Genomic DNA, 93,134 nt, shown 5'->3' with positions numbered 1-93,134 from the left:
AACCACCCCGGCCACACCAACCCGCGCCCGGGAAAACCGCACCAACCCCACCCACACACCCCGCCACACCCCCACACCCACCACCACACCACCCCCCGACACAAGGCGACGACCACCCCCGGGTTGAACGCGAACGCCCGGCAGCCGAGCCCCAGGAAGGCATACGAACAGCGATCAGGACCGCGCACGGCCCGGGTAGGGCAGGATGCGCGGATGACCCTCCTGCCCACGATCGACACCAAGCTGAACGTGTGGACTCTGGCCGCCGTTCTGACCGCGCTGTACACGCTCCTCAACCTCGTGAAGGGGTGGTGGCGGACGCGTCTCGGCAAGAGCCGCGGGCTGTCGAAGGCGTACCGGCGGATGGCACCTCGGGTGCGCCACGACTACGTGAAAAGCCTGTTCGGTGAGCCTGCCTGGGAACACCGACAAGAGGCGCAGACCTACGGCACCGATGAGGACGTAGAGGTCGTCCTCACCCCTACCGAGCTGACCGTGCGGACCTGGCCGCTGGGCACACTCGGGTACCTGGTCACCTGGTCCGATGAGCACGACTCGGTGCTGATGCACTCCCTCACCACGCGCAGTCGCCTCTTCCGCCCGCGGGTGACCATCGGGCCCCACCGGATCACCCTGGGCCGCACGGCCTTGGCTTCCCTGCCTGACCCCAGCCCATACGCCGACGGCCCGTGGCTCGCGCTGGGAGCACGCCGGTTCAGCTACGCCGAGAAGCACTACTTCGGGAACGCCGGCGGCTACCTGCACTGGGCAGCCGGAGTGAGCGACGCCGGCGCTCCAGCTCTCCCTCCCGTCGGCTGCAACGGGGACGGCTGGGGACCTCAGGATCTGGAGGACTACCGGCGCCGGGCACGGATCAACTCCGTCCTCGTCGTCGGTGCCGCGATCGATCTGGGCAGTGTGCTGCCGTACGGGATCGCCCCGGACTACGACCGCGTTCGGCTGCTCGAACTCCGCCACCCCGCCCGGGGTGCGCTGGCCTCCTGGGTGCGGCGCATCCGGCATGCAGCACTGCGCAGACAGGTCGGACGCCAGCATCCGGACTCTGCCCACGTGCCTGAGTAGAGGGCCGTTGCCACGTCGGCGGGGCCAGCCATCGGGGGTCCAGGCCGCGCATGTCGATATCGTGCACCGCCCCTGCCCGCTGTGGACGTCCGCGGCATAACATCAGCTCCCTGCTCGCGTCTCAAAGGCACAATGCAGGCAAGGGTAGGCCGCGACTACTGGGGGGCGTTGTGGAGGCAGGGAACCAGCTGGCCGGGCGCTACAAGTTGATCGAGCGGCTCGGGCAGGGTGGCATGGGCCAGGTGTGGCGGGCCTTCGACGAACTACTCCAACGCGCGGTAGCGGTCAAAGTCCTCAACGACGCGGCAGGTGATCCACGGCTGGCGAGCCGCTTCCGCAGGGAAGCAACGATCGGTGCCCGGCTCCGCCATCCCGGCATCACGGTCGTCCATGATGTCGGGCGTGACGCCGGACGGTTGTTCATCGTGATGGAACTCCTCGACGGCCGCGATCTCGCCTCCCTCCTGGCCGAGTCACCGAACGGGTTACGCCGTGACGAGGCCGTCCGACTGGGGGTTCAGACAGCGTTCGCTCTGTCCGCGGCTCACGATCAGGGAGTCGTACACCGCGACCTGAAGCCGGCGAACGTGTTCCTACACCAGGGGCAGGTGAAAATCTGTGACTTCGGGATCTCGCGCTCCGCCGAGTCCACCCTCGGCCTGACCGACCCGGGCCAGCAGCTCGGAACAGCGCTGTACATGGCACCCGAGCAGTGGCGAGGGGAACCCGTCGACGCGCGCTGCGACCTGTACGCCTTTGGATGCCTGCTGTACGCGATGCTCACCGGAAACCCACCCTTCACCGGTGACTACTTCGCCCTGATGCGCCAACACACCGGCGAAGCACCCCTCCCACCGCGCATGCTGCGCCCCGAGATCCAAGGACCTCTCGAAGAGCTTGTTCTGGCGCTCCTCGCAAAGGATCCCCACGAGCGCCCCACAGACGCACGCACCGTTCTCACCGCTCTGACGGCCCTCACCCCCCGCTTGCCCCCGCCCCATCCCAAGTCAGCAACGCTGGCGTTCACTGGCACGGTGCTCCTCTACCAGCTCCTCAAGCAGGCAGAGACCGCTGGTGCGAGTAGCCCGGCCCAAGCACGAGACCTAACCGCCGCCGTCGTCGAGGCCGCTACAGCGACTCGGGGACCTGATCATCCCGAGACCCTTGAGGCCCGCGTCAGGCACGCCAAATGGGTCGGCGTCCAGGGCGAGTACATAACCGCACGCGATCTGAACGAAGCCCTCATCACCGATCACATCCGCGTACTCGGACCCGACCACCCCAGCACACTCGCCATACGCCGACAGCACGCTATGGCGGTCTGGAGCGCCGGGGACTCCGCCACCGCACGCGACCTGTATAGCGCCCTCATCACCGACTACACCCGCGTACTCGGACCCGACCACCCCACCACACTCGCCGCACGCCAAGACCACGCCCTGGCGGTCGCGTACGTCGGGGACGCCGTCACCGCACGCAACCTGTATGAGGCCCTCATCACCGACTACACCCGCGTGCTGGGACCCGACCATCCACAAACGCTTGCCATGCAAAGAGTCCGAGCGTCCTGGGCGCAGGAGGCGGATCGGTTCCACGAGAACTGAAGCCGACGTTGACGGTGGTGGGTACCGCGTGTCGCTTGTGTGTGGATCGGCTCGCGGTGTGGAATGCGGATCGGTCTCAAGGAGACCGTGCCCTGCGTCCGCCCGACCTTGAGGACGCCTCAGCGGGGGCAGAAGTGGGCTCCGCCCGCGCCGGCTGACTGCCATTGTTTCGAGCCCGCGACCCGCCGTCGGGCCGGAGTCGGGACGGTTTCACGGCCGAGGTACGCATGGCCGCCACCGCGCTGCAACGTGATGCCGAACGGCTCGCCCTCTACACCGGTCTCCCCTACCAAAGCGCCCACCAGATCGTGGGAGCGACCCGGCGCTCGGCCGCGGTGATCCCCCGGCCTTCGCCGCAGCAGGAACTGCTGGAACGCTGGCTGTTCCGTCGCATCGCCTGGCCGACGTACGACCCGGTTCGTCCGTGGGGCATCACGTCGGTGCGTCCGGAAGCCGACGGCCTGACCATCCGCTTCGAGGGCGACTACATGGCCGAGGAGCTGGCCTGCCTGCTGCCGCCCCGGCTCACCATCGACGGCGAGTTCTACGGCATTCCCGGGGCTCGCTTCTCCCCGCCCTCGAAGAAGGGCGTCGAGATGATCCTGCTCGGGACGTCCGCCCGGATCCGAATGACCGGGATCGATCCGACAGCGTGGAGGACCGCGTGGACGGCGGAGCGGCATCAAGCAGCAAAGGCGGGCGACGTTCTGTGCCACCTCGGGTCGCCCCACTCCTGGACACAGCACGAGCGGCTCTACGCAGTCGGCGCCGGGGTCGGAAGGGTTCCCCGTACCCGGCGTGCTGAGGCCTCAGCCTGGCTGGCCAGCGCCCTGCTCAGGCGGGTGGGCCTGTGGTCTGCCGCCGGGATCGCCCTGTCCACCACGTCCTGGACCAACCCAGAGAACGGCGGAGAGCAGTGGATCATCGACCACATCCACCAGGCCACCCCCGACCCTCCACCACGACGAACTCGTCCACCTGCTGACCGACCCGGAATGGGGCATGCAGATCAAGATCGAGGACCGTTGGTGCACGTGCGCACACCGGGGCGGGATGTGCCTTATCAAGCTGAGAAGTACCCAGGGCGAAGCGGGTGAGCTGGAGCTTCGCTTCCCCCGCAGGGGGACCCCTCGCTCGGTTCAGGCGTACGGCCAGGAGCTGTACGCGGCGAAGACTCGCGCTTCCATCCCCGTTCCCGCACGGCTAAGGCGCCCGCGGTGCCGAGGTCGGGCCGCCGGGATCGCAGGGTCGGGGCAGGATGTGGCAGGCCGGTTCCAGGGGGAACGCATGGTCGGCCGTCGACTGGAGGCCGCCCCCGAGGGCGGCGCGGGAACGCAGGGCCGGCAGGTGCTGGTGAAGGTCGTGAGCAAGTAGCGGTGGGGCTCTCGAATCTGGTCGGGTGACGCTCCCAACCGGCGAGAGGTCAGTAGGTACCGCGCCAGATGGTCAACTTCAGGGCGATGTATCCCGCCTTTCCCCCGCCCTCAGTCACCTGAGCAAGTGCGATGAGTCCGGTCGGGGCGAGGATGCAGAAGCGGTCGCCGGCTGGTAGGTAGTAGGCGTCGATGTCGTTCGTGAATCGAGTGACCGTGCTGCACGTGTCGTAGGAGCCGGGTTCCTTCCGGTCCAGGTAGACAAACTGTGCCGTGGCGGTGCGCAGATGGCCCGAGTACCAGTAGATCTCCTTCTGATCATTACGGCTGACGGGGCGCAGGTTGTCGAGGGCGAAACCGTAGTCCGGCGTCAGCTCCACGGTCTGGACTTTGTAGACGTCGGAAGGCTGTTCGGTCGCCACAGAAGGCGGCGTCGTTGACGTCTCCGCGGTGGGACTCGGTGTCGGCGATTCCGCCGCCGGGGAGGGTGTGGTCGCCGGAGGCGCCGGAGCGCTGGCTGTAGGCGAGTGGAGAAATACGGGGAGGCCAAGGAACCCGAGGAGCAGTCCTGCCACGGCGGTGACAGCCGAGATCCATGCGGGCGCGTCTGCGAAGCGCCGACGTCGGGGTGCCTCGCTGGCTGGATGAGACTGGGGCGCTGGCGAGTCAGCAGGCGGTTCGGGCGTGGCGGTCATGGCTCTCCCCCAGAGTCAGGTGTGGTGCGTGCCGCATTCTGAGGCATGCGAACCCAACCTTGTTCGGGAACATCGAAGGTTGGCCAGAACCTTTCCCGTATCCGAGCCATGTCCTTCGCACCACATAGGACACGGTCTTAAGGCCGCAGGCGTAACCGGCCTCCGGCCGGCCTGGAGGGCCGACCGCGAACCTAGGCGCAGGCGGGGGGCGGGTAGATCATCACGCCGCCGACCGTGGGCACGCACCGCGTGCCCACCGGCAGCTCCTCCACGACGGCGAGGCCGTCGATCGGCCCGTCGAGCACGATGCGCTGGAGGTGGTCCCGGCCGTAGAGCACCGTCCCGGGGGCGGCCCGGGTGCCGGTCAGACAGAGCACCGGGTCCGCGGCGAACCGCCCGCCGGCCTCGGTTGCGATCGTCACCGCGGACGCGTTCAGCTCCGCCTGCGCCGTTTCCACCGGCGTGTGGCACGGCGGACACACGATCAGCACCAGGCGGCCGCCCTCGTAGCGGCCGCTCCAGTCTTCGGCTTCCACCGACGACCAGTCCCGCGGCGCCCGCGTACCGCAGCGCCCACACTCCAGCCGTGCCCGGCGCGTACGCCCCGCCTTCATCCGTCCCATAACCGGAACAACGCCCCGGCCCCGCATCCGGTAGCGGCGCGGAACGGAGCGCATGCGTCTTCGGCGCAGGCTCGTTTCTCCGGTGAATTGGGCCACCCGCCCGGGTGAGCCGGGAGCCTCGCGGCTTTCGGAGCCGCGCTTTGACCCGCTACACCGACGCACGTGATCAAGAACCTGATGCAGCGAGCGCTGCCGGCGCTCGCGCTCTGCGCCCTTCCCGTCCTGTCTGCTGCTCCGCCCGCGCATGCCGCTCTTGGTCAGAGCGGTGCCGTCCCAGCGGCTGCCGGAGTGGCAGGGCAGGTGGCCGCCCGTGCTCCGCTGCCGCTGTTCGAGGCGATCGACCAGCTGACCGTCGCTCCCGAACACCGCGAGGGCTACCAGCGAGACCTCTACAAGCACTGGAACAAGGGATTGAACGCCTCCGACAGCTGCGACACCCGCAAGGAGGTCATCCTGTCCGAAGCCGTTGTGGCGCCGCAGGTCGCGGCCGGCTGCAAGCTGACCGGCGGCTCCTGGCGCAGCGCGTACGACGACGTGGTGGTGACGGACGCGGCCCGGCTGGATGTTGATCATTTCGTACCGTTGGCCGAGGTGTTCGACTCGGAGAAGGTGGCGTGGTCGGCGGCGCGGCGGGAGGCGTACGCGAACGACCAGGCGTCCCCGGACACGCTGATCGCGGTGTCCGCCGCCTCGAACCGGTCCAAGGCGGACAAGGACCCGGCGGAGTGGCTGCCCTCCGACGGCTCCTTCCACTGCACGTATGCCGCGACGTGGGTGGGGACGAAGCTGCGGTGGGACCTGGCCGTTGACGAGGCCGAGCGCCAGGCGCTCCTCGGGCTCGCCGAGGACTGCCCTACCACCACGGTGGTCTACGAGCCCGCCCTCGTGTCCTGACCCGAGGGCGGGAGGTCCGTCCCGGGCCTGGTTGAGCGGCCGGTGGCGGCGCGGCGGCGGCGTCACCGACCCTCCACCCGGATCACCCCTGCTGGCACGCTTCCTTCCCTCCACCGCCTCGTTGTCCCGGGCACTCGATCAACGGAGGCCCGCTCATGCTCAGGACACCCCCGGCCTGCCGGCTCGCGGCGGTACTGGCGGCGGCCGTCGTCATCGTGGCCGGCGCTGGGGGTGGCCCCGCGTACGCGGTGGAGCGGTGCGCGGTGTCCACCAAGACCGTCGACAACCCCGGCTACAGCGGGCCCTGGCCCGACAACTGGGACTTTACGATCCGGGCCTGCGTGACCGAGTCCGGTCCGAATGTCCGGCACTGGGCGACGGTCTCGTGGGACCTCCCGGCATCGACCACCCACGCCGGCTCCATCTTCAACACCGCGCACGTCGAAGTGACCGCGATGACCGCCGGGGGCGGTCCGGCCGTGACGAAGCGCACCGATCTGACCCAGCGCCTGAACAAGGCGAAGGACGGGTCGATCACGCCCGCGTCCTACTCCTCGCACTGGTCGAGCCGCCACCGCATCTACACGGACGTGATCCTGTTCCTCGACTGGAAAGGCGACGGGAAGGGACCCCAGAAGCTCCACTTCACGCCCTCCCCCTCCATCCCCGGTTCCATGCGCTGACACCGCCCCCGGCGACTGCGATCCACCGACGACGAACCGCGTCGGTTGGGTCGGATGAGGCAGGGCATCGTCCGCCGCGGTCAGGATCCGGGGCTGTCCGCAGCGGCGCGGCTCGGAGCAGGTCGGGTTCAGGGTGTAAGGGCTTCCTCCAGGGTGTCGAGCGCGAGGTCCCAGGGGTAGGCGTCGACGTTTCCGTGTTTGGGCTGGTGGGGGCGGAAGCCGGGTCCGTTGCCGTCGTCGAGGAGGTAGTGGACCCCGGCTCGGCGGAGGGTGGCGATGGCGGGGGCGAGGGCGGGGTGCTGGGCCTGGGCGGCGTTGATGTAGGGGAGGGCCACGACGGGTCGGTGCGGCATGCCGAGGGCTTCGGTGATGAGGCCGAGGGCGAGGGTGTCGGCGTGGCCGGCGGCCCACTTCGTCGTCGTGTTCAAAGTGGCCGGAGCGACGAGGAGCGCGTCGGGGTCGGGCAGGACGTCGGACTGGGAGGGAAGTTTGTAGGTGTGGCGGACCGGGTGTCCGGTCAGCTCTCGCCAGGAGTCGAGCTCGCTGTCGCCGCCGGCTTCTTCGACGGACCAGCGGTGTGCGGCGGGGGTGAGGACGAGGGCGACGTCCCAGCCGCGGGCCTGGGCGGCCTTGATGCCGGTGGTGACGTGGCGGGCGGGCGGGGCGGCGCAGGAGATGACATACAGGGTTCGGGTCACGCGGGTAGTCCACAGCGCTCGGCGAGCGCGCGCAACCGTCCCTCGGCGCTGCCGACGCCCAGGAGGCGGAGGTCTTCGATGAGTTGGTGGGTGCGGGGGCGGGTCAGGACCTCTTCGGGGGCTTCGCGTTCGGCGTCCAGGAGGGTGTCGAGGGCCTGCTCTCGCTGTCCGGCCTGGGTGTAGGCGTGGGCGAGGTCGGTGAGGAGGTGGGCCCGGCGCTCGCGTGGGAGGGCGGCCCGCTGGTGGGCGGTGATGGCCTGGGCGACGGCGGCGCCGGCTGCGCCTTCGTAGAGCTTGACGTGGGCGGCGAGCCGGTAGAGGGAGACGTTCGTGGCGCTGAAGGCGGTGAAGAGGGCGTTGCCGTCCGCGTCGGGCGGGAGCTGGTGGGCGTGTTCGTCGGCTTGGTCGAGGAGGTCGGGGACCTGGCGGGCGGCGGCGGGTGCGCGGCGGTCGGTGAGGGTGGCGGCGGTGGCCTGGGCCATGGCGGCCTTGAGGTAGAGCATGCCGAGGGTGGACAGGCCGGCCGCTCCGCGGCTGGTGAGGTTGGGGGTGAGGCGGGCGGCTGCTGCCTGGGCGAAGGCGGCGGCGGCGTGGGGTTGTCCCTCGGCGGTGAGGGCGTCGGCGAGGTGGCGGGCGGCGGAGGCCTGGATGACGGGGTCGCCGGAGCGTTCGGCGGCCAGGACGGCGCGGTGGCCGGCGAGGGAGGCGATGTCGGTGGCTCCTGCCTTGATGGCGAGTGCTTCGGTGAGCTGGAGGGTCATGGACAGGGCGCGGTAGGCGGCGAGCTGGTCGTCGCCGTCGTGGAGGGCGGCGGCGTGGGTGGCGTCGGTGAGGAGGGCGGGGATGCGGCCGCTGAGGCTGGTGAAGGCGGCGCTGGCCTGGAAGAGGCGCCAGGCGTGGTGGACGGAGCGGCGTAGGGTGTCCACGTCGAGTGGGTGGGTGTCGGCGTCGGGGGTGCCGGTGGCGATGTCGTGGCGGTGCAGGGCCACGCGGATCGCCTCCATCTCGCCCGCCTCGTCGGCGGTTTCGTCGGAGGTGTCGGCGAGGAGGACGGGCAGGGGGACGGCCAGGACGCGGGCGGCGGTTTCGAGGACGGAGAGGCGGGGGTCGGCCTGGCGGGAGCCGGCCTCCAGGTCTTGGACCCATCGTTTGCTCTTGCCCATCAGCGCGCCGAACGCGGTCTGGGTCAGGCGGCGGCGCCCGCGCCAGCAGGCGATGTTCTCTCCGATGCGGCGGGTGTCCATGAGCACGGCTCCCAGGGGGCGGTGGAATCTGGCACGCACACTGCGTGCCTACATACCGTTGTACTCCGCTTACGGTGCGTCCATGACCCGATCCGACAACGGCACCCTGCCGTGGGCTGCCCTCCTCGACCCGACTCCCGAAGTCTTCTTCGAATTCCGCAAGGGCCACTCGGTATGGGCCGCGTGCGGCTGGACCTGGGACGCCGTCGCCGTCATGCCTCTTCAGAGAGGCCTCGCGGCCCTGGACGAGCTGGCTCTCCCGATGGACGGCGAGTACACCGTCATCGCCGACCACGCGCGCCAGGAACTCATCGTCTACATCCCCTGCGGCACAGGTGCCGTCCTCGACGGCCTCCCGGGCGTACGTGTGCTGGGCCGGGGAACCGACCTCCTTGTCCCGGCCGGCCAGTACGGGACCTTCGCTGCGGCTTGGCTCAGCCGCCCCGGCGGCGAAGCAGAGGAGGCCTTTATCACTCCCGACCGGCTGCGGGCCGCGCTCCTCGCGGTGGATGCCGCGCACCACACCTGCGAGACTGCGGAGCCCGCCCTCGCCGAATAGTGCTCCCCCGCTCGCCGTTCACCGTCACCGGCCTCCGTGGACTGCCCCGTCGGCAGTCGGCGGGGGCCTTCCTCTGTTACAGGAAGGCACGCACACCGCGTGCCCACCCCTGCGGAATGCGGCCGTACGGTCCGAACATGACCGAGACCCAGCACCCCCTCGCCGTCCCCGCCGCCGATGCCGCTCTCCAGCCTCAGGTGTTGAGCGGCCCCTCGTTCGGCCAGGACCTCGTCCGCACTCTCCAGCAGGCCACTACCGTCGTCGGGGGGCTCGCCTTCCCCGACGGCGCCGATGGTTCCAGCGACGTCGAGGTGTCCGCGTTCGGCGCCATCGTCTGCACCGGCGACAGCCCCGCCGACGCCCTGCAGGCCGCTGCCACGGTCGCCCGCCAGGCCCCCGGGCTGGAGATCCACGCCCTTGCCTGGGCACGCGCCGACGGGCCCCGAGAAGGCAGCTTCGAGTACAAGGTGACGATGACCGTCACCGCGCCCGACCCTTCCACCGGCGAGCACGGCGGCGCCACCCACCACGAGCGGGGCCGCCACTTCTAGGGCCGGCCCGAGTGACCGCGGGCGCCGTCATCTCCCTGACGGTGCCCGGCGCTTGGTGAACGGCATGGCTCCTTAGGTGACCGATTCACGCTCGAATGATCACCGTATTTGCGCGTTGAAGTTTTTTCGGGATCGCGTGTACCCAAACGAGGTCTCCCGAACGCTGTCCTTCTCAGAGGCACCCGCGAAAGGACCCACGGTGCTTGATCTTCCTAGGAGGACACGTGCAGCTGAACGCTGCGCTGCCGGTGGCCGCAGTCGAGCCACCGGTGCCACCCGCCGGCCCAGAACGGATCGCTCGGCCGGCCCGCGGCCGCATAGCGGCTCACGCCAGCGATCGGTGCCGGGTACTCGGCGGTTGCGGGGTGGGCCGGTGAGCGACGTGGGCACTGCCGAGCACGATGACCCGGCTGGCGCGACGCGCGACGCCTGGGGCCGTCACCTGTCCCAGCCGGCAGCCAAACCGGCCGGCATGCCCCGTGTGATCCGAGACGCTCCGGTCCCTCCGGTGCCGGTGCCGCCGCAGCCGGAGGCCCCGGATCACTGGACACCGGAGCAGGTCACGAGGTTCCAGGAGTACCACGAGCAGTACGCGGAAAAGTTCCTCTGGTACGCGGACGCGAGACTGCCCAGCCGTTTCGACGCTGAGGACGCTGTCCACAGCACCTTCGAATACGTGGTGGAGCAGTGGGCCAGGGTGACGACGATGGAGTTCCCGTCCGCCTACGGCTGGACGGTGCTCAGGAGCCGGATCGCCGACCTGCACCGCGAGGGCAGCCGTATCGGTCCGGTCGACGACGAGCGGCTGCAGGAGGAGATCGGCCATCGGCTCATGGCGGATCACGGCGAGGAGATCGTCAACCTGATGAGCCTCCTTGAGGAAATCAGGGAGCTTCCCGAGCGCCAGGAGCAGGCGCTCGTGCTGGATGCGCTCGGTGTACCGGTCGAGGAGATGGCCGAGCTCATGGGGATCAAGGAGGAATCGGCGCGGATGAATCTCAAACGGGCCAAGGCCCGACTGAAGCGGCGGCTTGACGCTGGGGGACGGAGGCGGAAGTGGTGAGCCAGGCGGACACGTCCTGGTCCCTCGATGCCAGGACCGGGGCTGACAGCGGATCCCGGCTGCGGTACGACGTCTCGGCCGCCTACGACCGGCTGATGGCGGCCGCGGCCAGTCGGCGGCCTCTGCCCGAGTACCCCGGGATCACGGCCGGCGAGGAGGCGGAACGGGAACTGGACACGCTGTGCCAGAGCGTTGTGCTCGACCCGCAGTCCGGTCTCGACATCGCTCTGCTCGCGCAGGACTTCGGCCTGACCACCAGCGGCGCGGTAGCCTTCGGCTGTCTCCTTCACCTGGTCCGTGACGAGGCCGCCTCCTTCTGGTGGGAGTTCGCCGCCGGCGCGGGCGAGCACGAGGCCGCCTACCTCCTGATGCTCGACCACAAGCGGCGCGCCGAACTCCGCGACGCGGAGCTGTGGCGTAAGCGGCTCCATTCGGCGCTGACCCCACGGCCGGGCGGCCCCACCGGTCGCGGCTGGCGTGATCAGCCGCTCCCGTCCGCAGAGCTGCGCCGGGAGCTGCACCAGGCCACTCGCCATGCAGAACGCCACGAGCACGAGGACCTGGGCGTGATCGTGCTGGCGACCCCGCGCCTGGCTGAGGCCCTCCAGGAGCTCACCAGCGCATCCCTGGCTCCGGACAACGCGAGTGAGGACGTCTCCGCGCACGAACAGCCCGATCTGACGGCGAACGGTCTGCACGGTGGCCCCGAACCGGCTGAACAGACGGCGGCCGCACCGGCCAGCTCGGAAACTGCGCCGGGCGCCCCGCCGGTCCGGCCTCAGCCCCCGAAGGGATGGACGCCACCGCCGGGCAGGCCCGGTGAGGCCTTCGACCAGAGCGGTCACGCTCCGGCGGCATGGGAGGACTCTCTTCGGGTCCTGGATGTCCTCCACCTCATCCGCGAGACCGGATCCGCCGACATCCAGGCCGTCGCCCGGACCGCGGGGATCACCCCCCGCGGAGCGGCAGAGCTGTTGTCGTGGCTCGCCGACAACAACCTCGGCCGCCGGCTGGACACGCACACCTACGGTCCCGGCCCCCTTCTGGTCGAGATCGCGCGCGGCAACTCCGTTCTGCAGGGTGTCCTTGACCAGCTGTGTGCCGATACCGGCGCGGCGATCTACCTCAGCACCTACACCGACGGGGAGATCCTCATCCCCCACAGTGCCTCGGGCCCGCAGGCCCCCCAGGTCACCGTGACCGTCGACTTCAAGGAGACACCGCATGCCAGTGCCGTCGGCAAGAGTCTGCTCTCCCAGCTGCCGCCGGCCGCACGGGCCGACCTTCTCTCCCGGCACCGGCCCAAGCCCCTAACTCCCAGAACCATCACCAATGCCGACCGGCTGATCGACACCATCGACCGATACGGCCCGCAGAGCCCCTACTTCGACGTTCTCGAATACAGCAACGAGGGGGTCTGCGTCGCGATCTCCCTGCCCCTGGCCGGGCAGGCGTGCTCGGTCGCGCTGTCCCTGCCCCTCGCCGAACACCACCGGCTCCTGGACTCCGCCGAAGCACTCAGCAACCGCTCCACCGGCCTGTTCCTCGCCCTGGTCCTCGCCACCAACCCCACCACCCCGGCCCCTGCGGCCCGCCCCGTGCCGGAGCGCGCCGCACCGGGACCCGGCCTCGCGCGGCCGGGGCTGTGGACCCCACGGGCCGGCCTGGCGACACCTCCCGCCCTCATCCCCCACCTCGCGGACCATCACCCGCGCCTGCTCTACACCGCCCGCTGAACCACCCCGGGGCCCGGCACCAGCCCGGGCCCCGCCTACCCCCGAGACAGCCAGAACCCGAACAGGACCACGCACATGCTCAACGAGCCTGCGGACAAACCCCCCTCGTCCCACAGCCCCGCCCCGTCACCTTCCGCCAGCCAGACGATCACCAACTGGCTGGTGCCCACCGCCCTCCTTCTGGAGATCATCGGGCGCGCCATGAACATCCTGGCCCGCTGACCCCGACCGGTGCAGCACCAGCCGGCCAAGGGCCGGACTGAGCGATGCCGGTCCGAATTGCTTCCCCTGGATCCTCCGTCGGCACCTTCGGCGCCGAAGTGCCTATGAACCGATAGTCACTCTTAGTGGCTTCGATTTCACTTAGCGTGTCTCAGCCCGTAGGGTGTTCCTCGGCTCGTGAAGCCACAGGATCCGTACGTTCCGCCCCGTGACCGCGACGTACGCGCATGGATCCGAAGGTGCTTTGCATCAACACGACGTACCTGTCTTTCCCGCAGCGTGCCTATCAGTCAGGCCACCCGCGGATCACGGGATCTCCGCGAACGGCCCGTACCGAGGACGTTGCAATGACCACCGATCACGCCCGGAAGAGCGCTGTCCGACAGCAGGCGCGCGCCTCGGGACAGAACTATCTGCAGGCCGCTTTCAGCATTGCCGCAGGTGCGCCCGACCCGATCCGCGCGGCAGGACAGCAGTTCGTCCTGTCCTCCGAGTTCTGCGGGTCCTTCGCCGGGGTGGTGCACGACCGGGAATGGCTCGTCGATGTGTATCCGGCCCCGGAGGGGCGAGACCTGCCGCGCGGGCTCGCCCCGTTCGAGGCGCCGCCCCACTCGTGGGAGCGGTACGTGCAGGGCGAGATCAACCACCATCCCCTCCTTCCGCCCCTTCCCGCGGGAACCGTTCCGCCCCTGCGTGAGTATCAGCAAGAGCAGGTCGCCCGGCTGGTGGCCGCGCGGCGTCAGAACGCTCCCGGCTTTCTGTGGGCCCTGCCGACAGGGTCCGGGAAGACGCCGATGGCCGTCAGGGCGGTCTGTGCGGCGGCGGGGCGGACGCCGCAGAAGATCCTGGTGGTGACGCGCCTGCCCGTAGTCCCGGCCTGGCGGGCGGCCATCGACCGCTTCGCCACCAGCCGGCACCGGTGGGTGGTGATCAACCCCGAACGCCTGTGGCGGCTGCTGCGCCTCCCTGACGGCGGCCTGCACCGGATGCCGACGGACGAAGCGGCGAAGCTCGTCGCCTATGAGGGCGTATCGCGGGTCGACTGGGACACGGTCATCGTCGACGAGTGCCACATGCTCGCCAACTCCGAATCGAGAAGGACCCGCACCCTCCAGCGTCTGCTGAACCGCAGCGACGGGGAGCACGCGTTCGTCATGTGGGCGTCGGCCACACCGTTCTCCGAGCCCGAGGAGAGCGCCTACCTCGCCAGGCTGATCGCCCACGCGGCCGGTGTGGAGCCCCCTGGCGAGGAGGCCGACTACCGCCTGTGGCTCAAGGAGCTGGGCATGCGGCTGAACAACGACCGGCGGGGCCGCTGGTACCACCGCTTCAACCGCGCGGATGTGACCCGCCTGAGGGCCCTGCTCTACGAGTCGGGGGTGGGCTCCGCGGCCACGGCGTCGGACCTGAATCTGCCCGAACAGGAACGCGACGTCGTGCCCATCCAGCTGTCCGAAGCCGACCGGGTGCGCTACGAGCGGGCCTGGGAGGAGTTCCGCCGCTCTGAAGGCCTGGCCGTGTTCGGCGCCGCCGACCCGGGGTCCTACCGCGTCGAGGCGCTGCGCAAGGTGCAGAAGGCGTCGTTGGTGAAGGCGCCGTACGTGGCGGACATCGTGGTGGAGCAGGTGCGTCAGGGCCGGCAGGTCGTAGTGCCGATGTGGTTCGTGGAGTCGATCGAAGAGGTGGCCGTGTGGATCGCGCGGGGGCTGCGCAAGGCGGGCCTGGAGGAGCGGGTGGTGGCGATCACCGGGCGGCACGTCGAGCTGCGGGAGCGCAAGCGGGTGGCGTTCCAGCGGGGTGAGGCGCTGGTGGTGGTTCTCAACGCGTTGGAGGGCATCAACCTTCACGCCGACGAGGCCAACACCGACGGCAAGGGGGCTCGTGCCACCTCCACGCCGCGGGTGTGTGTCATCGCTGATGTGCTCACGGGCGGTAAGCGTGCACTGCAGGCCGAGGGCCGTACGCAGCGCGATGGCCGCTCCGCTCCCGTGATCTACGCGTACGCGGCCGGAACGGGAGAGGCACCGTGGACGGCGGCGACGTTCCGGTCGCTGTCGAACACGCTCGCCCTGAGCACCAACGAGCGGGACTCGGCGATGTTCGCCTGCCTCGCGGAGCAGATCATGCCGCAGGACGCGGCATGAGCATCGACTCGTTCAGCCTCGCCCACGAGCGGTGGGTGCCGGTGCGGGACCAGGACGGTGAGCAGTTCGCGGTGTCGGGGTGCACGGCCTTGGAACAGGCCGGTCGCCTCATGTTGGCCGTGACCGATCCGCTGGCGTACGCAGCCGTGATCCGGTTCCTGGTCGCCGTCCTCTACAGCAGCGGGGCAGGCCCGGGCTCGGAGGAGGCGTACACTCTGCGGTGTGCCGGCTCCGCCGCCGTCGACTGGGCCCGAGCAGCACAGTGGCTCAGCGCGCACGCCTGCGATGTCGACATCCTTCACCCGCTGCGGCCCCTATTCCAGGACTCTGCTCTGCACGCGGTGGCCCCGGTGCACGCGCTTCCCGTCCGTTACCTCGACCACACCTGCGCCGGGGCGTTGGGGCGGCCCCTGCTGGGGGATCACCGTCATCTTCATGCTGACCTCCCGGCGCTGGACCCCGCGCGAGCCGCCCTGCTGCTGCTGGCCCAGCAGATGTGGGCGGTCGGGGGCCGTCTGCGCTGCTCGGATGCCGTCTACGGCGCCGGCTCGAACTACGCCTCGGGCGCGGCCGCGTGCGGGCGGCTGACCTGGCTGCCGGACGGCACCCTGGCCGACGCCCTGACCTGGCGTACGGTCCCGGCCGCTGAGCAGGGGGCGGCGAACTGGACGTACCGGGTCCGAGGGGGCCCCAAGGAACGGCTGCAGCCGGCCGGGGAGCTGGATGCCCTGACGTGGATGCCGCGGCGCGTGCTGCTCCTTCGAGACGGCGACGGCCGTATCGGCCGAGCGCACTTCACCCAGGGCTGGCACCGCACGGCGGTGGAGCCCGGAGCAGCGGGGGCCACGGACCTGCTGTTCACCAGCAAGGGCAAGGGCCTGCCGTGCGCCGCCCTGATCACGCCCGAGGATCTGGTGCCGGTCGTCGACCGGTGGTGGCAGGCGGACAAGGGATCCCTTCCGGCGCGGATCCGCGCGGTGATGCGGCAGACCGGATGCGCCGCACCCGCCATGCGGGTGGTCGGCATCGCGACGGACCAGAAGAAGGTCCTCCACCTACGCGACCTGCAGGTGCCGGGAGAGCTCCTCACCGACGAACGGGCGGCCGACGCGGCCGAACTGCTGGCCTCCGTGCGGTACGCCATGCGCGGCCGGCACACCCTGCTCGACCTGTCCGGAGCTCATCTGCTCACCGACCCCGCCTTCCTGAACGCCGACCCCCGCGAACGCGCCCGCCTCACCGCCGACGCTCACCGCTCCCTCGCCCCCTCCCCCGGGGTGAAGGCGGCCGATCGCCAGCGCCTGTACCGCTTCCTGGCCGACCGTCTCCGAGAGAAGGAGCCCGACGTGACTTCCTTGTTCGTCACCGCAGACACCCCCGCGCCCAGCGAGCTGACGCCGGGCGAGCAGTTGGAGAAGCGGCTGCACGGCATCCGCGCCGGTGAACACAGCCGCAGCCTGCTGGGGCAGATGCGGCTGTGGGTCGGAGCGCCGCACGTCCCCAACCAGGCCAGCGAAGCGGTCACCCGGGGGCTTCCCGCCGAATATCGGGCGCCCGCGGTCCTGACCGCCGCGCTCTACGCCACCCACGCCCAGATGTACTTCGGCTCGTTCGGGCGTACGCCGCTGCCGCGCCTGATGCGCGCCTTCGGCAGCGGCACGAGCTTCGGTCCCCAGCACGGCCCCACCCAAACACAGATGAAGCACCTCCTGGCCACCACCCGGCCGGCCCTGCTGCTGCCGACCCTGACCAACCTTGTCCGCTACGCCGCCGCCCACGAGATGACTCCGTCGTGGTCGGCGCTCACCGACGACCTGTCCGCGTGGAACGCGGCGACCCGCGACCGCTGGGCCGCCATGTTCTACACCAGCCAGCCCCTCGCCGAGCTCGCCCAGATCGGAACCCGCTCCTGATGGCCCTCACCGACATCGCCGCCGACCCGCGGCTCATCGACACCACCGTCTATGACGGCAACTTCGTCGTCGCGCACGTCCTGACCACCTACACGGGTGTCTCGCTGAATCGGGACTTCTCCAACATGCCCAAGAGCATCGAGTTCGGCGACGCACCCCGGATGCGGGTGTCCGCCCAGTCCAAGGACCGTGCCATGCGTACGTTCTTCCGCCACTACACGCGCGAGACCGTCCAGGACACCGCCCGCTCCCGGTTCCTGCCCCAACAGACCGCCCGCCACCTGCAAGACCTCGGCCACAGCCTGGAGGAGGCCCACGCGCAGGCCGCGCTGATCGTGGCATCGGCGGGCATGCAGATCGACAAGGCCAACACCGAACGCACCCGTGCCATCGCCTACGTGCCCGCCCAGGCCCCCGAACGGCTCGCCGCTCTGGCCTCCGAGGTCTGGGACGAGACCAGCGAGGCGCGGATGAAAATGGGCCAGGCCATCGACGAGGCCATCGCCAAGCGGTCCAAGACGTCGAAGTCACCGGCCGACACCGGCGGCCAGGACACCGACGCGGAGGCGGAGGCATCAGGCGGCCGCAAGGGACCTGAGCCCGCCGGCATCCAGGCCCCGCAACTCCCGCAGCGCATCGTCGGACGCGCCGCCGCGGCCTTCGCCCCCGGAACCGTCGCCGAACTCGCCATCTTCGGCCGGATGCTCGCAGAAGTCCCCGAAGGCACCGTCTACTCCGCCGCCCAGGTCGCACACGCGTTCAGCGTCGACCGCCTGGCCATGATCAGCGACGACTGGACCGTGAAGGACGACTGGCAAGACCTCGGTGTTTTCGGAGCGGCCGGCAAGGGCAGCACCTACCTCGCCTCCGGCACGCTCTACCAGTACGCCGCCCTGGACCGCCGGGCCCTGCGCCGCACCCTGTCCACGAGCGCCACCCCTGCCGAGGCCGAATACCTCGCACGCCTGGCCGAGCAACTCTTCGTCACCGCGCTCGCCTACGCGACGCCCTCCTCCGCCCGCTCACGCACCGGATCGGCGGCCTGCCCCACCCTGACCATCGCCGCCGCAACCGACTACCCCCTCACCGCGGCCGCCTGCTTCGAGTCCGCCATCGAAGCCCCCGCCGCCGTCAGCGCCGCCCAGCGTCTGACCACCTACCTGCGCCGGGCGCAGCGCCACACCCCCCTCACGGGCGGCATCTGCCGCTGGCTCCCCCCGGCCGACGAGGACTGCCCCGCCCTGCCCCCGGTCCTGGCCTGCGAGGACGAGTGACATGCCGACCGCCCTGCTGTGCCTGTCCGCCCCCATGCAAGCCTGGGGCATCCACACCCGCTACGAAGCCCACCACGACACACTGAGCCGGCCCACCAAGTCCGGGATCATCGGCCTCGTCGCCAACGCCCTCGGCCACGACCTCGACGACGACGTCTCCCACCTGGCCGGTCTGCGCTTCGCGGTCAGGGCCGACCGGCCCGGCCACCTCGAACGCGACGACCAGACCGCCGGTGGCGGCGACTTCCCCCTGGACGTCCTCACCGCCTCCCGCGACCCCCGCCTCGCGGCCGACCCGGACCGGTTCCACTACGCCGCTCCGCGCGAGGTCGACCCGGTCACCGGCGCCTCCTGGCACCCGGCCAGCCGCAAAACCGTCATGGGCGACAAGACCTACGTCATCGGCGGCTCCTTCCTCGCCGGCCTGACCGGACCCGCCCCGCTGATCGAGGCGATCAACCAGGCCCTCACCCGGCCCGCGCGTCTCCTCTACCTCGGCCGCCGCTGCTGCCCGCCCGCCCGCCCCATCGCCCACGGCACCACCCGCCACGACCACGACTGGCCCGACCACATCCCCCTGCTGTCCGACGCCACCACTGACCGCCCCACCGTCTGGCAGGAGACCGACACCACCACCGGCCCGGGCCTTCCCGAACAGCCCCCCACCACCTACCAGCGCCGAGACCACCGCCTCCTCCCCCTGCACACCCGGATCACCACCCCGCCCCCCGCACCCCAGGAAACCGACTGATGACCATCCACACCCACGACCTCCTCGCCTTCGGCCTTCCCGACCCCCAACACGCCGTCCTCATGGTCTGGCGCAGCGCCCTCACCCTCTCCCCCCACACCGCGGCCGCCTGCCACGACGCCTACCGCATGCACCAGCTCGTCGAGACCGGCCTCGGCACCGTCACCACCACCGGCAACCGCAACGGCCGCACCCTCTACGCCGCAGCCCGCACCCCCGCCACCAACCGCAAGCACCCCTCACAGGCACTGACCGCCGGCCAACCCCACACCCTCCTCGTCCAGACCCTCTCCCCACCCGACTGGACCACCCACCAGAACACCGGCCTCATCACGCACGCCACCACCCAGGAAGTCCACCAGACCTGGACCACCGGCGACACCGTCGAGATCCGCACCATCGCCAGCCCCCTCATCACCAAGAACAACGACGACAAGAAGCGCAGCCGTGTCGTGCTGAAACACCCCGCCCAATGCGGGGCCTGGCTCCACGAACGCCTCACTAAAGCCGGATGCCAACTCGCCCCCCACGACATCACCATCAGCGCCCCCGAAACCACCCCCCAACGCGACCAGACACTCACCCTCCGCCAATTCCACGCCACAGCAACCATCCACGACCCCCACACCTTCACCCACCTCCTCACCACGGGGCTCGGCCACAACCGCGCCTGGGGAGCAGGCCTCGTACTCGCCAGAAAGACAGCAAGGAAATGACCAAGCCGCCAGAATCCCGCAGGTCACAAAGAGTGCCGCCCCTGCGCCAGGGGATGAACGCACCATCGCCGACTTCACCGGCGCCGGAAAGCTGTGCCGCCCCTGCGCCAGGGGATGAACGCTGCGCGTAGGCGTCCTGCTCTTGCTCTTTCTTGTGCCGCCCCTGCGCCAGGGGATGAACGGTGAGTGGTGGTCATGGCCGGGTCCTTCCGGTCGTGCCGCCCCTGCGCCAGGGGATGAACGCCAGGCCCCGCCGAACAGCGCGATGCCGAACAGGTGCCGCCCCTGCGCCAGGGGATGAACGGGAGCCACCCATGAACCTTCAGAGCCGCCTCATGTGCCGCCCCTGCGCCAGGGAATGAACGGGTGGTCACGTGGGTGCGCAGGTTGAGTTCCTGGTGCCGCCCCCTGCGCCAGGGGATGAACGGCTCAACCCGACCCAGCGCGCGGCCCGAATGGTGTGCCGCCCCTGCGCCAGGGGATGAACGGATCCCGACGTTGCGGCACATGAACACCAGAGGTCCCGCCCCTGCGCCAGGGGATGCACCGGTCCGGTCAACCTCGCACCAGCCGGGCGCCCGGCCACATCTCTGCGCTAGGGAATGCGCGGCACCATGGCGTTGCGACGTAGGCGCGCCAGACGCTGCCCCTGCATCAGGGGAATACCGGCTGTGGATCTCGTCGACGAACAGGTAGTCAATGAGTCTCCTTCCGCCGGGGGATATACGGCGACCGCGCCGTCGGATCGGCCTGAGGGGAGGTCTCGTCCCTGTGCCAGGGGATGAACGGCCCCAGGACTCGGTCAGCTCTCGTACTGCGCCCCACCGCCCTGCGCCAGGGGGTGAACGGCAAGCTGCGAACCAGATCGGGGCGACGGACACGCGTTGTCCCTGCGGCAGGGGATGAACAGAATGCATGCTTACGGTCGACGATCAGCAGTCGATCCAGTCCCTGCGCCAGGGAATGAACGGATCTGCCACGCGCTCTTCCACCATCAGGTGCCGGTACCCCCCTGTGTCAGGGGATGAACGGTCCTCGATGCCGACTTCCTCCAGGATGTGGGGGTTGCTACCTCTGCGCCAGGGGATGTACGGACGCCAGGAACGAACTTGGCGATCAGCTCGGCATACCGCCCCTGCACCAGGGGATGAACGGCCCTCGATGCAGTCGCCGGCGTCGAGCCAGAAGTGCTGCCCCTGCGACAGGGATGAACGGCCGGTGAAGGCCGGTGCGCTGCACCTTCCCGCGTGCCGCCCCTGCGCCAGGGGATGGACGCTGGTTGACGTTGACGCCGATCCGGCACAGCTCATGCCGCCTCTGCGCCAGGGGATGAACGGTGGTCAGCCGCGGCCGCGCGGTGCAGAAGGAAGCGCCCCCTGTGCCAGGGGTTGGACAGTCGAACTGCCGGAAGTCCCTGTCCAGGGTCCAGTGCCGCCCCTGCGACAGGGAGTAACGGACGTGGACCTCGGGGACCGCAATCACCTTGAGGCCTCACCCCTGCGCCAGGGGATGAACGGATGGCGTACACCAGGGGCGGGATGACCGCGACGCGCTACCCCTGCACCAGGGGATGAACGGTGGTTCCGCCAGAAGGTGACTCGGGCGCGGGCGTGCCGCTCCTGCGCCAGGGGATGCACGGTCGTACGCGGCGATGGAGCTGTTCGCGGCGGCGTGCCACCCCCGGGGCAGGAGAGGTACGGTCGGGGATCATCGTGCGCAGTCGCTCCGGCCGCCGGCGTGTGTGGCGTCCCTGCGCCAGGGGATGCGCACAACTTCGCGGCCCACTCCGCGATGAGGGCCCTGGCACGCGTCAGGCGGTACGGCCCAGAGGCTCCGACCACCGAGGCGGCCTGGACTTCAGCCCCGAGTGGGTCCGGTCACACGAGGGAGGGCTCCGGATGGAGGTCGACGCCTACAGCTGTGCGTACGCTCGCGGCCATCTCTTCCAGGGCGGTGCGGAAGCCGTGCGCGGTGGCGTTGGCCTGGGCGGTGAGGGTGAGGGTGCGAAGCGTGGAGCAGCGGACGTCGCGGGTGACCTCGGTGCGGGGCTGGTAGCCGCAAGCCTCCAACAGCCATCCCGCGCTGGCTCGCCACGTGTGGGCGGATGTGCGGTAGACGGGGGCGCCCTGGCTGCGTAGCGCGTCGGCCTGGTCATCGGTGACGGTGGGGTTGAGGAAGCAGGAGCCGACCTGGCGGGCGTCGTGGCCAGTGCTGGGCAGGAGAAGTCCCCGCTCGGCGCGGTCGTGGAGGACGGCGGCAGCGGCGTCAGTGAGCGGGGGCCGACTGCCCAGGGGTGCCCGGAGTGCTGCGGCGAGGTGCTGGTAGGTGACGGGGGCCGCCGCGGTGGAGCGGGTCAGGTGGAGGGTGAGGGAGAGAATCGTCCACCGGCCGGGCTGCTGCTTGAACAGGCTGGTGCGGTAGCCCAGCCGGCACGCGGCGGCGGGGAGGCGGGAGGTGCGGCCGGTGGTCCAGTCGTGGACGGTGACGGCGGTGAGCCGGTCTCCGATCTCCTGGCCGTACGCTCCGGCGTTCTGGACCGGTGCGGCGCCGGCGGTGCCGGGGATCCCGCCGAGGTATTCGATGCCGGAGAGGCCTTCGGCGACGGTGTGGGCGACGAGGTCGGTGAGCGGGTGGCCGGCGGCGACGGTGACCTCGACCTGGTCGCCTACGAGGGGGCGGGTGCGGATGCCGCGGGTGGCCATGTGGATGACGGGCCGGCTGGTGCCGTGGTCGGGGGCGAGGGTGTTGCTGCCGCCGCCGAGCGTGAACGGCCGCTCGCCGTACCGCGCGGCGGTGTGGGCAAGGTCGGGCCAGTCGGCGTCGTGGGTGTGGCTGAGCCAGAGCGGCGCGGGGCCGCCCAGGCGCAGCGTGGTGTGGTCGGACAGCTGGTGCTGTCCCATGGTGGGCCTCCCGGGGTCAGGTGGCGGTGATGGTCTTGAGGGCGAGGGTGCGCAGGGGGGCGATCCGGCGGCGGGCTTCGCCGTGGTAGACGGCGTTGGTGCAGATGGCGAGGTAGCGGCCGGCGCCGGGGTTGAGGTAGAGGCTGGTGCCGGTGAAGCCGTGGTGGTAGGCGATGTTGCCGGGGGCGACGATCCAGGACAGTCCTCGGTCGAGGCCGGGTTCGATCGGGGCGAAGGGGAGCGTGGAGGCGCGGAGCCAGCCGTGCAGGCGGCTGGCGGGGTCGATGAGGTGCTCGGCGTAGTGGGCGAGGTCGCGGGCGGTGGAGAAGACTCCGGCGTGGCCGGCGATCCCGCCGAGGAGGGCGGCGTTGTCGTCGTGGGCGGTGCCCCAGATGCGGGGGGCGCCGGGGATGCGGCGCTCGGTGGGTGCGACCTGTGGGCTGCGGGCGAGGGGCCCGTAGGTGGTGTTGGTCATGCCGAGGTCGTCCCACAGGGCGCGGGCGAGTTCGTCGAGCGGCTGCTGGTGGGCGTGGGCGAGGGCCAGGCCGAGGAGGATGTAGCCGCGGTTGATGTACCGGTGCCGGCCGGGCTCGTCTTCGAGGGCTTCGCGGCACAGGAGTTCGTGCAGGGGCGTCTGGGCGCCGCGGTAGTGGTCGAGGCGGGTGGAGGCCTTGAGTCCGGCGGTGTGGGTGAGGAGCTGCTCGATGGTGGCCTCGCCGCTGGGCGCCGGGCCGTCGATCGCGGACAGGAAGTCGCGTACCGGGGCGGTCCGGGCGAGGATGCCCGCGTCGAAGGCCCGGCAGGCGAGCGGCCAGGTGGCGACGACCTTCGTCAGGGAGGCGATGTCGTAGACGGTGTCCGGGCCGGGCGGGGTGTCGCCGAGTTCGTCGGCGATGCGGCCGGCGGTCAGGAAGCGGGGGGTGTCGCCGAGGGTGCCGAGGGCGATGACGCCGCCGGGGGTGGCGCCGTCGGTGACGGCCTGGTCGAGGGCTTCGGTGAGGCGGGCGGTGTCGGCGGACGTGAACGGGACGGGCGTCATCAGCGGGCCTCCGCGGCGGTGGTGGTGATGTCGGCACCCAGCGCGGCCAGGTTGGGCAGCAGGCGGCCGTAGCCGCGCGCCAGGTGGTACATGCCGCCGATCGTAGAGGTGCCGTCGGCCGCGAGGGCGGCGATCAGCAGGGCGGTCACCGCCCGGATGTCCGCGGCCTGTACGTCGGCCGCCGTCAGGCGGGCGGGGCCGTGGATGCGGGTGTCCTGGCCGGTGGAGGTGATGTCGGCGCCGAAGGCGCGCAGGGGTGCGACGTGGGTGTCGCGCTGGGGGTAGACGGCCTCGAAGAGGTGGCTGGTGCCGGCCGCTTGGGTGAGGAGGGCGGCGAGCTGGGGGGCGGTGTCGGTGGGGAGGCCGGGGTGCGGGCCGGTCCGTGCCCGCACCGCGCGCAAGCCGCCCGCGCCGACGGCGGCGCGGATTCCGCCGTCGTGGGAGGTGAGGTGGAGACCGGCGTCGGCGAGGACCTGTCGCTGGGCATCGGGGAGTTCCGGGAAGGTGATGCCGTCGATGTCGATGGTGCCGCTGGTCGCGGCGGTGGCCATGATCATGGTGGCGGCCTCGATCCGGTCCCCGGCCACCGTGAAACGGCCGCCCTCGATCCGGTCGGCGCCCTGGACGTGGAGGCCGTCGTCGTCGAAGGCGGCCCGGACGCCACGCTCGGCGAGGAAGCGGATGGTCTCGGTGACCTCCGGCTCGATGCTCGGGCTCGCGATCAGGGATTCCCCCGGGATCCGGGCGGCCAGCAGCAGCGCGGTGACGGTGGCGCCGAGGGAGGGGCCGTAGGGGGTGGAGACGTCCACGCGGAACGGGCGCAGCTCGCGGTCGGCGGGGAGGGCGGCGTGGATGGTCCGGCCGTGCTCGTCAACGGTGACGGTGGCGCCGGCGGCTTCCATGGCGGCGAGGTGGCGGTCGATGAGGCGGGGGCAGAACGCGTCCCCGCCCGGGATGGGGAAAGTGACGGATCCGGCGCGGGCGAGGACGGCGGCGGCCAGGACGGCGGTGGTGCGGACCTTCGCGCCGAGGTCGTGGTGGATGACCGGCCGCAGGCTCGGGGCGGGGATGACGTGGAAGGTTCCGTCGCCGGGGGCGTGGGTGTGGGTGCCGGTGTGGGTGAGGATCTGCGCACACACCCCGGTGTCGAGGATCGCGGGGGCCTGGTGCAGGACGAGGTTGGTGTCGGCGAGGAGGGCGGCGGCGTAAAGGTGGAGGGCGATGTTCTTGCTGCCCTGGACGCGGATCCGGCCCATGAGGGGGTGGCCGCCGGTGACCTTGATGAGCTGCCGGTCGGCGGCCTGGGTGAGCTTGATCGTGGTCATGGGGGTCACCGGACCCGGGAGCCGGCGGGCATGAAGCCGCCGAGCTGGGTGCGCGGGTAAATGACGGTGCCGGGGCCGATCAGCGTCCCGGGGCACAGGACGGTTCCGGCGCACAGGGTGACGCCGTCGCCGATGACCGCGCCGAACTTCGTCTGCCCGGTTCCGTACTTCCGGCCGCCGAGGGTGACGGTGATCTCCTTGACCGCCGGCTCGGTGACGGGGCCGTCGCCGGTGAGCAGTGCGGTAGTGGAGGTGAAGGCGCCGATGTTCACGTCGGAGCCGACGACGGAGTCGCCGATGAAGCAGGCGTGCTTGGCGAACACCCCGGCGCCGAGGAGGCTGCGGGTGATCTCGGCGCCGAACCCGACCTGGGTGCGGGGGCCTACGACGACGTGGTCGCGGACGTACGCCCCGGCGGCGATGACCGCGCCCTCGCAGACCACGACGGGGCCCACGACGCGGGCGCCGGCCTCGATACGGGCGCCGGACTGGACGATGACCGTGCCCGTGACGTACGCGCCGTCCTCGATCACTCCGCCGCCGGTCAGACCGTGCCGACCGGGGTCGGTGAGGTCATCGGTCAGGGTGGGCTTGATGTCGAAGACGGTGGTGCACCGGGCCAGCAGGCCGGTGACGTACGCGCCGAGCTGGCCGGGGTGGAGGTAGTAGGCGGGGGCGAGCTCGTCAGCGACGGTCTCGGACCCCGGGGCGGGGGTGAGCAGGGTGGGGCTCATGGCGGCTCCTGTGCCGGTTGGCCGGTGGAATGGTTCAAGGAAACCGCCGCTGTCCTAGGACTGGGCAGGCTCACAAGGGGGGCTCACAACTCACAAACGGGCAGCGGGCTGTGTGCTGCGGGCCTACCCTGCTGCTCCGGATACGGGCACGCTCCGACGTAGCCGGGTCGTCGTGAAGGAGGTGCCTGTGATGGCCCCGACCGCTCGCCGGGCCAAGCCACCCAACGTCGCCCTGGAGCACTTGCTGGCGTCCAGCGGTATGAGCCACCACGCGCTGGCACGGCGGGTGAATGAACTCGCCGGGCAGGCGGGGCTGCACGTGGTCTACACCCATACGAGTGTCGTGAACTGGACCCGGCGCGGCATGGCCCCGAAGGCCCCGGTGCCCTCCCTGATCGCCCGTGCGCTGGGCGAACACCTCGGGCGGCCGGTCGACGTCGCCGAGATCGGCATGCACGCGGTGCGCGAGAACACGGCGGAACTCGGGTTGGATTTCCCGCGGGACACCTCCGAGGCAGTCCGTCACGCCGTTCACTTCTGGAGCACCGTGGAACACCTGGACCGCCGCGCCTTCCTGAACAAGGCCTTCGCCGTCGGCGCCTACACCACCCCCGTCACCCGCTGGCTCGGCGTCCCGTCCGACCCGGCCGCTGCCCACCACGGCAGCGGCCGGGTCGGACGGGAGGACCTCGCGGAGCTGTGGCAGGCCGCCGACGAAGCGCAGCGCTGGGATTCGAAGTACGGCGGCGGAACCTGGCGGGCCTCCTCCGTCACTCACTGCCTCACCCGCCGAGCCGTCCCCCTGCTCCACGGCTCCTATAGCGACGAGGTCGGTCGCGGCCTGTTCGCGGTCACCGCTGAACTCGCCCGCGTCGCGGGCTGGGGCGCGGTCGATACCGGCCACCACGACATGGCCCAGCGGCACTTCATCCAGGCCCTGCGCATGGCCAAGGCCGGCGGAGCGGTCGACATCGGCTGCCACATCATGGCGAACATGGCGCTCCAGGCCCTGCTGCGCGGCTATCACCAGGAGGCCATCGACATGGTCCAGGGCGCCTACGACCGCGCCCGGGGCCGGGCCGGCCACCGGGTCCTGGGGTTCGCCAAGCTCATCGAGGCCCGCGCGCACGCCAAGGCCAACGACGCACGGGCCGCTTCAGCGGCGCTCGCCGCCTCCGAGCGCTGCCTGGAGCAGGCGGAGCACGACGCCGACGAGCCGGCCTGGATCGGGTACTTCACCCACACCCGGCTGGCTTCCGATGCCGTCGAAGTCCACCGCGACCTGCGCAACCCCGCCGCCGCCTGGCGGTGGAACGCCCAGGCCGACGCGATGAACCCCGACAGCTTCGCCCGCTCGGTCGGACTTCGCCTGACCGTCCTGGCCACCACACACCTCCAGCAGCACGACCTCGACCAAGGCCTCGCCGTCGGACACCGGGCCATCGACATCCTCGGCCGCGTCGCCTCCGCCCGCGCCCGCGACTACGTCGCCGACATCACCACCACCATCGCCCCATGGCACCGCGAGAAGCCCGTCGCCGAGTTCCTCCACCGAGCCCGCACCGAACTCACCCTCATCTCCTGAACCCAAGGCCAGGCGTCCTGCGGGGTTCCAGCCGCGTTGGGCTTCGCCATCGTTGCCGCGCCTCTACAGCGTGCGGGTGTGCCCTTCGCGCTCCGGGTAGCTGGGTGGCCGCTCAGGTGCGCACCGGGGGATCTCGACGGCGGCCGGGTGGCGGCTGGCCTCGGTGGTGGCGATGGGTGCGCGGCCAGGGTCTGGTGCACGGGCGGGCCGTCGCATAGCGCCCGCGTTCGGGCACGCTTGTGCCCGGCCGGGGCTGTCGGCTCCGGCCGGGCGGGTTGTGGGGGGGTCGGTTACTGGGGGACGGCGAGGATGCCGTCGTGGAGCTCCCAGCCGTCGGCGTCGACCAGTTCACTGGGGAGGATCCAGTGGTCGCACACGGGGCTGGTGCAGTGGAGGGCGGCGGTGCTCGGCCGGTAGGCGAAGTGCCCGACGTCGCAGCCCCCGCAGCGCGGATTGATCCATTCAGTGACGACCGGCTGCTCGGCCTCCCGCGCGAGCAGGAACTCGCGGATGGCTCGGATCATCTGGTCGCTGTCCTGGGCCAGGGTGCGGGAAGGGAGTGGGTCGTCCGTTCCGGAGTCGAAGACGATCCAGTAGTCATCGGTGTTCTTGAGGGCGCAGACCTGGAGGCTGTGGTGGTCGCCGATGGGGTAGTGAATGTCGACGTCTCCGGTGGTGCGGCTGGTACCGGTGATCTTCCAGGGGCCGACGGTGAGGGTCAGGAACTCCGCGCCGAGCACGGCCTCGAAGCCGTGGTCGGCGAGCGCGGGAAGGAGGGGGCTGTGGAGGGGCTGGCTGGCGGCGGTGTTGCCGGGTGCGGTGTGGTGCTCGGCGGCGGGGTTGAGCGGGTCGGTCACGGTTCTCCTTGCTGGCGGGTGTCGTCGGGTGGGGCGGGTACCGGTCACCCCACCCGACGGATGCAGTTCTCTGGCGGTGGGTGAGGGTCAGAGGACGGCGGCGACCCGAGCACCGAGCCACTGGGCGACGTTGCAGCTCACGGCGTTGCCTGCCTGCTGCGTCTGCTCGGTCTTGTTGCCGCGCATGATGTAGTCGCCGGGGAATCGCTGGGCGGCGAGCTGCTCGTGCGGCTGGAGCATCCGGAAGTGGCAGTCCTCGACGCTCAGAGCCTGCTCGACGGTGTCGGCCGGGGTGAGCACTCCGGCGGAGGCACGGGTGGCGAGGGTCAGCATCGGCTCGCTGGTGGGCTTGGCGGCGCCCTTGCGGTAGGGGATGACCAGGCCGTGGTGGCGGCCCCGGGCGGCGAGGGTGGCGAGCGGGCGTTCGACCGTGTCGATGCGGCCGTTGCGGCGCATGGTGACGACGTAGGGCATGGTCAGCAGGGCTTCAGAGTCGCGGGTGGTGCGCGTCCGCATCGGCTCGGAGAGGTCGGTGGTGGTGTCGTTCCAGCTGCCTCCGGCCGGGACGAGCATCCCGTGGCGGCGGGGCACGAGCAGGCCTTCACCGATCTTGCGAGTGCGGGAGGGAAGGGGTGCCTGCTCGGGGAGCATGGTGCGGCCGTCGTGCCCTCCGTGGTTGAGGGTCAGGAGGCTGGCCCGCTGGGGGTACTCGCGGAGCCCCTTCTCGATGCGGCTGATCGTCTTGGCCGCCAGCGGCCGGGTACGGTCCCCGATCCGGGTGCCGAGGTTGCTCCAGTCGATCGCGGAGGCGGCCGGTCGGGTGTAGGGCTCGACCAGGGCGTTGCGGCATCGGGTGTTCGGGCAGCGGTAGTCGTACTGGCGGGCGTACTTGCCGATGGTGCGGCCCTTGCGCCAGGCCTGGACGGCTTCGACGTCCTCGTCGCATCCGGCGCACCAGGCGAGCGGGCGGGGGCGCAGGTCGGGCATCGGGATGCCGGTCCGGGTGAAACAGATGTAGATGCGGTCCCGCCACTGCGGGGCGTAGGGGTTGTCGGGGCCGCCGACGTGGGCGGACGAGACCGATACGACCTGGCTGTTGTATCCCAGGAGTTCGATGCCCTGGCGCCACCACTGGAAGAGCCTCCAGTCGGTGGCGAACTCGGTGACGTTCTCGCACAAGATGGCCTTGTAGTAGTGGACCTCGGCGGCGCGCATGACGTCGTAGGCGGTCGCGCGGGTGCGGACGAATGCCTCCGGGTCGGCGGGCTCGTACTCGTCGCCGATGCCGATCTGGCCGTCCTGGATGCTGCGGCGGGTGCCTCCGGCGGGGCTGATCTCCGTACAGATCGGGCTGGCCCACAGGATGTCCGTGGTGGGCAGGCGGCGCATGTCGTAGTTGTTGATGTCCGCGCAGATGTGGTCCGCGTCGCGGTGGTTGGCGCTGTGGGTCTCGATGGCGATCTTCGAGTGGTTGGCGGCGAGCTTCAGCTCGTACCCGGCGGCGACCAGGCCGGTGGAGCTTCCTCCGGCGCCGCAGAAGATATCCGTGGCAGTCAGGGACATGTCAGCTCTCAATCTATGGAGGCGCGTTTCTGACGGGTCGTCGCGGGTGGGTACCGACCACCTTGGCGACATAGATAATTTTACGGCAACAAGGGACATCTGGGCGTCGTTTCCGCAGCTCAAACGGGTGATTCGCAGGACGCAAGGCCTGACGGCAGCTCGCCGAAGTGCCGGGCAGAGCGGGGTGGGGTCCCTCGTTGGGCGGCACTCTCGGTGGCCCTGCGGGTGGGTGGGGGTGGCGGAGCCTGCGGAGCTGCCCCCACCCACCCGTAGGGCATGGTGCGGAGGGGCGTCCAACGAGGGACCCCACCCCGCGCACCCCCTCTCACCCCCCACACGGCGCGCGCTGTCGTCTGCCCCCTCAGCAGGGTGGGCGGGGGTGTGGGGGCAGAGCCCCCGCGGCCTGAACCGCGCCGTCGTACGCGGACGGTTTGTCAGTGCTGGTTGCGATGATCAACGGTCACCCGAATCCGGCAGGCAGGACCCGAAATGGCCGAGAACTTCGTCATCAACCTCAACGTGGCCGGCACCGTCGTGCCGGACGTCACGCTGATTACGGGGATGCGTATGGGCAACGACGCGCGCAGTGAGGCCCGCGGTCACCACATGGCCGTCGGCGTCCCGGCCATCATGGACATCCTGGAGTCCATATCCTCCGGGTCCTTCACAGCCGACGAGGTCAGGACGACGCTCAGCCGCTGCGTCGATGCCGTCCAGGCCCGCCTGGACCGCGAGTACGAAGAGCTGGTGCGGCTGATGGAGATGCCGGAGCCGGAGCGCGAGAAGGTCCGCAAGAAGGACCGGCGGCCGGTGTACGCGATCTCGTCCGAGCAGGAGCCGAAGATCATCAAAATAGGCGTGACCCGGAACCTCGCCACCCGACTCAAGGCGTTGCAGACCGCTTCGGTCTCTCCGCTCGCAGTGCGCTGGACGACCCAGGAACGTGGCGGCCCCTTTGAGCACCAGGAGCATGGAGAGCACCTGGAGCGGGGCCTCCACAAGGTGTTCAAGGACCGCCGGATGTCCGGGGAGTGGTTCGACTTTCGCGATGTGGCGGACCCGATCGCCATGATCAAGGTTGCCGCCTACGACGTCTTGGAGGACCTGGAGTACTGGGACGAGGTTTCGGGCGCATAGTCGGGCCCGGCCGCTGGCAGGTGACCGGGCCCCGGGCGGCTCAGCGTCCCTGTCGGGGGCTGCGCCGAGGATCGTGCGCCTGGCGGCGCAGGTGCGCCGGCTGGTCTGCTCCAGCCGCCCTGGGTGTGGGCGGCTTGCGGACCGTGGTCGACCTGGACCGCGCGGCGATCGCGTTCACCTTCCGGTCGGCGCGGGCCAACCCCTCTCCCAGCTTGTGCATCTGCTGGACGTCGAGGCGGACGTCGAGGGGCGGAAGGTCGGGGTGTGCGTAGTTGGCGGCCGCGCGGTGGAGGCGCTCCATGGCAGCGGCCGGCTCGGGCGCCGCACCGCCTCGCAGCCGGTCGGCCGCGCGCTGGGCGAGCTCAGCGAACTTCTCGCAGAGGCGGATCGACGTCTGCTTCCACCAGCTCTGCACGCGGTCATCGCCGAGGAGCTCCTCGAAGCGCTCGCCCGCGCTTCGGCGAATCGCTCGCCACAGGTTCGCGGCCGCCCCTCGCACAGTCTGGATCTGCTGCCATTCAGGGATGTCCTCCAGCGCTCCCGCGTGCTGGTGGTGACGGGCTTCGGCGAGGGCCGCGGTGACGTCCTCGGCGCTGTGGGTTCCGCTGGCGAGCTCGTCTCGCGGGGCGGGCTGCTGCTCGTCCCCCTCGGCGGTCGCCGGTGCGAGGTCCAGGTCGGCGTCAAGCTCTGCTTGCAGGGCGCTCAGGTGTTCCATGACCGCGGGGTCCAGAGCCGCGTCGGCGATGCCCTGTCGGGAGGCATGGTCGTGCAGGGCGTCAACCAGTCCCTGCACATTGTCGACAAGATCACCGACCCGGCCCTCTGGGTCGACCGGGCCCGTCCATAGGGGGAAGTCCGTCTCCGTCTCGGGCATGATCGGGTGGGCAGCTGCCGACGGCTCCAGAGCCACGGGCACCTGCGCAGGGCCTGCCTGGGTGGGAGGTGGTGTGTCGGACAGCGACTCCTTCTCCTCCGGCTCCCCGGCCGACGGCGCGGACTCCTCCTCGTCGCCGGAGGGTTCGGGCTCGGGGGCGTGCGCGGGCTGAGGCAGCTCCAACTCCGGTGACGGGTCGGAGATCGCCGGGGGCGCGGGGAGGGCCAGCTGTGATGGCTCGGCAAGGATGTTCAAGTCCGCGTCCCGTGGTGAAGGGACAGGCTGCTGTCCGCTCCCGGTGTTCTGCGCCTGCATTGCTTCGAGCTCAGACCGGTGCGTCGCATCGGCCTCGACCATGAGGTCGGTCGTCCCGCTAAGCAGCTGTCGCTCCTCACGAACCGCTGCGGCCGTGGCCTCAAGGCGCTGCTCCAGCCGTCGGGCGTCACGCCCAAGGTCCGCCAGCGCGAAGGCCATGTGCTGGCGCTCGGAACCGAATTCGAGGGGCAGATCATCGAGCCATGCCACGGCCCTGCCGTACACGGCGGTGAGCCGGTCCCTCATCTGGTTGACACCGGGCGCATCCTGGGGTGCGGCGGCAAGGCGTTCCAGGTGATCGGCCATGGCGCGCAGATGCGGGTGCTGTTCGGCGGTCGTCGGCCAGGCCCGGCCGGCGGCCTCGGCGATCGGGCCCCTGTGACGCGTGGCCAGGTCGCGCATCTCAGCGCGTACCACGTCGGCCCGGGACGCCGCCTCGGTGTCGTGGGCGGCGGTGGGCGCCTGCCCGTAATCGCTGCCGCCGTAGATCATCGAGTAGAGGATCGCTGCCTGGTGAGCGGCGTCCTGCGGGGTGTCGACCGGTGGGGTGACGTCGAAGGTCACCGCGGGGTCTGTGATCTGGGAGTACCAGCCGCCGGCTGTGGAGTAGCGGACGATGGCTACCTCGGCCTGGTCGCGGAGCACCCGGCCGAAGTCCGGTTCCTGGCCGACGTCGCCCGACAGATGCAGGCTGTACTGGGAGTCGAGTGCCGTCGTGTGGGTGTACTGCTCGGGGGCGGGCTCCGGGATGTCGAGGTCCATTTCCGTCTCCGGGTCCGGTTCCATGTCCGCTTCCGGCTGCGCATCAAGGGGCACGGTGGACTCCTGTGCCTGGTCGGCATTCAGGGCCTGCTGCCGTTCCGCCCGCGCGGCCTCCACAGCCATTCGCAGATGCTCCTGGAGACGGCGGAGGTCGTAGAGCAGGTGGGCGGTCCGGTAGCCGAGGTGCTGGCGCGCGGCGGCGGCCGGGTCGTCAGGCAACGTCTCCCGCAGCGCGGTGCTGGCCGTCGCGGTGGAGGCCAGATCGGCCTCCATCTTCCGGGCGCCGGTGTTGTCGAAGACCGCGTTCTCCATCTCCGCGAGGCGGGCAACCACCTCGCGGAGCTGGGGGTGGCGTCCGTACTGCTCCGGCCAGGCCCGTGCAGCCGCGTTCACGATGTGCTCACGGTGCTTGAGCGCGGTATCACGCAGGGCAGTCCGCACCGCAGCGGCGCGGGCCTGAATTCCGGTCTCGGTGTCCGGGACCGGATCGCCATACGGGGTGCCGGTCAGCGCGGAGAAGTAGATGGCGGCCTCGTCCGCAGCCTCCGCCGGGCTGCCGGTGAGGGAGGTGACATCGGCAGGAAGACCGTCGGCCTGGAGCCGGGCGAACCAGCCGCCTCCGGCGCTGGGCCGTACCGCGGCCACGACGCTGTCGCCGTGGAGCAGTTCACCGGAGTCCGTCGGCTGACCGTCCCATCCGTACAGGTGCAGGGTGTACGCCAGGTCGTCGAGCATGATGGTCTCGCTGTACCGCTCGGGCTCGGGCGGGTCCTCGAACTCGGGGGCGCCGAGGTCGGCGTCGGGCATCACGGTCATCTCGTAGTCCTCCGCGTCGGCCTCGATCTCGGGGTCGGGCTCGGTGTCGCCCGGACCGGATTCTGATTCAGCTGCTGAAGGGGTGTCATCGGCGGCTGGCGTGGTCGGGGTGTCTTCCCGTGTGGACGGGACGTCCGGCCTCGTGGTCCACGCCGTGCCGGCAGCCGGTGGCTGGGCGGCTGGCTCTGCTTCGGTGCCCGGTTCGGCCGCTGGCGGGCCTGCGGTCATGTGGGCCCGCTCGGCATCGGTGTACTGCGGCCACGGTGTCGCACCGAGCCATTCGGCGACGTGTGGATGAGGTACTCCGGGGTGGGAGTCGGCCCAGATGATGGCGGACTCGTGTGGTCGGCCGAAGGCGCGGCCGACCAAGCGGTTGTCCTGGTCGACGATGGCAACGGACAGCGTGGCGGTCGGGTGGGTACGCGCGAGCTCGGGGAGCAGGGCACCGGCGGTGTAGGCGCGGCCCTCGTAGGTGAAGCGCCACCAGCCGTCTGCGAGGTCCTCGGTGGTCACGGGCGGCATGTCGGCCTCGCCGACGACCTCGTCGGTGGGCAGGGCGTCGCCACTGATGGTGCGCAGCACGGCGCCGTTGTCCGAGACGCTCGCCACCACGTAGCGCATGCCGTTGTGGAAGACGCGGTCCTGTGGGGAGAATGCCCGCCCCTCGGGGGCTGCCCGGTCTGCGGACTGCTCTTGCCTGGGCGCTGGCTCTGGTTCCGCGGGCTGGGCTGGGGCGGGCTCGGCCGCGGGCCGGGCCGGTGTCTGGGGTTGGGGATTCTCGCCGGAGGCTCCGGTGAGTGGCAGCTCGGTCTGTTCGTGCGTCCCCACGGCTGCATCCTCGGTCTCGGTGCCCGTCTGGCTCTCGTGGGTCAGCTCTTCGGAGTCGTCGGGCTGGGCTTGCTCGGTCTCCGGCGTCTGAGGGTTCTGGGTGAGAGGTGGCTCGTCGGCGCGCGGCCCCTTCCGAGCTGCCCTTGGCGTCGGGAGTGGGGGCTCGGGGCGGGGCGGGGGCGGGGTGTAGGGGCCGGCGTATGGGTCCGGCTCGCCGATGGGCGGGATTGTCGCGCGGCGGCGGCCGGTCTCGTACTCCTCGTAGCGGAGCTTGTCGGCGGCGTTGAGGAGCACCTTGCGGCTGCGGCGGCCGACCACGGTGCTGGTGTCGCTGGCTTCGGCGGCGGCTTCGGCAGCGTGCCGCAGGGCCTGCATCTGGGCGACGCTCATCACGTATTTGCGGTGCTCTGCCACCCACGGCGGGGTCGGCAGCTCCGAGCCGTCGGGGTACGTGCCGACCAGGGGCAGCGTGCGCAGCAGGGCGACCTGCGCCTTCGTCAGTTTGATCTCGCGTACCGCGTACGGCGGCGTGATGACCTGGGAGTGCCCGTTCAGGGAGCTGGGCTTCCTGTCGGTGTCCACCATGCCGGCGGCTCGGATGGCGGGCACCCCTGCCTTGGCCGGGAGGTTCTCGTGGAAGGGCATGTCGTCCGGTGGTCCGCCGTGGGCGTCCTGGCCCCACCAGTACCGTTTTCCGTCGTCGCCGATGCGTGCCCGGACCCAGCCGACCACTTCGCCGGGCTCGTGGACGTTGCCGTCCCAGTCCACGGTCATGCCCTCGACGATGGTGCCGTGGCCCGCTTCGACGTCCAGGTTGCACAGCCGTCGGCGGGGAGGGTGGTGCAGGGGGATACCGCCGGATGTCGCGGCCTTCTCGATGTCAGCGGCGTTTTCGCGGTGCTTGCTGATCTCAGTGGGGGTGACGAAAGGCACGTCGGGCTGGTCGGCGCGTCGGAGGTGCACGATGTGCCAGACCCGGCTTCCGGCGTTGTCCGTGGAGACGAGCGCCAAGTCACCGAACAGGGTGGTGATCACGCCCGGGCCATCGGGGGTGATGACGCGAAGCCCTTCCTCCGGCTCCGATGCGGCGCCTTGCTCGGCCTGTGGTGGTGCCGCAGTGTCCGGCGCGTCGCGGCCTCTGTCGGGGGCAGGCGCGTGCTCGGGGGCAGGCTCTGCTGCCGGGTCCGGGTCCGCGCTGCTGGTGGAGCCTGGTGTGGTGGCCTGCTGGTCGGGCGCGGGAGCCTGGATCGCGGCGGCCTCAGGTGCTTCCGGTGCCGCTGAGGGTTTGGTCTCCGGGGCCGCCGGTTCCATGGTGTAGCCGGTGCCCGTGGTGTCGAGGGCCTCCCGTAGCAGGCGTACGGACTCGTCGCGTTCGGCGAAGTCCGTGTCGCGTCGCTGGTACCACATGCCCTGGCGCTTGGACCAGCGGAACCCGGTGCGCTTGAGAGCGGCCCGGGTCTGCTCGTCGCGCCCATCGGTGCCGTGGACGGTCGTGCCGTCCGTGGAGTGCTTGATGAGGATGGGCCCCCGCTCGGTCCTGGCGTCCTCCGTGGGCAGCTCGATCACGGTTTCGGGCGGGGCCGCGAGGATGGCCTCCAGGTCGACCCCGACCGGGTCCGTGCCTGCCGACACGAAGGCGAGGCTGGTGGAGAGTTCCATCAGCTGGATGCCTGTGCGGTGCCGCTCCTCCCCCACCTCGTACATGACGGTGTCGCGGTGCCCGCGCGCCCCGGGTGCCCAGCCGCGGTCGTAGATGCCCGCGATCCGCTGTCCCTTGTTCCCGATCTTGCGGGCGAGTGCGCTGAGTAGGTCGTCGGGATCGGCGAGGGGGTCGTAGCCGGGGCGGGTGATCGCGTCGGCGACCTTCTTTCCGGAGAGGCCGTGGCGTTGGAGCAAGGGCTCGTAGTAGCGCAGGATCGCCGCGCAGTGGCCCATGTACTCGGCTCGCGTCGCCTCACGCTCTGCCGGATTGGCCTCCGTCGGCCCGAGGGCCGAGGGCTCGTCCGGTAGCAGTTCGGTTTGTGTTTCGAGAGACCTGGACTTCTGCGGCTTGGGGGGAGCCGCATCGCGCTCGGCCAGTCGGTGGGCGTGGTGAATTCCGGGACTGTAGGTGAGTCCGTGGGCACGGTCGTGCTCGGCCCTTGCCTCGGCGAGGGCGCGGTCGAGTTTGTGGCCGCGGGCGGACCGCCACCCGCGGGCGGGCGGCCACCCGAGGGCCGTGCCGTCGCTCGCGCGGAGAGCAGTGTCGAGGCCGGCTGCGAGGTCCTCTGCGGCCTCGCGGTTCTCGACCTCGGCGACGGCGTAGTCGCCGACCTTGAGCTGCTGGCCGGTGGCCGCGGGAACGACCTCCCAGCGCAGGGGTCCGGGCTGGGGCCTCTCGATCAGGGCGTAGCCGGGGGTGCGGGACAGGTGAATGCGTTCTCCGCTGTTGCCCTCGGCTGCGGCCTTGGCGCGCCAGGTGCGGGAGGTCAGCCAGGCCTGGCGGAGGCGTTCCAGGTCCGGGTCGACGACCTGCTGTTCGGTGGCTTCCTCGGCTGTATCGGGCGGGGTTTCTGCGGGCTGCGGGACGGTGGGCTGAGGTTCAGGCTCCTCGTTCCGGTAACGGTCGTGCAGGTTCTGGGCGACGCGCGTGAGGAGCTCGGCGCGCTGGGAGGCGGCGTCCTTGTGGAAGTAGGCGCGGACCCAGGTCGGCCAGGCTTCGGTGGGGTGGGCGGCGACGCTGGAGGCGATCCAGTCGTCGGCCCAGGTGCGCAGGGGGACGGTGAAGCCGGCCAGGTCGTTTGCGCGAGCCCAGTCGGCGATGCGGGGGTGAGTCTGTGCTGCCTGGGTGAGTGTGTCGGTCGCGGTCTGCCACATCTCGCGTTCGACGTCGGCCGGCTGTTCGTCGGCTGTATCGGCAGGGGCCTCGTGCGGCGGCGTGGTCTCGTCGGCGTCCTCGCTCGATACCGGCGGTTTGTCGGCGGGGGGCGCCGGATCCGGGTCGGCCGGCTGGGGGGTGTCGCTGTCCGGCGCCGCCGAGGTGGCGTTCGCACCGGGGAGCCGCTCCGGGACGGCGGGCGTTGCTGGCTGGGCTGTGGGGGCCGGCGGCCGGTCAGTAGCTGCCGGGCCTGGGGATGCAGGCGCGGAGTCTGGGAGGTTCTCCGGGGATCCTGAAGCCGGGCTCTGCCGTGGTACCGGGGTGGCTGTCGTTGACGTTGCGGCAGCGGTGGCGTTCGCCGCCTGCTGGATGAGGTGTTCGTCGGCGATGAGTGCCCTCAGACGGTCGGCCTCTTCCCTGAGCTCGGCGATCTTCTCGGCCTCGGCCTCGCCGGGGTTGGCTCCGGCTTCCTCCTCCAGGTTGGCCTTCTTCTCATTGACGATGACGAGCTTGCTGAGGAGCTTCTCCTCCGTCTCCTTGGAACGGGCGACGATCCGGTACGGGTTCTCGTCGTAGGAGCGGAAGTTCGCGGCAGCGTCGGCGCGGTGTCCCTGCTGGATGTGGATCTCGCGTTCCAGCTTCTCGGCGTCGTCTGGCAGCTTGGTGAGGAAGTTCTCCAGGGAGACGATCGCGCCGCGGCCGTTGGACTCGGTGACGGCAGAGCACTGCCATTGCGCACGGTCGTCGCGGTGCCCGACGGGTACGACGTGGCCCCACCCGAAGCGGAGCTTGAGCTGCCGGCGCCCTCCGGCGTCGTAGGAGATCTCGCCGTGGAAGTCCTGTCCGCCGAGGCTGCCGACGGGGACGCGCTGGCCCGGGGAGAGGCTGTGGTCGCGGGCAAGGGCGACCATGCGTGCGCCGAGGGTGGCCGCGGCGGCGTCACGGCTGCGCAGGGTGCGCCCGTCGATGGTGATGGCGAAGGCGTCCCCGGCGGTGGGGCGGCGGTGCGGCATGGCCGCGCGCATCCCTTCCAGGCAGGGGGTGGCGCGCTGGAGGTAGTCGTCCAGGTCCTTGGCGAGCTGGAGGCGGCCGTCCTGCTGCCGGTCCCAAGCGCGGGCCAGGCCCTGCATGCGGGCTCGTTCGGCGGTGGCTTCTGCGAGCTGGAGGATCGCGGGGTCGCCGGAGGCGAGCGCGCTGAGCATCCCGAGGTTGAGGGCCTCCTCGCCGATGTCCTCGATCTCGCGGAGCTTGAAGTCGCGGCGCTGGATCTGGGAGATGAAGCGGGCCTTGCGGGCCAGGGCGTTGAGGCGGAACTCGTCGAAGGAGCCGCTGGTGACGTAGTAGAAGATCCGGACGTGGTCGGGGGTGTCCGGGATGCTGGGGTCGTTCAAATTGCCCTGGCGCTCGATGCGGCCGTCGCGCTGGGCCATGTCGGCGGGCCGCCAGGGGTAAGACAGGTGATGCAGGGCGACCGACCTGTCCTGGATGTTCGTGCCGGTGCCCATCTTCTCGGTGCTGCCGATCAGGACGGCGACACGGCCGGCCCGGCAGTCGGCGAAGAGACGCTCCTTCTTCTTGTCGGTGCTGGCCTCGTGGATGAAGCGGATCTTCTCGCGCGGCATGCCTGCGGCGACGAGGTGCTCGCGGAGGGATCCGTAGAGGTCGACCGGGTGCTCGGCACTGGAGCCGGGGGTGCCTTCGTCGCAGAAGACGAGCTGAAGGCCACCGGGCACCGGCTGCGGCGTGGGGTCGGTCTTGGAGGTCGGGTAGACGACGTCCCTGGTCTGCGCCCAGACCTGCAGAATCTGCTCGGCGGCGTACTCCAGCTTGGTTCCTTCGCCTTCCTCGCCGCCCACCAGTCGCATGTCGAGGCTGGCCCTGAGGCCCAGCCCGAGCGCCTTGAGGACGCCGCCGGGCCGGCGGACCCACTCCTGCCTGGGGAGCTCCTTGATGAACTGGCGCTGGGAGCCGGTGACGGCGAAGTGGATGGCCTCGCCGCGCTGGCCGTCCGGACCGGCGAGGACCGGCGGCACCGGGAGGTTCAGGTCCTCGGCCATCTGCACGTCCGCGAAGGCGCGGTAGACGCTCATCAACTCCGGGACGTTGAAGAAGCGGGCGAAGCGCGCCTTGTACTTGTAGCCGTCGCCCTTGGCGTCCGGCTCCAGGGAGGAGACGACTTCCCCGAACGTCGCGGCCCAGCTGTCGAAGTTCTCCAGGCCCATACGCGCCAGCAGGTCGGGGGCCAGGTAGCGCTTGAGGACGTAGGCCTCGGTCACGCTGTTCGCGATGGGGGTTCCGGTGGCGAGGGTGGCGACCCTGTTGTGGCCGTTGGCCTCGCGCAGGTAGCCCAGCAGCATGTGCAGCTTGGTCGCCTTGGCAGACCCCTGGATGCCGGCGCCGGGGATCGCCGAGATCGTCCTCAGGTTCTTGTACTGGTGGGCCTCGTCGATCATCACGTAGTCGACGCCGGTGTCCTCCAGGCACATGCCGCCGTACTTCGACGACTCGTCGATCTGCTTCTGGAGACGGGCCTCGGCGTTGGCGAGGCTGGTTTCGATGTCCTGGATCGTCTTGTTGCTCATGCCTGCCGCCGCGGCGGCGTCGAGCTGCTCGCGCAGGCTCGCCATCTCGCGGTCGAGGTAGGCCTGCATGGTGTCGGGGCGAAGCGGCGCGATGTTGAAGGCGTCGTGAGTGAGGATCACCGCGTCCCAGTCGCCGCCCGCGATCCTGGCCAGGAATTTCGCGCGGCGCCGTTGGTTCAGGTCGCTTGCGCTGATCGCCAGGAGCTTGACCCGTTCACGGTCGGGATAGATCTCGCGGAACTCGCGGGTGACCTGCTTGAGCATGTGGTTGGGAACCACCAGCATCGGCTTCCTCGCCATGCCGGTACGGCGCAGCTCCATGGCACCGGCCACCATCGTTGCCGTCTTGCCCGCACCGACCACATGGGCCAGCAGGGCGGTGGGCTCCGAGAGGATCCTGCGCACCGCCGCGTTCTGGTGCTTGCGCAAACGGCGCTGCCACGTGGTGCTCATGCCGGGCAGCGTGAGCGGGCTGTCGTCGTACTCGGAGAGGACCAGGCTGTTGAAGGTGCGGTTGTAGATGCCAGCGAGGCGCTCGGCGCGATCCGGGTCGGCCCAGATCCAGTCGTCGAAGGCCTGGACGATCAGGCGGGCCTTCTCCCGGGCGGCGTCAGTGGCCACCTGGTTGACGTGGATCTTCCCGTCGTTGTCCTTGTAGGTGACCTGGATGGTCGAGTCGGCCTGGCGCAGGATCGCGAGCATCAGCTCCTGGGCGCTGCGGTCGCCGGTCCCCCACTCCGACTTGGCCAAGTCACCCACGTGCGCTCCGGTGACCTCCCAGGTCGTTCCACCGGCATGCCGCACCTGTGCTTCCTGGAAGCCGAGGTGGCGCATGAAGTCGGTGTAGTCCTGGACCGGGATCCAGGGGGCGCCGCACTTCGCCTTGATCTCTGCGGGCGTCAGGTCCTCGGGCTGGATCTGCTCAAGGGCGGCGACGTTGCCGAGGTAGGAGGGGTCCTCGGCGGCGGCCTGGCGGGCCTGGTCCAGCTTCTCGCGGACGTTGCCGGACAGGTAGCGGTGCCGAGGCTCCCAGAAGCCGGCCTGCGCGGGATCGCGGAACGCCAGGTGACTGATCCGGACCGCAGCTTCGTCTTCGGTGACGCCCAGGAGGTTCGCCACCCGGAGCATGTCGAGCCGGCCGCCGTCCCACTCCAGCGCGAGAGCGACCGCGTCCTCCGGGGTCTCGGCTGCCGTGGGCAGCGCCCGCGGCTCCAGGACCCGCGTCTGGAGGACCGCCTGCTCGACGGCGGTGTTGGTGCGCTCGTCCCACTCCTCCAGGCCGAACAGCACATCGGCGTCGGGATCGTCGTCGGCCAGCCCGAAGGCGGTACGGGCCTTCCACTCGTCCGGAACCTTCGCCAGGCCGAGGAGGGCTGCGCGCTCTTTGGCCTCCTTCGGAGTGAAGATGCGGTTCTGGCCCGGCTTGGCCAGCGGCGGGTTCTTCTTGCGGTAGGCCCGGTAGGCCTCGCGCAGACCGGTCCGCAGCTCGGCGAGTTCCAGCGTCTCCCCCGGTTCGGCAGCGTCGCCCTCCGCCTTGTAGAGGGCGAGGGCGCGCGCCTTGATTCCGATGAGCTGGACCAGGCGGTCGCGCTGCTCGGGGTGGACGTCCAGGGGGACGATCCGCCCGTCCTCCACTACCGTCGGATTGCCCGACTCGTCCAGACCGAGGGCGCCTTCGGCGAGTGCCTGCGTCAGCGTCACCGGGGCTGCGCCGCCAGCCGCTCGGGCCGTGGAGGAAGTCGCCGTCAGGCCCGCGGTGCGTGCTTCCGCCGCGATCGCCTCGGCTACTTCGGCAAGGCCGGCGGCGGCGTCACGCTCGCCTTCGACGGTCGGCTCCGGCCCGTACTTGCCCAGGCGTGCCCGCAGCTCCCCGACGACGCGGTCGGGGTGGTCCAGGAAGTACGAGTTCACCCGCACCGGCTCCTCGTGACCGTCGAGGACCAGCTCGCGGGTGCCCAGCCAGCCGTCCGGGCCCTTCTCCTCTCCCGGCATCCGGCGCCGCAGGAAGAGGACGTCGGTGACCACGTCCGTGCCGGCCGCCTCGCGATGGGCACCCGCCGGGAGACGGACAGCCCCCACGAGATCGCCGAGGTCGTAGAGCCGCTCGCGGGGCGCGGTGTCCTTGCCGTCGAGGGTGAAGCGGCTGGTGATCAGAGCGACGATCCCGCCGGGTCGCGTGGCCGCGAGGGACTTCAGGACGAAGTGATCATGGATCGACAGCGCCAGATCGGCGTTGTGGACCTTGTCGTACCTGCTGTAGCGGCCGTAGGGGATGTTCCCGACGACGGCGTCGAAAGCGCCGTCGGCCAGGGTCACGTCCTCGAATGGGGCCGTGATGATGTCGGCGTCCGGGTAGAGGTGCCGCGACAGTGCTGCGGTGTTGCCCTCGACCTCCACGCCCGTCATGTGCACCGGCACCGCGGTGTCGGTGGGGGCCAGGCCGATGAAGTTGCCGCTGCCAGAGCCAGGCTCCAGCACCCGGCCGCCGTCGAACCCCAGCCGGCGGACTCCGCCCCACACCGCTTCGACCAGTCCGGCATCGGTGTAGTGCGCGTTCAGCAGGTTGCGGCGGGCATCCGCCCATTCCTCATCAGACAGCAGCTCGCGCACCTGCGTACGAACGGGATCGAGCGCCAGCCACCCGACCGCGGACCGGCGCGCCTCCGCATCCGCTACGTCGGCGGCTGGCGGGCGCGGGGCGAAGACCTGCTTCAGAGCGCCCCACCCCGACCAGCGAGCGAGCGCCCCTTGCTCCTCCGCGGTCGCCGCGCGCCCTTCCTCCTCCAGGGTTCGCAGCAGTCTCAGCGCCTCTACGTTGGCGTACGCCCGGTCCCCCAAACGGGGCGGTGCCAGGTCCTGCTGACCGGCCGGACGAAACCGCGGGGCCGCTACATCTCCCGGTGCTCCGTCCCCTGCTCCTTGGGCAGGAACACCTCCTGGTCGTACACCATCTCCTGCGCCTGCTTCCGCACCGCCCGCCGGACCGCGCCCCGCTCCGCCATCGGAACCTCCAGGAGAAGCTCCTCCGCCACCTGCCCGATCCGCTCCCCCAGCCGCAGATCCAGACGCACGAAGAAGGCCTCCTGCTCCTCCAGACTCCCCAGCTCCTCCAGGGCCTGCGGCCGGTACGTCTGCCAGTACTCCCGCGCCAGCCGGCCGTGCCTGCTCAACTGCATCGCCATCTCGGCTCCCCTCGCTATCCGTACGGAGCTGCCGCTCCACATCCTCGGTGGTCACTGGTCCTCCCCGACGGCAGTCCGATCAACGCACACGCCGCCGCGTTGACGGCTGGGCGGACGTGATCAATGCGTATCGAGGAGCACTCGGGAAGGTCACGGGTACCTGATCGGTTTCGCTGGACAGGCCGAACACAGTCACCGGCAGGAGTGAACGACAGCCCCCGAAGATGGCAGAAGCCCCCGCCAGAGGCGGGGGCTAGAAGGCACCCTGAGCTCCTTCGATCCTGCCGGGGACGACACCACGAGGGGTCGGCCCCTAGGGCCGTCCAGCTGATCCAGGACCCTCGGGCCTACACCACGCGCAGGCGTTCCGCGACCTCGCCGAGGATGTCGGCCAGCCGCAGACGGCCGGACGGAGGTAGGCCCCGGGAGAGATCGTCTACCAGCGCTTCCGTGCTTCCGCTCCGTTCGATGTACCGGTGCAGAAAGACACTGCGCTGGTCCTGGCTCAAACTGATGAGGGCGATGTCCATGGCGGCGTTGCCGTCGTGCCACGGCACGGAGACCTCGCTGGTGAGGCCTTCCTGGGCAGGTCCGAGCGAATCTGACACCCCTGTGGGCATGGCTACTGCTTCGCGAGCAGGACCCGGTACCTGGGGCTCGACAGCCATGGCCTGCGGGGCGCCCGCGAAGTCATCGGCCTGCGCCCTCTCCGGGAGCTCCACGCCTTCGGCATTCGCGGAAGACGTCGGCGATCCGGGCGCACCGGTGATAACTGAGTTATCAGCTGCCGGTGACGGTGCTGGCACCAGGCCCTTCGCCTGCTGCTTCCTCTCCTCCTTCTTCGCGCGGGTCACCACGGCGCGACGGTCAGCCTCCGCACGCTGCTGCTCGGGGGTCAGCTTGCCCAACCCACGGACCTGATTGACCTGGCGACGGCCGGCTTGAAGGTCAGCTTGCAGTTCGGGCGTCAGGTCGAGCAGCGACAGCTTCTGGGAGACGTACGCCTGGCTCCTCCCGATACGGCGAGCTGTCTCGTGCTGTGACCCATGGAATTCCACGAGGCGCTTCAGAGCTGCCGCTTCCTCAAGGTCCGTAAGTCCCTCGCGCTGCGCATTGGCCACGTAGGCGGCTTCCAGCAGCGTCTCGTCGGTAGCGGCAAGGTCATCGTTGACGACGACCTTGATGGACCTGAGCCCGGCATGGCGAGCCGCAGCGAGGCGGCGGTGCCCATCCACCACGACGAACTGCGCGCCGTCATCGAGCTTGTGCCCGACGTTCGGCCGGTGCTCCAGGTAGGCAGCCACCGATGCCACGGTGATGGCCTGTACAAGGCCGATCTCGATGAGGCTCGACGCGAGACCTTCAATGTCTGCAATGGTTTCGCGGGGGTTCTCGGGGTTCGAGCTGATGAGGTCGAGGAACAGTTCGGTGGGCGGTCCTGCTTCGGTGGCTTCCCCGAGCTGGGCCGCAATGATCTGGCCCCGCTCACTCCGACGGGTGACACGGCCGAAGCTGGCTGACTCGCCAACGCGTTCTGCCGCTGAGAGACGTGAGTTCACGCCGAGATCTCCTTCGTGATCTTGCGCAGGGCTACTGCCTGCTCAAGGGCGGGGGCATGCACGAAGAGAGGCTTCTTCTTGCGTACTGCCTCGCGCTGTTCCTTGAGGTCGGGGATGACACCCACCACTCGGGGATTCCCTATTTCCTTCCAGGCTTGCAGCGATGAGGTGGCGATGTAGCCACGCCGGCCGTCATAGAGGTTGACGAGAAGGCCGAGCTGATCGATGTCGATGCGCCAGTCGGCCTGCCCGTCCTCGATCTGCTCCATCAGCATGTCGTAGGCGTCAGCTGAGCTGTCCTCGGCCTGCACCACGATCGCGATTCCGGAAGATCCCGCTCTCTCCCCCGGGCGGCGGCGAGCATAGAAGATCGCCGCGTCCATGCCCAGTCCGAGGCTCGGAGGGCAGTCGATCAGGATGACGTCGTAGTCCGGCTCCAGAGGCTCCAAAGCCCGTTCCAGAGTCGCCTGTCGGTTGCGGTCCCGAGAGATCATGAGGTCCAGTAGGAACGCATCCTGGCAGGACGGCAGCACGTGGAGGCGGCCGCCAAATCGTTCGTCGGAGAGAGGGACGACCAGGTCCCTGATGTGCCCATCGCGGACCTGCTGAGCCATGAACTGCGCCAGGCTGTTGCCCTTCTTGTTGGGGATCATCTGGAGGCCCAACTGCCTCGTGAGGTGGCCCTGGGGGTCGAAGTCGACGAGCAGCACGCGTAGCTCGTGAGCCGGGAGCTTCGCGTCGGCTTCGTATCGATCCCCAAGCGTCGCTCGGAGGGTCTCGTTCACTGCTTCAACGAACTCGGCGCCCTCAGCGAGCGCTTGGCCAATACCTGCCGCGACGGCCGTCTTCCCCACGCCGCCCTTCTGGTTGCACACCACGATGCGTCGGGTAATGCCTTTGACGGGGCGGATTCGCGTTGACGGGTGCTCTTCAAGCCAGAGCGCTACCGCTTGGGCGAGCCCCTGCACGTAGGGGATCTCGCGATCATTGCAGGCGGCCTTGAGCTGTTCCCACTGGCCGGCGGGGAGCCAAGTGGAGAAGGTGGCGGAGCCAGCAGTCTGCACGGCGGGCCGTTCCGTGCCGGTGTTCCGCCACAGCTCGATGCCCTCGGCGACTGCGTCCTGGATGTCAACCCTCAGTTCCGCCACGCGGATCTTGAGCTCTTGATGCAGCGAAGGCGGAAGCTTGGAGACAACCTTCTCTCTGTCTCCAGCGGGATTCGGGGTAACCATGAGGGCAGCTTACTAACTTCATACAAACTGGCGCGAGCACCGACACGGCCATTACATGTCGAGCACATCCGTTCCATCCGGATTGCGTAGGTGTAGGCAGATCGGCAACCAGCCTTCGTCGATAACTCAGTTATCAAGCGCTCCGCTCGCCGGAGGCAGCCACCACCTCGGGTGATCGTCGGCCGGGGCCGAGTTGAGCGGCTTGCTGCGCCCGTCGGCGCAGGCGTAGCAGGCGGGCCCAGAGGTGGGTGGAGGACTCCGCAGGCGCCGGGCTGGCGCCCTCGCGGCAATGCAGTGCCTACCGTTGTCGACGCCGGACGGCCGGGACGGGCACCGCGTAAGGCCCAGGTCGGCTACCTCGCGGAGGAAGTGATCACGCTGGTGGCTGGCCACCGCTGCGGTCGGCAGACGCCTACCGATGGCCGAGGTCAGTCGTCGGGGGTCTCGTTGGTGCCGCCGCAGCTCCAGCAGTCCCACTCGGCGGGAAGTTCGTATTTCTCGACCCAGAACCCGACCGGCTTGCCGTAGACGGCGCAGGTCTCGCCGCACCACCCGCACTCGAACTCGAAGTCCACCGAGCGCCCCTCTCCTGTCGTGTGGAGATCAGGATGGAGTCGGAGCAGGATCTACGGACGGTCTTCGCTGAAGGTGACCGGCAACCGAACAGTGGCCTGAAACGCGAAAAGAGGGGCGGGCTCGGTCCCCTGAGGGTTCAGGGGACCGAGCCCGCCCACTTTCGCTGCCGGGGTCAGTCGGTGATGCCCAGGACGTACTTCTCATGTTCGTCGCAGGCCCGCATCCAGGCCCGGATGCCGAGGATCGCGGACACGAAGGCGATCTGGAGGACGATGAGCGCGGCGAGAGGCCCGAAGACCAGGAAGACGAAGAAGAACGCGACCAGGCCCAAGCCCAGGATGGACAGGCATCCGATCAGGCCGCGCCGGTCCGTGTGCGTGAAAGCGTCGTCGTCGTCAGCGGCAGAGGGATCCTGTACCGGCTTCCAGGACAGGACTGCGACGAAGTACACGGCGAAGGCGGCGGCCACAGCCAGGGACGGCCAGAATGAGGCGCGTACCAGCTGGCCGAAGGCGGAGAGCGAGCCGGACTCGGACGACGCTTTCCGCAGCGCCGAGTACGCGTCCTCGGCCGTGGCCTGGGCCGTGCGGGCGGCATCGAGTTCCCCGGCGAAGCGGGCGGTCTCCTGCGGGGTAGTGGCCTTCTTCAGTCGCCGTTGTGCGCGCCGTACGCGACTACCGGCTTCGGCGCGGGCTCGGCCGGCCTTCTTGGCCTGCTGGTAGCGGTGTATGTCCTGTGCGTCGGCGAGCTCCGATTCGACGCGGGCGCCGAAGGTACGCGCGTGGAACTCGACACGGGAGTCGAGCAGCTTCGTGTACGCGGTGGCGACTTCGCTGATGGTCGTCATCGTGTGTTGCTTCCCCTCCAAGGCGTCGGTCAGGCGGTCAGGAACGCGGCAGCCAGCAGCAGCAGGGCGGCGTCAGTGAGGTACACGGAGATGCGCAGGGCCCGGTACTTGCGGGTGGCGATCTGGGAGAGCTGGACGAGGTGCTGCGTCCGTCGGTCGGTGGCGAGGTCGTCGAGGACTTCCTGTTCGGTGCAGTCGGCCCAGTGGAGGAACGTGCCTCGCTCGGGGGTGATGTGGGGGCGGATGACGAGCAGGACGGTGAACATCGCGGCGACCAGGGAGAGAGCGCCGAGGGTGGTCAGGACGGACGCGGACGGGGGGAGGTGGCGGCCGGGCAGGGCGGCGGCGAGAACGGCGAGGGGTAAGCCGAGAGCGGCCAGGAGCGCGGAGGCTTTGGTGTCGGTGCGGGCAACGGCGGCGGCCGTATCTGCGAGCGCGCCGTCGAGACGGGCGCCGGGGGTGGGGTCGGGGGTGGTCATCAGGTGTGGTCCTTTCGGTAGGCGGCGTACTCCTGGCGGATGTACGTGGTCAGTTCGGCGGTGGCCGGCGGCAGCGGGCCCGCGGCCTGCCCGGGGTTGTTCAGGTCGTGGAGGAGCAGGGCGAACGCGCTGACGGTGGCGCGGGTGTCGGCTCGGGTGTTGCCGGGGGCGGCGCGGGCAAGCCGGTCGTCGGCGGCAGCCCTGCGCAGGGTGTACTCGCGCAGCAGTGACGGGTCGAGGTTCAGTCGGCGGGCGAGGGCGGTGACGGCGTCCAGCTCCTCGTCGAGGGGTGGGGCTGACTCGTACGGGTCCGGTTCGGTGGTCATGCGGCGGCTCCGGGGAGGTCGAACATCGGGATCTGGGCGGCGGCCATCCGCTGGTGGTTGGTGTCGGCGAGGGCCTGGCGGACGGCGGTGAGGGCGTTGCCCCAGCACGGTCCGCACCACGGTCAGTAGGTGCCGGGCGGGGCGGAGGCGTTCGCGGCGTCGCTGGGGCGGGGCGGGTAGGGGGCGGCGATGAGCCGTACCGGTTTCCCCGTCGCTCCGGCCCGGCAGGTGCCCCCGCCGTGGTCCTTGCCGCACGCGCCCTGGCATCCGCAGTACTCGCCCTTCTCGGCGAGCACCTTTCGGTAGAGGTTCACCTGGTCCACAACGGATGCCTTTCCGGGCTACTTCTGGTTGGTGATGTTGAGGTGGACGGCTCCGCCCTGCCCGCCGCGCGAGAGCCAACGGCCGCCGGCACCGCCGGCCCCGGCGGTGATGTTCCCGATCGACAGGTTCATCACGGGCGCGTTCTGGGCTCCGGCGCCGTGGCTGGCGCGGACCTTGAGGCCGACGCCGAGGAGGACCACGGCGGCGATGACCGCGAACGTCATCAGGGCTTCGAGGAAGGTGATGGCGACCTCCAGAGCTGGGGCGGCGATCCGCAGGGCGGCGGCCCCGGAGAGCGCGACGAAGGACAGGGCGGCGGAGGCGAGGGCCAGGCCCTTGGCCCAGCCGGGGATCGGCGCGGCCGCCATGGGCAGGGGGGCGGGTTCGAGGCGGGGGATGACCTGGCGGGCCCACGCGGTGCGTCCGTCCGGCAGGAGTACCGGCATCGACTCGGGGACCGGCACCGGGTAGAGCTCCAGCTCGGCGGCCGGGGCCGGCGCGGGCTGCCAGATGGGCGCCGGGGTGGCGACGGGGTCGAGGTGGTGGCTCATGTCGGTGTGCTCGCTTCCGCAGGTCGGGGAGAACGCGTGAGCCCGCCCCTGCCGGATGGGGCGGGCTCACGCGAGGGTCAGGGGAGTCGGTAGGTGCCGCGCTGCGGCGAGATGAGGACTCCTTCGCCGGTCAGCTCCGAGAGGACCGCGCCGACGCGGGAGGCGGACAGGTCGCGGCCGCCGTCGTTTTTGAGGGCGGCGACAATTCCGGCTTTGGTGAGGGTGCCGCCCGCTGCCTTGATGACGGCCTTGATGCGGGACGTCGCGGTTGTGCCGCCCTTGCCGCCGTTGCTGCCCTTGGTGATCGGGGCGTCCGGTCCGGCGATGTGCCCAGGGGCCCCGGCGTCGGCGGTGTGCTCGGGAACCTCGGCTGCGGGTGCGGGGGCGGTGGGCTCGGCCGTGAACTCGACGGCCGGGGCAGTCGGGAGCGGGGCCTGCGGCACGAGAGCGGGCGCGGGCGTGGGGGCGGGCCGGGGCGGGGTGAGGAGGATGGCGCCGCCCCGGTTGCCGTACGCGCCTCCGGCGACCGCGTGGGAGGCGACCTCAAGCCGGGTCGGGTCCCCGGTCCCGTAGAGGGCGAGGATCGCCGGGTCGAGCCCGTCCACCGGGGTCAGGGAGCCGACGCGGAAGAACCGCATCAGCACCGAGGGGCGGTGGGAGCCCAGGAGGTAGGCCATCCCGGCCGTGGACGACCCCAGGACGCGGGCGCCGTGGCCGGTGTCGAACCTGCTGCGCAGCGCGGGCGGGCCGTCGAGGCGGGGGATGGGGACGAGGGAGACGCCGTCGGGCAGCAGTCCGTCGGAGACGATGGAGGCCATCATCCCGGAGGACCAGCGCAGCAGGACGGTGTCGCCCTCCTTCAACATGCCGCGCAGGGTGTCGGAGCCGCCCAGCTCCTCGACGTGGCCGGCCTGCGCGGACAGGGACACCCCAACGCCCACGCTCCTGCCGGTCCTGCCCAACTCCTTGATGAGGTAGGCGGCCTCCTGCCGGTAAGGCGCCCCGTCTTCGAGCAAGCGGTTGGCCTCGTCGATCCTGACGGTGATCAGGGGGTCCGGCATCCCCGCGAAGAAGGAGCTGCGGCCCATGGCGGCGTAGCGCTGCATTCGCTCCAGGGCGACCGCGACGGCGGCCCGCAGCATCCGGATCGCGTCCTCGGGCGTGGTGACGTGCCAGTCCACGTTCCCTCGCGCTTCGGGGACGGACTGGCCCATCTTGAGGTCGGCGAGCCAGGTGCAGATCCCCGAGCGCTTCTCCGCGGCCAGGACCAGCTGGAGCGACCTCGACTTGCCCGCCCCGGTGGTGCCGAAGATCGCGGCGCGCTGCGCGCCCGACCCCGGCTCGTACAGGCGCATCCGGGCCGGTTCCCCGTCGTGGTAGCGGCCGACGGTGATGTACCCGTCGGCGTCCATGACGAGGTCGGTCTCGGGGGCGGGTTCGGGGAGGTTGGCCAGAGGCGGCCGCTTGTAGATCGTGACCAGCGCCCGCCCCAGGCCGTCGGTCTCGACGGCGACGCAGGCAGGGTCGGTGACGCCGAGGGCGGAGCACAGGAGCCGGTGGTCGTAGGTGATGACCCGGCCCGCCGGGACGGCGACCTCGATCTCGACGACGTCGAACTCGGCGGCGGCCGGGGTGACTGCCGTGCGGGCCATCACGGCTGGGCCACCTCCTCCCACTCACCGGTGATGGTGTTGCCCCGCCGGACTCGGATGACCTGGGCGCCGGGCATAGCGGACGGGGCGACCTGCTGCGCCCACACCGAGGGGAAGTCGGTCGCGGCGGCGGCCTTGCCGACGCTGATCTGCTTGCGGCCCGTACCGCTCCCGGGGACCGGGCCGACGTGGATCAGGTCGGCGGGGGTGTCGATGAGGGCGGAGAGCCGCTCGGTGCTGACGGAGGGGACGGGGTAGCCGACGGGGGCGACGATCTGCGCGGACCAGTCCCGGGGCCCGCTCACGCGCAGCTGCTCCAGCCAGGTCCCCGGCGCGAGACCGCCCTCGATGGCGGCGGCGGCCGCCCACCAGGACGCCAGGCGCGCCTCCAGGGGACCGGTCGTCAGGATCTGCGGCGCGGGGGCGGTGACTTCGGCGGCCGAAGCCTCCTGGGGGTCCTTGGTGAGGGCGGCGGCGTTCAGCCGCACCCACTGGGCGGGGCGCACCCACCAGGTGATGCCCGTCCAGAGGGCGGCGGCCGCGAGCTCCCAGGGCTGCATCCCCGGGACGATCTGGAACCCGAGGGTGGCGGCGGTGAAGGTGAGAGTGGGGGAGAGGTACATGCCCTTGAGCCAGGCCGGGACCTGGTGGGGGGCCACCGTCATGAGGAACCCGCCGCCGGTGGCGAGAGCGGCGGGCACGACAGCGAGCGCGGCGGTCGGGGTGACGGTCGAGGCGAGCAGGACAGCGCAGCCGCCCACGGTCCCGGCCCGCCCGGTCATGTCCCGGGTGCGGATGAGCGCGGTGCGGATCCGTTCGACGGACGGGATCACAGCGGGTCCTTTCTGGGTGCGGTGGGCGGGTGGCGGGGGAGCCGCTGCGGCCGGCGCAGGCGTTCCCCCACCACCTGGCGCCCGGGGCGGGTCAGCGGGTGCGGTAGAAGTTGCGGCTCGCCATGTCGATGCCGTCGGGCATGTTCGCGGCGCGTTCGGCGATGGCGCCGTAGTCGGTGCGGTGCGCGGCCTCGGCCTGGGCGAACAGCACGGCCATCTCCTCGGCGCTGGAGGCCATCCGGCGGGCGGCGGCGAGCGCGCCGCGCATCACCTGCGCGGCTTCCCGGTGCTCGGCCAGGGTGTTGGGGTCGACTTCCAGGTGCGCGGCGAGCGCCACCTGGTGGTCCACGGACTTGGCGCAGTCGGCGACGTACTCGTACGTCTCGCGGACCCGGGCGCCGACCCCGCGCAGGGACCGTCCGGCCTTGGCCAGCTGGGCGACGAGCCGGAGGTAGGTGAACAGCTCCAGCATCGCTGCGACGGAGATGCCCATCTTCTCCGCGGCCTGCTCGATGTCCTGGCCAGGCAGCTCCTGGCCTACGGGGGCGGGCAGAGGGGGCGCCCCTACCGGCTCCAGGGCCGTGCCGGGCCCCTCGGCCGGCGCGGGCTGCTCCGTGGCGGGCGCCGGGGCGGGTACCTCTTCCCACAGCGGCCCCGGCTCCGGTGGCGTGGGGGCGGTGTACCCGGGGACCTGAGCGGGAGGCGGCCCAGTCGGCGCCGAGGGGGCGGGAGCCGGTTCCAGGGCGGGCATGTTGGAGGGCGGCGCGAGCGCCGGGGTCGGTCCGGCGGGCAGCGCCGGGAAGGTGTCGCTCATCGCGGCTACTCCTGGTGGTATTCGCGCTCGGCGGGGGCGGCGTGCCCGTGGTCGCGGGTGAGGTCGGCCAGCTCCTGGTGCCGGTAGGCGGCCTTGTTCCCGGCGGTGGCGATGGCCTCGGACGCCTGGGGCAGGGCCGCGTTCAGCGCGAGGGCGTTCTTGCGGATCTCCTCGGCGTTCTCCATCAGCCGCAGCGCGTGCCCCCGCAGTGCGCCGGGGATCTTCAGCCGGTTGATCTCGACCAGCAGGTTCGACAGGTGGGTGTAGAGCTTCTTCGCGGCCTCGGCGTCGTGGCGGGCTTCCTCGACGCGGGCGAGGACCTCGACGGCGATGTCGGCGTCGGAGGCGATCAGGTCGTAGATGGTCAGGTCGCTGTCGCCGAAGTCGTAGGCGATGGGCACCAGGTCGAGGATGTTGCCCGTGCCGCCGGTTGCGGGCTCCAGGGCGGCGCCCTGGCCGCCGGTGCCGGTGCCGGTGAAGCATCCGGTGATCGCCATACCGGCGACGACCGGGGCGTCAGAGCTGTGCATGGGGGCGCCTCCTGAGGGGGCGGGTTCGAGTGCAGGCCTGCTCGGTGACGGCCCGAGCGCGCCGGCCGGAGCGGGCGCCGGCTTCGGCGGGTCGGGCGGGATGCGGGTGAGGGTCACGGTGGGCGGGTCGGGGGCCATGCCGGGCGGCGGCTTGGGCACGCTGTGCCCGGCCCACGGACCACCCGACGGCCCCGGCCCGGGCGGAGGCGGGGGAGGGGGCGGCGGCCCTCCGGGACCGCCGGGGCCGCCGGGCGGCGGAGGCGGACCAGGAGGCGGCCCTGTAGGGCCTGGTGGCGGCCCCGACGGAGGAGGCGGCCCCGTCGGGCCCGGGGGCGGTCCAGAGGGCGGAGGAGGCCCTGCAGGGCCTCCCGGTGGAGGGGGAGGCGGGCCTGCGGGGCCTGGCGGCCCGGGCGGGGGAGGCGGTGGCCCTGTGGCGGCCCGCCGCTTGTTCTGCCAGCTCTCCCAGCGGACCTCGGCCCGGTCCTTGACCCGCGACCACCCCGAACGCGCCCAGCCGGTCGCCTTCTTGCGGTGCCGGTTCGCAGCCGTCAGGCCGTTCCTGCCGACCTTCCCCGAGGTGCGCCACGCCCACTTCCCGGCCCGGCCCGCGCTACGGGCCGTGCTGCGGGCCGCTTTCGACTTCGCGGCCCGGACCGTGAGCGAGGACGCCTTGCTCGCTCCGCGCTTGAGCTGCGCGGCGCCACGCCGCACCCACGACCGCTTGCCGGAGGTCGGCGACTTCTTCGAGCCTTTCGGCTTCTTCTTCGGCCCGGACGTCGAGCCGGGCGCGGACGTCTTCTTCGGACCGCCCTTGGGCCCCTTGCCCTTGCCCTTCTTCGGGGTCGGCGCGGACCCGCCCTTGCCGCCGCTGCCCTTCCCGGCCTTGGGGCCTTTGCCGGGCTTGGAGCCGGAGCCGGCCTTTCCGGAGGACGGCTTCGTCTTCCCGCCGGACCCGGAGCCGGACGTGCCGCCCGTGCCCTCCGCGCCCGCGGCCTTGTTCTTGCGGCGGCGGGGCAGGCGCAGCCTCGATCCCTTCGCCCCGCGCGGCGCCTTCTCCTTGCCGGTGTCCGAGCTGGTGGAGGAGTCCCCCGTCGGCGAGGCCTTGGGCGCCTTCGGCTTCTTCTCTTTGCCCGTGCCCCCACCAGGGGCCGTTCCGCCGGGGGAGTTCTTCTTGACCTGGGCGGCGGGGGAGACGCCCTTGCCGTTGGCGGCCTTCCCGAACGGCGAGGCGCCGGACCGGTGGGCGGCCGGGGCGGTCCCGCCGGAACGGCCCGCCCCGCCCCCGCCCTTCGAGCCCCCACCCCCGCCGCCACCTCGGGAACCGCCACCGCCGGGTGCGGTGGCCTTCTTCCCGTACTCGGGGCCCGAGGGCACCCGGGCGGCGGCCGCGGTGGTCTTGGCGGCCTTCCCGGCGGCCTTCTCGGCGATGGCCTTGTGGTGGTCGGCGCGGGCCTTCATCCAGGAGACGACCGCGACGCTGCCGCGCAGGCACGCGACGGCGACGGCGGAGGCGACCAAGACGGAGAGCGTGGCGCCGTCCCGCAGGGTCATGTGCTGCCCCTGGGCGGTGTCGGCGGGGGCTTCGGCGGCCAGGGCCACCCCTGCCGGGTCGTCACTGCCTGTGGTGGGCAGGTCCGGTAAGGACAAGGCGAGCGGCGGTACCAGGGCCTGGGCGATGAGCGTGGGGAACGCGCCGTCGGATTCCGGTTCCGGTCGGGTGGCGGTCGCGGTGGCGGCGGCCGGCGCGGGCGTCTCGGGGGTCGGGGTGCTCGTGGTGGGCGGGTTGAATCCGACGGCCGGGAAGGGGATGACCCGGCCCTCGTCAGGGGGGCCGGACTGCTGATCCGTCATGAAGACCTCCCTCGGAGGGGGTTGACACTGAGTGAGGGGTGATGGGAGCCTCACGCGCGCGCGTCGCGCGCGCGCCTTGGGCCCCGGGAGGCCCGGGGCCGGGTGGCAACAACAACAAGTCGGGCGTGCGCAGTAACTACGTGATGTGACGCTGCGCCCAGGTGTGAAGCAGCTCCGACAGCTCCCGCCAGACCGCGTGGTCGTCGGGGTTCTCGGTGGCGCCGCTGTCCCGGTCGGCCTTCTTCTTCGCGGTGGACTTGGCGTACTCGACCATGAGCCCGGCGAACTCCTTGTTCGTCTTCGCCGACTGCTGGCGGGCGTTCCAGAACGCTGCGTGGTTGGCGCGGGTGCGGGCGGCCCGCCGGGCGGCGTTCACTCCGCGACCTTGAACAGCGAGGCGAGCGGCATCACGGGCTGTGACGGCTGCGCGGGCTGCTGCTGGGCGGGCACGAGCCCGGCCTGGTCGGTCGAGGCGGCCGCGGCGACCTGGTTGACCACCCCCGACGGGGAGGCGGTCAGGTGCTTGCTGGCCTTGTGGAGGGCCTTCCTCTCGGCCTTGTCCAGGCGGGTCTGCGGGAGTTCGATGCGGCCCTTGCGGTAGGCGGTCTCCAGCGCCTTGGCGGCGTCCATGATGGCCTGGGCGTGCTTGGCCATGTCCCGCAGGTGGCGGGAGATCTGCCAGGCGTGCAGGCGGGCGGCCAGGCGGCCGTCGCCGTCGATCGGGACCTCCACCAGGTGGCCGTGCACCTCGTCGGCCAGGGCTCGGAAGTCCAGGCCGTAGGCGCGGAAGATCTGGCGGATCTGGTCGGCGTACATCTTGCTGCCCTGCTCGGTGAGCAGGAGGTCGCTGGTCCAGCGGTCGGGGCTCACTGGGGTCCTCCATGGTGTGGGTGCAGGTGAGGCCCGTCACCGGGGCCGGCGGCGGTGCCTGGCAGGTGGTGACGGGCCTCAGCGGGGTTGGTGGCTCAAGCGCGGGCCAGTTCCTTGCTCACGGCGCGGACCTGGTTGCGGACGTACTCGGGTCCGGCGACCGGGTCGAGGTTGAAGTCGCGGGCGATCTGGGCGTGGGAGATCTCCTCGGCGGTGGCGAGGAGGTTCCGGACCCGGGTGCGGATCTGCTCCCGTACCTCGGGGGTGATGGGTGCGGGGCCGCGCCTCTTACCGGATGCGCCTGGCTTGCCGCCTCCGGTAGCGGTGGGCTTGGCCGTCCCGTCACCGGACCCGTTACCGGAGCCGCTACCGGACGGGTTACCGGGTGCTTCACCGGACCGGCTACCGGATGCGGTACCGGACGAGCTACCGGAGCCGTTACCGGATGCGGTACCGGACGGACTACCGGAGCGGCTACCGGACGGATTACCGGATGCTTCACCGGACGGGTTACCGGACGGGTTACCGGATGCGGTGACCTGCGGAGTACCGGATCGGTTACCGGATACGGCGGGGTCCGGATTACCGGATGCGGGCAGCTCCTGTTCACCGGATCCGTGGTGCCCGTCGAGGAGGACGTGGACCCTCCAGATGATCGCCACGAAGGTGATCACCACGAGCGCGGTGAGCGCGAGGACGATCTTCTCGCCCTCCGGGCCGTGGACCCCGTACCGCTCGGCGAGGTGGTAGGCGAGGTTCGAGGCGGCCATGATCGACAGCGCCGGTTTCACGTCCCGCTTCCGCTTGAAGGCGGTCACCGCGTAGATGTCGATGGAGGCCGGGAGCAGCCACGCCACCCGCCAGTCGAAGCCGACGAGTTGGGCGAGCTGGAACTCGCCCGAGGCGGCCAGGCCGACCCCGGCGGCGAGCGCGGCCCACGGGGCGGCCTGCCACACCTTCTCGCTCGCCTCCGTACGGCGGGCCTGCTTGGCGTCGCGTTCCTCGGCCACGGCCAGCAACCGGGCCGCCTCCCGCTCCCGCCCGGCCACCTCCGCGATCCGGGCCACGAGGTCCTTCTCGGCCAGCGTGGCCTGGCGGCGGACCTCGGCCGCGTGGGCGTCGGCAGCCCTGCGGACTTCGCCGGCCTTCTCCCGGGCCGCCTGGAACAGGTCGGTTGCCCGCTTCTCGGCGGAGGCCCTGCTATCGGCGGCAGCCTGGACCGCCGCCTCCTTCAACGCCCGGGCTTCCGCCGCGGCGCGAGTAAGGAGTTCGGCCGCCTGCTCGCGACCAGCCTCCCGCAGCGCCTCGGCGTCCTGGCGGGCAGAAGCGTGGATCGCCTTGGCCGCTTCGGCGGCTTTGGCCCGCACCGCGCTGGCGGCTTCCTCGGCGCGAGCCATCACCTCCTCCGCCTCCTCGCGGGCGCTGCTGAGCGCGGCCTCGGTGTCGCGGCGGAGCTGCTCCAACCCGGACTGGCGGGCAGCACCCAGTTCTTCGGCGAGCTCCACCCGGGCGGTGCGAGCCTGGAGGTCGAGGGCAGCCTCGTGGGTGCTGGCCTGCTGCTCCAGCTCCGTACGGGCGGCCGCGACCTGCCGGCCGAGGTGTGCGGCCTGCCCGCGCAGGTCCTCCACGACCTCCAGGTGGCGGCGGACCTCCTCCAGGCTGCTGGCGGCGCGTCCGTCGGCGAGTTCGACGTAGACGCGGGAGCGGGCGGCTGCCTCCTCGTACAGGGCGCGCCGCTCCTCGGCGGAGACCATCTGCAAGTGCGCGGCCTGGGCCTGGCCGTTGAGGCGGTCGGCTTCGGCCTGGGCGGCGGTGGTGAGCTGCCCGGCCTTCTCGTCGGCGTCCGCGATGGTCTTGGCCGCCAGGGCGGCGGCCTCGGCCAGCCGGCGGGCCGAGTCGGCCGCAGCCTTCTCCCGGGCGAGGTCGGCGAGGTCGGCGGCGCGGTCCCGTACGTCGGCGATCCGCGCAGCGGCGATCTCAAGGTCGAGGTACTCGGGAGCCCCGGCGCCGGCCGTATGCGGGGCTTCACCGGCCGGGGTCGGCTGGTCGTCGGCGGGGAGGGAGGGGCGGGGCACCGCGCCCGTCCCCGCCGGGAGGGCGGCGGGGACGGGGCGGGCGGGGGTGCGCCGCTGTGCCTTGCGGGGGCGAGTGGCGGGCTTGCGGGCCACGGGGGGAACCTCCGGTCGGTGCGGCCTACGGGGTGGGGGTGGCGGGCGCCTGGCTGGCGCCGGTGCCGGGCGTCGCCTCGTCCTGCTCGTCCTGCTCGCCGTCGCGGCGGGCGAGGTCGAGGACGTGCCGCCAGATCGGGCGGGGCATGGCGTCCAGGCCCAGGAGTTCGCGGCGGGCGGTCAGGAGCCGGGCCAGCTCCTGGCGGCGCCCGGCGTCGTCGTGGCGGTCGTCCAGGAGGGCGGCGACGATGTCGAACGCGGCGAGGCGGACGTCGGCGGCGCGGTCGGCGGCCTCCTTGCGGGCGTTGACGTTCTCCTCGCACAGGCGCCGGTAGGCGTCCTCGACCAGCTCGGTGTCGGCGACGGCCCTCTCGGCGAGCTTCGCGGCGCTCTCGGCGTCCTTGCGGGCGCCCCGGATCCGGGCTTCGGCGGTGCGGGCCGTCTCGGTGAGGCGGGCCAGGCGGGCGGCGGAGACCAGGCGGATCATCGGTCGTTCTCCTTCGAGGCGGTCGGGGCGGGCAGCAGCGCGGCGACCTGGGAGGGGATCAGACCGACGGGGATCTTGAGGCGGATCTTGACCGTGCCCTGGCAGACGGAACCGAGGACGACGGGCGCTCCGGCCCGGGACTCGTCCAGGCGGGCGTGGTCGATCTCGCGGAGCAGGGCGGGCAGCACGGCGATGGCGTGAGGGGCGATGGTCAGGACGGCCGTGATGGAGGTGGGGTCCACCGTGACGGCGACGTCGATCCCGTGGCGGGCCAGGCCGCGGACGTCCTCGGCGAGCGACCAGCCCTCGGCGAGGGTCTCGTGGAGGTCGGTGGTGATGCCGTCGGCGTTCAGGGTCAGGGCGCGGTGGGCCATGATGGTCATAGCGAACTCCTTCTTCTTCCTGCTGCTGGTGGGTGGAGCGGATTCGCGAAGAGACCCCCGGCGGGCGCAATCCGCTCGGGGGTCTCGTGCGTGATGGACGTGCGGTGCCGGAAGGCCGGCGGGTGAGGTCAGCTGGTGGGGCGGACCCGGCCGAAGCGGCGCAGGCCGGGCAGCGCCCGCAGCAGCTCCTTGACTCCGACGCGGACCAGCTCCCGGACCTCCTCCGCGTCCTCGGCCGCGAGCTCCTGCGCGGTGCGGGCGGAGCGGGCGGCGTCGGCCTTGTCGCGCTCGGCCTGCTGACGGTCCAGGCGCTCGTTCAGCGCGGCGGAGCACAGGGTGCGGGCGCTGGCGATCACCTCGTCGGCGGCGTCGAGGAAGCGGCGGGCACGGATGTTCTCGGCGGGGTCGAGGTTGAGGCTGGACGTGGCGTGGTCGAGGTAGCCGGTCGCGGTGACGAGGTTCTCCGCGGCCTGCTCGGTCAGGTCGGTGCGGGTGGACAGGTCGGCGATCGCGCGGCGACCCTGGGCGATGCGGGAGACGAGCAGGCAGACCCGCTCGTCGGCGTCGGTGGTGGCGATAAGGGAGGCGGCGTCGCGGGAGGCGACGTCGGCGGCCTTGAGGTAGACGGCGGTGGTGGTCATGCGATCCTCCTGGTCAGGTGAGGCGGGGCACTAGTGGCCGGCACCGCGGGGTGCCGGTAGAGGTAGGCGGGGTGTGGCCGGGCGGCCACAGCCACAGCACCCACGCCAGCTAGGCCGGGGTGCTGGGCTGGCAGCGGCCCGGACAGGGGGCGGCGGGATGAACCGCCACACCAGTTGCCGGGTTTGTGCGCAAACGTCTATTTCTCGTATTGCTCCTTCACCCATGACAGGTGATTCGTCGGCGCCCGGGCTGTGACCCCCTTCTGCGTAGGACCGGAGCCGATGGCAGACAAGTCATGCCGGCACTCCGCTTAGCCCTCCCGGATCTGGCCCGGGGCCTTACATGGAGTTGTTGCACAGGTCACTCCTGGATCCACAAGGCAATGAAGTTCATCCAGTCTGTTTGCATTGACTAGACAATAGCCTTGCGGTGATGAAGATGACATTGGAGGTGAGGCGGCGTCAAGCGCTCTGCGCGACCAGCGAGTTGCCTCTCGGCCGCACCCCCCGGGCAGGCGATCAAGTTGTCGCAGGTCAGGGCAGACAGCCCGTCAGATCAGCTGCGCGCAGAACGATTTACATTGACTAGACAATGACTCCGCCCGGGGGTACACATAAGCCTCATGAAGCCCTCACCCGTGTACCAGCGGATCGCGGATGACCTCCGCAGGAAGATCACTGACGGCACGTACCCGCCTGGCGCCCGGCTCCCCACCGAGAGCGAACTGATCGAGCAGTACGACGTGAGAGCCCGCGCGACCGTCCGCCAGGGCCTCGCCACGCTCGTGAACGAGGGCCTGATCGAGGCTCGCCGTCCGAAGGGCTACTTCGTCGTCGAGCACAAACGCCTCGTCTACCGGCCTCAAGCCGAGTTCAGGAAGAAGCCACCCGAGGTGGACATCTTCACCAATCTCGTAGCAGAAGAGGACGGCCGCGCTCCGAGCCAAGACATCGAGGTCTCGATCATCGAGCCGAGCAAGATGATCAAGGATCGACTCAAGCTCAAGGACGGCCAGCTCGCCGCAGCCAGGCGGCGGGTCCGGCGCCTGGACGGCATCGCCTACAACATCAATGACTCCCACGTGGCCTTGGACCTGGTCCAGGGAACGGAGTGGATGCACCCTGGCGACGTACAACGGGGCACCGACGCGGTTCTGGGTGAACTCATCGGGGGCCAGCTCGTCTACGGGTTCCACGAGCTCTACTTGCGAATGCCGACGCCAACCGAAGCTGACCGACTCAGCCTCGGCGCCGGCGTCCCGGTTGCCGAGCACATCTCCACGTCCTTCGACGCGGACCGCAACCCGATCCAGGTCACCGTGAACATCGTTCCCGGCGACCGGCACGTGATTGTCTTCGAGACGAGCCGCGAGGAGGCCGACTTGCCGCGCATCCCCTGGGGTGCCCCGTGATCCTCGTCCCTGCTGTGGAATCCGACCTGCCGCGGCTCATCAAGTTTCGGACCGACGCCGCCACCTGGCTCGCCCATCTGGGAACCGACCAGTGGGCCAAGCCCTTCCCTGCGGAACACATCCTCAACTCCATCGGCCGAGGCGAAGTTTTCCTCCTCAAGGAGCACCCGGAGAAGGACGCCGCAGCCACCATCACCCTGGACAGGGACGCGGACCAGGCCCTGTGGACGCCCGAAGAGGTCGCCGAGGGCGCCCTTTACGTACACAAATTGGCGGTTGATCGCGCCTATGCCGGCCTTGGGCTGGGCACCCGCCTGCTCGATTGGGCGGGCACCCAGGCTGCCGTACAGGGCGAGCCATGGCTCCGGTTGGACGCCTGGTCCACGAACTCCGCGCTGCAAAGCTACTACCGCGCCCACGGCTTCACCCACGTCCGCACCAACACCTCTGCATCCGTTGTGTCCGGGTGGGCCGCCCAGCGGCCGTCTCGACACGCCGACCACGGCTTGACGCTCTTGGGGGATACGCAGCCAAAGGGGTGAATCCTGCCCAGATCGCCGCAGGTCAGAACGAGACACGCGGACGAACCAGTTGCGCTCCACCCGCCATGATCAGATAACTTCCTACACAACACGACGAAACGTCGTCTCACACGGCAGAGAGCATGGAAGGAGGAGCGGTGCGAAAGAACTCGGCCCATCAAGTCGAAGCACTGGTCCGCGGGAGCGTCGCCGCGATCTTGAACGTTACGGGCGAAACCTGGACCGAGCTCGGCGCAGCGGTAGGCCTGACGACTGACACCGTGAGCCGGCGCCAGAAGGGTACGAGCGCCTGGACGATCGCGGACCTCGGTCGCCTGGGTGACCACTGGCGGATCTCGCCGTCCAGCCTGATCAACGGCCCGACTGAGGCCCTGGCGACGCTGAGCACGGAGCGCGTGAAGACGATCCGTTCGGCCAAGGGACTGTCGACCGCAGACGGGGCTCTCGTCGCCTAAAAGCCAGCGGCCCGAGACGCAGAGACGTCCCGGGCCACCGTTCCCACTCATGAACGTCTCGCCAGACACCGAGTGGGCCCTACAAGAGCTGTGAGGCACGCCGCCCGGTTCCCACACCAGGCAGCCCCACGCGCCGCGATCTACTCTACAAAGCTCCGTGAGTGCTCCGGTAGATGATGCAGCGGTCCGTGCGGGTGGCTATCGCCACATAGCGGACAGGAACGCACGTTGTACTGCATGACCAACCTCGTGATCATCTCGGGTTCGCGATGAAGGGGATGACCCCCAGCGAATTCGCCGCATCGACGATCCAGGCGGCTTGGGAGCCACCAGAGGAAGTCGTCGTCTCGCACCGTCTCGCGCACGCCCCTGACCTCCAGCCCGAGGACTATGGCGTTCTGATCCGGCTACTCCTCCGGGACCCGAACCAGCCGTCCAGCATGGAGGCACTGTCCGAGGAGTTCAAGGCCACCGGATGGAAGATGGGGGAGAGCCGTCTCCGCGGTGTCATGGGCCGCCTCAAGAAGGCGGGTCACGTCCGCCACGAGCAGGTCGGCTATGACCCGCAGGCGAAGCGCCCCAGGTGGGCCTTCATGGTCTACAGGAACCCCGCCAACAACCCTGACCACGCACGCACCATCGGAGGTGCATCGCCGCAGGTCAGGCCGCCCCGTGGATTTTCAACGGATGCCTCGTTCCGTTCGATTACCCACACTGCGATTTCCAACGGACGTACAGGTCAGGCCGATCGTTCAGAATCCAACGGATCGAACAGTCATCCGTTGGATTCCGCTCCGTTGGAAATCAACGGATGTGCTGGTCAGCCCGATGGTGCGGTTTCCATGGGATGGGTTGGCTACCCCCCACACCCCCCGGAGGGGGTGGAAACCCCCTCCCCCTACCCCCTCGTGTCACAGGAGTCACGGCTGGCGCCTGCGGCGCTGGAGGGGGAGGCGGGTGTCGACTCCGTCGACAACAAGCCCTCGGCCGAGGCTGTCGCGGAGGCGTACGAGTTCCTTCAGGACCTTCCCCGTCCATGGAGCGCGGGTCGTCCCACGGCCAGGAAGCTCGCGCCTCTGCTTGCTGAGGCGATCGACGCGCAGGGGTGGGCTCTTGATGAGGAGCTCGTCGCTGAGCTGACCGACCAGAGTGGTCCTGCGATCCACAGCTTCCCGTCGGTGCTGACGAAGCGGATCAAGGAGCTGCCCCGCCACACGAGCCGGACGCGCACCCGTCAGGTGCCCAGCCAGCGTCAGGTGACGGCCGCTGGTGCTCCGGATCCGGGATGCAAGGACTGCTATGGGTCTGGCTGGACCGATGACCTTGGCGCGCGATGCACCTGCACCCAGGTCCCCGTCGCCAGCTGACCGACGCGAAACGCGAGCGGCGGCCGATTCCCGCTAAGAACCCGGCCGCCGCCGCTGCACTCAACCTCAGGAAGGAAGAGAACTGCATGTCTAGGGTCCCACGCGGCAGAGGCGCTGACGACACCACCTCGGTACCGGAGACCTTCCGTACCGCTCCGAGCGGCGATCTCATCGAGCGGAAGCTGCCCCACGACCCCGAAGCCGAGGTCGCTGTCCTGGGCGGGATGACGCTCTCGAAGGCCGCCATCGCAGAGGTCATCGAGATCCTCAAGGGGCACGAGTTCTACCGCCCCTCGCACGAAACGATCTTCCGTGCCATCCACGACCTGTACGGGGAGGGAACGGAGATCGACCCGATCGTCCTGAGCCGCACGCTCGACCAGCGGGGCGAGCTCGCCAAGATCGGCGGGAGCTCCTACCTCCACACCCTCGTGCAGTCCGTACCCACCGCTGCAAACGCCGCCTACTACGCCGAGATCGTCAAGCAGAAGTACGAGGACCGGCGCCTGATCGCCGAGGGCACCCGGCTCATCGAGATGGGCTACTCCGCCTCGGTCACCACCGCCGAGGCCGTCGCCGCGACCACAACCACGCTCCAGAGCCTGGTGACCGGTACCCCCGAGGCCGCGAAGCTTTCCGTGGCCGACCGATGGGAGGGGTTCATCGACCAGCTCGAAGCCGGGACCGACCCCAACGCGATCTCCAGCCCGTGGCACGACCTCGATGAGGTCCTCACGGTCTCCGGCCCGATGTTCATCACCATCGGCGCCATGACCGGCGGCGGCAAGACGCTCATGATGCTCAACTGGGGCGCGCACGTCGCCCTCCGTCTGGGCCGGCCCGTCCTGGTCGCCAGCATGGAGATGGGCGGCAAGGAGATCATCGCCCGGCTCACCGCGGCCGAGGCCTTGATCCCTCTGGACCGGCTGACGAAGCGCAAGCTCGAAGAAGGTGACTGGGACAAGCTCGCCAAAGTGTCCAAGCGCATGGAGAACGCGAAGAACTTCATCCTCGACGACACCCCGGGCCTGACCCTCGCCCGGCTCCGCGCCCGCATCCGCACCATGACCTCCCAGGGCAACGCTCCCGCGCTCATCCTCGTCGACTACCTCCAGCTCCTCACCCCGGACGCACCCAGCTCCGTACGGGCGCAGGAAGTCGCCGCGCTCAGCCGGGGCTTGAAGGTCATCGCCATGGAGTTCGACACCCCAGTCGTCGCCCTGAGCCAGTTCAACCGCGGCGCCGTCGGCCGCCGCCCGCTGCTGTCGGACTTCAAGGAGTCCAGTGCCATCGAGCAGGACAGCAACGCAGTCCTGCTGCTTCACGAAGAGCGGGACGAGGACGACCAGCCGGTCAAGCCCGGTGAAGTCGAACTCATCGTCGCCAAGAACCGCCAGGGCGCCGCCGGACGCGGCATCCCCCTCGCCGTGCGCAAGCACTACATGCGCCTCGACAGCATGGCCCGCGCCTGATCCCCGGCTGACGGCACCCGCCCCGGCCGTGCCCGACACGGCCGGGGCCCCGACCGCAACCCCTCAAGGAGGCACGACGTGATCAAGGAGCCATCTACCGGCTCGCCGGAGTGCTCGCAGACACCAACGCGCATACCGACGCCGCCGCCCGGGAGTATTTCGCGGCCCCGGGGCAGGCTGCTGTTCCTGCGCAGGCGGTCGACCGCGCCCGTGTCGGCAAGGCAGACTCGGGTCAGAGGGAAAGGGGCGGGCGATGACCGCACAGCCGATACACCAGCATGAACCCGAGCGGGTTCCGCGCAACGCGGAGGGGATCGCGGCAGCGCTGGATGGCCCGCGTCGGATGGAGTTCTACCGTGAACTTTTGGCCGCGACCCCGGAACAGGCCAAGGGTGTGCTCCTGCGCTGGTGGGGTCAGGCGATGCTCGACACCGACCCGGAGGCCGACGGGCGGGCCGACGCGGTGCTGGCCGGCACGGTGCCCACGGTCTCGCTGGACGACCTCCTGGCGCGACGTCGGGCGGCGGGGCTTCCCGTTGACTGATCCGTACGACGACAGCCTGCCGTGCGTGCTGTCCGAGACCGTCTCCCAGCTGATGATGGACCCGAGGCTGTCGCTGGAACTCTTCGGCGCGATCGTGGCCGCGATGGTCACCATCGGAGAGTTGGGCGGCATGGTTCCCGGGAGCACGGCGTCGCCGCGGCGCCCGCAGCAGCGCCGTCTCCCGCTCGGGGCGGAGGGGGAGCTAGGGATCGCCGAGTACGTCATCAGCCGCGATGAGGAACCGCCGCAGATCGTCATCACCCACGTCCTGGTGTTCTGAACAGCGCCCCTGGGGCCCGGCCTTCGCGCCGGGCCCTTCGCCGTCATGCGGCAGCGCTCGCGGTCACCCTGCAGGGGCCGTGCCTGCGGGTCGGCTGGGCGGGTTGATCAAGACCTGGGCCGCCGACCGAGAGCGGCCGGACGGGAGACCTTGATGAAGCCCACCTTCGCCAGCCGTGCCGCAGCCGGCCTGATCGCCTTCCTCGCGGTGCTCGGACTCGCCGCTCCGGCGGGAGCCACCGGGTCCGCCGTGCCGCCGTACGAGCTGCGTCTGGTGGCTGGGAACGCGGAGGACGCCGGGACGGCCGACCTCGTAGTGAACCCCCAGGCGGCCGGCGGCTGGGAGGTGCACGGCACCGTCACGAAGGCGACCGGGGTGCCCGGGTGCCTGCGCCTGGAGGCGGGCGAAGACGGGGACTCGGGCCGGACCGCGGAGACGCTGGCGGTGTGGTGCGGGCCGGCCGGGAGCGCGGGCGAGGTGTCCGCGCGCACGACGCGTCCCTTCGTGTACCTGGTGTGGCGGGGCGGGGACGGCCTCCCGGCGGCCTGGTCGAGCCGCCGTCTGCATCGGTAACCCATTCGGGTGACCCGACGGGGTTGGATGTAGCCCCGTTGTCTCTTGATGCCGTAATGTTTTTGATGTCGGGAGGGTGGTCGGTACCCGCCCTTCCCGGCGGACGAGAACCCGTCAGCATCAAGGAGACGTCATGGCCTTCACCGGCGACGACACCCGCGTCACCGCTTCACTCGGCCTCATCGCCGAGCACGTCGCGAGTATCTGGAGCGACTGTCCGACGGACGGACCGACCCACCTGCTCTTTCAGACCGCCGTCGACGGCGCGGCCTGCGCCCTGCGCCCGGTCCGGCGCGTCGGGCGCGGCTACGTCCTCGTGGACCACCAGCCCGGCTTCGACCTCGACGGCTGGATGTACAACCCCTGGCTCCCCTGGGACGAGCTGGGTGCCGAGCTGGAGAAGCTCGTCGGTCAGGATGTGCGACACCCGGCCCTCGCCCGCGAGTCGGGGGGCTGGTGGAGGCTGGCCCTCTACCCGTTGGGTGAACGGGCTGAGTGGGACGTCGAGCACGACTACGAGGCGCACGCCGTGGTCGAGAACCCCGACGCTGGGGCGCGCGACGCCGCGCGCGGCGAGGAGATCCTCCTCGGCCACCTGACGGCCGTCCGTAACGGCCGTCAGATCGAGGACGTCCTCGCCGAACACGACGGCCACGAACTCGTGGTCGGCGACGACGGGCAGAGGCTCGTCCTGGACGAGGACGCGGTTCCGTCGGACTTCGCCGACGTTCTGGTCGAGTGCCTCACCTGCCAGACGGACCCTTCCGCCCAGTGGGAGCGAGGCGGGAATCCCCTTGCCGTCGGCGCCCCTCTGCCGCAGGTGGGGCACGTGGTGGAAGCGGTCGTCGCCCTGCTGCACTACGCGGACGGTTGGCACCACGCGTCCGACGTCCTGGAGCGGGCCCTGGTGCTCCTGGCTGAGCGGCAGCGGGACGTCACCTTCGGGGTGCCGGAGCCGGTGCCGGTGGAGGACGTAGACCTGCGTGCCCTCGACACCGTCGCCGGAGCCGTCGCGGCCCACTACGCCGTCGCTGCCGCCCGGTTCCACCTGTCCGACTGGCAGATCGCCGACATGGCGGAAGACCGATTCCGCAGCCAGGTCGAGGGGACGCGTTTCGCTGCCGTCCGTGCCTGGCGCACGGCTGCGGCGGAGGTCGCGGCCCAGACGGCGTGATCCGGCGCAGACATGAGGCGGCGCCCCGGGTGAAGACCCGGGGCGCCGCCGTGCGTCGTGCGCGGGCAGGGCCGACGCGGCGGCCGCCCGGAAACGTGCCGGGGGCCAGCGGTCCGACCCCGCACGAAGCGAAGACGGCGGTACCCACTGGCCCCCACCCGTCAGCAACTCCCGAAGGAGAGCGACATGTGCGGCAGTCTATCCACATCACCACCCCTTCTACCGGCCGTGCGCGGCCCCGTACGAGCAAGGAGCAACGCGATGATCCCGCGCGGCCGCCCCACCCTGACCGAGGCAGACATTGCCGCCGAGCGGAAGACGGTGCTCAAGACCTGGCAGCGCAATGAAGGCCAGCGGCTGCGCGCACGGGTGCCGCTGGTCAACGAGGGTGGACGCCTTCGGCTCTACGACGAGGAACAGGCCCGTGCCTTCCTCGCAGGCGCCTCCTGGCACGGCACTGCCGGTCATGCCGGTCCCACAGCGACCACCGGTGCGGACGACGAAGGCATGTGGCCCCCCGCGGTGGCAGCGGGGGAGGAGCATCCAGAGGATTTGCTGACGGACCAGGAGGCCGCGACCGTCCTGAAGACGAAGGCCTCCACCGTCCGGGACTACGGGACGGATGGGTATCTCCCCGTCGTTCACCGGCACGGGCGCACCTGGTACCGCCGAGCCGACCTCGAAACAAGGCTCAGCGCAGGCGATCGACGTCACCATCCGCACCTGACCGGTGCCGGCCGTCCGCACGGTTCAAAGGACCGGGCGCCCCGGCGCCGCTCAGATCCCCGTGTCGCCGAGATCGCCACAGCACTTGCCCTAGCCGCCAAGGGAGAGGCTAGGTTGCCCACTACCGCCGAGATCGCCGCCCTGTACGCCGTCGGCGAGCGCACCGCCCAGCGCCTGCTCCTTGCCGCAGACGAGGAGACCTCAGGCAGCGCCTAAAAGAGGACCCTCACGCCTCAGGTCGCGACGGCCGCGACGCGGCGAACCGGAGCTCGGCAGCTTGCTCTCCATGGCCAGCGGTTTGTGGCCGCAACCTCGGGACGTTGGCAGTCTCGACGAGGCCGTCCGCCACTGGGGTCAGGGGCAGGCGTCGGGCCGTGGTGCGTCCTGCACCAAGCCGTTGAAAAGATCACCCCACGTCCACGGACCTGCGGTGCGGCCGTCCGTTTCTCGCCCGTATCGCGGAATGAGGTTCACGTCCCCAACGCCGGCGTTCATCGCCCGGCCCAGGAGGGTCTGTTCGCCCTTCGCTGCGATTTCCCTTGTGCTGACCTCCTTCAGCGCTGAGACGAGGTGGGGGATGCCTGAAAGGCTGGTGAGTCGGGTGTGGGCAGCGGGTTGCCGCGCCAGCAGTCGTTGTACCGCCTCACCTGCCCCAACCTCCTTCAATGCAAGGAGCAAGCTGGCAACCCCGGGTAGATCGGAAAGGACGACGTGGGTGCTGGCAACTGCCGCTAGTCGTTGCACCGCCTCTTCCTCCCTCTCCTCCGCCAGCACCGACAGCAGCTCAGCGATACCTCCCGCGTCAGTCAGGGCAGCGTGGGCAGCAGGTTGCCGCGCCAGAAGTCGTTGCGCTGCCTCTTTCGCCCCGACCTCCTTCAGTGCTGACAGCAGCCGAGTCACGCCGAACGGGTTGGTCAGGCCGGCGTGGGCTGCGGCTCGGGTCGCCAGTTGTCGCGCCGCCTCTTCCGCCCCGATCTTCTTCAGCGCCATCAGCAGGTGGGCGACGCCTATCGAGCTTGTCACGTGGGCGTGGGCGCCGATTCGCGTGGCCAGTTGTACTGCTGCCCCTTCCGCCCCAACCTCCTTCAGGGCGAACAGCAGGTTGGAGAGGCCAACCCCGCTGGTCAGTTCAACGTGAGCACCGGCCCGCGCCGCCAGTTGCCCCAGCATCCGCTCCGCCTTGATCTCCTTTAGGGCCCTCAGTGTTTCGGCGGTGGCAGATGGGCTGGTCAGGTCACCGCGGGTGGCGGCTCGCGTTGCCAGCTGTCGCACCGCCTCTTCCGCCCCAGCCTCCCTCAGTGCTAACAGCAGCTTGTCCATGCCGTACGCGCTGGTCACCTCGGCGTGGGCACCCACTCGCGTGGCCAGCTGCTGCACCGCCTCTTCCGCCCCGGCCTCCCTCAGCGCTGACAGCAGACTGACGATGCCATACGGGTACGGGCTGGTCAGGTCGACACAGTTGGCGGGCTGCTGTGCCAGCACCCCCTGAACCGCCTCTTCCGCCCGGACCCGCCTCAGCGCAATCAGAAGGTTCGCGACGTGCGACGGGACGGTCAGGTCGGTTTGGGGGCTGACCCGCGCCGCTAGCACTTTCAGGCTCTGCTCGGCTCCGACCAACGACAGGGTCAGCACCAAAATGGCAACGCCGAACGTGTCGGTGAGATGAGTCTGGGTGGCAGGTTGCCGTGCCAGCAGCCGTTGCATCGCCTCCTCATCGACATCTTTTAGTGCCATCAGCAGTTCAGCCACGCCAACTGGGTCGGTCAGGTCGGCATGCCCGGCTACCCAACGCGCTGCGTGATGCTCAGGGTCTAGGTGGCGGTCGACGAGGAGGAGAACGAGACCAGCTGCCGCCCGTGGTGCTCCTCCCCTGATTGCCTTGCGGTAGAGGGTGACGGCTGGTTTGAAGAATCCTCGTGCTTGGGCAGCTTTGGCGAGCCGATGGAGGTCTGCCGGGTCGGTGGTGCCGCTTGTGAGGGCGTTCCAGAGAGTGGGCGGCCCCATTTCGTCCTCGCGGTCACGGCGAGTGTGTTGGTCGAGGTAGTCCGCTGGTTCGAAGGCGGCCGGGGTGCCGGAGCGAGCGACGTGTCGGGTCAAGGCGGTAAGTGCACGCCGGACGTCTGTTCGATTATTGGGATCGCCGGCTCGATATCCGCGGGTTACGTCGTCCAGTGCGGCGGCCGCCCAGTCGGGGTTGCTCGGTCGTGTGCGTCCGGTCAGGTAGCCGTCGGCTGCGTTGGCGAGCAGTTGTGTAGGGATCGGCTGATTGTGGCCTAGGCGGCGCAAGTCCAGTGCGGCGGTGATCAGCGCGTGTTCGACCGGGGTGAACAGTGTGCCGTTGCGATATGCGGCCAGGAGTTCTGGACCGCCGCTGAGGTGCTGGATCACCCTCCTCCCGTCTTTGGTGCCCGCGTTGAGCGCGTCGGAAATCCGTGCGTCCGTCAGTCCACCCGTTACCTGCGTGAGCAGTTCCCCGCACTCTTCAGGGGTGAGGGCGTCGGGTACGTCTAGGACCAGCGCTTGGACGTCGAGCAGGTCGCGGGTCGGTCCGGGATCGAGGGTTCGGCCCTGAGCGGTGAAGTCGGTGAAGTACGGCGTACGCCACATGGCGCCGACCATCACGATGCCTGGCACCTGGGTAAGACAGCGGATGAGCTGCTTGGCGATGACCGATCCGGCGTTGCCCTGGAGGTAACGCTGCGTCTCGTTGAGCCACAGAACGGTGCCCGGTACGACGGCGCCGTCCGTGAGGAGCTGTTGCAGGTCTTCAGCATCCGCGGGGTGCAGCAGCGGGTGGTCGGGTGCCTGCTCCAAGACTGCCTCGTACAGGGCTCGGGTCTTGCCGGTGGTCGACTCGCCGAGCAGGAGGGCGAACACCGACGGACCGCCCTGCGCGGCGGCGGCCAGGTAGTCCCTCAGCCGGCGGTCGTGCTCGCGTATCAGATAGGGGGTCAGCCGACCGCCGCGTCGGTGCTCCTCGGCGGCGGACACTGGGTGTGACCTGACCGCGGCGGCGCGGTGCACGCCCAGGGCCGTCGGGTCGGCCACGCGTACGGTCGGCAGGCCGGCGGGCGCGGCCGGGCCGTGGGCTGCCTGGAGCCACTTCGGCCAGATCCGCTCGTCCAGCAGCCCCTCGGCATATGTCCGCGGGCCCTTCCCCTCGCTCACCAGGCGCGTGTCGATCCGGCGGGCACGCTCGATCAGGACGCGTGCCAACTGCTTCAAGGCCGTCTGCGAAGGCCGGTTCTCGCGCCTGACCCAGGCGCTGATCTGCCCGTTCGTGATCATGACCGGAGGGGCCCCCGGGCCGACTGACTGGCGGCTGGCCAGTTCGGCGGCCTTGATCTGCGTTAGCCCGGACGCTCGCAGCAACTCCGCGAGCCGCGCCGCGAAGAAGTCCCACGGATCAGCCACCTGACCCAAGACGCATCCCCCTCCTCTTCCGGCAGCCCTGCCGAAACAGGACCCCAAACCCAATTTATCGCCCCCACCAGCAATGACCCCCTGCAGCGGAGATTGCCGGGGGACGAAACCGCCCTCGCGAAGGCCCACTTGGGGAGTCTGACCCACTGGTACACACTCCAAGGAGCCACTTCGTGGACGCCACCACCATGCTCGCCGCCATCGGCACCCTCGTCCTCCTCCTCGGGGCGGCCGCGCGTCTTCCCGCAGCCGCCGCCGAGGTGGTACGCGCTTGTGCCGTGCTCGTCGAAGCCATCGCCGAACTCCGCAACACCACCCGTCGCGCCTTCTCCAGCCGACGGTGACCTCCACCCGTGGCCACCGCCGACACACCGCGCGAAACCATCCGCAGATGTCCGTATTTGCCGTAATATTTTTCTTGTCGGAAGGCGGTCGGTACCCGCCCCGGCACCCGTCAGCACAATCCATCGGAAGGACCCCGGCATGGACTCCAACACGCACGACAACACCCACGACAACCAGCGGGCCATCCCCACCATCCCCGGCCAGCGCAAGCCCTCCGAGCCCACCACGGAGAAGAAGATCCCGAACCAGCGCGACCGACGCGCCCAGTAGCAGAGCCCCACGACGCCAGTGCGGGCCGCCCCGAACAGGGGCGGCCCGCACTGGCATTTCGCGGCCGTCCGGCCGCTGGCTGGAGTCCGCAGTCTTTAGGCGCTGTTGACGGCCCAGAGTTCCCGGTGCTGCCTCTTGGGCGGCGGGGTCTCATACCGGGGGGCCGACGGCTCTCCGAGGGTGCCGTTCTGGATCCGGCGCGCGGCGTCCTGCACGGCCGCAGCGAGATCTTCGAGCGTCTCGTAGCCGGCGATGTACGGGTGCAGGATGTAGGTGCGGTAGCTGTTCTCGGGCCGCAGCACCAGGTGCCGGTCGACCAGAGCACCCATGGCCGTGGAAGCGGCGTTCTTCCCGAGGCCGACCCGAGCGGCCAGCTCCTGCTGGGACATCCGTACTTCGCCGCCCGGCTCCTGCAGCTCGATCAGCACGCTCAGCAGGTCCTGCGCGCCGCGGGAGAGCTCCAGCTTGTGGAGCATTCCGTGTCCGAAGGTCGCCTGGATCAGCATGCTGCCTCCTCCTGGTCCTGACCGAGTTCCATCTGCACACTTCGCGGGGCCGGCGGCGCGTTGAGCTTGGGAAATGCGTCTTGCGGGGCGCCCTCCCGAAGCCTACCCAGGACCTCCTGCTGACGGTCACCGTTCCCCATGAAGCCGATCAGGGGGTTCACGAAGATCACGCCGGAGCGGACCTTCTGGAGCATGTGCCATTCCTCCAGCTTGTTGACCGCCCGGGTCACGTTGGCCCGCTCGACACCGAGGCGCTCGGCGATCAGCTTGTGGGTGGCCTTGACCCACCCCTCCTTCTGCTTGCCGATGCACCAGCACAGGACCGCGGACTGGATCGGGGACATGCCGTGCTGGGCGATCAGGACGGCCAGCACCTCGGAGAGGAACTCGTTGCTCACCGCGCTGAAGCCGGCAGTCCCGTACATCTCGTGCGGCGCCCGCTGGGTGACGCGGACGCTGAAGTCCATCTGCTGCACCGGCCGACCCCGCACCGGGGTCTTCGCGATCAGGTCGGCGAACTTCTCTGTCAGCGTCTCCTTGAACTCCGCCCCGCTGTCGGAGACGGGCATAACCGGAGGCTGTGAGCCGGACGCTCGGCGAAGAGTCTGGCGGCGCGCCATGTGCGTGGGTCCCGTCCTCGATCATGGGGAAGTCGTCATGCACTGTAGCGGGTTGTCCCACTGGACTGGGACATTTTCTCCCTGTCGGCGTGGCCTTTTGGTGTCGGTAGCAACACCAACCAACGCGGGCGGGACAGAGTTGGACTTGCCTGACCAGCAGTTTCGCCTTTTTGGCCCAGTGGACTGGGACAAAAAGGTGTCGTTGGTGGTGTCCGCTGACACCTTTTCAACTCCAGATGTGTCGATGCCAACACATCGACTCCAAGGAAGCAGCAGGTCAGAGTGGGTTTTCCGGAACCGCTCTCTTTTCCTTTAGAACCTGATGCCAGCCGGCGTCTGCGGACTCCACGGGTTGGCTGCGCCCTCCGCTCTGCTCCGGTGCTCGCGGGTGCCAAAGGCCGATTGGCCACGCCACCCCGGATCGGGCCCAGGCCGAAGGCAAGCAGCACAGTGGTTGACACCGTCTGTGGTGCGGAGTAGCACCCGTGCACCGGGATCACGGTCCAGGCCGAATTGGGCGCACCTTCTGTGGCTGATGTTGACACGGCCTGCCCCATCTCACGGTCCACCACCCCGACGTCGGGGCCATCCGGCGGAAGGCGAGGCTGCTCACCTGTCGGCAGATCATCTCCGGCTGCGGGAAGCCGATCCGACGGAAGCTAGCGAGGGCTGCCCCCGAGGTCGGCACTAGCTACTTGACCTTGCCCGGCGGGAGTCCCACGGGAGTTTTCCACCAGGGCGGCACCAGACAGACCTGACCGCCACTCTGCCAAGGGTCCCCGCGAGAGCGTCCCTGCTGGCGTTCCCGCCGGTGCGGCAACGCCAGCAGCCAGCCAGGTGGTTAGGGTGTCTTGGTGACTGTGCCCGCCGAGCTAGCAGCCTGCCGCCGATGCCACGACATCATCGGACGGTGGTGGGAACATGGCCTCGACGACGCCCGCAGCCACCTCCGGGCAGATGAAATCGCCTTCTACGACCACTTCATGGACGCCCATCCGGCCGTCAGGGTCACTGGTCGCGACGGGTGCCGCAGCTGCGAGGACGTCGTCGCCATGGCCCAGTACGCCATGGCAGATATGGCCATGCACCGTCCGGACGGCACCCTGATCGACCCGGTCCTCCTGCACTTCCTCCACCACGTCCTGGAAGAGACCGCGGAGGTGGACGCAGCGACACTGACCAGCGGACACGGCTTCACCGCGTACCTGTATCACCGTGCCGACGCGGCGCCGGGCCCCCACACCTGCTCTCCCGACCGCGGGCACGCCTACGACGTCTCCGTCACCCTCACCGCCCCCGCGCACCGCGTCGCGGGCGACCCGGCCCTCGTCCTGCGGACCGTCGTGGCGGAGCTCGACCGGGACGTGCAGTACCGCGAGATCGAGCAGCTCGACGCCCAGGACGTGAAGATCACAGCGTGGTCGGACTTCGCTGCCTGGGTCCATGCCGCCATCAGCCGCCGCTTGGCTCCCAGCCTGGGGCAGTACCTCTCCGTCCGGGTGCATGCGCCCGCCATCGCCCCTGAGGCCGTCGCCTTCCCGGCCTCGGAGTAGGCAGCCGCCCGCCGGGCCCCGGGACCCTCAGAGGCTATGGACGTCGACCGGGTTGCAGTCGGGCAGGCCACTGGTTGTACGTCTGGATCCGCTCGCGCTTGAGCCGGAGCAGATCCTCCGGGAACGCATCGGCCGGGTCAGCCGATGCCGGGTCGGTCCTCGTGCCGCAGCGGTGTACTCGGAGGCTCCACGAGGTGGCGGTATGTCCTGCTCACTCGACGGGTTCGTGCCCGTCGGCCTGGCCGTGGGCCAGGATCGGCAGGAGCGTCTCGGCGGCGTCGCATCCCGTACACGCGACCGTCCCGGGCCGGCTGAGGGCGTCCAGGGCGGCCAGCGTCTTCACCGGCACCGCCCGGCCGGTCGCGAGCGCGCATCCGTCGGCGTGGACGGTGGCGGCCCGGGCGCGGGTACGGCCGTCCAGGACCCAGACCCACGGCGTCGCTGGGGGCGCCGCCGCACCGGTCGGGTTGCGGTGGGTGGGGACCTGGCCCAGGGGGATACCGGGGATCGGGCGGAGCTGCGCGGAGGTCACCCACGTGCTGTACTCGGCCGGCTCCGCGCCGCCGTCCTCGGTGGTCTGCCACAGCGGGACGCCGACGCGGTACATCCACGTCCCGGTGTCCATCTGAAGGCGCTCGTAGAGCCGTACCCGGAGCTCTTGGCCGTCAGGCAGCAGGAGGGTGATCTCTGCGGGTGATGGTGCGGAGGCAGTCACGGTCAGGAGCGGGCGAGCCGCTCCGCCCGGGCTTGCTGGCATGCCGTGCACAAGGGGCTCGCGCCGGCTCCGTAGCGCGTGGTGGGCCTGCGGCACCGGACGCACGGCCCGGTCGAGACGGACGTGGGTCGTGGCGGTGCGGGGTCGATGGGGCGGCTCATGCTGCGGCCTCTCGTCCGGTGCTCGGGCCGGGGCCGGTGGGGGTGCGGGCGGCGCGGCGCAGGTCGGCGGTGCCGGCCCGCCGCCCGGCTGGGGCGGCCCAGTAGGGGTGGGTGCACAGGCGCGCCGAGAGGGCGATCAGGCGGCGCCGCAGGGCGGTCGTGCCGGTCCCGGCGGCGGTCTGCGCGAGTTCGGTGTAGGTCTGCTGCCAGGACCGTTGGAGGGTGATCAGGTCCTCGGGGAAGCGGAGCGGTGGTCTCACCCCTTAACTAAAACACGTGTTCGAATTACCGCGCGAATGCCTCGCCGAGCCCGCAGACGCCCGGTCCGGGACGGTTGAGTCAGTAAGTCGTCTCCGCCGGGTTCGCCCCCGACCCTGGAAGAAGGAGACAGCCAGGGAGGCCCCTGTGACGTTGAGGCCGCCGGTGGAGCCAATGCTGGCGCAGGCTGCTGAAGCCGTGCCGCGCCCGGCGGTGCTGCGGGCCGGGGTGGCCTACGAGCAGAAACTCGACGGGCACCGCGCGATCTTGTTCACTCTGGCCGGCCCGGGTGGGCGGGCGGTGTTGCAGACCCGGCGCGGGGCGCTGGTCCAGGACCGGTGGCCGGACCTGGTGGCGGCCGCCGAGCGGCTACCGCACGGCCTGGTCCTCGACGGCGAGCTGCTCGTCTGGGACACCGAAGAGGGCCGACTGTCGTTCACGGCCTTGCAGCGCCGGGCCGCCGCGCGCGCCCGCGGCGCCCCGGCCCTGGCCGCCCGATGGCCGGCCTACTTCGTCGCCTTCGACCTCTTGCAGCTGGACGGCGAGGAACTGCTGCGACGGCCCTACAGGGACCGCAGGACTGAACTGGAGAAGTTGTTCACCGACTACGCCCTGACAGCCCCGTGGACGCTCGTCCCGATGACCACGGACCTGGCCAAGGCGCGGGAGTGGCTGGACACCTGGACCGACGTGTCAGGCGTCGAGGGCCTGGTCATCAAACCCCTGACCAGCCAATATCTGCCCGGCTGCCGCGGGTGGACCAAGATCAGAAGGCGGGACAGCACGGAGGCGATCATCGGCGCGGTGACCGGCACCCTGACCCGCCCGCAGCTTCTTGTCCTCGGCCGCCACGACGAGCACGGCCGGCTGCGCGCCGTCGGCCGGACCGTACCGCTGCGCCCGGACGTCTCCCGCCAGGTCGGCGAGCACCTCGTCGCAGCCGGCCCAGGGCATCCCTTCGAGGGGGTGCGGTTCACCTCGACCTGGGGGAGCCGCGACGTCCTGGACGTGGTGCTTGTCCGCCCGGACGTGGTGGCGGAGGTCAGTGCCGACCGGGCGGTTGACCTGGGTGTTTTCCGTCACCCGCTGAGGTTCCAGCGGATTCGGCTGGACGTGACCGCGGCAGACGTCCCGCCCTTCGGAGAGGGCCCGGCCGCAGCCGTCGGCTGACCGCCCCTCCCACGCTGGCGAACAGTCTCTCGGGGGCTGGCGCCGCTGGGTGCCGGCCTCCGTTTCGTGTCCCTCGCAGGAGTGAATCCGGCTCTCGCGTACGCGTAGGCGGCTTGTGGAGAGTGCTCCGAACTCGACCCGAAATATGGGCTATTGACAAGAAACAGCATCTTTCGGCATCTTTCCGGCGCGGCCTGGTGGTCGGGCCGCTGATTGTGCGATCGGAGTGCGGTTCATGGCGCGTTCGGTACGTGAGAGCTACGACGAGGGGCAGGCCGCGGGGCGGCTGCGGGTGCCGTTGGCCGCCTGGCGGTGGGCGGTCGGCTCGGGTCTGGTCCCGCCGGCGGACGCCGGGCCGGGGTTGTGGTCGCGGGCGGTGGTGGAGGCCGCCAGCCGGGAGGCGGTGCGGGCGGCGCTGCGGGGGCCGATCGGTGCCGGGGTGGCGGCGGACCGGCTGACGGAGGCCTTGGGGAGGCCGTTGCGGTGCCGACCGCGGGTGACGGCTGCGGCGGTCGGCCACCTCGTTCGCGCGGGTCTGCTGGTCCGCCTCGGCGGGGACACCGAGTTCCCTGAGGTCCACCCGGACCAGGTGGCCGCCCTCGCCCGCCGCCGGGATCTGCCGGTCCTCCTTGACCGGCACGTCCCCCTCGGCCCGGAGCAGGCCGCCCGCCGGCTCGGTGTCCGTCGAGCGGACTTCGACCAGATCGCCGGCCGTCTCGGTTGGCTGGCGCCGACCGGGTCGGCGGAGATCGACTACAAGCACCACGGCGGCGTCACCAAGGTCCCGCTGTACAACGCCGAGGACGTCGCCCTGCTCCCCATCGCGCGCCCCTGGGTGGACTGGTGGGCGGTGCGCGCCGCCCGCCCGGGAAGCCGGTCCCCGCTTGCGGCCCTGGACCCGGTGGTCCCGGGCCGGGACCGGGTGCTGTTGGCGGAGGTGGCGAGGATGGCCGGGGTGGGCCGGGCCGCGGTGGCGTGCTGGCGCCGCCGACATGCGGACTTCCCCGCCCCGTCCGGCGGTACGGACGTGCACCCGCAGTTCGACCGGGCGCCCGTGGTCGCGTGGCTGCTGGCCCACGACAAGATCGAGGTGCCCGTGGCCATGCCGGCGGCCACGCTGGTTGTGCACGGCCGGGCCGGGCGCGGCCGTACGTCCCGGTTCCGGCTTGATGACCCGCATCTGGTCTTGGCTGAGAAGGCAGATGGTGTCGCCGACGCGGACCAGCTGTCCGGCTGGTTCACCGATGAGGATGCCGAGGAACTGGCCACTCTGACGGCAGGGGAGTTCGGGGGGTCGGTGAGTCGGCTCACAGCGCCGGGCACGGCGCCGCTGGCGGTGCTGGGGGATGTGCGGGTGATCGAGCGGTTCCCTTCGGGGGCGGGCGGACTGCGGGTGACGCTGGCGTGGCCAGCCATGCTGCGAGGCACCGCGGAGAGGGCGGCGGGCGGGGTGGTCCGGCACGGGGTGCCCTACGTCGGCCCGGGCGAGGAATGTGTCTGCCAACACCACGACTGCGGCGGCATGGTCCCGGCCGACTCCTGCGCCGAGCACGGCCCGGATGTCCGTCCGGCGCTGGAGTGGCACGCCGGCGGCGGTCTCCGCTGCACGGAGCTGCACCACAGCCGTGCGGCGGCCGAACTTGCCGGCGCCGTTCCGGCCTGGCCGGTCCCGCCGGAGGTCCCGACGTACATCTAGCTCTGCCGCCGGGCGCCGCTTCCGACAGCCAGGCCGGCGGCGCGGTCCAGCGCGGGACGGCCTGCGCGCCGCCGGGCGGGAGGGTCTGCCGTCAGTTCGGGGGTGCCCGGTGGGCTGGTGCATCGAGCAAGGGGTGGAGGCCGGGAATCCTGATTGCCGCCCCTTGTCAACGGCGGCCGCGCGTGGCTGACCGGCCGCTTCGTGCCGGGCAGGAGCAGCGATTGACGGCGAGATCGACCCGTACGCAGGCGGGCAGAGTGGCCGAACGCTCTGAACTAGCTCAACTCCGCAACCCGGATCAGGAGTGGACCCTACTGTCGCCACATGAACCCGACTCCGTTCATCGTTAGCGCAGTCGCCACGATCGTAACCACCCTGATCATGGGCGGGATCCAGCTGCGCGCCACGCGGAAGCTGACCGCTCTGACCCTGGCCGAACAGCGCGCGCAGCTGGAACTGAAGGCCGTGCACGACGGCGCGCAGCTGGACGTCAAGGCCGCGCACGACCGGGCTGCGCAGCATCGGCAGGTCCAGCACCTCGACCACCAGGAGTTCGTCAAGGCCGCTCACGCTCTGGTGTCTGCGGCGCGGCGGCACGCGCAGAGTCCCAGCCGCGAGGTGCAGGTGCGGGAGCTGCTCCGTCCGTACAACCCGTTGGACACGGCAGACCTGATCGCGGTCCTGCCCCGGGCGCTGTGTGTGCTGGCGGTCAAGGCCGACAAGGCGCTGGAGGATGTACGGCTGACGTCCGCCTCCGACCTGTTCGTCATGGCCCGCCGAGTGTGCGACGCGGCAGTGCAGGACGCCTACCACGCCACCCAGCTGGCCCGCGCCCTGGATGCCCACCCCGTGGAGTACGAGGAGGTAGAACCCGGAGCGCACGTGCCCATGTACGACGCGGTGGTTGTGCGCGCCGAGGAACGCTTCGAGAAGTGGACGGACAAGTACGAAGAGGCTCTGGCTCAGTTCGTGGAGGCCTGCCGGCGGGAGGTCTGGGGCACGACGAAGGCCTAGGTCCCAGGCGCCCCGCAGGCTACGGCAAGACGTTCACGCTGATTCGGCGACATCCAGCTGGACGCCTTCGTACGGGATCTGTAGCGGGATGTCCTCGCAGTCTTCGAGGAACACCTGACACGCCCACACCAGGTGATTCAGCTCCCTGGCGCCCGTGGGGAACGCGGCGAGGGCCGCGGCGGCGTCCCTGAGTGCCTCGGCATGCGCTTCTACGTGACGAAAGGAGATCGGGTAGGGCCTGGCGTCCTTCGGGGCGTGCAACAGCGGGTGCGCTCGGTGCCGGCGGGTTTCCTCCATCAGGGCAGCGCCTAGCGCGGCGCAAGGCACGGCGGTACGCAGAGGCTTCAGGACGGGTCGGGCGCGCTCGTCCTGAAGCTCATCGAACCAATCCTGCATGGAGGGGAAGGGCGGGGCCGCCAGGAGCCCGGCGCGCTGCGCGTACAGCGGCCGCGTGGTCTGCCCGACGTAGTGGACGACCTCGGGCTCGCGGGGGTCGACGAGGGCGTAGATGGTGCCGTTCTCCTGCATCGCTGAACCTTTCCGAGGGCCCGTACTGCGCGCGATTATCCGCACTGCCACGCCCGCACCGGCCCAGTGCGCAGCGCGCAGCCCTCATGGGTGTACGACACGACCCCCGGACTCCCCTCAACAGCGGGGGTGAACCGGAGGGCTCAGGCGTTGACGGGCGCCTGGGAAGGGATGCCCGAAGCGGTGGCCGGCTCTGGAGCGGCTGCGGCCTTCCGAGCCGCACGGCGCCTGGTCGGGGGGCGCTGGGCGGGTTCTGCGGCGCCGAGTGTGGCGAGTTCGGGCGCGGACCATCCTGCGGCTTCTGCTGCTGCGTATGCCTTGCCGTACGGGGCCTCGGTGGCGGCCAGCTCGTTTGTGAGCCTGATCCGTTCGGCGAGGATTGCCGCGAGGGGCTCCATCGCCGCCTGCTTCGCGGCCAGCTGGAGGGCCTGGATCTCTTCGGCCTTCTTGAGGATCTCGTCTGCCTTCATGCCGGGCATCATGCCCGTCTGCGCCCCGACTCTGGTCTGCCGCAACGCCTTGGCGAGCCCGTGCCAGCAATTCGGTGTCGGTCAGGGTTCGTACAGTTGCACAGCGGCAGGGGAGCCGCAGAGGAGGGGGACTCGGTGTCAACAACGGCGAGCGGCAGCGGGCGCGGACAGGCCGACTTCAACGGTCGGACACGACGGCTCCTGGCACAGCGCGCAGCGTTTCGCTGCTCAAACCCGAGGTGTGGGGCGCTGACCATCGGGCCGGGTACGGGACCGGAAGGTGTCGCCGATACTGGCACAGCCGCACACATCTTTGCCGCTGCCAGGCAAGGGCCCAGAGGGACCGGCGGCCTGTCGGCTGAGGAGCGGTCGCACATTTCCAATGGGATCTGGCTTTGCGCAAACTGTGGCCGACTGGTTGACGCGAATTTGGGTGGTGCATTCTCCGCATCGCTGCTCCGCAGCTGGAAAGACCTGCATGAACACCGAACTCGCCTGGAGCAGGGTGGGCAGTCTCAGCCCTTCGGCTGGGTCCAGAGCCTTGAGGTGGTAAGCCACTACATTCTACAGCCCGGCGTGCTTCAGCTTTCGAAGCTGAACCTTCTATTCGGGATGAATAATTCAGGTAAGACGAAGCTCCTGCACCTCTTGCGGTCACTTTCCTCGCCAAACCTGCTGATGGAGAATCCCGGGGATCTTTCATGCGCAGTCACTTGGTTCGATCCTGAACTGCGTAAGGCGGCCGTGGGTGTCCGAGGGCGCTGGCTGGAATATACGGTCGATGGCCGACGGGTGCCCCTTCCTCCGCGGCCGTATCGGGTTCTGACGTTCGGCCCCGAGGCGTACAGCCAGCCGATATTCCGCCTGAAGCCGTCCTCGGTTTCGGGAATTGCCCAGTTCCTCGGAGTTGATCCATGGGCTGCTCGGACTGTGATTTCCAACATACCGGTTATGCTGCCTGATGTGATGTCAAGCGTCGCCTTCTACGGGGACGACGTAAAAATTTCATGGAGCGCGGGGTTCGGGGATCAAGGGCTAGGGAAGGGGGCTTTTTGGTTCTATGCCCTGGCTGTTTTCGCAGAACTGCAAGCGCGGTCGGAACCGGTAATTCTCGTTATGGACGAGCCGTTCCTTTATCTGCATGCGAAAGCGCAGCGGCAAATGTTGGAGTTGTTTGAGTCGGCGGCATGGACTTTCCAGGTCATCCTGGCTGAGCACAGTTGGGCCGCCTATGAGCGTCGGCATCACGGTTGGAGTGCTGCGGTGCTCGTGCCCGACGCGGAGAATCGGTCGCGTATCTCCCAGGACGACGCGGACTTGGAGAGAATTGGAGGCAGCTGAGATGGGCGACTGACCGCGGCGGGTCTACCCGCCTGGGACACGGTCCGTCCAAGGTCGGCGCAGGTTGCGGTGCCACCCGAGTGGCTTCAAGCGCGGGTCGCGCCGCGGTAGTCGCTGGCCGGCATGGCGGAGTCGAGAGGGACCACCTCGACCTGGCGGCCCGTGCGGGGGGCGTGGAGTACCCGGCCGGATCCCGCGTAGAGGGCGACGTGGTAGATGGAGCCGTTGCGGTGTGCCCAGAAGAGGAGGTCGCCGGGCCGGAGTTCGCCGCGGGCGACGGGCCGGTGGGCCGTGGCCTGGTACTGGGCGGCGGCGGTGCGGGGGAGCTGGGTGTGGGGCCAGTAGGCGTACTGGACCAGGCTGCTGCAATCGAACCCGACGGTGGAGGCGGCCGCGCAGCGTCCGCCGAGGTACCCGTTGCCGCCGTCGCAGAAGCCCGGGCCCGGCCCGGCGGGGCCGCCGCCGCCATAGGCGTAGGGGGTGCCGATCCGGGCGGCCGCCCGGCGCAGCGCCTGTGAGCCGGCGCCGCCGCCGCCCACGGCGAGCAGGGGCGCTCCCTCGTAGTCCTTCATCATCTTCATGATGTTGGTGACGTACCAGTACGTCTGGCCGTTGGCCCAGGACTCGGGCGGGACGCCGTGGAAGCGCAGGACGGCGCCCCAGCCGGCGTTGTAGCCGGCGAGCGCGAGGCAGCGGACGTCGCCGCCGATCCCGGAGGCCTTGGCGTCGCCGATCAGGGAGCACATGTAGCGGCCCTGGGCGGTCACCGCGTCGCCGACGTCGAAGGGGTCCATTCTCCCGTTGCCGTCGGCGTCGTTGCGGTACTTCGCCCACGTGCCGTCGATGAACTGGGCCGGCCCCTTCGCGGCGGCGTAGGAGATGGTCTTGCGGGAGGTGCTGAAGCCGCTCTCCTGCTGGAGCTGCGCGGCCATCAGCGCGGGGCTCAGCTCGGGGTGCTCGCACTCGGCCACGGCTTTGAGGATCCACGGTTCGAACTCCGGCGGCACCCCGCGCAGCGTGCTCGCGGCTGCCGTGTCCGTTCCCACGCCGGCGACCAGCCCGGCGATCAGGACCAGGACGATTACGGGGAGTGCCAACGCCACCAGAACCGCACCGGATACGACCTTCACCGAGTCCCCCTTTCGGCTGACCCGGTCACTGGTGGTTCCCCTCGCACACTTTTGCGGAGTGCCTGATCAGCGGACTGCCCGTTGACCCCGTGTCAGCTTTGCTGATCAACAACGCTACTCTGCGTAGCTTATTGACTGCATACAGCAGCACTAGCAACGGGTGACGAAGGGGGGAGGTTGCGTGTGGCAACCGACCTTGTGAGTCCGGAGACCGAACGGCCTCAGGCGGCCCGGCGGCGTTACGCCCTGTTCGGCGCGCATGGCTGTTCGGTGGCGATGGCCGTCGTGCCGTACCTGCTCGCCGACGGCAAGCCGGGCATTGCCCACTTCCCCGCGGCGGGGGAGCAGCTGCTCATGGGGGTGCAGCCGGTGGTTGTGGCTGACACCACCGTGTACGGCGCGGCCTGCGTCGAGCGCATGGTCCGCGCCTGGCCGGCTGGCATGCCCCGGCCCTGGCTGGTCCTGACCGCCGAGGCCCCGACCCCCTCACCTCCCGCCGCGCGCTTCCGGATCCGCGCCCTGGGCGCCCGGCTCGCCGGGACCGCGACCCTGCCCTACCTGCCCGTGCTGCGCACGGTCGAGGACCCGGCCGAGGCCCTGGACCACAAAGCCGTGCAGACCGCCGCCGCCCGACTGCGCCGCCACCTCGAAGGGAACTGACCGATGCCCAAGTCCGCCCTGTTCGCCGCCCCGCCCCCGGGCCCGATCCTGCCGGTTGCGAGGCCGACGCCGATCCCCGGTATGGCGCCCATCGTGACTGAGCTGTTGGGCTACGGCCTCTACGTCCTGGTCCTCGCGGGTGTCGGCGCGGCCGGCTTCGGCGTCTTCAAGCTCGCCACGGCGGACAAGTCCCGCAACGGGGGCGGGAGCGAACCGTTCAAGTGGATGGGCGGCGGTGTCCTCGCGATCCTGCTCGCCGGAACCCTGATCAGCATCCTCAACGGGATCATGGCCTGACCTCATGGCACGCGACGGCCGCCTGAACCGCTACATGATGCCCACCGTGTTAGTCCTCGTCCTCGCCGTGGTGGGCCTGACGGGCTACTCGATGCTCTCCGGCAGCGCCGGCTCCGAGCAGGACTCCGCCAAGCCCGGCGCGGCCGCCGCCGCACCGTCCTCGCCCGTGCCGACGTACGAGCCGCCCCGGGACTGGACCGACCCGGAGCGGTGGGCCACGCTTCCCCGCGGTGCCCGCTCCGACGTGCGCGGCAAGGACGTCTCCTTCCCGCAGACGCTCGAAGGCGCCCTGGGCATGCTCGTGGCCTCGAACAGCACGCTCGTCCAGCCCGGCCACAGCAACAAGGACGAGCAGTTGGCCCTGTACGAGACCTACTTCAGCGCAGCCGACCGCAGCACCCGGCTCCGCGAAGGGCTGGAGCTGGCCGGCGGCGAGAGCGACGCCAAGCTCCGCAAGGACTGGGGACTGCCCGCAGGCAGCGAGCTGCCCCAGGGCTCCTACGTCCGCGCCCACGTCATCGGCTACAAGGTCATCGAACACTCTCCCACGGAGGTCAGCGTCTGGCTGCTCTCCCGCGTGACCACCAAGGCGGGCGAGACCAAGGCCGAGCGCGGCTCCTACACCCGCAGCCTGGCCGCCGTGCGATGGGAACAGACGGACTGGAAGCTCTCCGTCGCCGCCTTCGAGACGGCGAGCCGGGCCGTGCAGGAGCAGGACAAGCCGGCGATCGTTGCCCCCGGTGACCCGGAGTTCAGCCCGGCGGGCTGGACGGCTATCCGGGAGGCCTCGTGAAACGGCTCGTCGCCGTCCTGCTGGCAGCCGCAGCCCTTCTGGCCCTGGCCCTCGTGCCGTCGGCTGCCGCAGACGACCCGAAGCCCAAGAAGGACGGCGCGCTCAGCCAAAGCGTGGACGTGGGATGCCAGGTCGTCACCGGCGCCACCAGCCTGGGAATCGCGGCACGGGTCATCGGCACGGCCATCGCCGGCCGCGATGCCTGCGACGTGGTCGGCGACAAGGTTGAAGAGAAGGTGGAGGAGTACTGGCAGAGCGTCTGGGACTCCGTCATCGGCGATGTCCTGCGCTCCGCCGAGGACGTGGTGAAGTGGCTGCTGCGCACCGTCTTCACCCTGGCTCTGCTGGGCCCGAGCCTCAAGCTCGCGGACACCGGACTCTTCGACCGGGACGCGAAGTTCAGCGGCATGCTCGTCTGGCTGGGCTGGGTGATCGCCGCCTTCGGCACCATGTGGAGCGTCGGCAAGGCCGCCCTGTCCGGCAAGGCACAGGACTGGGGCCGGGTCCTCATCGGCTATACCCAAAACGCCCTGCTGAGCGGGCTCGGGCTGACCGTCGTCGTGCTGCTGCTGAAACTCAGCGATGCACTCACGACCGGAATCGTCAACGCCACCTTCGAGGACAAGACCTTCACGCGGCTCGTCGAGGTGCTGATGCCGGCGGCCGTCCTGAACCCGATGATGGTGTTCGGCATCGTCTCGATCCTCCTGATCATCGGCCTGGTGCAGCTGGTCCTGATCTTCCTGAGGGAGTCCGCGATCCCGATCCAGTGCGTGCTGCTGCCGATCGCGGGAGCAGGCCTGATGGGTGGAGAGTCGACGCGCAGCTGGACGCCGAAGCTGGTGACGTCCATCTGCACCGTCATCGCCTACAAGCCCATCATTGCCGTGATCATCTGCACGGGGTTCGGCGAGTTCGGCCGCGCCCACACGGTCGTGGAATGGCTGCGGGGCGTGGCCACCCTCTGCCTCGCCGTGATCGCACCCGGCCCGCTGACCAAGCTCTTCGCCCCGCTCGGGGCAGAGATCGGGGCGGGCCTGAACAGCGGCGGCGCTCTCGGCGCCGCCGCCAACATGGCCGGCTCCTACCTCGGCGGCAAGGGGGGCAACGACGGCGGCGGCCCCGGCCCCGACCCCAGCGGCCCCGGCGGCGGAGGCGGGGACGGCGGGACGGACGTCGTCGCCCAGTCCCAGTACCTGGAGAAGTCCATGGGGCCGCAAACCCAGCAAGACACCGGAGAAGCAGGGCAGGACGCCCTGGACCAGACCTCACGCACCGGCCCCCAAGTACCCGCTCAGGGCGGCCCCGACGCGGTAGTCGGCGCCGGAGTGGGTGGCACCGAAGCCGCGACGGGCCTGGCCGCCACCGGCGTAGCCGCGGCCGGCACCGGGGGCCTCGCCCTGGCCTTCCAGGTACTCGACGGCGTCAACGACGCCGTACAGGACGCCGCATCGACCATGGGAGACGGGGGCAACCACACGTGACCACCACCGAAACACCGAGCGGACTGCGGGTCGAAGGCTTTCGCACCCGGCGTTCCCACGGCGCGGGCAACCTGTCGAAGAACGCCACCATGCTCGGCACCGCGGTCCTGGCCTTCGACGGGCTGATGGCCACGAACTGGCCGATGAGCCTGTGGGTGACCCTGCCCGCCACCTTCATCGGGCTCGGCCTCACCGCGGCCCGCCGACACGGCATGCCCGCCCTCGCCTACTACCGCGCCAAGATCGCGTGGAAGGTCGCCGCCCGCGCGGAGGCGACGAACTACCGCAAGGTCCTGCTCGAACTGCCCTACTCGCTGGACCTGCCGGGCGTGGCCGCCTCCACCACACTGATCCAGGCGCAGGACCCCACCACCGGCCGCGAAGTCGGAGTCGTCCACGACCGGCGCACCGGCCTCATGACCGTCTCCACCCTCCTGGCCCCCGGCGGCAGCCTCATGGCCCCCACCGCCGCCGTGCGCTCCAACCTGCGCACCTGGGGCTCCGTTCTCGATGCGATGAGCACCGACGAGCAGATCAAGGGCGCCTCGGTCACCATCCAGATCACCCCCGGCGCGGGCGAAGCCCTCGGCGACGACATCGCCGCCCGCCGCTCCCCGGACGCACCCGCCATCGCCCAGGCGCTCGTCGACGAACTGGTCAAGACCGCGCCCCGGGCCACCGCATCGGTCGCCCCGTGGATGAGCGTCGTCGTCGACCCCAACGCGACCGCGACACCGCCGGCCGACCTGGCCGAACAGGTCGCCGAAACCCTGCGCGTCGTCGACTCCCTGGACCTCTCCGGCACCGGCACCGACGTCATCCGCCGAGCCACCGCCACCGACCTTCGCCGCCTGGTCCGCTCCGCCTACGACCCCGCCTCCTTCTTCGCCCGCGAGGAAGAGTTCGCCACCCTCACCTGGGGCGAGTGCGGACCCATGGCCGCCGACGAGGGATTCGAGCAGTACGCCCACGACGGCTCGGTCTCCATCTCCTGGGTCCTGCGCGAGATGCCCAAGCGCCCCATCTCCTACAGCACCCTCCTCCCCCTCCTCTCCCCGGGCCGCTTCCAGCGCCGCGTCACCCTCGCCTACCGGGTCCTGGACCCGGAGGAAGGCGAAGCGGTACTGGAGCGCGAGATCAGCAACGCCGACCAGGCCGCCAAGACCACGGCCCAGGTCAAGGGCCGCGCGCGCTGGTCCCAGAAGGCCGACTACGCCAAGGCCGAGAAGGCCGCCGCCCAAGCCGCCTCCGGCGCCCAGGTAGTCGACTGGACCCTGATGGCGACCGTCACCGCCCGTACCGCCGCCGACCTGCCGGCCGCACGCCAGGAACTCGACCGGGCCGTCAAGGCGACCCGGGCCCTGCGGATGCGCACCGCCTACGGCGCACAAGGCGCGATCTTCGCCGCAGGCCTCCCCCTCGGCTACAACCCCCTGGTCAAGTGAGCCGGCCATGGCCAAGCCCCCCAAGATCCTCACCCCGCGCCAGGTCACCGCACCACCCGAGGACCCCGCCCAGCGCCGCGCCGAGGTCGCCGAACGCAACCGCCAGCGCCGCCTGTACGCCCCGCGCCTGGGCTGGGGCGGCCGGTTCAGCGGCCGCGCACCGGCGGAGGACACCGGCACCGTCTACACCGGCCCGTCCACCCAGGCGGCCGGCGTCTACCCCTTCCTCCTCGGCGCCGGACTCCCCGCCCGCGGGGTCCCCGTCGGACGGGACATGCTCACCGGCGAGCTCGTGTGCATCGACCCCGCCGACTGGGTCGGAAAACTCACCACCAACCCGAACATGTGGGTGATGTCCCAGCCCGGCGCGGGCAAGTCCGCCCTGGTCAAGCGCATCCTCCTGGTCTACGCGGCGCTCGGCTTCATGCCGGTCATCCCCGGCGACGTCAAGGGCGAGTACACCCAACTCGTCCGGCAGCTCGGCGGCAGCGTCGTACGCATCGGCGACGGCACCGGCCGCCTCAACCCCCTCGACTCCGGCCCCCTCAAGAACGTCGTCCGCTCCCTACCGACCGAACGGCGCAACACCCTCCTCGACGTCCTGAGCGCACGCCGCCTCGAAACCCTCGGCGCACTCCTCGCCACCAAGCACGGCCTGGGCCGGGGTGCCGACGAGGTCCAACGCTCCGCCCTCACCTGCGCCGTCCAGCTCGCCGCCGACGCCTGCCCCGGCGAGGACCCGATCGTCCCCGACGTCATCGCCGTCCTGCGCCAGGCCCCCGAACCCATCCGCAACCGTCTGGCCGCGCACGACGCCACTTACCAGGACCTCGCCCGCTCCGTCATCGCCGGCCTGGACAACCTGTGCGGCGGCCCCCTCAAGGGCCTCTTCGACGGACCGACCACCGTCGCCCTCGACCTCAACAGCCCAGCCGTCTCGGTGGACATCTCCGCCCTGCGCGCACGGGGCGCCGACACCCTCTCCGCAGGCATGATCGCCACCTGGGCCTACACCTACAGCTCCATCGACTCGGCCCGCTCCACCGGTCTCATGCAGCGCCGCCTGGTCCTCGACATGGACGAGATGTGGCGGGCCCTGAGGGCCGGCCCCGGCCTCGTCGACTCCATGGACTCCATCGGCCGCCTCTCCCGCGGCGACGGAGACGTCACCATCTACGTCACCCACTCCACCCAAGACGTCGAATCCCTGCCCACCGAGGAGGACCGCGCGAAAGCCAGGGGCCTGATGGACCGGTGCGACACCTGGGTCCTCGGCGCCTCCACCGACGAAGAACTGGCCCGCGTCACCGGCAAACGCCAGCTCACCGAACAGGAGCGGGCCATCATCAGCTCCTGGTCCTCCGCCACCAGCACCGGCCTCGACGCGGGCGACGCGGTACACCCCGGCCGCGGCAAGTACCTGCTGAAAATCGGCTCCCGCCCCGGCATCGCGGTCGCGATGGAGCTGACCGCCACCGAATCGCGGCTCTACCACACCGACTACCAGAATGGCCCCACACGCTGATGCTGACCGACTCCGACCGCAACTGGGTCGCCGGAGGGTGTGCCGTCGGCGGCCTGGTCGTCCTGTCCGCCGCGACCTGGACCGGAGCCGCCCTCGGCACGCTCGCCACGGTCGAGCCCGTCGAGACCGACCTCAGCGCCTACACCGTCCTGCGGATGGTCCGCGACTGGTCCTCCGTCTGGGCACCCTCGCCGATCGCCGCCGGGATCGGCGCCTTCCTCTTCGACCTGGTCGTCATTGCCGTACTCGTGTGGGGCACCAAGCTCGGCCTCCGCTGGTTCCACCACCCGCGCGACATGGCCACCCTCCACCAAGTCCGCGACCTCACCCCCCTCCCCGCCGCCCGCACCGCCGCCCGCCTGCGCGCCTCCCTCAAGGGCACCCCGCCCAAGGAGATCGCCCCCGCTGACCGGGGCGTCCTCCTCGGCGACCACATCCCCAGCCGCATCGAACTGCGCGGCAGCGACGAGGACACCTTCGTCGCGATCATGGCCCCCCGCGCCGGCAAGAGCACATCCCTGGCGATCCCCATCGCCGAAGAAGCGCCCGCATCCCTGCTGATGACCTCCAACAAAGCCGACGTCTACGCGGCCACCCTCGCCTCACGCGGCCGCACGGGAAACATCTGGGCCCTGGACACCCAAGGCGTCGCCCGCGTCGAGCGCGCCATGTGGTGGGACATGCTCGCCGAAGCCGAAACCCTCGAACGCGCCGAACGCCTCGCCTCCCACTTCATCGCCCAGATCACCAGCGAAGGCGCCGACCCCTTCTGGTCCCAGTCCGCCAACGACCTCCTGGTAGGGCTGTTCCGCGCCGCCTACCACGACGGCGCCAGCATCAAGGACGTCCTGTCCTGGGTCGCCAACCCGGCAGAGAAGGCACCCCTGCGGATCCTCTACCGCCACGAACCGGTGCTCGCCGAACAGGTCGACGCCAGCATCAACATCGCCGAAGAGACCCAGAGCGGGATCTTCCAGAACGCCCGCACGGCGCTGTCCGGCCTACGCGACGAAAGGGTCCTGGCCTGGGTCACCCCCGACCCGGACCGCCCCCGATTCGACCCAGAAGCCTTCGCCCTCTCCAAGGACACCCTCTACCTGATGTCGAAGAAGGGCGGCCCGGCCTCCTCCATCGTGGCCGCACTGGCCGACGCCGTCTTCACCGCGGCCGCCGAAGCCGGCGAGCGCCACGGCGGCCGGCTCCCCGAACCGATGCGGTCCGTCCTGGACGAAGCCGCGAACATCTGCCTCATCAAAGACCTCCCCGACCTGTTCAGCCACCTCGGCAGCCGAGGCATCAACCTGTACGTGATCCTCCAGAGCTACCGCCAGGGAGTGAAGGCCTGGGGCGAGGTCGGCATGGACGCCATGTGGGGCGCGGCCACCAAGAAGCTCATCGGCGCCGGCGTCGACGACCCGAAGTTCGTCGCCGACATCGCCACCCTCGTAGGCCAGCACACCGTCCACCGCGGCTCCTACTCCAAGAGCCGCGACGGCGGATCCACCTCCATCGGCGAGCAGCGCGAACAGATCCTCGACCCCGCCGAGATCCGCGCGATGCCCAAGGGCAGCGCCCTCCTCCTGGCCACGGGCATGCCGATCGCCCAGATTCAACTCCGCCCCTGGTACCAGGAGGAGAGCATGCGGCACATCGGCTCGGAGAAGGACGCAGAAGAGATGTCCATCACCAAGAGGGCGGTCGCCGCCTACGAGGAGCAGAAGGCGGCACGCCGTGTCCGATAGCCCCACCGCCACGAGCACGGTGACCGAGGACCTCGAAGACCTCAAGGCCCAGGTCCGCGCACTGACCGCCACGGTCAAGGCGCTCGCGCAAACGCCCGCCACCGACCGCGAAGAGCAAGACCCGCCGGACGAGGACACCACCCGAGGCGAGGGTGCTGAGGAGGAGTGGGAGTACCCACCGTTCATCCTCCTCTTCGACCCCGTCGAATACGGCGACGAGCTACGCGCACTGGTCGAGTGGGTGGAAGGCGTCCTCGTCCCGGGATACCTCGATGAGGCTTCTGCCGACGCCCGCTGGTGCCACCTGTGGACAGAACACCCCGTCGCCATCGCCCGCCTCCACGCCCTCTGGCTGGCCTGGCAGGAACTCACCGACCCCGCCACCTGCGGATACACCGGGCCCAGCACCTGGCACCGCGACCACTACGACCCCTGCATCCGCGAACTGCGATCCTCCACCGGCCCCTTCCAAGGCTGCACGAAGGGCGAGCACCAGATCGCGCACCGAAAGCCCTCCCTTGTACCCAGCGTGTGGTCCTCTGAATCAGCCCGGGACTGAGAGCCTTGCCCGCCGAGGAGTTGGACAGCCTTCAACCAGCTATCGGCAGCAAGTGGCCCTTCGCCACGGCCGGCTGCTCGCGCAAGCGCCGCATTTCGCTAGCGCCGCCCAGACGGATCTGGGCGCCCCTCGGCTGAAGACTGCCGCGTTCGCCCCTCCATGCAATGCTTGAATTGGAGGCCCTGGGCAGCCAGCCGCGAGTTGCCCCCAGCCACTCGGTTGCATGTCTAGAAATCATCAGAGATGATCACATGCCTGACCCAAGATTGAACGATACTCGGCACGACTCCATCGAAGTCTGGAACGAAGTCGTAGGTCCATTTTACGACGGCGCTGGCGTCTGCCAGCTCCTCGGAATTAGCGCTGACACCTTGCATGCATTGATATGGGAAGATGGCAGTATTCTTGCCCTCCCAACTAGCGATGGTGAATTTATCTACCCAACTCGCCAATTTGATAGTGGCGGCCTTGTGAACGGTTGGCCCGAAATACTGCGCAGGCTAAGGGGGGCGGGCGGAAACCCGTGGACGATAGCGACATGGGCTGCCACGAGGGTGGACGATAGCCTGCACGGAATGTCGCCGTGGGAGTGGCTTCAGGCAGGTAATCCAGTGAAGGAGCTCGCAGCCGAAGTCCACGATCTCGAGTGGAGATGGCATCATTGACTCGTTATTTCCCTATGGGATTTGATGACTCCTCTTGGAAAAGTCAACTTGAGTCATTTGCTGAACGATCCGGCCCTCTTCAGAGGGCATACGCTGGACAAGATCTGACAGATTTCCCAACCGATCTTGTGCCGGAGTCGACTAAAGTATATCGCTCTCATTCGGTGACAAACGGTCCATGGTATTTCTCGCCCTATCCACCGGAAAAGGGAGACGGGGGGAGGTTCGACCTGCCAAAGGAGCGCGACCTAGGCACCTGTTATGTAGCTACGAACGCTCTGACGACTCTGCGAGAGCGGCATGGACCTAGGTTGATGAACGCGAGAGTCCTTCCGCGTGAGGCATTCGCCAGTTGCGAGGTAACTCGATTGCCTCTCGATCGATCGTACAGCCCTGCAAGTTTGATCACCGGCGCGGAGACCCGCTTCGGCGTCAGGGGCTCGGAAATGAGCTCGTCTACGCCGTATGACATAACCCGAACTTGGGCGATTGCCTGGCACGACGCCGGAATGGATGGAGTTTGGTATAGGCCAAGCTGGGACCCGCGAGACGGTGTAATGTCGTTCGCCATATTCGGCTCGGCTGGTCAGCGGCCTGGACCTCCAGCGTCATCTGATGAAGCTTACATTTCAGGGGTCGAATATATTCGGGATTATTCTGTCGTTTTTAATGTGGAAGTGCATGCGCCGCTTCGCTTTGCGGCGGCCCGTATTATCCGTCCTCCAACTTGAGCCAACAGGAGATTATTCGACCTCTCGGAATTCTTTGACAATTCGTACCGGGGTCGGGCTGCGTCCCACAAGGCGGAGTCGCCGTGTTGGGGTGGTGTGGTGGTGGGTGTGGGGGTGTGGCGGGGTGTGTGGGTGGGGTTGGTGCGGTTTTCCCGGGCGCGGGTTGGTGTGGCCGGGGTGGTT

The 93,134-nt window shown here is 70.2% G+C and carries 81 protein-coding genes; 43 read left to right on the top strand and 38 right to left on the bottom strand.

Annotation, left to right across the window (positions count from 1 at the left end):
* Positions 1-213: 213 nt before the first annotated feature.
* The 3 genes from ACZ5NJ_RS34345 to ACZ5NJ_RS34335 all read left to right on the top strand — a co-directional run bounded on the left by ACZ5NJ_RS34345 (position 214) and on the right by ACZ5NJ_RS34335 (position 3,784).
* A complete protein-coding gene (locus ACZ5NJ_RS34345; protein WP_468770246.1) occupies positions 214-1,083 on the top strand; it encodes an ETEC_3214 domain-containing protein in 870 nt (289 codons plus the stop codon).
* 170 nt (positions 1,084-1,253) lie between these two features.
* Positions 1,254-2,687 (top strand): serine/threonine-protein kinase, encoded by a 1,434-nt coding sequence (locus ACZ5NJ_RS34340; RefSeq protein ID WP_468770245.1) that lies wholly within the window; start codon positions 1,254-1,256, stop codon positions 2,685-2,687.
* A 227-nt stretch (positions 2,688-2,914) separates the two neighbouring features.
* Positions 2,915-3,784: a hypothetical protein gene (locus ACZ5NJ_RS34335; RefSeq protein WP_468770244.1), complete on the top strand. Its 870-nt coding sequence runs from the start codon at positions 2,915-2,917 to the stop codon at positions 3,782-3,784.
* 326 nt (positions 3,785-4,110) lie between these two features.
* Here the strand turns inward: ACZ5NJ_RS34335 and ACZ5NJ_RS34330 are convergent, their stop codons facing one another.
* Positions 4,111-4,482, bottom strand: coding sequence for a hypothetical protein (locus ACZ5NJ_RS34330; protein WP_468770242.1), 372 nt, complete (start codon positions 4,480-4,482; stop codon positions 4,111-4,113).
* A 464-nt stretch (positions 4,483-4,946) separates the two neighbouring features.
* Complete coding sequence (locus ACZ5NJ_RS34325) at positions 4,947-5,291, bottom strand: hypothetical protein (protein WP_468770240.1); 345 nt, start codon at positions 5,289-5,291, stop codon at positions 4,947-4,949.
* A gap of 264 nt (positions 5,292-5,555) precedes the next feature.
* Between ACZ5NJ_RS34325 and ACZ5NJ_RS34320 the strand changes: the two genes are divergently transcribed.
* On the top strand, positions 5,556-6,272 hold the full coding sequence (locus ACZ5NJ_RS34320) for an HNH endonuclease family protein (RefSeq protein ID WP_468770247.1): 717 nt from the start codon (positions 5,556-5,558) through the stop codon (positions 6,270-6,272).
* 155 nt (positions 6,273-6,427) lie between these two features.
* On the top strand, positions 6,428-6,955 hold the full coding sequence (locus ACZ5NJ_RS34315; protein WP_468770239.1) for a hypothetical protein: 528 nt from the start codon (positions 6,428-6,430) through the stop codon (positions 6,953-6,955).
* Between the two features lie 128 nt (positions 6,956-7,083).
* Here ACZ5NJ_RS34315 and ACZ5NJ_RS34310 read toward each other — a convergent pair whose 3' ends face one another.
* Both ACZ5NJ_RS34310 and ACZ5NJ_RS34305 read right to left on the bottom strand, forming a co-directional pair.
* The gene (locus tag ACZ5NJ_RS34310) at positions 7,084-7,653 is read right to left on the bottom strand and encodes a flavoprotein (RefSeq protein ID WP_468770237.1); all 570 of its coding nucleotides are present in this window, start codon (positions 7,651-7,653) and stop codon (positions 7,084-7,086) included.
* On the bottom strand, positions 7,650-8,897 hold the full coding sequence (locus tag ACZ5NJ_RS34305; RefSeq protein ID WP_468770235.1) for a helix-turn-helix domain-containing protein: 1,248 nt from the start codon (positions 8,895-8,897) through the stop codon (positions 7,650-7,652). Before ACZ5NJ_RS34305 ends, ACZ5NJ_RS34310 begins: the two co-directional genes overlap by 4 nt.
* Positions 8,898-8,979: 82 nt before the next feature.
* Here ACZ5NJ_RS34305 and ACZ5NJ_RS34300 point away from each other — a divergent pair, with 82 nt between their 5' ends.
* From ACZ5NJ_RS34300 to ACZ5NJ_RS34255, 10 genes are all read left to right on the top strand, one after another.
* Positions 8,980-9,456 (top strand): cupin domain-containing protein, encoded by a 477-nt coding sequence (locus ACZ5NJ_RS34300; protein ID WP_468770234.1) that lies wholly within the window; start codon positions 8,980-8,982, stop codon positions 9,454-9,456.
* 137 nt (positions 9,457-9,593) lie between these two features.
* Complete coding sequence (locus tag ACZ5NJ_RS34295) at positions 9,594-10,007, top strand: hypothetical protein (RefSeq protein ID WP_468770233.1); 414 nt, start codon at positions 9,594-9,596, stop codon at positions 10,005-10,007.
* Positions 10,008-10,380: 373 nt separating this feature from the next.
* Complete coding sequence (locus ACZ5NJ_RS34290; RefSeq protein ID WP_468770230.1) at positions 10,381-11,070, top strand: sigma-70 family RNA polymerase sigma factor; 690 nt, start codon at positions 10,381-10,383, stop codon at positions 11,068-11,070.
* Entirely contained in the window at positions 11,067-12,806 is a 1,740-nt protein-coding gene (locus tag ACZ5NJ_RS34285; protein WP_468770227.1) for an IclR family transcriptional regulator domain-containing protein, read from the top strand. The genes ACZ5NJ_RS34290 and ACZ5NJ_RS34285 overlap by 4 nt, the downstream gene beginning before the upstream one ends.
* Positions 12,807-12,881: 75 nt before the next feature.
* The gene (locus tag ACZ5NJ_RS34280) at positions 12,882-13,028 is read left to right on the top strand and encodes a hypothetical protein (RefSeq protein ID WP_468770226.1); all 147 of its coding nucleotides are present in this window, start codon (positions 12,882-12,884) and stop codon (positions 13,026-13,028) included.
* A gap of 347 nt (positions 13,029-13,375) precedes the next feature.
* A complete protein-coding gene (locus ACZ5NJ_RS34275; protein ID WP_468770224.1) occupies positions 13,376-15,172 on the top strand; it encodes a DEAD/DEAH box helicase family protein in 1,797 nt (598 codons plus the stop codon).
* Positions 15,169-17,085: a type I-E CRISPR-associated protein Cse1/CasA gene (locus ACZ5NJ_RS34270; RefSeq protein ID WP_468770223.1), complete on the top strand. Its 1,917-nt coding sequence runs from the start codon at positions 15,169-15,171 to the stop codon at positions 17,083-17,085. The genes ACZ5NJ_RS34275 and ACZ5NJ_RS34270 overlap by 4 nt, the downstream gene beginning before the upstream one ends.
* Entirely contained in the window at positions 17,085-18,359 is a 1,275-nt protein-coding gene (locus ACZ5NJ_RS34265; RefSeq protein WP_468770221.1) for a type I-E CRISPR-associated protein Cas7/Cse4/CasC, read from the top strand. Before ACZ5NJ_RS34270 ends, ACZ5NJ_RS34265 begins: the two co-directional genes overlap by 1 nt.
* A 1-nt stretch (position 18,360) precedes the next feature.
* On the top strand, positions 18,361-19,110 hold the full coding sequence (cas5e, locus tag ACZ5NJ_RS34260) for a type I-E CRISPR-associated protein Cas5/CasD (protein ID WP_468770220.1): 750 nt from the start codon (positions 18,361-18,363) through the stop codon (positions 19,108-19,110).
* Positions 19,110-19,826, top strand: coding sequence for a type I-E CRISPR-associated protein Cas6/Cse3/CasE (locus tag ACZ5NJ_RS34255; RefSeq protein WP_468770219.1), 717 nt, complete (start codon positions 19,110-19,112; stop codon positions 19,824-19,826). Before cas5e ends, ACZ5NJ_RS34255 begins: the two co-directional genes overlap by 1 nt.
* Positions 19,827-21,703: 1,877 nt before the next feature.
* Here the strand turns inward: ACZ5NJ_RS34255 and ACZ5NJ_RS34250 are convergent.
* The 4 genes from ACZ5NJ_RS34250 to ACZ5NJ_RS34235 are packed head-to-tail and all read right to left on the bottom strand — an operon-like array spanning position 21,704 to position 25,824.
* Positions 21,704-22,726 (bottom strand): UDP-N-acetylmuramate dehydrogenase, encoded by a 1,023-nt coding sequence (locus tag ACZ5NJ_RS34250; RefSeq protein ID WP_468770218.1) that lies wholly within the window; start codon positions 22,724-22,726, stop codon positions 21,704-21,706.
* Positions 22,727-22,742: 16 nt separating this feature from the next.
* Positions 22,743-23,765: a serine hydrolase domain-containing protein gene (locus tag ACZ5NJ_RS34245; RefSeq protein ID WP_468770217.1), complete on the bottom strand. Its 1,023-nt coding sequence runs from the start codon at positions 23,763-23,765 to the stop codon at positions 22,743-22,745.
* Entirely contained in the window at positions 23,765-25,090 is a 1,326-nt protein-coding gene (locus ACZ5NJ_RS34240) for a UDP-N-acetylglucosamine 1-carboxyvinyltransferase (protein ID WP_468770215.1), read from the bottom strand. Before ACZ5NJ_RS34240 ends, ACZ5NJ_RS34245 begins: the two co-directional genes overlap by 1 nt.
* A 5-nt stretch (positions 25,091-25,095) precedes the next feature.
* Positions 25,096-25,824 (bottom strand): LbetaH domain-containing protein, encoded by a 729-nt coding sequence (locus ACZ5NJ_RS34235; protein WP_468770213.1) that lies wholly within the window; start codon positions 25,822-25,824, stop codon positions 25,096-25,098.
* Positions 25,825-26,014: 190 nt separating this feature from the next.
* Here ACZ5NJ_RS34235 and ACZ5NJ_RS34230 point away from each other — a divergent pair, with 190 nt between their 5' ends.
* Positions 26,015-27,409, top strand: coding sequence for a sporulation protein (locus ACZ5NJ_RS34230; protein WP_468770212.1), 1,395 nt, complete (start codon positions 26,015-26,017; stop codon positions 27,407-27,409).
* A 290-nt stretch (positions 27,410-27,699) separates the two neighbouring features.
* Here ACZ5NJ_RS34230 and ACZ5NJ_RS34225 read toward each other — a convergent pair whose 3' ends face one another.
* Complete coding sequence (locus ACZ5NJ_RS34225; RefSeq protein WP_468770211.1) at positions 27,700-28,266, bottom strand: hypothetical protein; 567 nt, start codon at positions 28,264-28,266, stop codon at positions 27,700-27,702.
* 87 nt (positions 28,267-28,353) lie between these two features.
* Positions 28,354-29,829: a DNA cytosine methyltransferase gene (locus ACZ5NJ_RS34220; protein ID WP_468770210.1), complete on the bottom strand. Its 1,476-nt coding sequence runs from the start codon at positions 29,827-29,829 to the stop codon at positions 28,354-28,356.
* A 489-nt stretch (positions 29,830-30,318) separates the two neighbouring features.
* Between ACZ5NJ_RS34220 and ACZ5NJ_RS34215 the strand changes: the two genes are divergently transcribed.
* Positions 30,319-30,966, top strand: a complete 648-nt coding sequence (locus tag ACZ5NJ_RS34215) for a GIY-YIG nuclease family protein (protein WP_468770209.1) — start codon at positions 30,319-30,321, stop codon at positions 30,964-30,966.
* Positions 30,967-31,006: 40 nt separating this feature from the next.
* Here the strand turns inward: ACZ5NJ_RS34215 and ACZ5NJ_RS34210 are convergent, their stop codons facing one another.
* The 20 genes from ACZ5NJ_RS34210 to ACZ5NJ_RS34115 form a co-directional block, all read right to left on the bottom strand.
* The gene (locus ACZ5NJ_RS34210) at positions 31,007-42,610 is read right to left on the bottom strand and encodes a DEAD/DEAH box helicase family protein (RefSeq protein WP_468770208.1); all 11,604 of its coding nucleotides are present in this window, start codon (positions 42,608-42,610) and stop codon (positions 31,007-31,009) included.
* A gap of 278 nt (positions 42,611-42,888) precedes the next feature.
* Positions 42,889-43,182, bottom strand: a complete 294-nt coding sequence (locus ACZ5NJ_RS34205) for a hypothetical protein (RefSeq protein WP_468770207.1) — start codon at positions 43,180-43,182, stop codon at positions 42,889-42,891.
* Between the two features lie 347 nt (positions 43,183-43,529).
* Positions 43,530-44,741, bottom strand: coding sequence for a ParB/RepB/Spo0J family partition protein (locus ACZ5NJ_RS34200; RefSeq protein WP_468770206.1), 1,212 nt, complete (start codon positions 44,739-44,741; stop codon positions 43,530-43,532).
* A complete protein-coding gene (locus ACZ5NJ_RS34195) occupies positions 44,738-45,973 on the bottom strand; it encodes a ParA family protein (protein WP_468770205.1) in 1,236 nt (411 codons plus the stop codon). Before ACZ5NJ_RS34195 ends, ACZ5NJ_RS34200 begins: the two co-directional genes overlap by 4 nt.
* 428 nt (positions 45,974-46,401) lie before the next feature.
* Complete coding sequence (locus ACZ5NJ_RS34190) at positions 46,402-46,548, bottom strand: hypothetical protein (protein WP_468770204.1); 147 nt, start codon at positions 46,546-46,548, stop codon at positions 46,402-46,404.
* A gap of 173 nt (positions 46,549-46,721) precedes the next feature.
* Positions 46,722-47,396, bottom strand: a complete 675-nt coding sequence (locus ACZ5NJ_RS34185; protein WP_468770203.1) for a hypothetical protein — start codon at positions 47,394-47,396, stop codon at positions 46,722-46,724.
* 29 nt (positions 47,397-47,425) lie between these two features.
* Positions 47,426-47,875, bottom strand: a complete 450-nt coding sequence (locus tag ACZ5NJ_RS34180; RefSeq protein ID WP_468770201.1) for a Pycsar system effector family protein — start codon at positions 47,873-47,875, stop codon at positions 47,426-47,428.
* A complete protein-coding gene (locus ACZ5NJ_RS34175; RefSeq protein WP_468770199.1) occupies positions 47,875-48,201 on the bottom strand; it encodes a hypothetical protein in 327 nt (108 codons plus the stop codon). The genes ACZ5NJ_RS34180 and ACZ5NJ_RS34175 overlap by 1 nt, the downstream gene beginning before the upstream one ends.
* Before the next feature lie 122 nt (positions 48,202-48,323).
* The gene (locus tag ACZ5NJ_RS34170; RefSeq protein ID WP_468770197.1) at positions 48,324-48,524 is read right to left on the bottom strand and encodes a hypothetical protein; all 201 of its coding nucleotides are present in this window, start codon (positions 48,522-48,524) and stop codon (positions 48,324-48,326) included.
* Between the two features lie 18 nt (positions 48,525-48,542).
* Positions 48,543-49,076, bottom strand: a complete 534-nt coding sequence (locus ACZ5NJ_RS34165; RefSeq protein ID WP_468770196.1) for a hypothetical protein — start codon at positions 49,074-49,076, stop codon at positions 48,543-48,545.
* A gap of 77 nt (positions 49,077-49,153) precedes the next feature.
* Positions 49,154-50,728: a DNA/RNA helicase domain-containing protein gene (locus ACZ5NJ_RS34160; RefSeq protein ID WP_468770194.1), complete on the bottom strand. Its 1,575-nt coding sequence runs from the start codon at positions 50,726-50,728 to the stop codon at positions 49,154-49,156.
* Positions 50,728-51,561, bottom strand: coding sequence for a hypothetical protein (locus tag ACZ5NJ_RS34155; RefSeq protein WP_468770192.1), 834 nt, complete (start codon positions 51,559-51,561; stop codon positions 50,728-50,730). The genes ACZ5NJ_RS34160 and ACZ5NJ_RS34155 overlap by 1 nt, the downstream gene beginning before the upstream one ends.
* A 91-nt stretch (positions 51,562-51,652) precedes the next feature.
* On the bottom strand, positions 51,653-52,375 hold the full coding sequence (locus ACZ5NJ_RS34150; RefSeq protein ID WP_468770190.1) for a hypothetical protein: 723 nt from the start codon (positions 52,373-52,375) through the stop codon (positions 51,653-51,655).
* A gap of 5 nt (positions 52,376-52,380) precedes the next feature.
* Positions 52,381-54,756, bottom strand: coding sequence for a hypothetical protein (locus tag ACZ5NJ_RS34145; RefSeq protein WP_468770189.1), 2,376 nt, complete (start codon positions 54,754-54,756; stop codon positions 52,381-52,383).
* Between the two features lie 136 nt (positions 54,757-54,892).
* Positions 54,893-55,132: a hypothetical protein gene (locus ACZ5NJ_RS34140; protein WP_468770188.1), complete on the bottom strand. Its 240-nt coding sequence runs from the start codon at positions 55,130-55,132 to the stop codon at positions 54,893-54,895.
* Positions 55,129-55,626 (bottom strand): hypothetical protein, encoded by a 498-nt coding sequence (locus ACZ5NJ_RS34135; RefSeq protein WP_468770186.1) that lies wholly within the window; start codon positions 55,624-55,626, stop codon positions 55,129-55,131. The genes ACZ5NJ_RS34140 and ACZ5NJ_RS34135 overlap by 4 nt, the downstream gene beginning before the upstream one ends.
* 95 nt (positions 55,627-55,721) lie before the next feature.
* Complete coding sequence (locus ACZ5NJ_RS34130) at positions 55,722-57,794, bottom strand: hypothetical protein (protein WP_468770185.1); 2,073 nt, start codon at positions 57,792-57,794, stop codon at positions 55,722-55,724.
* Positions 57,795-57,819: 25 nt separating this feature from the next.
* Positions 57,820-58,281 carry a hypothetical protein gene (locus ACZ5NJ_RS34125; RefSeq protein WP_468770183.1) on the bottom strand — a complete coding sequence of 154 codons (462 nt, stop codon included), beginning with the start codon at positions 58,279-58,281 and terminating at the stop codon, positions 57,820-57,822.
* Entirely contained in the window at positions 58,278-58,664 is a 387-nt protein-coding gene (locus ACZ5NJ_RS34120) for a hypothetical protein (RefSeq protein ID WP_468770182.1), read from the bottom strand. Before ACZ5NJ_RS34120 ends, ACZ5NJ_RS34125 begins: the two co-directional genes overlap by 4 nt.
* Before the next feature lie 128 nt (positions 58,665-58,792).
* Positions 58,793-59,305, bottom strand: coding sequence for a hypothetical protein (locus tag ACZ5NJ_RS34115; protein ID WP_468770181.1), 513 nt, complete (start codon positions 59,303-59,305; stop codon positions 58,793-58,795).
* A gap of 638 nt (positions 59,306-59,943) precedes the next feature.
* On the opposite strand from ACZ5NJ_RS34115, the gene ACZ5NJ_RS34110 reads away from it, so the two are divergent.
* The 10 genes from ACZ5NJ_RS34110 to ACZ5NJ_RS34065 all read left to right on the top strand — a co-directional run bounded on the left by ACZ5NJ_RS34110 (position 59,944) and on the right by ACZ5NJ_RS34065 (position 68,066).
* A complete protein-coding gene (locus ACZ5NJ_RS34110; protein WP_468770179.1) occupies positions 59,944-60,717 on the top strand; it encodes a GntR family transcriptional regulator in 774 nt (257 codons plus the stop codon).
* A 14-nt stretch (positions 60,718-60,731) separates the two neighbouring features.
* Positions 60,732-61,259 carry a GNAT family N-acetyltransferase gene (locus tag ACZ5NJ_RS34105; RefSeq protein WP_468770177.1) on the top strand — a complete coding sequence of 176 codons (528 nt, stop codon included), beginning with the start codon at positions 60,732-60,734 and terminating at the stop codon, positions 61,257-61,259.
* Between the two features lie 137 nt (positions 61,260-61,396).
* Positions 61,397-61,714: a helix-turn-helix domain-containing protein gene (locus ACZ5NJ_RS34100; RefSeq protein WP_468770176.1), complete on the top strand. Its 318-nt coding sequence runs from the start codon at positions 61,397-61,399 to the stop codon at positions 61,712-61,714.
* A 278-nt stretch (positions 61,715-61,992) separates the two neighbouring features.
* On the top strand, positions 61,993-63,081 hold the full coding sequence (locus ACZ5NJ_RS34095) for a hypothetical protein (protein ID WP_468770175.1): 1,089 nt from the start codon (positions 61,993-61,995) through the stop codon (positions 63,079-63,081).
* An 86-nt stretch (positions 63,082-63,167) separates the two neighbouring features.
* Positions 63,168-64,553, top strand: coding sequence for a replicative DNA helicase (locus ACZ5NJ_RS34090; protein WP_468770174.1), 1,386 nt, complete (start codon positions 63,168-63,170; stop codon positions 64,551-64,553).
* 253 nt (positions 64,554-64,806) lie between these two features.
* On the top strand, positions 64,807-65,097 hold the full coding sequence (locus ACZ5NJ_RS34085) for a hypothetical protein (protein ID WP_468770172.1): 291 nt from the start codon (positions 64,807-64,809) through the stop codon (positions 65,095-65,097).
* Positions 65,098-65,122: 25 nt separating this feature from the next.
* Positions 65,123-65,377: a hypothetical protein gene (locus tag ACZ5NJ_RS34080; RefSeq protein WP_468770171.1), complete on the top strand. Its 255-nt coding sequence runs from the start codon at positions 65,123-65,125 to the stop codon at positions 65,375-65,377.
* A 153-nt stretch (positions 65,378-65,530) separates the two neighbouring features.
* A complete protein-coding gene (locus tag ACZ5NJ_RS34075; RefSeq protein ID WP_468770170.1) occupies positions 65,531-65,950 on the top strand; it encodes a hypothetical protein in 420 nt (139 codons plus the stop codon).
* A 133-nt stretch (positions 65,951-66,083) separates the two neighbouring features.
* Positions 66,084-67,124: a hypothetical protein gene (locus ACZ5NJ_RS34070; protein ID WP_468770169.1), complete on the top strand. Its 1,041-nt coding sequence runs from the start codon at positions 66,084-66,086 to the stop codon at positions 67,122-67,124.
* Positions 67,125-67,385: 261 nt separating this feature from the next.
* Positions 67,386-68,066, top strand: coding sequence for a hypothetical protein (locus tag ACZ5NJ_RS34065; protein WP_468770168.1), 681 nt, complete (start codon positions 67,386-67,388; stop codon positions 68,064-68,066).
* Positions 68,067-68,204: 138 nt separating this feature from the next.
* Here ACZ5NJ_RS34065 and ACZ5NJ_RS34060 read toward each other — a convergent pair whose 3' ends face one another.
* Complete coding sequence (locus ACZ5NJ_RS34060; RefSeq protein WP_468770166.1) at positions 68,205-71,273, bottom strand: helix-turn-helix domain-containing protein; 3,069 nt, start codon at positions 71,271-71,273, stop codon at positions 68,205-68,207.
* A 173-nt stretch (positions 71,274-71,446) separates the two neighbouring features.
* Between ACZ5NJ_RS34060 and ACZ5NJ_RS34055 the strand changes: the two genes are divergently transcribed.
* Both ACZ5NJ_RS34055 and ACZ5NJ_RS34050 read left to right on the top strand, forming a co-directional pair.
* Positions 71,447-71,617 carry a hypothetical protein gene (locus ACZ5NJ_RS34055; protein ID WP_468770165.1) on the top strand — a complete coding sequence of 57 codons (171 nt, stop codon included), beginning with the start codon at positions 71,447-71,449 and terminating at the stop codon, positions 71,615-71,617.
* Positions 71,618-71,756: 139 nt separating this feature from the next.
* Positions 71,757-71,888, top strand: coding sequence for a hypothetical protein (locus tag ACZ5NJ_RS34050; protein WP_468770164.1), 132 nt, complete (start codon positions 71,757-71,759; stop codon positions 71,886-71,888).
* Between the two features lie 95 nt (positions 71,889-71,983).
* Here the strand turns inward: ACZ5NJ_RS34050 and ACZ5NJ_RS34045 are convergent, their stop codons facing one another.
* Complete coding sequence (locus ACZ5NJ_RS34045; protein ID WP_468770163.1) at positions 71,984-72,394, bottom strand: hypothetical protein; 411 nt, start codon at positions 72,392-72,394, stop codon at positions 71,984-71,986.
* Entirely contained in the window at positions 72,388-72,963 is a 576-nt protein-coding gene (locus ACZ5NJ_RS34040) for a replication/maintenance protein RepL (RefSeq protein ID WP_468770162.1), read from the bottom strand. The genes ACZ5NJ_RS34045 and ACZ5NJ_RS34040 overlap by 7 nt, the downstream gene beginning before the upstream one ends.
* Before the next feature lie 905 nt (positions 72,964-73,868).
* Between ACZ5NJ_RS34040 and ACZ5NJ_RS34035 the strand changes: the two genes are divergently transcribed.
* Positions 73,869-74,567, top strand: coding sequence for a hypothetical protein (locus tag ACZ5NJ_RS34035; RefSeq protein ID WP_468770160.1), 699 nt, complete (start codon positions 73,869-73,871; stop codon positions 74,565-74,567).
* Positions 74,568-74,778: 211 nt separating this feature from the next.
* On the opposite strand, the gene ACZ5NJ_RS34030 is transcribed toward ACZ5NJ_RS34035, so the two are convergent.
* The gene (locus tag ACZ5NJ_RS34030) at positions 74,779-75,282 is read right to left on the bottom strand and encodes a DUF6233 domain-containing protein (RefSeq protein WP_468770159.1); all 504 of its coding nucleotides are present in this window, start codon (positions 75,280-75,282) and stop codon (positions 74,779-74,781) included.
* 157 nt (positions 75,283-75,439) lie between these two features.
* Positions 75,440-75,703 (bottom strand): hypothetical protein, encoded by a 264-nt coding sequence (locus ACZ5NJ_RS34025; RefSeq protein WP_468770158.1) that lies wholly within the window; start codon positions 75,701-75,703, stop codon positions 75,440-75,442.
* 145 nt (positions 75,704-75,848) lie between these two features.
* Here ACZ5NJ_RS34025 and ACZ5NJ_RS34020 point away from each other — a divergent pair, with 145 nt between their 5' ends.
* The 3 genes from ACZ5NJ_RS34020 (at position 75,849) to ACZ5NJ_RS34010 (ending at position 79,581) form a co-directional block, all read left to right on the top strand.
* Entirely contained in the window at positions 75,849-76,871 is a 1,023-nt protein-coding gene (locus tag ACZ5NJ_RS34020) for an ATP-dependent DNA ligase (RefSeq protein WP_468770157.1), read from the top strand.
* Positions 76,872-77,106: 235 nt separating this feature from the next.
* Positions 77,107-78,567 carry a hypothetical protein gene (locus ACZ5NJ_RS34015; RefSeq protein ID WP_468770155.1) on the top strand — a complete coding sequence of 487 codons (1,461 nt, stop codon included), beginning with the start codon at positions 77,107-77,109 and terminating at the stop codon, positions 78,565-78,567.
* A 381-nt stretch (positions 78,568-78,948) separates the two neighbouring features.
* Entirely contained in the window at positions 78,949-79,581 is a 633-nt protein-coding gene (locus ACZ5NJ_RS34010; protein ID WP_468770154.1) for a hypothetical protein, read from the top strand.
* A 33-nt stretch (positions 79,582-79,614) separates the two neighbouring features.
* Here the strand turns inward: ACZ5NJ_RS34010 and ACZ5NJ_RS34005 are convergent, their stop codons facing one another.
* Complete coding sequence (locus ACZ5NJ_RS34005) at positions 79,615-80,109, bottom strand: hypothetical protein (RefSeq protein ID WP_468770153.1); 495 nt, start codon at positions 80,107-80,109, stop codon at positions 79,615-79,617.
* 143 nt (positions 80,110-80,252) lie between these two features.
* Positions 80,253-80,579 carry a hypothetical protein gene (locus ACZ5NJ_RS34000; RefSeq protein WP_468770152.1) on the bottom strand — a complete coding sequence of 109 codons (327 nt, stop codon included), beginning with the start codon at positions 80,577-80,579 and terminating at the stop codon, positions 80,253-80,255.
* Positions 80,580-80,714: 135 nt separating this feature from the next.
* On the opposite strand from ACZ5NJ_RS34000, the gene ACZ5NJ_RS33995 reads away from it, so the two are divergent.
* Positions 80,715-81,920, top strand: a complete 1,206-nt coding sequence (locus ACZ5NJ_RS33995) for a hypothetical protein (RefSeq protein WP_468770150.1) — start codon at positions 80,715-80,717, stop codon at positions 81,918-81,920.
* An 86-nt stretch (positions 81,921-82,006) separates the two neighbouring features.
* Here ACZ5NJ_RS33995 and ACZ5NJ_RS33990 read toward each other — a convergent pair whose 3' ends face one another.
* Positions 82,007-83,050: a C40 family peptidase gene (locus ACZ5NJ_RS33990; RefSeq protein WP_468770149.1), complete on the bottom strand. Its 1,044-nt coding sequence runs from the start codon at positions 83,048-83,050 to the stop codon at positions 82,007-82,009.
* 183 nt (positions 83,051-83,233) lie between these two features.
* On the opposite strand from ACZ5NJ_RS33990, the gene ACZ5NJ_RS33985 reads away from it, so the two are divergent.
* The 9 genes from ACZ5NJ_RS33985 (at position 83,234) to ACZ5NJ_RS33945 (ending at position 92,951) form a co-directional block, all read left to right on the top strand.
* Positions 83,234-83,710 carry a hypothetical protein gene (locus ACZ5NJ_RS33985; protein WP_468770147.1) on the top strand — a complete coding sequence of 159 codons (477 nt, stop codon included), beginning with the start codon at positions 83,234-83,236 and terminating at the stop codon, positions 83,708-83,710.
* Positions 83,711-83,803: 93 nt separating this feature from the next.
* Positions 83,804-84,007, top strand: coding sequence for a hypothetical protein (locus ACZ5NJ_RS33980; RefSeq protein WP_468770146.1), 204 nt, complete (start codon positions 83,804-83,806; stop codon positions 84,005-84,007).
* A 4-nt stretch (positions 84,008-84,011) separates the two neighbouring features.
* Positions 84,012-84,800, top strand: a complete 789-nt coding sequence (locus tag ACZ5NJ_RS33975; RefSeq protein ID WP_468770144.1) for a DUF8175 domain-containg protein — start codon at positions 84,012-84,014, stop codon at positions 84,798-84,800.
* Complete coding sequence (locus ACZ5NJ_RS33970) at positions 84,797-86,284, top strand: hypothetical protein (protein WP_468770142.1); 1,488 nt, start codon at positions 84,797-84,799, stop codon at positions 86,282-86,284. The genes ACZ5NJ_RS33975 and ACZ5NJ_RS33970 overlap by 4 nt, the downstream gene beginning before the upstream one ends.
* On the top strand, positions 86,281-87,729 hold the full coding sequence (locus ACZ5NJ_RS33965) for an SCO6880 family protein (RefSeq protein WP_468770140.1): 1,449 nt from the start codon (positions 86,281-86,283) through the stop codon (positions 87,727-87,729). Before ACZ5NJ_RS33970 ends, ACZ5NJ_RS33965 begins: the two co-directional genes overlap by 4 nt.
* Before the next feature lie 7 nt (positions 87,730-87,736).
* On the top strand, positions 87,737-89,254 hold the full coding sequence (locus tag ACZ5NJ_RS33960; RefSeq protein WP_468770138.1) for an ATP-binding protein: 1,518 nt from the start codon (positions 87,737-87,739) through the stop codon (positions 89,252-89,254).
* Positions 89,254-90,996 carry a type IV secretory system conjugative DNA transfer family protein gene (locus tag ACZ5NJ_RS33955; protein ID WP_468770136.1) on the top strand — a complete coding sequence of 581 codons (1,743 nt, stop codon included), beginning with the start codon at positions 89,254-89,256 and terminating at the stop codon, positions 90,994-90,996. Before ACZ5NJ_RS33960 ends, ACZ5NJ_RS33955 begins: the two co-directional genes overlap by 1 nt.
* Positions 90,986-91,555, top strand: coding sequence for a DUF4913 domain-containing protein (locus ACZ5NJ_RS33950; RefSeq protein WP_468770134.1), 570 nt, complete (start codon positions 90,986-90,988; stop codon positions 91,553-91,555). Before ACZ5NJ_RS33955 ends, ACZ5NJ_RS33950 begins: the two co-directional genes overlap by 11 nt.
* Before the next feature lie 652 nt (positions 91,556-92,207).
* On the top strand, positions 92,208-92,951 hold the full coding sequence (locus ACZ5NJ_RS33945) for an RES domain-containing protein (protein WP_468770132.1): 744 nt from the start codon (positions 92,208-92,210) through the stop codon (positions 92,949-92,951).
* Positions 92,952-93,134 lie beyond the last annotated feature (183 nt).

The organism is Streptomyces sp. NPDC032091, assembly GCF_055580265.1.
Note: the sequence above shows the minus strand (reverse complement) of the source record. Positions and strands in the feature narration are given on the sequence as shown.

Coding starts and splice junctions, on each gene's coding strand:
- ACZ5NJ_RS34345 (WP_468770246.1), top strand. CDS start 214: ATGACCCTCCTGCCCACGATCGACACCAAGCTGAACGTGTGGACTCTG.
- ACZ5NJ_RS34335 (WP_468770244.1), top strand. CDS start 2,915: ATGGCCGCCACCGCGCTGCAACGTGATGCCGAACGGCTCGCCCTCTAC.
- ACZ5NJ_RS34320 (WP_468770247.1), top strand. CDS start 5,556: ATGCAGCGAGCGCTGCCGGCGCTCGCGCTCTGCGCCCTTCCCGTCCTG.
- ACZ5NJ_RS34315 (WP_468770239.1), top strand. CDS start 6,428: ATGCTCAGGACACCCCCGGCCTGCCGGCTCGCGGCGGTACTGGCGGCG.
- ACZ5NJ_RS34305 (WP_468770235.1), bottom strand. CDS start 8,897: ATGGACACCCGCCGCATCGGAGAGAACATCGCCTGCTGGCGCGGGCGC.
- ACZ5NJ_RS34300 (WP_468770234.1), top strand. CDS start 8,980: ATGACCCGATCCGACAACGGCACCCTGCCGTGGGCTGCCCTCCTCGAC.
- ACZ5NJ_RS34295 (WP_468770233.1), top strand. CDS start 9,594: ATGACCGAGACCCAGCACCCCCTCGCCGTCCCCGCCGCCGATGCCGCT.
- ACZ5NJ_RS34280 (WP_468770226.1), top strand. CDS start 12,882: ATGCTCAACGAGCCTGCGGACAAACCCCCCTCGTCCCACAGCCCCGCC.
- ACZ5NJ_RS34275 (WP_468770224.1), top strand. CDS start 13,376: ATGACCACCGATCACGCCCGGAAGAGCGCTGTCCGACAGCAGGCGCGC.
- ACZ5NJ_RS34270 (WP_468770223.1), top strand. CDS start 15,169: ATGAGCATCGACTCGTTCAGCCTCGCCCACGAGCGGTGGGTGCCGGTG.
- ACZ5NJ_RS34265 (WP_468770221.1), top strand. CDS start 17,085: ATGGCCCTCACCGACATCGCCGCCGACCCGCGGCTCATCGACACCACC.
- cas5e (WP_468770220.1), top strand. CDS start 18,361: ATGCCGACCGCCCTGCTGTGCCTGTCCGCCCCCATGCAAGCCTGGGGC.
- ACZ5NJ_RS34255 (WP_468770219.1), top strand. CDS start 19,110: ATGACCATCCACACCCACGACCTCCTCGCCTTCGGCCTTCCCGACCCC.
- ACZ5NJ_RS34250 (WP_468770218.1), bottom strand. CDS start 22,726: ATGGGACAGCACCAGCTGTCCGACCACACCACGCTGCGCCTGGGCGGC.
- ACZ5NJ_RS34245 (WP_468770217.1), bottom strand. CDS start 23,765: ATGACGCCCGTCCCGTTCACGTCCGCCGACACCGCCCGCCTCACCGAA.
- ACZ5NJ_RS34240 (WP_468770215.1), bottom strand. CDS start 25,090: ATGACCACGATCAAGCTCACCCAGGCCGCCGACCGGCAGCTCATCAAG.
- ACZ5NJ_RS34235 (WP_468770213.1), bottom strand. CDS start 25,824: ATGAGCCCCACCCTGCTCACCCCCGCCCCGGGGTCCGAGACCGTCGCT.
- ACZ5NJ_RS34230 (WP_468770212.1), top strand. CDS start 26,015: ATGGCCCCGACCGCTCGCCGGGCCAAGCCACCCAACGTCGCCCTGGAG.
- ACZ5NJ_RS34220 (WP_468770210.1), bottom strand. CDS start 29,829: ATGTCCCTGACTGCCACGGATATCTTCTGCGGCGCCGGAGGAAGCTCC.
- ACZ5NJ_RS34215 (WP_468770209.1), top strand. CDS start 30,319: ATGGCCGAGAACTTCGTCATCAACCTCAACGTGGCCGGCACCGTCGTG.
- ACZ5NJ_RS34205 (WP_468770207.1), bottom strand. CDS start 43,182: ATGGCGATGCAGTTGAGCAGGCACGGCCGGCTGGCGCGGGAGTACTGG.
- ACZ5NJ_RS34195 (WP_468770205.1), bottom strand. CDS start 45,973: ATGGTTACCCCGAATCCCGCTGGAGACAGAGAGAAGGTTGTCTCCAAG.
- ACZ5NJ_RS34185 (WP_468770203.1), bottom strand. CDS start 47,396: ATGACGACCATCAGCGAAGTCGCCACCGCGTACACGAAGCTGCTCGAC.
- ACZ5NJ_RS34180 (WP_468770201.1), bottom strand. CDS start 47,875: ATGACCACCCCCGACCCCACCCCCGGCGCCCGTCTCGACGGCGCGCTC.
- ACZ5NJ_RS34175 (WP_468770199.1), bottom strand. CDS start 48,201: ATGACCACCGAACCGGACCCGTACGAGTCAGCCCCACCCCTCGACGAG.
- ACZ5NJ_RS34165 (WP_468770196.1), bottom strand. CDS start 49,076: ATGAGCCACCACCTCGACCCCGTCGCCACCCCGGCGCCCATCTGGCAG.
- ACZ5NJ_RS34160 (WP_468770194.1), bottom strand. CDS start 50,728: ATGGCCCGCACGGCAGTCACCCCGGCCGCCGCCGAGTTCGACGTCGTC.
- ACZ5NJ_RS34150 (WP_468770190.1), bottom strand. CDS start 52,375: ATGAGCGACACCTTCCCGGCGCTGCCCGCCGGACCGACCCCGGCGCTC.
- ACZ5NJ_RS34145 (WP_468770189.1), bottom strand. CDS start 54,756: ATGACGGATCAGCAGTCCGGCCCCCCTGACGAGGGCCGGGTCATCCCC.
- ACZ5NJ_RS34125 (WP_468770183.1), bottom strand. CDS start 58,281: ATGATCCGCCTGGTCTCCGCCGCCCGCCTGGCCCGCCTCACCGAGACG.
- ACZ5NJ_RS34120 (WP_468770182.1), bottom strand. CDS start 58,664: ATGACCATCATGGCCCACCGCGCCCTGACCCTGAACGCCGACGGCATC.
- ACZ5NJ_RS34115 (WP_468770181.1), bottom strand. CDS start 59,305: ATGACCACCACCGCCGTCTACCTCAAGGCCGCCGACGTCGCCTCCCGC.
- ACZ5NJ_RS34095 (WP_468770175.1), top strand. CDS start 61,993: ATGACCCCCAGCGAATTCGCCGCATCGACGATCCAGGCGGCTTGGGAG.
- ACZ5NJ_RS34090 (WP_468770174.1), top strand. CDS start 63,168: ATGTCTAGGGTCCCACGCGGCAGAGGCGCTGACGACACCACCTCGGTA.
- ACZ5NJ_RS34085 (WP_468770172.1), top strand. CDS start 64,807: ATGACCGCACAGCCGATACACCAGCATGAACCCGAGCGGGTTCCGCGC.
- ACZ5NJ_RS34075 (WP_468770170.1), top strand. CDS start 65,531: ATGAAGCCCACCTTCGCCAGCCGTGCCGCAGCCGGCCTGATCGCCTTC.
- ACZ5NJ_RS34070 (WP_468770169.1), top strand. CDS start 66,084: ATGGCCTTCACCGGCGACGACACCCGCGTCACCGCTTCACTCGGCCTC.
- ACZ5NJ_RS34065 (WP_468770168.1), top strand. CDS start 67,386: ATGATCCCGCGCGGCCGCCCCACCCTGACCGAGGCAGACATTGCCGCC.
- ACZ5NJ_RS34050 (WP_468770164.1), top strand. CDS start 71,757: ATGGACTCCAACACGCACGACAACACCCACGACAACCAGCGGGCCATC.
- ACZ5NJ_RS34045 (WP_468770163.1), bottom strand. CDS start 72,394: ATGCTGATCCAGGCGACCTTCGGACACGGAATGCTCCACAAGCTGGAG.
- ACZ5NJ_RS34040 (WP_468770162.1), bottom strand. CDS start 72,963: ATGCCCGTCTCCGACAGCGGGGCGGAGTTCAAGGAGACGCTGACAGAG.
- ACZ5NJ_RS34015 (WP_468770155.1), top strand. CDS start 77,107: ATGGCGCGTTCGGTACGTGAGAGCTACGACGAGGGGCAGGCCGCGGGG.
- ACZ5NJ_RS34010 (WP_468770154.1), top strand. CDS start 78,949: ATGGGCGGGATCCAGCTGCGCGCCACGCGGAAGCTGACCGCTCTGACC.
- ACZ5NJ_RS34005 (WP_468770153.1), bottom strand. CDS start 80,109: ATGCAGGAGAACGGCACCATCTACGCCCTCGTCGACCCCCGCGAGCCC.
- ACZ5NJ_RS34000 (WP_468770152.1), bottom strand. CDS start 80,579: ATGAAGGCAGACGAGATCCTCAAGAAGGCCGAAGAGATCCAGGCCCTC.
- ACZ5NJ_RS33975 (WP_468770144.1), top strand. CDS start 84,012: ATGGCACGCGACGGCCGCCTGAACCGCTACATGATGCCCACCGTGTTA.
- ACZ5NJ_RS33960 (WP_468770138.1), top strand. CDS start 87,737: ATGGCCAAGCCCCCCAAGATCCTCACCCCGCGCCAGGTCACCGCACCA.
- ACZ5NJ_RS33955 (WP_468770136.1), top strand. CDS start 89,254: ATGCTGACCGACTCCGACCGCAACTGGGTCGCCGGAGGGTGTGCCGTC.
- ACZ5NJ_RS33945 (WP_468770132.1), top strand. CDS start 92,208: ATGGCATCATTGACTCGTTATTTCCCTATGGGATTTGATGACTCCTCT.